The organism is Pseudomonas sp. PH1b, from assembly GCF_000633395.1.
Lineage (GTDB): Bacteria > Pseudomonadota > Gammaproteobacteria > Pseudomonadales > Pseudomonadaceae > Aquipseudomonas.
This window is the reverse complement of the sequence record NZ_AYMU01000011.1, coordinates 172,725-288,067: the sequence shown is the minus strand read 5'-3', so window position 1 is coordinate 288,067 and position 115,343 is coordinate 172,725. Positions and strand designations below refer to the sequence as shown.

Here is a 115,343-nt window from a genome sequence, read left to right as displayed (position 1 = left end):
GTCATGAACCAACGGGACTTGAGCATGTGGATGCTCCTGCAAAAGCCAATGTCACACTCAACTGTAGACGGTGCCGCCGGATTCCTCGGATCAACACGCCACCAGGACTGAGAGACAGGTTTGATGATCAGGCCAATGAGTACCCATTGGGCGAGCATCAAAGGGAGCAACTGTACTGATACTCAAAGGGAAACATCACCGTATCCACCACCGCCGAGAACGGAGCGTCCAGCGCCAGGAAGGGCCAAAGGATGCCGTTGTTGGCCTTGGCCAAGGCCCAATCCATTCGCACGCCTATATAGGGGCAGGTCTGGGGGACCGTTCGCACCAGCAACGCGGTACAGCCGCTGATCGATAACACCAGCACCAGCAACACTAGACTTCGTACCACGTAACGTCCTTATTACCGTCATGAATGACTGCTGTAGACGCCGCCGCGCCCGCCAGGTCACTGCTCCAGAGCCCCGCAAGGTCAGCAACCAGCAGGTTGGTAGTCACAATGCATCTGCAGGCTTTCCGTATGATTGCGATGAATCTTGAAACCGCACTGCCTCAGGGCGTCCATCACCTGCTCCACCACCGTGCAATGCCGCGCCTTCAACCGGGCCTGACGCGCCGGCGAGGTAAACACCCCCAGAGGGAGAAAGCGCAGTCGCCTACCGTTGAAGACAATGGACACATCGACATGAGAGCCATCCAGGTCATGCCCATTGGAGCCGAAGATATCGTCCAGCTCATCTGTTCTGTCCGGATAGCACAGGCAAAACAACCTGATGCCCAGCCAGCGCGACAGGGTTCGGAAGAACCCCAGGTGGCTGCTCTTGTGCTCATAGCCTCGGGTCACCAGCAAACGGATGGAATCGGGCAGCCTGGACTGGGCGCTGAGCAGTTGCCCAAAGACCTCCCGGTCCAGCAAAACCCTTGAGGACGGCCATCGAGGTGCCACTCTGAGCCCCTGGTTGTCGCCCTTCGTCAGTATCATCATGGCGCTACGCCCCGGTCATTTTTGCAGCCCGGGATGGTACACATACAGGCACCACCAATGCTGAAATACATCGTCGGTACCTTGGTGTATTTCGCCCCTCGACGCTCGCTGCTGTTTCCCGGTGACAGAACACCCACGATTTCGTTATCCTGATAATGGCTCATAGCCATTACCCATGAGAACAGTGACCGCAGGGGCTGTATGTACGATTTAACGAATCTGGTCATTGTTGATAACAGCTTCGGACTCAACGTCCTCCAGGTCACCGCTGACTTGGTCGCCGGCGCCTTGAATGAGCTGATAGCAAGCTCGGCAGAAGGTGCCGATATCACCCAGAAGCTCGACTATTCCATTCTGACGATCTACCAGGACAAGCTCGAAGCGGCCATTCGCAACATGGGCCTGCCGCCTCTGTCCATCGCCACTGCCGAGAGCCTTTGCTGACTGACAACGGCCGCAGCACAGCAGCGTGCCGGCACTCGCAGCCCTCCGCCAAGGAGCCCTTCAGTCGCGCAGGCCAACTAGCGCTTGCAGCCGTACTGTCGCCACAGCCGACGATAGTGGCCTGGTAACACCAGGCCAAACCCATTACATTCCCCCGCCGCGCCCCTCCCTAAACGATTAAGGACAAATCGAAAATGAAGCTTGTTTTTGCCATTTCCCTGGCCGCACTGGCCCTGGTCGGCTGCGATAAAAAAACCGAGCCGGTACCGGCCAGCCAAGCAGCAAGTTCCTCTGCGCAGTGCTTCAAGGACACCGACTGCAAAGGCGAGCGGATCTGCGAATCCGGCAAGTGTGTTTCTGCACAGGAGGCTCCTGGCCTCAATCAGCGCCCTGCCGCGACTCTTGCCCCACAGTCGGCGCCGGAAGCACCTCGCATGAGCTATGTGCCGCTCATCATCAGCGGCGATGACATCGGCGGCACCTTCACCACCAGCATCCGTGAAATGGGCGGCTCGGCAATCAACTATGTCTCCCGTGCCGGTGTCGTCAACGTGATGGACTACGTGGTTGAAGACCCGGATCTCACTGGATACGTCAGCGTCGAGAAGGCCTATGCCTTCGGCGGCAAGTACCTGCTGGTGGTCTCCACCGGGGAAAGCGGCATGAGCTGCCCTGCCACCACCTACGCCTTCACTTTTGACAGCGCGACTGAATCGGTGACAGGCAAGGCCGCCATCGATGGCTGCTCGGAAATGGTAGAAAGCCTGGCCGATGGCAACAAACTGATCGTCAAGAAAGATGGCGCGCAAAGCGTTTTCTACAATGGCGATGTGAAGTAAGCCCTGCGCGGCCTGCTGATCCCCGTCAGCGCCGGGAACACCCCGGCGCACTCTCGCGACCTGCCCGGGCCATGGCCCGCCCTTCAGCCGAATATCAGCACCAGGTACCAGGCAACCAAGGCACCTGACACCACGCTGTGGAGAATCAACAGGTCACGCATTCCGCGTGTCCTGCCGCTGACCATCCAGTAGGCAAAGACCAGCGGGTAGCACAACAGGCAGGTGACTCCCAGCGCCATGATCGCCAGGGCCGTCCTCAGGCTGGGGAAGAAGCCTGGCGGGCTCATCAGGCAGCCGACAAAAGCGATACCGCCCAGCGTCACGATGATGATCAGGAATGCAACGATAACGCGCTGCACGTCGGTTCGGTTATCCATCACTCTGTGCTTTCCATCCTTTTGCCTGCGATGATCTTGACCTCGGTGCCTCGGCTCGACTTGCTGTTCCGGATGCCCTGCAGGCCTTGTCACCAACAACGTCGTGACAACGGTCAGGATACCCCCGCATGGGCCGCCCATTGCCTCATATCCTGAAGGGATAGGTTACCGCCACAGACAACCAGACCCATGACCGCGTCGTCAGCAAGCCTGGAAGCGCTGGCAATGACCGCGGGCACAAGCGCCGCCGAAGCCAGCTCAACGCATTACCCGGCCTTTTGCGCGAAGGACATCATGGCCTCGATCGCGCCCTCGTCAGAGACCACGACCCTCTCCTCCAGGTAGTGGCCGACGTGGGCCAACAGCAACTCATCATTGCGCAAGACTCCCGGCGTCCGCGCCTGGCCAGCCCGGCTGCACCCAGCCGCTGGCGCGGTGAAAACTACAGGAAAACCCTGGACATGCGCCAGCCATGAACAGGCACGGCGGGGCAATCGACCATCCCGAGAGAACAATCGCTGCGTTTGCGAAAGTGGCGCTCCCAGGTGATAGGCTGATCGCCCTTCATCGCCAGGACACCTTTCCAGTGACACCTATCATCTGCGCCAATGAATTCGATATCTGTGTCTCAATGCCCGACTTCGTGACCTGGGCAGAAGACGAACACCTTCCCAACGCCGATCTGGCGGCCGCACTGAAGTGCATGGGAATCGCCCTCGACATCATCGAACTCTATACGCGCTACTTCGACGCCACCCCGGTCGGCACCGGCGATGTCCATATCTATCCCGGTACTGAAAGTGCAAGCCTGTTGGTCATCGACCTCTACAGAGACCCGACCGACCAACTGGATATCGTCAGCGTCTCGCTGAAGATTGAGCCTGCGGCAATGCCTTTGGCCCTGCCCCATCTGCGGGGCTTTTTTGACGCGGCCGAGTGCCAGGTTGCCTTCAGGCAATCGAGTCACTCACAGCAGTTGCGTTCGCTGATCGATGAAAGCCGATACCCCGCCCCCGTCGATGAAAGCGGATATCAGCAACAACTGATTGCGCATATTTGACGACGCCGCCGCAGCAGCTGCGGCATTTGCCGATTGACTGGGTCGCCCGTGCAGGCCCGAGCTGAGCCGGGCCTGCCGGACGCCTTACCTCAAGGGCATTCGCAGGTAGACGGGCCAAACACCGGGCCGCTGCACGGATCCTTGGACGGTCCGAATACCGGGCACGAGGCTTGCGCAGTCAAAGAAAAACCCCACAGCAACACAACAGCCAACATCACTTTCTTCATTAGCGACCTCCTGGTCAGTCATCCAATCACCCGTTCCCCCTGACGAGGGTACGGAAGCTCATCAAGGGCATTCGCATACCGTAGGCCCGAGCACCGGACCGGCACAGGGGTCCTCTCCAGGCCCCAGCACCGCGCAGTCCGCCTGCGCCGTCAGCGAGAACATCCACAGCAACAACGACGCCGCCAGCATTTTTCTTTTCAACTTGACCTCCTTGGTCGAGGTATCGACAACGATGGGTGCCGCCCCTGTCACCAAGGGCAGGCACACGCCCATAGCAAGGCCTGGCGCCAGGCAGATCAACCCGCCTGCCGCCAAGCCCGGAACAGCAAAGACCAAGGTCATCGATTGCGCCAGTGTGGTGCATTGTCGCGCCTGCCCGGCCGACCACCCGCCAGGCCACCACCACCGGACAAACAACCCCGTACTGGAAATGCCAATATTTTTCAGATTATCTTTGGCCGAAAATCCAGGAACACAAGGAGTCTGTGTCATGCCTTCAATCAAGCTCGGATGCATTGCCCTCACGGTGCTGGCCATCAGCGCCTGCGCCACCTCGACCACCCGCACCGAATCCAATGACGTCCAGGTCGCCGCTCAAAAGCTGGTTGGCCAGCCGGCCAAGAACGCCTTCCAACTGTTCGGCAAACCCGACCAGGGCATGGGGCCCTCTTCCTATGGCAGTGGTGGCTTCTACCTATGGAACCGGGTGCAGACCCATACCACACCAGAGAAGGTCTTCGTGCAGACCGGCGTCGAGTACGTCGGCCAACAGCAAACCTGGGTAGGCATTGGTGGCGGCGGAGTCGGTGGCATGATGCCGGTGGGGAGTGAAGCGGTTTATCGCAAGACCGGATATGAGGAGAACCGGACGGTGCTCGATTACTTCTGCAGTATCACTCTGTACACCGACAATCGTGACGTCATCACCGGCGCCAGCGTGATTGACTGCAAAGACAAGCGCTGATGGCCTGATCCAGGCAGACAGGGCCGACTCCTGCTCTTGAGCAGACAATACTCGGAAACAGGATCGGCCCTACGCCCCCGAAGGGGCTGTCGATCACTCAAGAATCGCCCACGGACCACCCGCTTTTGCAGCAGATCCCACCCGCCCAGCCGATACCAGCAATGTGCCATTAGCTCATTTGCCCTAATCGACCCTCAAGGCCCGTCGCCCCTATATTCCTATCTTGAGTGGCCACCTGCTGCCACGGACAAGCCCCCTCAAGGATCGAAACATCATGGCCAGCCCATTTCTCTATGTCAGACGGATACTTCTGGCACTCACTCTGCTGTGCAGCAGCGCCAGCACCCTCGCCGAAAACTCGGGTGATTACTGGATCGTCTACGGCAAGGGCGTGCGCTTCCAGAACGAGGTCTTTGTCGCCGACGCGGCCGGTATCCTGCAAAAACCCCAGGGGATCCAGTCGGCCATGATCATGCAGATCTTCGAAGACCGGAGCATGCCCGTGCTGGCCGCCTACGAGATCCAGTACAAGTGCAAGGAGCGCAAGGTGCGCTTCGACAGCGCCCGGGCCATGCGCCGCTTTGACAACGCCCTGAAGGACGTAAAAACCGCCCAGGGCTGGATCGCCCCGAAGGACTACTGGCTGCAGCGCACATTCGCCTTCGTCTGCGCACCGGGAAACCGTGCAAACAACCTGATGCTGCCCATGGGCAAGATGGCCACCAGCCGCATGATCGAAACCGTCCAGGCCATGTTCCAGCAACTGTATGGCATCCAGGCCAACAGCGAGGCCGTGCAAAGCCTCGACGCAATGCTCGGCAACAGCCCGCAATGAAGGGAGCAGTCATGACCCGTCACCTGCTTGCCCTCGGCCTGCTGTCGTCGCTGCTGAGCGGCTGTATCCCCACCCTTCCGGAATACATGGCCGGCCAGCAATGGAAGGGACGCGATGCCAAGGAAGCCATCGACTTCTTCGGCCCGCCCGGACGCATGCAGCCCTCAGCCGACCGCAGCCAGGTGCGAATGCAGTGGTACCGCGACACCTCCTACGTGAGGAAGGAAGTGGTCGGTAGCTCCAGCGAGATGCAGGGCGGCGTGATGGTCCACACCAACTATTGGGACGACGTCACCCACACCAGCGGCTGCACCCTCTCCATGACCGTCGACAAGGCCAGGCAGATCAAGGATTTCTCCATTCGTGGCCGCTGCACCGGCGTGGCCCTGGCGCCACAGTGACTGGCCCGACATAGATAGCCCGCAGAGTACGATCGCCCATAGCCTTCAAGGATTGCTACATGAAACCGTTTCGGCCGCGTTTGGCCCTACCCGCTGCGTTACTTCTCTCTCTTTCCCTCTCCGGCTGCATGTCCGATCTTGATTCGGGTGCCTACGGCAGCATGGACGATCCGCGTTACGCGCAGTTGCTGGACCTAATGGACGCAGCACTCAAGGGAAACATGGCGGTGGTACTGGTGGCCGACGTGATGCCACACAAGTCGCTAAGCGACGCGCTGACCATGACTCAATGGACGCCGACGGTAATCTGGGAATACGAGAAAGATCCAAAGATCACCTTCGGCCGCAAGTTCCAGACCAATGCCCTGCAGAGAAAGCCTGACGAAACCTATCTGTTCAAGGCGTTCGAGGTGCACATCCTGCCGCCCGGCAAATACCTGCTGACCGGCGGCGATGACTACCAGATCAGAGGATTGCTCGACCAGGTCGGCGCCCGCAACGGCCCACCCGGTTCGGGCCGTGGTGCCAACGGCACTGCGTACCTGTCCCCCGAGCTGTATCGCGAGTACTACAGGGAAGAGGTCTGGAAGGACGCCACCTATGGCAGCGAGACCAAGACCCAGAGTGTCTGTACTGCCGTGCTCAGGGCTTCGGGCGCCTGCGTGAGCTGGGGTGAGCAGCAATATACTCAGACCACGGCAGGATCCCCGGCCGGCTATTACCAACAGACCGACTCTCGCGACGTTCCCGCGATCAAGGTCCAGGCACGCCTGCCGGTCGACAAGGCACTCGCCAGCTTCACCGTCCAGGGCGGACAATTGCTGCTGGCCCCGCGCATGCACCTGAAGACTCCTGGCTACAAGTACCAGCAGTCGAAGTGCCGGGCCATCGACCCGAAGAAGATCGAGTGCCCGCTCGACAACCTTACCGTCTACACCTGGCCGGCCCCCATGAGCTTTACGCAGAACCTCATTGAGCAACGCAACCTGAGCGAGAAGCACCGGCAACTGCTGTCCAGGCTCCAGCCCATGCAGATCACCCCATTGGGCAAGCAAGGCATGGAGGATCCCATCTGGGGTGTGCCGTTGTCGCTGTCCAAATAAGGCATGAGCCCCTCATCGAACACCGTGTTGAGCATGCGCTGTAGTGGTCAACTAATTCCGGGCACGACGTTAAGTTTTTTCTCGGCCTGAGCCGGGGCCTGCCCATCGTTGAACTGGTGCAGTCGAATCCAGTTGTACCTATGCATCAGGTAATGGCTGATGTCTCGATGGGCCTCTTGAGCCGTCATGTAGCCCACGGTCGGTTACAGTCGACCCGATGATGGATCGGCCACACAAAATAAAAAATACTTATAATTCATATCTTTAGATGCAAAGATAGGATTGCTGTAGGACAGATTAAGCAGAAGAAAGAAAAGGCGGAATCGCTGGGTAGTGGCAGCCATTCCCGACTTGAGTTGTGGTGAGTGTCGCGCTTGCGACGAACGAGCTGACTTGAAAATCGAAACCTTCAAAGGTGCTGCGCATGACAAATTGGCAACGTGGTGACTTAGTCGAGCTAGACGGCCTGCTTGCGGTCGTGGTCGGCATTGAGGGGGATCCAAATGTCCCCAAGGAGCACATCGCAGTTTGGTTTGGTGCCCCAAGTTGCATCCGAAAGTCCAAGGGCGGAGCTGGTGGAGCGAGTCCGGAGGTTTGGACAGTGCCGGCGAACTTATTCGTGCGAGCCGCTGAGCCTGATTGGCATCACTGATAATTGAAATGTTAATCGGTACCTGTCCTCGCCAGTGGCCCATTCCTACCCTGCCGGCGCCATCTCGACCGCTACACAACGCCCTTTAGTTCGCACCTTCTGCACCAGTCGCGCTCTGTTGACGAACACATTGATTTCGCAACTGCCTGCGTGCTGCACGTCTTCCCAGTATTCTGCGTGCACAAGTTGCCCGTTCTGCGGCCCCGTGTAAGTACCCGCTGCTTCACGTGAGACATAGCTACTGTCACGTACATATCTGAGCACGACCATATCTTCCTCCGGCGCCACCATGATCTGCCTTGGCACACCGAAGAAGTCGATCAGTTCGCCCACCGGGCGATCTTTCCAGGCACTGCTGGCCGACAATGATGCGCAGCCACTGAGCAAGGTGGCGAGCAGGGCCAACATAAACAATCGGTTCATAAGGTCTTCTCCCTGAAGGCCGCGTTACTTGGCAGACATCTGCGCAAACCCTTCATCTATCTTCTGCATAATCGCCGTCTTGGCGGCCTCGCGGTTCAGTACCTCGAACAAGTGCGGCCCTGCCGTGCTCATTTGCGACGCGGACATTACACCCAAGCGCTCCATCTTCTTGGCCTGGCGTTCAGTCGGCTTGCAGACAAAGTCACGACTTTGTGCCAGCCAGGCGTCAGGCTTGCTCTGCCACTGGCTGGAATACTTCACATTGAGAAACTTATTGAACACGCTGCGAAAATCCGCTGCCCCCATGATGCGCACGCGGTTCTTTGCACAATCGATTTCGACATCGTAACTGGTGAAGTTGGGTTTACCGGGCTCTTCGTACAGTTGATAGACGCCCAAGGATTTCGCGCCACCTGGGCGATTGAAGATGTTCTTGGGGTCGCCGTCGGCGATGAACACCTGATTCTTGCCCAAGCCGCCCTGGTAGTGAACGACCCAGAAGTCGCCCATCTGCACTTCGCCCGCCTGAACAGCGAGGGCACTGCACAGTAATGCAGCAGGCAAGAGCTGCCTTGTAAAAGCGATCATGGGCCGGTCCTTTGCCGTTATTGTTGAAGGCAATAGCTTCCCACTCTGAACATGTAGCAAAGGGCTATCTAGCACATTCGTCCTATGCCTTTGACGAAAACAGCGGTCGGGCGAACTCTTGCTGCACCGTCGCCAGTTCCAGTTCCAGTGCCTGCTCTGCGCTCAGCTCCACCGGGTCGTCATGCGCAGTGATACGCCTTGATCTGAATCAAGCTGCCCTGCTCGATCCACAGGCGCACCTCGCCCTCGCTACTCTGGAAAATCTCTTCAGCTCAGCGCTAAAAACAGGAGAGTTGCGGAAGTGATTACCCAAATTCCAGGCAATAAAAAACCCCGTAGACGTTAATCTACGGGGTTTTCAAGGGTGGAGGCCGAGGTCGGAATCGAACCGGCGTAGGCGGATTTGCAATCCGCTGCATAACCATTTTGCTACTCGGCCCCAAATGTCCAATGCCTGAACAACAACACTGCACACGTACAAACTGGAACGGCTAACGAGATCAACTTAATCTCGTAACTCTTTGATTTTTAAAGAGTTTTTCCGTTTCCTCGCTGAGGAATGGTCGCAATTATGGACGTGTTTTCCATTCCTGGCAACTCCTATTCGAGATTTTTTCTGTCGGGCTGTTTCTACAGGTTGCCAAAGCGACAGATTCGCCTCGAAGTCATCAGCGGGGGCTGGATGATTGCACAAACCACGGCCGATAGCTCCCCCTCGCCTCGCTTCACCCACCTACCCGATCGGGTTATGGCGTGTGTCCGGTCGCTCGCGGACAGTAACGCCAACGGCCCGACCGGGCTCCTCCCTCACGTTCAAGGTGGAATTGAAGTATGCGTACAGCGTTCCCAGCAGTGTTTGGCGTGGTTCTGGCGGCAGCAACGATGCTGGTGCAGGCCGGGGAGTCTGCGGACAAGACTCTGCGCTTGTACAACTGGTCGGACTATATCGGCGAGCACACCCTCGCCGGCTTCGAGCAGGCCACCGGCATCAAGGTGATCTACGACACCTTCGACTCCTACGAAACCGTGCAGGGCAAGTTGCTCCCCGGACGTTCCGGCTATGACCTGGTGGTGCTCAATGCGGCGCTGGTGCCGCCGCTGATCAAGGCGCGGGTGTTCCAGCCCCTGGACAAGCAACAGCTGCCCAGTTGGCACAACCTCGATCCCCAGGTGCTCAACAGCCTGGAGAGTTACGACCCGGGTGTGCAGTACTCGGCGCCCTATACCTGGGGCAGCAATGGCGTGACCTATAACGTCGAGAAGATCAGGGAGCGGATGCCGGACGCGCCCATCGGCTCCCTGGCCATGCTGTTCGATCCCAAGGTGGTGTCGCGCTTCGCCGATTGCGGAGTGACCCTGCAGGATTCGCCGACCGATATTCTGCCGCTGGTGCTGGCCTACCTCGGACGCAATCCCAACAGCGCCGCGCCCGAGGACCTCAAGGCCGCCCAGGACGCGCTGATGGCGATTCGCCCGTACATCCGCAAGTTCGACTCCACCAGCTACCTCAATGGACTGGCCAACGGCGACCTGTGCCTGAGTGCCACCTGGTCCGGCGACTACGCCACGGCCCAGGCCCGGGCCAATGAAGCCGGGGCGCCGGTCAAGCTCGACTACTTCATTCCCAAGGAGGGGTCGCTGATCTGGTTCGATGATCTCTACATCCCCGCCGATGCGCCGAACCCGGCCAATGCCCATGCCTTTATCGAGTACCTGTTGCAGCCACAGGTCATGGCCGAGATCAGCGACTACATCCGCTACGCCAACGCCAACCTCAAGGCCACGGCGCTGCTCAGCCCCGAGGTGCGTGACAACCCGGCGATCTACCCCGATGCCCGGACCCGCGCGCGGCTGTTCACCCAGAAGATCCAGTCGCCTGCCGACACCCGGCTGATCACCCGCACCTGGAACATGGTGAAGATCGGCAAGTGATCCGCCAATCCGAACTCCACAGACTTACCACGCAGTGGTTCTACCCGAGGTCAAGCCCATGGCTATCCAACCCCCAGCCTTCTTCCAGCAGTTCGATGACCTGCAACTGGTGGCCGCCGACAAGGCGCATTACATGCACGGTTTCCACATGTTCGACGAGCACCGCGAACAGGGCTCGCTGAACATCGCCGCCGGTGACGGCGCCTACATCTATGACACCGCCGGCAATCGCTACCTGGATGCGGTCGGTGGCATGTGGTGCACCAACATCGGCCTGGGTCGCGAGGAAATGGCCGAGGCCATCGCCAATCAGGTGCGGCAACTGGCCTACTCCAATCCGTTTTGCGACATGGCCAACGTCAGCGCCATTCAACTTTGCGAGAAGCTCGCCAGCCTGGCCCCCGGCGACCTGAATCATGTGTTCCTCACCACCGGCGGTTCCACTGCGGTGGACACCGCCTACCGGCTGGTGCAGTTCTATCAGAACAGTCGCGGCAAGCATCAGAAAAAGCACGTGATCTCACGGCTCAATGCCTACCACGGCTCGACCTTCCTGACCATGTCCATCGGCAACAAGGCCGCCGACCGAGCGCCCGAGTTCGACTTCATGGGTGATCTGTTTCACCACATCTCCTGCCCCAACTACTACCGCGCCCCGGCCGGCATGAGCGAGCCCGAGTTCCTCGAGTTCCTGCTGGCGGAGTTCGAAGACAAGATCCTCACCCTCGGCCCGGACAAGGTGGCGGCCTTCTTCGCCGAACCCATCATGGGCTCCGGCGGGGTGATCATTCCGCCTGAGGGCTATCATCGGCGCATGTGGGAAATCTGCCAGCGCCACGATGTGCTGTATGTGGCCGACGAGGTAGTGACCTCGTTCGGGCGCCTGGGCAGCTTCTTCGCCTCGCAAGAGGTGTTCGACATGCAGCCGGACATCATCACCACCGCCAAGGGCCTGACCTCCGGCTACCTGCCCCTGGGCGCCTGCATCTTCTCCGAGCGCATCTGGCAGGTTATCGGTGAACCGGGCAAGGGCCGTTGCTTCACCCACGGTTTTACCTACAGCGGCCACCCGGTGAGTTGCGTCGCGGCGCTGAAGAACATCGAGATCATCGAGCGCGAGAACCTGCTGGCCCACGTCGAGGAGGTCGGTGTCTACCTGGAGCAGCGTCTGCAGACCCTGGCCGACCTGCCGCTGGTGGGCAACGTGCGCTGCAAACGGTTGATGGCCTGTGTCGAGTTCGTCGCCGACAAGCACAGCAAGGCACTGCTGCCGGACGCCCTGAACATCGCCGAGCGCATCCACCTGCGGGCCCAGGCCAAGGGGTTGCTGGTGCGCCCCATCGGCCACTTGAATGTGATGTCGCCACCGCTGATCATCACCCGCCAGCAGATCGACGAGATCGTCGACACCCTGCGCGAGTGCATCCTCGAGGCAGCCGCCGAACTGCGTCGTGACGGGCAGTACCGGGACTGATGAACCTGTTTCAGGCGTCGCCCAGCGGGGTCTTACCTGGCCTGCGCCCGGCAGTTACACTGCCGGGCATGAGCCCACCGTCCACGCCCCTCACTCCCTCCCTCTCCCTCCAGGGCCTGCAGGCCTGGCATGCCGGCCTGTCCCAGGCGTTCAACAAGGTCGACGACGGCACGTTCCTCGGGTACCTGGCGGCCGCGCTGTCCGCCCTGACCCCCATCGAGTCGATGATGATCAGCCTGGAACGCAAGGGGTTGCCGCCACAACTGCTGTTCGAGCAGGGCATCGTCGGCGCGTACCGCGACGAGATCATCAACCGCTACTTCTCCCGCGGCTACCTGCTCGATCCGTTCTGCCTGGCGGTGGAGAACGGCCTGGCCGAAGGTTTCTACCACCTCTCGGAAATCGCCCCGGACGACTTCTTCAGCAGCGAGTACTACAAGACCTATTACCTGAAGACCGGTGGCGCCGAAGACAGCTACTACATTGTCGACCTCGACCCGCAGAGCAAGATTTCCCTGTGCATGTTCCAGGGCCTGAGCGGCGAACGCTTCTCCCGTGAGCCGCTGGCGCTGCTGCGGGCCGTGGAGCCCCTGGTACGTGAACTGCTCCGGCGCTTCGGCACCGCCGGGGGCATGCAGCAACGGCTCCGGCAAGCCCCCGGAGACTCCTTGCCCGCCTTCGCTCCCGCCAACCTCAACCAGCAGATCGAGGCGGCTTTCATGAGCTTCGGCAATCCGCTGCTGACAGTCCGCGAGCGTGAGATCGCCCACCTGATCCTGCGCGGCCACTCGGTAAAATCCACCGCCAAGGTGCTGGAGATTTCCCCGGAAACCGTGCGCATGCACCGCAAGAATCTCTACACCAAGCTGACCATCAACTCCCAGGCCGAGCTGTTTTCCCTGTTCATCGACTGGCTGACCCACAGCCATCACCGCGCCGCTCCCTGAGCCGCCCCGCTTCAACTCGCACCTGCTCCCCTCGGCACGCCAGCTCCTGTGCTCAACCTTCAGCGCCTGGCTGCGCCAGGGGATTGCGATGGGCAGCAGCGCGTCTAGATGCAAGCAGCGAGCCGCCCGTGAATGCCGAGCACAAGAGAGGGGGCCGCAGCCCCCCCCTTTCAACTGCCCTGCCAACCCTCCTTCAGCGGGCCGCCCAGGCATTGAAGCGCTGCTCCAGCTCCTCGCCATGATCGACCCAGAACGCGGCATCCACTGCCCGAGCGCCCTGCAAGTTGGCCTCGTAGGTCGGCAACTGCTGCTGCACGGCCGCCGGCAGCAGCGGCAATGCCTGGCGGTGCACCGGCCCGTAGGGAATATTCTCGGAGAACACTTTCTGCGCCTGGGGCTGGCTGGCGAACAGGATGAAGTCCTCGGCCAGGGCCTTGTTCGGCGAGCCCTTGACCACCGCCCAGTACTCCGGGTCGTACAGGCTCTGGGGCCAAAGAATACTCAACTGCATGCCCTCCTTCTGGGCCATGGCGATGCGCCCGTTGTACGCCGCGCTCATCACCACATCCCCAGCCACCAGCCATTGCGCAGGCTGGGCCCCGGCCTCCCACCACTGGATGTAGGGTTTGATCTGGTCCAGCTTGGCGAAGGCCCGGCTCACGCCCTCGGGCGTACCCAGCACCTGATACAGCTGGGCCGGCGCGACACCATCCGCCAGCAAGGCGATTTCCAGGGTGTACTTGGCACTCTTGCGCAGGCCGCGCTTGCCCGGATAGTCCTTGAGGTTCCAGAAATCCGCCCAGGAACCCGGAGCCCTGGCCAGCTTCTGCGGGGCAAAGGCCATGACCATCGACCAGACATAAGTGGCCACCCCGCATTCGCTCAGCGTGCCTGGAACGAACTGCGCGGGGTCGCCAAAACGCGCCAGGTCCAGGGGTTCGAACAGGCCTTCCTCGCAGCCACGCAACAGCTCCGGGCTCTCTACTTCGACCACGTCCCAGCTGGTCTTGCCGACATCGACCATGGCCTTGATCTTGGACAGTTCACCGTTGTACTCCCCAGCCACCACCCGGGCAGCCCCGCTTTGATTGAACGGCTGGAAGTAGGCTCTTTCCTGAGCCTGCTTGGTGGCTCCACCAAAGGAGATGACGGTCAGGTTCTGCGGTTGGGCCAGGGCCCCGGTACACAGAAAGACCCACGACAACGCAACGCCGCAACGCAAGGTGTTGGACATGAAACCCATCCTCAAGAAAGCCGGCTCGCCCGCACGAACCTGCACAGCAAGAGCCTGGACGCGACCGTATCCACGGGCGGCACAGCACCAGGCACTACGAGTTCTGGTCAGCGGTACGCAAGGGCGTGGGGCACAGGCCGACAAGCCGGGGCGTGACCGTGGCGGGCTCTGCGGCCCCGTTCGTCTGGAGTGTTTGCGACCCGTCCGGGGTGATCCGGCAAGGCCATGCTCGAATGGCGGTTCATCGCTTGCTCCCTGTTGTTTTTGTAGGAAGAACAAATCGATCGGCAGTGCATCGCAAAAGCGCTCGTGGCAGACGGGCAGGCGAATGCAGGGGGTCATTGTTTCCATAACCCGGGGCATTGCGAAACGAGGATTTTGTGAGGTAAAGGCAAGGGAAAAGCTGCTTTGCCGACGGCCCGTCCAGCCGCGTGGCGAGCAATTCAGCCCTGTTGCCCGGGGCTCGGAAAAACCCCGCGCAGTGATCCTGTATGCCCGCGATTGAACAACGCTAGAATCAACCCACCTTCCCCACGCGACTCGACGAGACCCACTCATGAGCTTCGATTTCGATACCCTGCACCCGCGCCAAGGCACCGGCAGCACCAAATGGAGCCGCTACCCCGAAGATGTGCTGCCGATGTGGGTGGCAGACATGGATTTTGCCGTGGCCGACGACATCCTCCAGGCCCTGCACCAGCGCCTGGAGCATCCCTTGCTGGGCTATAGCGTGGCCCGGGATGAACTGCGCAACGCGGTGGTCGACGACCTCTGGGCCAAGTACACCTGGCGCGTGCAGCCTGACGAGCTGATCTTCCTGCCCGGGGTGGAGCCGGGGTTCAACATGGCCCTGCACGCCTTCGTCCAGCCGCAGCAGTCGGTGGTGGTGCAGACCCCCAACTATCGTCCGCTGCGCCTGGCCCCGGACAACTGGCGCCTGAAAAAGACCGAAGTGCCGTTCCAGCTCACCGAGCACGGCACCTATGTGACGCCCATGGATGCATTGCGCCAGGCGCTGCAAGGCGCCGGGGCAATGCTTCTGAGCAACCCGCACAACCCCCTGGGCAAGGTCTTCCCCCGGGACGAACTGCTGGCGGTGGCCACTGCCTGTCTGGACCAGGGCGCGCTGATCATTTCCGACGAGATCCATGCCGAGCTGTGCTTCGACGGCCGCCGGCATATTCCCACCGCCTCCCTGAGCCCGGAAATCGCCCGCCGCACCATCACCCTGATGTCGGCGAGCAAGGCCTACAACATCGCCGGGATGAAGACCTGCTTCGCCATCGTCCAGGACCCGGCCACCCGCCTGGCCTTCAACAATGCCCGCGCCGGCATGGTGGACAGTGTCAGCCCCCTGGGCCTGGAAGCCACCCTGGCCGCCCTGACCCACGGCGGCCCCTGGCTGCAGGCCCTGCTGGGCTACCTGCAGGCCAACCGCGACTACCTGCTGCACGCGGTGCAGACCCGTCTGCCGGGCATCCGCATGCACGCGCCCCAGGGCACCTACCTGGCCTGGCTCGACTGCAGCGCCCTGGGCCTTGAGGATCCCCACGCCTACTTCCTCAAGGAAGCCAAGGTCGGCCTCAGCGCCGGGCTGGAGTTCGGTGACGACTGCGGGCAGTTCGTGCGCCTGAACTTCGGTTGCCCGCGGGCCTTGCTGGAAGAAGGTATCCAGCGCCTGCAGGACAGCCTGCAACGGCGCTGATCCCCAGAACCCGCTCCTGCCCCAGCACCGCAGCCGCCAGATTCCTCTCCCTGGCGCTGCGGCCCTGCCCCCTTGCCTGAGCCCGCCGCCCCTTGCCCGGGGCTGGGCCTTGAAGCGCGGGTAATGGATCCATAAAAACCCACCACTGGATCCAAAACGCTACTAACCGACCGATTATCGAACGGTAAATCAGCGTATTTGTTTGACACCTCCAGAGCGCCAACCATTTAATGGATCCATTAAATAAAAACAACAAACCCCTGGAGAGACGTCATGTACCCCAAAAATGCCTGGTACGTTGCCTGCACCCCCGATGAATTGCAGGGCAAGCCCCTGGGCCGGCAGATCTGCGGCGAACACATGGTGTTCTACCGCGCCCACGAAGGCCGGGTAGCCGCCGTCGAGGACTTCTGCCCCCATCGCGGCGCGCCGCTGTCCCTGGGGTATGTCGAAAACGGCAACCTGGTGTGCGGCTACCACGGCCTGGTGATGGGCTGCGACGGCAAGACCGTGGAAATGCCCGGCCAACGGGTGCGCGGCTTCCCCTGCAACAAGACCTTCGCCGCGATCGAGCGCTACGGCTTCATCTGGGTCTGGCCCGGTGACCAGGCCCTGGCCGACCCGGCACTGATCCACCACCTGGAATGGGCCGACAGCGAGCACTGGGCCTACGGCGGCGGGCTGTTTCATATCCACTGCGACTACCGCCTGATGATCGACAACCTGATGGACCTGACCCACGAAACCTACGTCCATGCCTCCAGCATCGGGCAGAAGGAAATCGACGAGGCGCCGCCGGTGACCACGGTCGACGGCGACCAGGTGACCACCGCCCGGCACATGCACAACATCATGGCCCCGCCGTTCTGGCGCATGGCCCTGCGCGGCAACCAACTGGCCGATGACGTGCCGGTGGACCGCTGGCAGATCTGCCGCTTCAGCCCGCCCAGCCATGTGCTGATCGAAGTCGGCGTGGCCCATGCCGGCCTGGGCGGCCATGACGCCCCGGCCGAGGTCAAGGCAGCGAGCATCGTGGTGGATTTCATCACCCCCGAGAGCGACACCTCGATCTGGTACTTCTGGGGCATGGCGCGCAACTTCAACCCCCAGGACCAGGCGCTCACCGCCAGCATCCGCGAAGGCCAGGGGAAGATTTTCAGCGAGGACCTGGAGATGCTCGAACGCCAGCAGCAGAACCTGCTGCGCCACCCTCAGCGCAACCTGTTGAAGCTCAACATCGACGCTGGCGGCGTGCAGTCGCGACGGGTGCTGGAGCGCCTGATCGCCGAGGAGCAGGCACCTGGGAACAATCTGATCGCCAGCGCCCAGTAGCCCCACCCTGCCCAATAACCAGAAGTGACCACTGCGGTGGCAACACTCCGAGGACCGACTGATGATCGACGTGCGGGTGGTCTCGCGCCACAACGAAGCCCTGGATATCTGCAGCTACGAACTGGTGGCGGTCGACGACCGTCCCTTGCCGGCGTTCAGTGCCGGCGCCCATATCGACGTGCACCTGGCCGATGGCCTGGTACGCCAGTATTCACTGTGCAATCACCCCGAGGAGCGTCATCGCTACCTGATCGGGGTGCTCAAGGACCCGGCCTCCCGGGGCGGATCCCGGCACCTGCATGAACAGATCGAAGTCGGCAGCCGGCTGCGCATCAGTGAGCCGCGCAACCTGTTCGCCCTGGAGCCGAGTGCCCGACGCAGCCTGCTGTTTGCCGGCGGGATCGGCATCACCCCGATCCTCTGCATGGCCGAGCGCCTGGCTCAGGGTGGCGCGGATTTCGAGCTGCACTATTGCGCCCGCTCGCAACAGCGTGCGGACTTTGTCCAGCGCCTGCGCCACTCGGCCTTCGCAGAACGGGTCTTCCTGCACTTCGATGAGCAGCCCGAGAGTGCCCTCGACGCCTTGCAAGTGCTGGCCGCCCCACAGGATGACCTGCACCTGTACGTGTGCGGCCCCGCTGGCTTCATGCAGCACGTACTGGACAGCGCCAGGGCCCAGGGCTGGCGGGATGACTGCCTGCACCGCGAATACTTCAGCGCCGCGCCAATGGCTCACAGCGTCGACGGCAGCTTTACGATCAAGCTCGCCAGCAGTGGCCAGGTGTTGCAGGTTCCGGCGGATCGCAGCGTAGTCCAGGTGCTACAGGAGCAAGGCATCGAGATCGCCACCTCCTGCGAACAAGGCATCTGCGGCACCTGCCTGACCCGGGTCCTGGAAGGTGTGCCGGAGCATCGCGACCTGTACCTCAGCGAAGACGAGCAAGCCAGCAACGATCAGTTCATCCCCTGCTGTTCGCGGGCGAAAACCCCGTTACTGGTGCTGGACCTGTGAAGCCCTAAGAGGCCGGCAGGATCAGTTTCATGCGCTGGTCCGCCAGGGCCGCGCCGAAGATCTCGGCATAACGCAAGGTGGCGTTGGCATGCTCGCGCATCAAGGCCTCGGCCCGCGCGCCCTGGCCGTTGACCAGGGCATCGAACACCGAGTGATGCTGCATGTGGGCGTAGTTGAAGCGCCGGTATTCCCGGGCCATGTCCTGGCGATCCACCGCCAGGGCGGTCACCGAGGCGAACGGTAGGTGATCGTTGCGCGCCAGGGCATCGGCGATCGCCGGGTTGCCGCTGCCTGCGACGATCACTTGATGAAAACGCATGTTGAGGTCGTGATAGAGCTCAAGGTCCTCTTCGGTCACATAGCCCTTGTCGAACAGGCCATCGCCCTGCACCAGGCAGCGCTCGAGGATCGCCCGGCCCTCGACGGACAGGCCGCGCTCGGCAGTCTGGCGCGCCGCCAGGCCCTCAAGCACCCCGCGCACCTCCACAGCCCCGGCGATGTCCTCGGCACTGACCGAACGCACCTGGAACCCGCGTCCGCCAAAGCGCACCAGCAGGCCCTCCTGCTCCAGGGTACGAAAGGCCATGCGCACCGGCATGCGCGAGACGCCGAACAACTCGGCGGTGGGCACTTCCATCAGCCGCTCGCCTGCCGCCAGCTCGCCCGAGGCGATCATCTTGCGCAACGCGACCAGCACGGTTTGACCGGGTTTGCTCATCCAGGCTGCTTCCTGAAAACGTGGGCAGCCATAGTACCGCAAGGTCCGGGGCAAGGGAGCCGGGCATCGCCCCGCAAACTGCAGCCGAACACCAACGGTGGCGAGGGAGCGGCTCCCGATCGATCGGGTTGACCACACGCCGCGAGGGCCAGGCATGGGGTTCAGGGACTGGCGCTTGCGACGCGGCGCCTGGCTTTGGGGCGCGCTGCGCACGCCAGCGCGAGCAAGCTCCCTCGCCACGAGGGGCTTGCGCTGCGGGGTGGTTTAGAAGGACAGCGGGTAGCTGACGATCAGGCGCGTCTGGTCGAAGTCGCTGTTGAAGCTGCGGCGGTTGGTGGCGTTGTTCAGCCGCAGGCTGAGGTTCTTCAGGCTGCCACTTTGCAGGGTGTAGCCAATCTCGGTGTCGCGCTCCCATTCGGTGCCGCCATTGCCCACCTTGGTGGTGGCCTGGTCGCCTCGGCCATAACGCACCATGGCCAGCAAGCCGGGCACCCCGGCGGCGGCAAAGTCATAGTCGTAGCGCAGTTGCCAGGAGCGCTCGCCGGCATTGCTGAAGTTGCCGTTGAACATGTCGTTGCCCAGGGTCCGGCCACTGCTGCCATAGACCGACATCCAGGGGCTGTCGCCGCTGACTTTCTGCAACCCCAGGTACAGGGTGTGGCCGGCCCGGGACGCGGAGAACAGGCCATAGGCGGTGTGGCTGTCGACCCGGCCAATGCGCGCGCTGCCATCGTCGCGGTCGATGAAGTACCCCAGGTTGGCCCCCAGCATCCACTCCCCCACGGGCTGCTTGTGCAGCAGGTTGAAGTAGCTCTGGCGGTAGATGTCCTGCAATTGCGAATGCCAGGCGCCGACCAGGGTGCGCTGCTGGTTGAAGCGGTACTCGGCACCGGCGTAGTTGAAGCCGTCGGATTTCACCCCCGGTGCGGCCCAGGCCGACAGGTCCTGCATGTCCGAGGAGTTGCGCAGGCTCACGGCCCGGTACTGCCCGGCCTGCAGCCCCAGCCCGGTGATCTCCCGGGACACCAGCAGCGCCCCGCGAAAGGTCTGGGGCAGCAGGCGCCCGTCGTCATAGCGCAGCACCGGGACATCCGGCAGCAGCTCGCCGACCTTCAGTTCAGTCTGCGACAGGCGCACCTTCACCGCCGCCCCGGCCCGTCCGTAGTTGTCCGCGGCACGCCCATCGTCATGCACCGGCAGCAGTTCGGAGCCGCTGACCCGCCCACTGCTGTCGAGCTTCAGGCCGAACAGGCCGATGGCATCCAGGCCGAACCCCACAGTGCCCGGGGTATAGCCGGAGCTGAACTTGAGGATGAAACCCTGGGCCCATTCCTCGATCTGGCCCTTGGGCGCATCGTGATCGCGAAAGTCTCGGTTGAAGTAGTAGTTGCGCAACAGCAGGTCGGTCTTGGCCCCTTCGAAGAAGCCGCTGTCTTCGGCCCAGGCCACCCCGCCGCCAAGCAGCGACAAGGAAGTGCCCAGCAGCGAGTGTGCAAGGAGGGAAGGACGGTTGCTCATTATTATTGTTCTCCGTTTCTTATGGGCGCAGCCGTCCCCCGACAGGCCATCTTGGCCCGCCTGGCTCCGGTTGCTCAGGGCCCCGGCCGGGATGGCCGGGGCAATTTCAGCGGGCTACATCAGAAGGGATACTGACGGGGCCGGTGCTGCAGGCTGATCCAGTGATCGCGGGTGAACTCGTCGATCGCCCAGTCGCCATTGAAGCGCCCCAGGCCGGAATTCTTCTCGCCACCGAACGGCGCGTTGGCCTCGTCGTTGACCGGTACATCGTTGATATGGGTCATGCCGGCGCGCACCTGGCGGGCAAAGTTCACCCCGCGCTCCAGGTTGCCGCTGAACACCGCGCTGGACAGACCGAACTCGCTGTCATTGGCCAGTGCCAGGGCATGGGCTTCGTCCCGGGCGCGGATCAGCCCCACCAGCGGCCCGAAGATCTCGTTGCGCGCCAGGTCCATCTCGGCCTGCACTTCGCCATACACATGGGGCGCCAGCAGGTTGCCCTGCAGGCCGCCTTCGTACAGTGGCTCGGCCCCCTCCTTCCGGGCCAGGGCGATTTTTTCCTGCAGGCCCTGCAGTTGCCGGGCGTTGATCACCGGACCGATCACCGTGTCGATCGATTGCGGGTCGCCGACCTTGAGTTGCTTGACCCGGGCCACGAAGCGCTGGGCAAAGGCGTCATAGACCTTGGCATCGAGGATGATCCGGTTGATCGCCATGCAGATCTGCCCCTGGTGCAGGAACTTGCCGAACACCGCGGCGTTCACCGCCTGCTCGATATCGGCGTCGTCCAGGACCACGAACGGGCTGTTGCCCCCCAGCTCCAGGGCCACGTGCTTGAGGTGCTGGCCGCCACTGGCCAGGCGGCCGATACCCTGCCCCACCGGGGTCGAACCGGTGAAGGTGATCAGTGACGGGATCGGGTGCTCGACAAAGGCGTCGCCGATCTTGCTGCCCGCCCCCACCACCACACTGAAGACCCCGGCCGGCAGCCCGGCTTCCTCGAAGATCCGCGCCAGCAGCAGGCCCCCGCAGACCGGGGTGTCGCTGGCCGGCTTGACCACCACCGCATTGCCCAGGGCCAAGGCCGGGGCAATGGAACGCTGGGTCAGGTGCAGCGGGAAGTTCCACGGGCTGATGACCCCGACCACCCCCAGGGCACTGCGGTAGACCCGGCTCTCCTTGCCCGGCACATCGGATTCGACAATCCGCCCGTGGACCCGAGCCGGGAACGACGCCGACTCCAGGGTGATCGCCCGGGCCGCGCCCCACTCCGCCAGGGCCTTGATCCGGGTACTGCCGGATTCGCGGATGATCCAGTCGACGATTTCATCCCGGCGCTGGTCGAAGATCGCCACCGCCTGATGCAGCACCTGGGCCCGGGCCGAAGGGCCCAAGGCCGCCCATTGCGGCTGCACCCGGGCGGCTTCGGCGTAGGCGGCATCCAGGTCGCTGCGGTTGGCCTGGGGCACTTCCAGCAACAGCGCACCGTCGTACGGGTTGCTCACCTTGAGCACTTTGCCAGCAGCGCCGGCACGCCACTGCCCGGCGATGGGTTGCAGGTGCAGATCGCTGTAGACCGCGTTGGAATCACTCATGACAACACTCCTTGAAAAAACTGGGTTCATAAACCATTCGTGCAACCATTGTGGCGAGGTCGCAGGCTTGGCCTCGGCGGCCCGCGTTTGGCGCGCAGCCAGCCCGAGCCTCGCCCACAAACACCAGGCCCCGCCCCGGCCATACCGGTTCAAGGTCCTGGCCAATGCACCTAAGCCGGCTCACCAGCCGCCCGCGCCTCGATCAGGCGCAGCAGTCCGAGCAGGGTTTCGGTGTGGGGCACGGCGATCCCTGCCTCCCGCGCCCTGGCCAGCACCTCGCCATTGATCGAGCCGATCTCCGTCGCCCGCCCCGCCAGCACATCCTGCAGCATCGACGGCTTGTGGGCCCGGTGATGGGCGATGGCGTAGAACACCGTGTCCAGGCAGCGCTGGGTATCCACGGCAATCCCCTGCGCCTGGGCCACGGCCAGCACCTCCAGGACAATCGCCTGAACCAGCGCCGGGCCTTCGGCGCGGGCGTCCAACTGCCCCACGGTGCAGCCCGTGGCGGCGCACAGGCTGTTCAGGGCGGCGTTGAAGGCGACCTTTTCCCAGATCGTGGTCCACATATTGGGGTCCAGCGTGCAGCGCAGGCCCGCCGCATCCAGCACCGCGGCGACCTCCAGCGCATCCGGGCGCTCGGTGCCGTCCAGCGCCAGGACACGCACCACTCCCAGGCCATGGGAGTGCACATGGCCGGGGCCGACCATGTCGCCGGGCCAGGTGGTCATGCCGATCATCACCTGCTCCGGGGCGACATGCCGGCACAGCGCCTCGGCGTTGCCCAGGCCGTTCTGCAGGGTCAGCACCAGGGTGTGCCGGCCGATATGCGCGGCAACACTGCGCAGGGCCTGCTCGGTGTGCTGGGTCTTGGTCAGCACCAGCAACAGGTCGGATTGGCCGCGGGCCTGTTCCGGGCGACAAGCGTGCAGGCCCTGGATCTGCCGATCGCCGCTGTCGGTCGCAAGGCGCAGCCCATGACGGCGGATGGCCTCAAGGTGGGCATCGTTGATGTCCAGCAGGGTCACCTGCTGGCCGCTCTCTGCCAGCAGGCCGCCAAACAGCGAGCCCATGGCGCCCGCTCCGAGAATACTGATGTTCATTGAGCCTCCTGGCCGGTTACGTGATTGAGGTGGTTCATGGACAGCTCCTGGGTCGTCAGCCAGTTCATGCCTGCCCCGGCGCACGCCGGGGAATGTGCCGGCGCACCACCAGCAAGGCAACCAGGGCCAGCAGCATCACCGAGCCGAGCAGGGTCAAGTAGCCCTCGGCGCCGCCCCGGGTGATCACCGTAGCACCGGCGAAGGCACTGAGGATCGCCCCCAGACGGCCAAAGGCCAAGGCCGAAGCGGTGCCGGTGGCGCGCACCCCGGTGGGATAGATAAAGGCACACAGGGCATACAGGGTGGACTGCACCGCGTTGACAAACAGCCCATGCACGCCAAAGCCGAAGATCAGCAGGCTGGTGTTCTGATTGATGTCCACCGTCTGCAGGGCAAAGGCGCTGACCGCGCCCCCGGCACAGCAGATCAGCAGCGGCCAGAACGACCCCCAGCGGGTCATGGCCACGGCGCACACCAGGGCGCCGATCACCCCGCCCAGGTTGTAGGCGGTCAGGCCGGAACCGGCCACCGCCAGCGGCAAGCCCTCGGACTGGAGCATGGTCGGCAACCAGCTGAAAGCGCTGTAGACCGCGGTCAGGCACATGAAGAAGGCAACCCACACCGCGACGGTGTCACGCCCATACCCGCTGGCGAACAAGGCGCGGAAACCGCCCTGTTTTTCGCTCGCCTGCTCCAGGGCGTCGGTGTAGCGCACGCCCTCCGCCATCGGCCGCCCAAGGCGTGCAAGCAAGGCGCTCAACTCGCCCCAGCGCTGGGGCCGGCGCGCCAGAAAACGCGGTGACTCCGGCAAGGTCGCCAACAGCAGGAAGCCCAGGACGATAGGCATGGCCCCGCCGATGAAAAACAGCGTGCGCCAACCGTACAGCGGCAGCACATGGGAGGCGAAGAAGCCCGCCAGCATGCCGCCCAGGGGTACGCAGACAATGGTCGCCGTGACCGCCAGGGTACGTCGGCGTGCCGGGGTGAACTCGGCGGTCATGGTGGTGGCGCTGGGCAACGCCCCGCCGATGCCCAGCCCGGCGATAAACCGCAGGGCCGCCACCGTCGCCGCATCCGGCGCCAGGCCGATGGCACAAGTGGCGGTGCCGAACACCAACACACTGGCGATCACCGCCATGCGACGGCCGAAACGGTCGGCGAACAATCCGGCACAGGCACTGCCGATGCCCATGCCGATCAACCCGGCCGCCACCGCCGGAGCGAAGGCTTCACGGGTGATGCCCCACTCCTTGATCATCAGCGGAATGGCAAAGCCGATCAGTTGGCCGTCGAAACCGTCCATGACAATGGACAGCGCGGCCAGCAGCACCACGATCTTCTGCATCGTGGTGTAGGGGCCTTGATCGAGCAAAGTGCCGATATCGGCACTGGCGGGACCGGGCCGCGATGGAAGCGGCGCAGCATCCAGCGCTGCGCTGACGGAAGTCGTGTTCATAGCCACCTCTTTTTTATTCTTGTGGTGTGTCCGCAAGCCGCGGTCGGCAACACCGGGCCCACGGCCCGGCGATCTTCAAGGCTTCAGGGCTCGATGGTCAGGGTCGGCACCTCGATCAGCACCGGGCGCTGGCCCGCCAGGGCTTCGCTCAGGGCCTGGGCAAACTCCTCGCGGGTATTGGCCTGCACCGAGTGCACGCCATAGCCGCGGCCGATGGCGCAGAAATCCAGGCCCGGCACATCCAGCCCCGGCGCGTCGCTGACCTGCAGCACATCGGCGAACCAGCGCAGGGCGCCGTAGGTGCCGTTCTTGAGGATGATGAACACCACCGGAATCTGGTACTGGGCGGCGGTCCACAGGGCGGTGATGCCGTAGTTGGCCGAACCGTCGCCAATGATGCCGATCACCCGGCGCTCGGGTTTCGCCAGTTGCACCCCCACCGCGGCCGGCAGGCCAAAGCCCAGGCCACCGGCCGCCGGAAAGAAATAGCTGCCGGGCTCGCGCATCTCCACCCGCTGCCAGAACGCGCCCACGGTGGAGGTGGACTCCTTGACGTAGATCGCGTCCGGCGGCGCCAGTTGGTCGATGACATCGAACACGGTTTCCGGGCGCAGCAGGCCGCCCTGCTCCTCCACCGGCTGGGCCCTTGGCAGGGCCTGGGGCATCGGGCGGTCGCTGTCCGGCAAGGCCCAGACCAGCGCCTGCAACGTCTCGGCAATGTCTGCCACCAGGGCATCGCCCATGGGCGCCCGGGCCGCCTCGCCAGGGTCGCAGGTGATGTGCAGCAGCTCGGTACCGGCCGGCAGGTAATCCCCCGGGGCGAACTGGTGATAACGGAACACTGGCGCGCCGACCACCAGGATCAGGTCGTGCTCGGCCAGGCAGCGGCTGATCCCGGCGATGGCCGCCGGCAGTACCCCGCGAAAGCTCGGGTGGCGAGTGGGGAACGGGCAGCGCGAGGCAGACGGCGCAACCCAGGCCGGCATGCGGCGTTTTTCCGCCAGCTGCACCGCCAGCGCGTTGCTCTGGCTGCCGTCCACATCCGGGCCCAGCACCAGCACCGGATTGCGCGCCGCTACCAGGCGTTGTACCAGGGAACGCAACTGCGCCGCCGCTGGCAGCCCGGCACTGGCCACCTGGCGCCGGGCCAGGTGCTCGACCCCGGCTGGCGCTGCGCGAGCCCAGTCGTCATAGGGGATCGACAGGTAGACCGGGCCTTTCGGCGCCTGGTTGGCCATGTGGATGGCCTGGCTCAGGGCCCGCGGCACGTCCTCGGCGCAGGCCGGCTCATGGCTCCACTTGACCAGGGGCTTGGGCAGTTGCGGCGCATCGACGTTGGCCAGCATCGCCTCGACGCCGATCATCGAGCGCACCTGCTGGCCGGCGGTGATCACCAGCGGGCTGTGGGAGTACCAGGCGTTGGTCAACGCGCCCATGCCGTTGCCGGTACCGGCCGCCGCGTGCAGGTTGACGAAGGCCGGCCGGCCGCTGGCCAGGGCGAAGCCGTCGGCCATGCCCACCACTGCCCCTTCGTGCAGGCCGAGGATGTACTGGAAGTCCTCGGGAAAGCCCTTGAGGAAAGGCAGCTCGTTGGAGCCCGGGTTGCCGAACACGGTGGTCAGACCCTGCTGGCGAAGAATGTCGTAGGAAGCGCTGTGGACGGTTTTCATAAGGACCTTTGCCGCTGTTTTTTAGAATTTGCAGTACTCTTGCAGCCGCCTTCAGATTGATCAAATCGATACTTTTTCTATCAAGAATAAAACCTGTCTATATCCGTGAGGCCCCATGAGCCACATCGACCTGAACCTGATCCGCACCTTCGTCACCCTCTACGACGCCCGCAGCGTGACCCTGGCCGCCGAGCGCCTGTTCGTCACCCAGCCCTCGGTCAGCTACGGCCTGGCACGCCTGCGCGAACTGCTGGACGACCCGCTGTTCAGCCGCACCCGCGACGGCATCCAGCCGACCCGCCTGGCCGACGAGTTGTACCTGACCTTCCGCGAATCACTGACGCGCATCGAGAACGCCGTGCACAGCACCCGCCATTTCGACCCGGCCAGCACTGAACGGCGGTTTCGCATCGCCCTTTCGGACCTCGGGGAAATGGGCTTCCTGCCGCTGATCCTGGCGCGCCTCAACCAGCAGGCCCCCGAGGCCGAAATCGAGGTCCTGCCGCTGCAGGTGGACCAGGCCAACGAATGGCTGGCCAGCGGCAAGGTCGACGCGGTGATCTGCCGCAAGACCCTCTCCGGCACCCGCAGCCAGGTGCTGATCCGCGAGCGCTATGTGTGCCTGCTCAGTGATCGTCATCCGCGCATCGAGCAACAGTTGAGCCTGGAGCAGTTTCTCGCCGAACGGCATGTCACGGTGACCCGCACCAGTGGCCACGGCAGCGTCGAGGACGTGCTCCAGCAGATGAATGTGCAACGGCGGATCAGCCTGCATGTGCCGCACTTCTCGGTCCTGCCCAAGGTCCTCCCCGGCACCGACCTGCTGGCGGTGCTGCCGGCGCAGATCGCCCGGTTGTTCACCCTCGAAGGCGGTCTCAGGCAACTCGAACTGCCGTTCCCGGTGGGCGAATTCGAGGTGTCCCTGCACTGGCATCCCAACAGCGACAGCTCCGCCGCCCTGCGCTGGTTCTGCAACACCGTGGCGCAGGCGATCATCGACGGTCAGCCTTGAGCCAAGGCCGGTTGCTGCTGCGCGGCCCTCGGTCGCAGCAGCATCAGGCCACCGGCGGCGAACACGAACACCAGGGCGAACACCCCGTACAGGTGCAACGGCTGCCAACCGCCGTCCAGCAGCACCCCGGCCACGGTCGGCGAGACGATCGCGCCGATGCGGCCGATGCCGATGCCCCACCCCACGCCCGTGGCCCGCACCGAAGCGTCGTAGACCACCGGGGACAAGGCGTACAGCCCGGCCACGCAACCGTTGGCGAACAGGCCGATCAGCAGCCCCAGGCCCAAGGCCGTGCCGATGGTCGAGCCGAAGCCGACAAACAGCAGCAGCAGGCCGGCGGTGATCAGCATGAACAGCGCCAAGACCCGGGTCAGCGGCCAGCGCGAGGACAAGCCGCCGATCAGCGCCGCACCGAAGATCCCGCCGACGCTCAGCAAGACCCCGCCGGTGATGCCCTGCTGCGCCGACAGCCCGGCGGCCACCAGCAGCTTGGGGGTCCAGCTCATGACGAAGTAGAAACCGAACATCACCAGGAAGAACAACAGCCAGATCAGCAACGTGGTGTGACGCATCGCCGGACTCAACAGTTGGCCGAAGCCGCGGGGGGCATCGGGCTCGCGCAGGCTGGCCTCAGGCAGGCTGGCCAGCTCGGCGAGCCCCAGGTGCCGGGCCAGGCGGTTGATTCGTACCAACCCATTGGCCGGGCGCCGGGCCAGCAGGAAGTCCACCGACTCGGGCAGCCACAGCAGCACCAGGGGAATCACCAGCAAGGTCACCACGCCGCCGAAGACAAACACCGAACGCCAGCCCCAATGGCTCAGCAGCCACACCGCCAGCAACCCGCCGAGGGTCGCCCCCAGGGCATAGCCGGTGGACTGCAGGCTTACCGCCAGACCGCGCCAGCGGCGGTTGGAATACTCGCTGGCGATCACGTTGCTGCTGGCCAGGATGCCGCCGATGCCCAACCCGGTGAAGCACCGCAGCAAAGCCAGTTGCAGGGGGCTCTGGCTGCTGGCGGAGAGCAGCATGCCAAGCCCCGACACCAGCAGGCAGAAGAGGATCAGCGGCCGACGACCAAAGCGATCGGCCCAGGGCGCGATAAACAACGAACCGGCGGCCATGCCGAACAACCCGGCGCTGAGCAGCAGGCCGATCTGCGCCCCGTTCAGCCCCCACTCCGCCGACACCGAGGCCGCAGTGAAGGCCATGACCAGCACGTCGAAGCCATCGATCATGTTCAGCACGATGCAAATCCCCACCGCCAGCCACTGGAAGGTATTCATCGCCCCCTGGTCCACCCGTTGCTGCAGGGACAGGCTCATGGGCGTTGCTCCCGGCCGCTCGCCGAGCGTCGCGCAGAATCGATAACAGCAGTGCACACAGACAGACGACACTCCGCACCCGGACGGGTGCAGGTCCTTGACAGGCCATTCATGACGAAACCCTTTTTGTAGTTTTTATCGGGGGATGATCGGGAGGGCTCCCGCCATCGCCAAGGCGCTAATCAACCAGCTAATGGATCCACAAACAAGAGAATGGAATCCTGCAAGGCCGCTCATGGCGTGGAAAATGGCACTGAAAAAAACAGTTTCCCGGGTTTATATTCGATTTATCAAAGAGTTAATAAACCCATGAATACCCGGCAATAGTGTTCGATTATCGAGCATTGATCGAGGCCAGGGATTGCTCCTGGCCGTATCTGCCTTGGCAAACGAAAGATCACGCCAATTGGATCCATTGAACGGTTCAATGCTTTCGCAGCCCGCGCGCCCGGCTGTCAAGCTTCGCCGGTTGGGCGATCGTGCCCGGGCTCTGCACGCCCTCCTTCTGAAAGCAATCACCGACCATCACCACCCGCTCCCTGGGCCTCTGTCTGCTGGCCCTGTGCATGCCGTGGCTGTTGAGCGCCTGCGGGCCCAAGGTGCGCCTGATGCACCCGGCCCCGGCGAAGCAATGACTGCTCGTGCCTTGAGCAAGCGCAACGGCATTCACGCCTACGACCTCCACGGCAATGAGCACAACAGCCAGCTACGCCTGCCTCCATGGCCCCGCCAGCCAGGAGCTGCGGTTCACCACACCGCGATATGGGAATCCGCCCGGGGCTCGGTGCCGCCGCACAGCACCCCGCTCAGAGGATCGCGCAGGATGATCTGGCCGCGGCCGTAGTGGATCAGGTCGCTGTCCAGCTGCACCTGATGGCCGCGTCGGGCCAGGGCGTTGGCCAGGTCCCGGGGGGCGTTGTGCTCGATGCCCACCTTCATCTCCCCCAGCCATTGCCAGCGCGGCGCATCCAGGGCCGCCTGGGGGTTGAGGCCGAAATCCACCAGGTTCATCACCATCTGCACGTGGCCCTGGGGCTGCATGTAGCCGCCCATCACGCCGAACGGCCCCAAGGGCTGGTCGCCCTGGCTGAGGAACCCGGGAATGATGGTGTGGAAGGTTTTCTTGCCCGGTGCCAGGCAGTTGGCGTGGGCCGGGTCGAGGCTGAATTCCTGGCCGCGATTCTGCAGGGCAATGCCGCTGTCGGGCAGCACCACCCCGGAGCCGAAGCCGTGGTAGTTGCTCTGGATGAACGAGACCATGTTGCCCTCGGCATCGGCCGTGGCCAGGTACACCGTGCCGCTGGCATGGGGGTCGCCGGGCGCAGGCGGCTGTGCCTGCTCGCTGATCTGGGCGCGGCGCCGGCTGCTGTAGGCATCGCTGAGCAGGTCGGCCACCGCCACCTTCATGTGCAAAGGGTCGGTGATGTAGTGCAGGCCATCGCTGTAGGCCAGCTTCAGCGCCTCCAGCTGGCGGTGCCAGGTGTGCTGGCTGTCGCGCTGGTGGAAATCGAAGCCTTCGAGGATCTTCAGCGCCATCAGCGCCACCAGCCCCTGGCCGCTCGGCGGAATCTCCCAGACGTCGTAGCCACGGTAGCTGGCCTTGATCGGCTCCACCCATTGCGCCCGATAGTCCTGCAGGTCGCTGGCCCGCAGGTAGCCACCGGTGGCCCGGGAATGGGCGTCCAGGCGCTGGGCCAGGGCGCCGCGGTAGAGGCTTTCGCAGCCTGTGGCCGCCAGCTCCTCGAGGGTCCGTGCCTGGGCCGGGTTGCGAAACACCTCGCCGGCCCGGGGGGCCCGGCCGTCGATGAGGAAGGTGTCGAACCAGGCATCGAGCACCGGTTCGCGATGGCGGGAAAACTCCTCCAGGGTCGCCTGCCATTGCCGGGCAACCACCGGTGACAGGGCAAAGCCGTCCCGGGCCAGCTCGATGGCCGGTTGCAGCAGCTCGGCAAAGGCCAGCTTGCCAAAACGCCGGGACAGCTCAGCCCAGGCCGAGGGGCAACCCAGCACCGTCACCGGGGTCCAGCCGTGCAGCGGCATCTGGCAATGCCCGGCAGCCTTCACCGCATCGATGTTCAGGGCGGCCGGGGCGTGGCCGTTGGCGCTCAGGCCGTGGAGCTGCCCCTGGCTCCAGACCAGGGCGAAGGCGTCGCCACCCAGGCCGCAGCCGGTGGGTTCGACCACGGTCAGCACCGCGGCGCAGGCGATGGCGGCATCAATGGCGTTGCCACCGCGCCTCATGATCGCGATTCCGGCCTCGGCCGCCAGGGGCTGGGACGCGGCGACCATGCCACGCCGGGCAAACACGCTCTGGCGCTGCGAGGCATAGGGATATTCGTGGGCAGAAAAATTCAACATGGCAAAGGCTCCGGCAGGCGGGCTTACAGCACGCGGCTGAGAAAGGCTTGGGTGCGGGGGTGGCTGGGGCGACTGAAGATCTGCTCCGGCGGCCCCTGTTCGATCAGTTCGCCCTGGTCGAGGACCACCACCCGATCGGCCACTTCCCGGGCAAAGCCCATCTCGTGGGTGACCACCACCATGGTCATGCCCTCCTCGGCCAGTTGCTTCATCACCTGCAGCACCTCGCCCACGGTTTCCGGATCCAGGGCACTGGTGGGCTCGTCGAAGAGCATGGCCAGGGGTTTCATCGCCAGGGCCCGGGCGATGGCCACCCGCTGCTGCTGGCCGCCGGACAGCATCGACGGGTAGTGCCCGGCCTTGTCCGCCAGGCCGACCCGGGCGAGCAAGGCCCGGGCCTGCTCCAGCGCGTCTTTGCGCGGCACGCCAAGGACCTGGATCGGCGCCTCGATGATGTTCTCCAGGGCGGTCATGTGGGGGAACAGGTTGAAGCGCTGGAACACCATGCCGATGTCCCGGCGCTGGCGGGCGATGTTGCGCTCCGAGTCGCGCACCAGGCTGCCGTCGGCGCGCTCGCGATAGCCCATGGCCCGGCCGTTGACCCGGATGCGCCCGGACTGGATCTCCTCCAGCAGGTTGAGACAGCGGATGAAGGTGGTCTTGCCCGAGCCCGAGGCACCGATCAGCACCACCACTTCACCGCGCCGCACCTGGAGGCAAATGCCCTTGAGGATCTGCAACTCGCCAAAGGATTTGTGCAGATCCTCGGCCTCGATGATCAGCTCTTCGCTCTTGTGCGCCATGTTCAGCGTCCCCGCAGCAGTTTGAAGGTGTGGCGGCCGAACATCCGGCTGCCGGCCGCCGGCGGTGCGGGCCGGTCGGACTGGCCGAAGCGCTGTTCCAGCCAGCGCTGGAAGAAGCCCCAGAGGGTGGTCAGCAACAGGAAGTAGATCGCCACCACCAGGTACAGCTCGAACACCCGAAAGGTCGCCGAAGTCACCATCTGCGTGCTCAGCAACAGCTCCTGCACGCCGATCACGCTGACCAGGGTGGTGTTCTTGAGCATCACGTTGAACTCGTTGCCCAGGGGCGGGACTATCACCCGGAACGCCTGGGGCAGCACGATGCGCCGCATCAGCTTGGCAAAGCCCATGCCCAGGCAGCGCCCGGCCTCGTATTGGCCCTTGTCCACGGCACCGATGCCGGCGCGGATGATCTCCGCCATGTAGGCGCCTTCATTGAGGCCCAGGGCAATGATCGCCGCCTGGATGTTGCCCGGCACCACCAGCCCGAACAGTTGCACATCATCGAAACGAAAGATTCCGCCGGCCGCCAGGGCGGTGTACAGAAAGACGATCTGCACCAGCAGCGGCGTACCGCGCATCAGCCACACGTAGAAACGCACCGGCAATTGCAGCAAGGGGTTGCGGGACAGACGCAGCAGCGCCGCGGCCAGCCCCAGGACGCAGCCCAGGAGCATCGCCAGCACGCTGATCAGGCAGGTCAGCCAGAGCCCGGTGAGGTACACCCCGCTGGGTTGCAACAGGTATTGCCAGAACACATCCCAATTGAAATTCATGGTCGGAGCGCCTCAGTCGAGTGTGTCGCTGGTCACGTGCCATTGGCTCAGCAGCCGGCCGTAGCTGCCGTCGCCACGCATGTCGCTGATGATCTGCTGCACCGCCGCCGTCAACTGCGGGTCATCCTTGCGCAGACCCAGGCCAGTGAGGATCCGGCTGAAGGCCGGCACCCCTTCCTCGAACAGCTCCGGGGCCATGGCGGCGTAATAGCCGGCGGTTTCCACGGTGGTGCCGTAGGCGTCCACCTGATGGATGCGCAGGGCCTGGAAGGCATCGGTGTCGGTGTTGTAGACCACCAGCTTCATCGGCGCCTTGCCGGCCTGGCCCAGGCCCTGGTTATGGGCGTCCAGCAGGGTCTTGATGGTGGAGCCGTTGAGCACCGCGACCTTGTGCCCGGACAGGTCATCCAGGTTCTTGATGCCCTTGGGATTGCCCTTGGGCACCACCACCGACTGGCTGGAGTACATGTAGTTGACGATGTCGATCACTTCCCGGCGTTCGGGCTTGTCGAACAGCTGGTCGACGATCATGTCGCACTGCCTGGCCAGCAGCGCCGGCAGCAGTCCGGAAAACGGGATCACCCGCCACTGCACCTGCTTGTTCCCCAGGCGCCGGGCGATCTCCAGGCCCAGGTCGACCGTCAGGCCCTTGGGTTTCTGGGCCTCGTCAAAGGACACCAGGGGCGGCGAATCCATGCCCGAGCAATAGGTGAGTTTGTCGACCTTCTGCAGGCGCTCCGGCACCTGGGGCGCGGCAGCCGCCCACTGTGCACAGAGCCCAAGGGATACAGCCACCAGCAAGGCACGGTGTTTATGCATGACCAGACACTCCACTTCGTTGATTAACGGGGCAGGACTCAAAGTCAACACACAGGCGGGCTCAGGCCCGCTTCTATTGTTCGGTTTGCAGAAACTGGATCAGCGCCGGCACCGTGCCCTCGATGTGCTCGCGCACCACCGCTTCGGCACGTTCGGCGTCGCCGGCGCGGATCGCGTCGAGGATCACCGCGTGTTCCTCGCGGGCGCTGAGGGGTTTGTCGCCGTGTTGCAGCCACAGGCGCATGGGCGCTTCCACCAGGGAGTACAGGGCCGAGATCTGTTTCATCAGCCGCGGCCGGCCGCTGAGGCTGCACAGGTATTCATGGAAGGCCCGGTGGCGGCTGACCCACTCGGCGCTCTCGTCGCGGTAGTCGTCCATCTCGTCCAGCAAGCGCTCCAGGGCCGCCAGTTGGCGCTCGCCGATACGGCCCACGGCCACCCGTACCGCCAGGCCCTCGAGGGCGCTGCGCATCTCGAACACTTCGTGCAGTTCGTCGATGTCCAGGCCGCTGACCACCGCCCCGCGATTGGGCCGCAGGGTCACCAGGCCCTGGGCATCGAGGCGGCGAAAGGCTTCGCGCACCGGCATGCGGCTCATGCCGATCTCACTGGCGATGTCCTCGGCGATCAGCCGCTCGCCCTTGCGGTAACGGCCGTTGCAGATGGCTTCCAGCAGAAAGTTGTAGGCCTCCTCCTCGGCGGTCAGGGGCTGACGTTCAACGTAGGCGGGAGCGAATTGCATAGGAAAGGCACCTTTTGTCTTTTTGTATCCAATTATCCATGAATACAAAAAAAGCAGGATGCGTGCCAGCTCACCGCGGGCTGTTTCAAGCCGCTGATTTGGCGAAGGAAAATTCCAAGGGCAGGAAGAAATGGCCGATCAAGGCCCGGAACAACGCGCCCTCCGTGCTACCGAATGAGTCACGGCGCGCCCTCGGAGAGCGAAAAAGTAGCGCGGTAACAGCCCGGGTTGAACCGAGCCGCCCCCTTGCAGGGCGGCCCGGAGGCGCAAGCCAGGAATGCCTGGCCGCAGAGGGCCGTGCAGCCCTTTAGAAGCTCAGGCAGATCTTGCCCAGGTGCGCCCCGCTGGCTTCATGGGCGAAGGCCTTGGCGATCTCGCTCAAGGGGAAGGTGCTGTCGATGATCGGCTTGATGGCGGTGGCCTCCAGCGCCCGGATCATCTCCTTCTGTTGCTGGCGGCTGCCGACGATCAGGCCCTGCAGGCGTTGCTGCTTGGCCATCAGCGCGGCGGTGGGCACCGGCCCGGCCCAACCGGTGAGCACACCGATCAGGGCGATATGCCCGCCGATCCGGCAGGCGTTGATGGATTGCGCCAAGGTGCCCGGGCCACCGACTTCCACCACATGGTCGACCCCGCGTCCGCCGGTGAGCTTGAGCACTTCATTGCCCCACTCCGGCTGCTGGCGGTAGTTGATGGTGTGGTCGGCGCCCAGGGAACGGACCCGCGCCAGCTTGGCGTCCGAGGACGACGTGGCGATCACCGTGGCGCCCATGGCCTTGGCGATCTGCAGGGCGAAGATCGACACCCCGCCGGTCCCCAGCACCAGCACCGTATCGCCGGCCTTGAGCCCGCCGTCCACCACCAGCGCCCGCCAGGCGGTGAGCCCGGCGGTGGTCAGGGTTGCCGCCTCGACATGGCTGTAGCCCTGGGGCGCATGGGTGAACCAGTGGCTGGGCTGGATCACCACTTCCCGGGCGTAACCGTCGACGCCATCGCCAGGGGTGGTGCTGAAATCGGCAATCGCCGGGCCGCCGTCGTGCCAGTGGGGAAAGAAGCAGGACACCACTGCATCGCCGACCTTGAACTCGCTGACGCCTTCACCGACCGCTTCCACCACCCCGGCGCCATCGGCCATGGGAATGCGCCCGTCGGCGGTGGGCAGCGCCCCCGTCACCACGGCGTAGTCGTGAAAGTTCAACGAGCAGGCATGCAGTCGCACGCGGATCTGCCCGTTGCCAGGCTGGCCCGGATCGGGCAGCTCCACGCACTTCAGGTTGTCCAGGGATGCCGGCAGGCTGAGCTTGATGGCTTGCATGGGATGCTCCTCCACAAATCGATAGTCTTCCAGGGGCCTCACCCTAACACCGATGGCGGCGATCTGTAGCCACGGCCCCTGGCTGCAAACGCCCAGCAGAGGCGCCAACCCGCCCATCGCCAGCCTCGAATCAACGCCCTGCCACCCCGGCTCGCACATAACACTGCTCGATCACCGTCGCGCCCCACTGCTCACCCACCTGTTCCTGCACCCGCACAAAGCCCTGTTCCTCATACAACGCGCGCGCCGCATCCAGGCCCTTGAAAGTCCACAGGCGGGTGGCGACAAAGCCCCACTGGTCGCAGAAGCCCAGGGCCTCGGCCAACAGCCGCCGGCCCAGCCCCTGGCCGCGGGCAGCCGCATCGAGAATGAAGCAGCGCAGAATCGCCTCACCGCCTGCGCCTTCCCCATCAATGGCGATGGAACCAACGATGCGTTCACCCTGCAGTGCCACCCAGACCTGGTTGCGCGGGTTGTCCAGGCGCCCCATCAGCTCGGCCATGTCCGCCGCCACGCGGCTTTCGAATGGCTGGCCGAAACCGGCACGGGTGGCGTAGTAGCTGGCGTGCATTTCGGCAATTCGGCCAATCACCCCCGGCCGATAACCGCAAGCGATGGACCCGCACTCGGGCTGCTCGGGGATCTGGCCCAGGCGTACCGCACGCAGTGCCCGGGCATAGTCGGCGATCCCCGCAGAGGCGTTGCACTGCTGCGCCGGGCTCAAGTGCCCGAGCGCCGCAGCCACCTGGGACTGGGCGAAACGGTCGATGCCCTGCAGGGTCTGGCGTCCCCGGGCAGTGAGTTGCAACTGCTTCGAGCGGGCGTCCTGCTCATGGGCCAGCTCGCTGAGTTCGCCGGCCTCCACCAGTTTGCGCACCAGGCGGCTGACACTGGATTTCTCCAGGCCGAGCAAGGTCACCAGGTCACTTGCGGTCAAGGCATTGCCCTGGCCGATCTCCAGCAGCGCATGCACCGCCGAGGGCGGGTAGTCAGTGGCGGCCAGGGTGGCCTGCATGAAGCCCAGTTCACGGACCATCTCCCGGGACGCCTGGCGCAACCGAGGGATGAGGGAAGCGGATTGGCTCGACATGGGAGAAACCTCGCAGTGGATTAATTAGTTGTACCTTACAACCAATTAACCGACAACCCGGATTTTCTTCCCGCGGTGGCAACAAGCCCCATCAGCCGTGATAAAAATTCAAGCACTCACTAATGAGAAGCATTACCATAAACGCCCATTTCGCCCGCCTCGACCTCGGAACCCCTATCGATGGTGCCCAACCCTTCGCTACAGCACGCCGTGGGCGAGCTCTACGCCCAGCATCACAACTGGGTGGTGCAACTGTTGCGACGCAAGCTCGGCAACCAGGACCAGGCCATGGACCTGGCACAGGACACCTTTGTGCGCCTTCTGCGCAGCGAGCAACTGCCCGTGCTGCGCGAACCCCGGGCCTACCTCAACACCGTGGCCAGCCGCCTGTGCGGGCAGTATTTCCGGCGCCAGGCCCTGGAGCGCGCGTACCTGGAATCCTTGGCGCAGCTGGAGCCGCAGCACCAGCCCTCGCCGGAAACCCGGCTGCTGGTGCTCGAAGCCCTGGACGCCGTGGGCCAGGTGCTGGACGGCCTGGGCCCCCGGGTACGCGAAGTATTTCTGCTGTCCCAGCTCGAAGGCCTGACCTACCCGCAGATTGCCGAGCGTCTGCTGCTCTCGATCAACGTGGTGCAAAAAGCCATGCTCAAGGCCTACCGCCATTGTTATGCAGCGGTGTACCCGCAATGAATGCCTTCCAGCCCGTGGACGATCAGGGCGCGGTGGAACAGCGGGTGCTGGACCAGGCCCTGGAATGGCTGGTGCTGTTGCAGTCGGGCCTCTGCCGCCCCGAGCAGCAGGCCGCCTGCCTGGCCTGGCGCCAGGCCGACCCGCAGCATGAACGAGCCTGGCAGCGCCTGGCCGGCATCGGCCAGGGCCTGCGTGACAGCACCCGCAGCCTGCCCGCCCCCCACGCCCGGCAACTGCTGCAGGCCCGCAGCCACCCCGGACGGCGTACCCTGCTCAAGGGCATGGTCGGCCTGGGCCTGGTGGCCGCCAGCAGTTGGGGCGTGCGTGAACGGCTCCTGTTGCCGCAGCTGTTCAGCGACTACCACACCGCCACGGGCGAGCGTCGCCAGTTGCAACTGGCCACGGGCGCCAACCTGCAACTGGACACCCGCACCAGCCTCGACCAGCAGCACAGCTCCCAGGGCCTGCAACTGCGGCTCAACAGCGGCCGCCTGCTGCTGACCCTGGGCAACGCCGCGCCCTTGTCCATCGCCACCGCCGATGGGCGCATCCACCTGGCCCCAGGCTCGCAACTGATCCTCAGCGTCGGCTTGCCGGGCATCAACGGCACCCGGGTGCAACTGCTGGCCGGCAACAGTTCGCTCAGCACCGCCCATGCTCCCCTGCGCGACCTGGGCCCGGGCCAGCAAGTGGATATCGTTCACCAACGGATCGGCGCCCTGGCCCCCGTGCCCGCCTCGGCCAGCGCCTGGACCCAAGGCCTGCTGATTGCCGACCGCAAGCCCTTGGGCGAAGTGCTCGCCGAGCTCGACCGCTATCGCCCAGGCCTGCTGCGCTGCGCCGCCGAAGTCGCCGGGTGGCGGGTTTCCGGCTCGTTTTCCCTGGATCAACCGGAGGCCAGCCTCGACCTGCTGGCCAAGGCCTTGCCGATTCGTATCCGGCGGGTGATGGGGTACTGGGTCTCTGTGGAAGCCGCCTGAATCTTTTTTTCAAACCGGCGGCAGTTTTTTCAATCTCGTGCATCAAGACCAGGGAAGAAGCTGGAAAACAGCTCAGCGCCAACCCTTCTCAACCCACGGATTTTCCTTATGCACATTCGCCTTACGCCCCTTGCCGCGGCCTTGCGCCCGGTCATCATCGGCCTGTCCATCGCCAGCGCCAGCCTGCCGCTGCTGGCCGCCGAACCCGGCGCCGCAGCCACTGACAGCCAGCCGCACGACTACACCATCGCCCCAGGCAACCTGGACCAGGTGCTGGGGGCCTTCGGCCAGCAATCCGGGGCCATGGTCGTGGTCGACGCCAGCCTCAGCGCCGGCAAGCGCAGCACTGGCCTGAACGGCCGCTTTGCCGTTGGCGAAGGCCTGCGCCGCCTGCTGGCGCCCCTGGGCCTGCAAGCGGTGGCCGAAGGCGCGGGGTATCGGGTGGTCCAGGCCAGCGGCGGCGAACGGGTCGAGTTGGGGGCAACCACGGTCACCACCAACCAGCTGGGCACCGTCACCGAAGGCAGCGGCTCCTACACTCCGGGCACCATCGCCACCGCCACCCGGTTGGTGCTGACACCGCGGGAAACCCCGCAGTCGATCTCGGTGGTGACCCGCCAGGTAATGGATGACTTTGGCCTCACTGCAATAGACGACGTAATGCGCCACACGCCGGGTATCACCGTATCCACCTACGACAGCGAACGCACCAACTACTATTCCCGCGGTTTCTCCATCGTCAACTTCCAGTACGACGGCATCCCGACCCTGCGCGACGCCCAGTATTCGGCCGGCCAGACCATGACCGACATGGCCCTGTACGACCGTGTCGAAGTGCTCAAGGGCGCGACCGGCCTGCTGACCGGCGCCGGCGGTCCTGGCGGCACCATCAACCTGATCCGCAAGAAGCCCACATCCGAGTTCAAGAGCAGCATCGAGCTCGGCGCCGGCTCCTGGGACAACTACCGCACCCAGATCGATGTCAGCGGACCGCTGACCGACTCCGGCAACGTCCGCGGCCGGGCGGTGGCCGCCTACCAAGACAAGAAATCGTTTCTTGATCACTATCAGCGCAAGACCGATGTCTACTACGGCATCCTTGAATTCGACCTGTCACCGGACACCCTGCTGACCCTCGGTGCCGACTATCAGGACAGCGACCCGAAGGGCTCGAGCTGGACCGGCACACGTACCGTCTATGACCCGGACGGCAATTATCTGAACCTGTCTCGCTCGTTCAACAATGGTCCGAAGTGGAGCAGTTGGGAACAGTACACCCGTACAGTGTTCGCTAGCCTGGAGCACAACTTCGACAATGGCTGGGTCGCCAAGGCCCAGTACAACCACCAGATCAACGGCTATAACGCGCCCTTGGGCTATATCTCCCAGGACACCGCTACCACCAGTTCGATCTACGCTCGCAAATACACTGGCGAAACCACCAGTGACAGCCTCGACGTCTATGCATCCGGACCTTTCGAGCTCTTCGGTCGAGAGCACCAGTTGGTAGTGGGCCAGTCCCTGTCGATCTCCGAATGGAAGGGCAAGGACTATTCCGATGCCACCTATTTCGACAACTCTTATGACTTCTACAAATGGCACGGCGAAGCCATCGAGCCCCTGTGGAACCAGCCGACCAAGATCAACGATGAAACCACACGCCAGACCGGCACCTACATCACCGGCCGCTTCAGCCTGATGGACGACCTGTCGCTGCTGCTCGGCACCCGCGTCGCCAATTTCCAGGTCACCGGTACCAGCGACACCAAGGAGAGCGGCAAGGTAGTGCCCTATGCCGGCCTGGTCTACGACCTCAACGACAATTTCTCCGCCTACGCCAGCTACACCGAGATTTTCCAACCGCAAACCCAGTACCGTGACCGCACGCGCAAGATGCTCGAACCCAATGAAGGGAAAAACTACGAGATCGGGCTCAAAGGCGAGTTCTTCGATGGTCGCCTGAACTCCAGCTTCGCCTACTTCGAGGTACACGAGGAAAACCGTCCAATCGCCGACACCATCTACAACTCCAATCCTGGGGTCGACTTCTCCTATATCGCCACCAAGACCAAGACCAAGGGCTACGAAGCGGAGATTTCCGGTGAGCTGCGTCCTGGCTGGCAATTGCAGGCCGGCTATACCCACAAGGTCAGCCGTGATGCCGACGGGGTGAAGGTGGCCACCTGGGAACCGCAAGATCAGCTCAGTTTCTACACCAGCTACAAACTCGGCGGCAGCCTCGACAAACTTACCCTGGGCGGTGGCGCCCGCTGGCAGGGCGAGGGCTGGCAAACGCTGTACAACCGTGGCAAGGACCGTTACGAAAAATTCTCCCAGGATCCGTTCTGGCTGGTGGACCTGATGGCGCGCTACCAGATCACCGACAACCTCTCGGCGACGCTGAACGTCAACAACCTGTTCGACAAGTCGTATTACACCAACATCGGTTTCTATGACTCGGCCTACTACGGTGACCCACGTAATGTGATGGTGACCACTCGCTGGGACTTCTAAGCCGTAGTCCCCCAATCCGTGCACCCTGCCCACCCGGGCAGGGTCGAACCGCCGACACCACCTGGTATCGGACAACCCATTGCAGCGACCATCGCAGCAAAATCACTACAGCCATCTGTACACTTCTGATAAAACTCCTTGTTGATCGTTCTGCGGTGAAACCTTCCATGTCCCCAACCCTGTCCCAGCGCCTGCGCCGTCGCTGGTTTTCCCTGCTGTGCATGGCCGCGCTAGTGGTCGGCCTGCCGGTGAGCTGCGCGGTACTCGAACACCAGGAACGCCAACTGGTGTTTCGCATCGAGCCCGGCACCGCCGGCTGGTACCGCGGCCTGCCGAGCACGGTGCAGGAGTTCGAACTCAAGCCGAAAAGCTTCAAGGCCGGGCAGAACATCCACGCCTGGTGGTGGCCGGCGCAACGCGCCGATGCCCCGGCGATCCTCTACCTGCACGGAGTGCGCTGGAACCTTACCGGCCAGCTGTTTCGCATCGAGCAACTGCACGCCCTGGGTTACTCGGTGCTGGCCATCGACTACCGCGGCTTTGGCCAGAGCCACGGCGACCTGCCCTCGGAAAGCAGCGTGTACGCAGACGCGCGCATCGCCTGGGAACGGTTCAAGGAACTGCAACCCGACGCCAGCAAGCGCCTGATCTACGGCCACTCCCTGGGCGGCGCGGTGGCCATCGACCTGGCGGCCGAACTGGGTCGCCAGGCCGCCAGCGAGCACACACCGATTGCCGCCCGCGGGCTGATCGTCGAATCCACCTTCACCACCCTGGCCGATGCCGCTGCGGCGGTGACCAAGACCTCCCTGCCGGTGCGCTGGCTGATGTCGCAGAAGTTCGATTCCATCGACAAGATCGGCGAGATCGGCATGCCGTTGCTGGTGGTCCATGGCCTGAAGGACGACTACGTACCGGCGCGCCTGAGCAAGGAGTTGTTCAAGGTGGCGCAAGAGCCGAAGAAACTGCTGCTGGTGCCCGGCGGCACCCATAACAACAGCATGAGCCTGGCGGGCAAGGGCTACGGCCAGGCCATCAACGCCCTGCTGCGGGCCAAGCCCGGCCATACCCTCGCCGGCCCGCCACCCAGCGCCATCCCCACCAGCTGAAGCGGACCTGTGTAGGCGCTGGCTTGCCAGCGAAGGGGCCCGCAAGAACACCGCATTCCCTCGCCATGAACCGCACTCACCGGCCGCTGCGCGGTTCGCCGGCAAGGACGACGCCGCTATCGCGCCAGCCGTAGGAGCTGGCTTGCCAGCGAAGAGGCCCGCAAGAACACCCCATTCCCTCGCCATGAACCGCACCCACCGGCCGCTGCGCGATTCGCCGGCAAAGACGACGCCGATATCGCGCCAGCCGTAGGAGCTGGCTTGCCAGCGAAGAGGCCCGCAAGAGCACCGCATTCCTTCGCCTTGAACCGCACTCACTGGCCGCTGCGCGGTTCGCCGGCAAGCCGGCTCCTACAGGGTGCACATTTGCTCAGCCGTAGGAGCTGGCTTGCCAGCGAAGGGGCCCGCAAGAACACCGCATTCCTTCGCCTTGAACCGCACCCACCGGCCGCTGCGCGGTTCGCCGGCAAGGACGACGCCGCTATCGCGCCAGCCGTAGGAGCTGGCTTGCCAGCGAAGGGGCCCGCAAGAACACCGCATTCCCTCGCCATGAACCGCACTCACCGGCCGCTGCGCGGTTCGCCGGCAAGCCGGCTCCTACAAATCGAATCGGCCAATTCCAGGGCCGCCGCCTTGACCGCTGGCACCGCTTCGCGCAAGGCACGGACCATCTCCAGGCGCGCGGGCTCGCTGTTGAGCACCCGGGTGAAAAGGATCTGCGCCCACCTCGGGCTGTTTTCCTGCAAGCCGGGCAGCGCCGCCAGCAACGCCGGCACATACACCGGAAGATCGAAATGCTCAGCGGCGTGAATCAGCGAAAACATCACCTCGTCATATTCCGCCTCATCGTCGAGCAACGACAACAGCGGGCCAATGCTGGCCGGGTCGGCCAACCGGGCCACCTCGGCGATGCAGGCGTCGATGCGCCGCAGAGGATTCTCGCCAGGATCGTTGAAGGCGTTTTCGAGCCTTAGCAGGGTGTTGATCAACACGTCGGATTTCATCGCTGCTCGCCAGAGTGGTCGAATCAAGGGAGGCGCAAAGATACGACCACACCGGCGTTTTTTCCAATGCCATGGGCCGCGCCCGAAACCGCCCCCTGTAGCCGTTGCCGCAGGCTGCGCAAGGCACCGAAGGGGCCTCGGTGCCTTCAACATCGCCGCGAGCCTGCGGCAGCGGCTACAAGGCGCCCTGTCCGCCGCTCGCGGCCACGCTCGGCGCGGCTGCTGGCGGGCGCAAAGCTTCGCCAATGGTGCGTAATTTCAGGCAGGTTTCCTGGTATTCGCTCTGCGGGTCCGACTCGCCAACGATGCCGCAGCCGGCGAACAGGTGCGCCTGGTTGCCACGAATCAGCGCCGAACGCAGGGCCACGGCGAACTCGCCGTCGCCCTCGGCATTCAGCCAGCCCACCGGGGCGGCGTACCAACCGCGATCCAGTTGCTCGTGCTCGCGGATGTAGTCCAGGGCCTTGGCTCGTGGCAGGCCGCCCACCGCCGGGGTCGGGTGCAGGGCATCGACCACTTGCAGCAGGTCGACCTGGGGCCGCAGGCGCCCGAGCACCGGGGTCAGCAGGTGCTGGACGTGGGCCAGGCGGTGCAGCTGCGGCTGCGGGGGAATCTCCAGCATGGCGCAGTACGGCTGCAGGGCCTCGCGCAGGGTCTGCACCACCAGGGCGTGTTCGTGGCGGTCCTTGGCGCTGTCCATCAGGGCCTGGCCCAGTTCCACGTCCTGCTGTTCATGCAGGCCGCGGGCGCAGGTGCCGGCCAGGGCCACGGTGTTGAGAGTGCCCCGGGCCACCCGGACCAAGCGCTCCGGCGTGGCGCCGAGGAAGCAGCTGTCGCCGCGGCTGAAGGCGAACAGGAACGCCTGGGGATAGGCCACCTGGAGATTCTCCAGCAAGGGCCCGCAGGGAATGCTGCGACTCGCCCGCAGGCAGACTTCCCGGGCCAGCACCACTTTGCTCAACTCGCCACCCTGGATCCGTGCAATCGCTTGGGCAACACAGTCCTGCCAGCGCCCGGCGGCCTGCGGATCGTCCTCGGCCCTGGCCTCGGCGGGCAGCTGCGCCGCCGGGGCGTGGCTGTAGCGCGCGTGCAACAGCGTCCATTCCGCTTCCAGGGTGCCGGCACTCTGGGCTACATCGGCGCCAGGCTCGACCCACAGGCTGAACAGCCAATGCTGCTGCTCACCTTCGCGCAGCAACAGGATCCGTGGCAGCACCAGGGAAGTGGCGGCAAACGACTGCCACTGGGCACTGCCGGGGCCCTGGGGGTCGAAGGCAAAACCGCCACACAGGTACGCCCGCTTCGGCCCCACCTGGTGGGCCTGTTCCAGCAACTGGCGCCAGGCCTGGGTGCAGGCGGCGAAACGCTCGGCGGCCGGCGGGCTGATTTCTTCGGTGCAGCCGAACCCGGCCAGGGCCAGGGCGCCCTGGTCACTGGACCAGAACAGGCTCTGGCCTAGCACCTGGCGGTTGGCGGCAAACAACCGCAACGGGTCCAGGCGCTCGGCGGCCAGGCTGTACACCACCAGCACCGCCCGGCCCCGGCGCCGGGCCAGGGATTCGCCCTTGCGCAGGGCCCGGGTCAGCCCGGACAGGCAGGATTCACTCATCTTGAGCTCCTTGCTCCAGCCCGTGCTGGCGCCGCCAGTGGCGCACTTGCTGGGCAATGTTCCAGTGGATGATCTGGGCGAACAGCGGCACCACGAACAGCGGGTCCAGCCCCGCCTGTTCGGCCCATTGCTGACGCAGTGGCAGCATGGCGGCGACCCGTTCCGGGGCGGCGATGCTCTGCTCTGTGGGTTTGAACTGCGCCGCGGCCTTGACGTAGGCCAGGCGCCGGCCCAGGGCCTGGATGATCTGCTCATCCATGGCGTCGATACCGCAGCGGATGTCGTGCAGGTCGCTGCATTGCTCGGGTGTTTTCATGTCGATGTCTGCCAAAGTGGAAATTCAGGGAGTCGAAGGCCAGGCCTGCCACGCCGGCTCGCCGTGGCCGGCCAGCAGGCGGGTCAGGTGCCTGAGCAGTTCGGCCTGCTGGTCGCGCAGGTAGAAGTGGCCACCGGGAAAGGACTGGAAATCCGTGACCTGGGCGCTGGTCTCGGCCCAGGCATAGGCTTCGTCCGGGTCGACCTCAGGGTCACGCGCCCCCAGGCACACGCTCAGGGGCAGGTCCAGGGCACGGCTGATATCACCGCGGTAGGACTCGATCAGCCGATAGTCGTTACGCAGCGCCGGCAGGTACAGCTCGCGCAAGGCGGGGTCGTCCAGGGGTGACGGCGCACCGTCGGACAAGCGCCGCACGTCCTCCAGCAGCCCGGCATCCGGCCCCAGGTGCAGCGCGCTGTGACGCTGGCGATGGGGCGCCGGGTGCGCCGACACGATCAGCCGCTGGGGCGCCGAGCCCTGCTGCTGCAGGCGCGCGGCCACCTCGAAGGCCAGGGCCGCACCCAGGCTGTGGCCGAACAGCACCAGCGGCCGGTCCACCAGGTCGGACAGGGCCCGGGTGATGGTGCCGGCCATCCACTCCAGGCTGCCGGGCCAGGTTTCGTCGAGGCGTTCTTCACGCCCCGGGTACTGCACGCTGATCAGCTCGATGTCCGCCGGTAACAGGCCGCGCCAGTCATTGAAGAAGCCGGCGCTGCCCCCGGCATGGGGAAAACACACCAGCCGGCAACGGGGCGGTTGCGGTTGCAGGTATCGGCGCAACCAGGCACTGGGAGCCTTTCTCACAACACTCCCTCCTCAACATCGGCCGGGTACGCAGGCGCTGCCAGGGGCAGGCTGATCCGGGTGTCCGGCAACCAGCGACGCAGTTGCGCAAGGCAGGCCGCGGCATCCAGCACCTGGGCGGCGTAATGCAGGCCCTCGGGCAGGTGCGCCCAGTGCAAGGCGCAGTAGGCCGCGACGCTGCCGGTCAGGCGCGAGCCGTCGCTGGCCCGCAGCCAGGCGCTGGCGTGCTGTTCGCGCCCATCGCGCAGGCCTTCGATGTCCACCGCCAGCACCTGGTACGGGGTGCGCCCGGCCACATCCAGGGCACTGGCCTGGACTAGCGCGGCAATGTTCTGCGGGCTGTGCCGGGTCTGCGGATCGGAGCCCTGGATGCGTTGCAGGGCCGCCGCCAGCTGGCCGCCTTCGAACAGGTTGAAGCCCTGCCCGCTGGCGACCTGAAGGCCCGCGAACAGCCGCTGCTGCTCGGTGCTCAGGTAGGGCACCGCCTGCACCGCGGCGCCGGGCAGCCAGTCACGCTGCAGAGGTTGCGCGGCACTGCTGGCCAACCGCTGCGGACGCCCCGCGGACCAACCGAACTGGGCCTGGCCAAAGCCGTTGTCCAGGCTCAGCAGAAAATCCTCGGCCGCGGTCGCCGACAGCCGTCCCAGGCCGCCGGCGTAGCAATGCATCCGCCGCACTTCCTGGAAGCCGCTCGCCAGCACCTGGGGAAACAGCCCCGACAGCCCCGGCAGCATGCCCGCCGACAGCAGCACCCGGCGCCCGGCCGGGAGCTTGCCCTGCAAGCGCTCATGCAGCGGATCGTCGCCCCCCACATCCAGGTAGTCGGCGCCAGCCGCCAGCGCGGCCTGGGCCACCCGGTCGAGAATCCGATAGCTGGGCCCGGCGCAATTGATGACCAACTGGCAACCGTCGCAGAACGCCGCGAGGCTCTGCTCGTCCCACAGGTCCACGGCGCGCACCTGCGCCCGGCCCTGAAGCTGCTGATTGAGCTGCTCGGCCTGCCGGGCATCGCGCCCCCCCAGGCGCAGGCGGCCGCTGTCGGCCAGCAGCAAGGCCACCTGCCGGCCGACACTGCCGTAGGCTCCGAGCAAGCCGATCATCGCGCCCTTCATGCCGCCACCTCGGTGGGGGCATCGAAGGCCCGGGCCACGGCTTCCACCTGGGGACTCTGCATGCAACTGAAGTGGTCCCCCGGCACGTCCACCACCCGCAGCTCGCCCAGGCACAGGGCCTGCCAATAGGCACTCATGTCGCGGTGCATGCCCGGCAGCACCTGGACCTCGCCGCTCTGGCGGATGAACAGCATGTCGCCCTGGTAGGGGGTAGCCTCATGCAGCGCCACCGCCGCCAGGCTATGGCGCAATACCTGCAACTGTTCCTGCAGCCAGGCCGGGTCGCTGAGCTGCGAGCCCGCGTGCCGCATGGCCTCGGCCACCGCCTGCAGACGCTGCTCCGGGGTCTTGGCCGCCAGGCGCCGCAGGCTGGCCAGGGCCGGCGCGCACTGCGGGTCGTCGCTCAAGGCCAGCAAGGAACCCTGGGGCACCCGCCCCGGCGTCTGGGCCAATACCCGGGCAATGCAGCGTTCCATGGCCTGCTCGTCCGCGGGGTAACCCAGGGCCAGCGGGTCGGCCTGCATCACCCGGGCGAACACGTACTCGGCCAGCAGGTCGTCCTCGATCATGAACGGCACCCGGTAGCTGCTGATCACGCTCAACTGCAGCACCTCGATGCACCGCGCCGCCAGGCACGCCGCCAGTTCGGTGGCCAGCAGCCCGCCCAGGCAGTAGCCGACGATGCTCACCTGGCGCCGGCCTTCGGCCTGCAGGGTGTCGGCATAACGCTCGGCCAATTGGCGAATCGCGGTGGCCGGTTCCAGGGCCAGGTAGCCCGAGACATCATTGAGCACCAGGCCTTCCAGGGGCGCCTCTTCGCCCAGGGCGGCGAACAGCGCCCGGTACGGCGCCAGGGTGCCACTGCCGTCATGGACGAAGATCCGCGTCGGCCCCTGGGCCTTGTCGCTGATCCGCACCAGCGGCGAATCGGCTTGCACCCCTTGGCCCCGCAGGTAGTCGGCCAGGGCCGCCACGGTCGGCTGGTTGATCAACTGGCGCAGCAGGTCGCTCCAGGGCAAATCACGGGCCTGGGGCAAGGCCTCGCGCAGGCGGCCCACCACTTGCGCCACCAGCAGCGAGTCGCCACCCAGCTCGAAGAAGCTCTGCTCGCGGCCTACCGTCGGCACCCGCAACAGGCTCTGCCAGACCTGGGCGATGCTGCGCTCCAGATCATCCCGCGGCGCGGCGCCGCTGTTCACCTGCTGCTCGGGCCCGGCACTGCCGATGCGCGCCAGGGCCTGGCGATCGACCTTGCCGTTGGCGGTCAGGGGCATTTCGTCGAGGATCTGCCAGTCCGCCGGGATCATGTAGTCCGGCAGGCGCTGCCCCAGGTGTGCGCGCAGGGCATCGGGCGCCAGGGTCTGGCGCTCGCTCTTGAAGCGAGTGATGAACAGGTGCTGGCCGATCTCCGACATCGCATCGTCGGCCTTGGGCAGGCACAGCGGCGTCTCGCCCCCGGCTTCCAGCAGCAACTGCTGCCACTGCTCGCGGCGGATGAAGGTGGTGTCCAGCTCGGCGCGAAAGTCCTCGAAGGTGTTCAGGCCTTCCTTGAACTCCATGGAGGCCATGATCTGGTAGGTGTCGCGGGTGGCCTCGATGAAGATCAACCAGCCTCCCGGGGCGAGCATTTCCCGCAGCCGCGCCAGCACCCGGCTGGCATGCCGCGAGTTGTGCAGCACGTTGGCGCAGAGGATCACGTCCAGGGAGTTGGCGGCCACGCCCTGGGCCCAATGGTCCTGGTTGAGGTCGAACAGGCCGTAGCTGACCCAGGGATAAGCGGCGAAATGCTCCCGGGCTTCATTGAGGAAGAACTGCGACAGGTCGGTGAACTGGTAGTCCACCGCCAGCCCGTCCAGGGCCGGGATCAGGTCGGCACTGGTGCCGCCGACCCCGGCGCCGATTTCCAGCAAGCGCAGGCGCTGGCCGGCCGGACGCTGGCGGATGATCTCCTGCACCGCGGCGCACACCGCCTGGTTCAGGTACTGGCTGATGAGGTTCTTGCGGTACGCGCCCTCGGCCGTGTCTGTGCGCCCCTGGGGGAACAGCAGGTGCAGCGGATCGAGTTGATCGCTCATCAGCGCCGGCAGTTGCTCCTGGCTTTCGCGCAGGTAACGCAGCACCTCGGCGCCCCAGCCGACGCTGGCTTCCAGGGTGTCGATGCGCTGCCACAACTGCTGGTATTGCTCGCGCTCGACCCGCAGGTCCGAATAGCCGCCGCTGTCCCGATCGTGGTGCACCAGCCCCTCCCGGGCCAGAGCCTGCAGCCAGCGGCGAATCAGCCGTTGGTTGCGCGGGGCAACTGCACACAGCTCCAGGATCTGCTCCAGCCCATGGGCCTGCCCCGGCTGTTCGAACAGCCCCGGACGCTGCAGGGCCAGGCCCATGGACAGCAAGGCAGCACGCTCGACGCAGGCCGACATCTCGCTCACCTGCGCGTCGCTCAAATCCCCGCGTACCGCCTGCGCCGCGGCTTGGGTCAGGCTCTCCAACTGCGCCGGCCAAGGCAGCGGCAGCTCCCGCAGGCTGGCCCGCAGGCAGGCTTGCAGACGCCGGTCGAAGGCGCCCTCGCCTGCCGCCACCACCACCGCGGATTCCACCAGGGGGTGGCTGAGCAGCGCGCTTTCCACTTCCGCCAGTTCAATCCGGTGACCGCGCACCTTGACCTGGAAATCCTCGCGACCGAGGAACTCGATCAGACCGTCCTCCAGGTAGCGACCCAGGTCACCGGTGCGGTACAGGCGCTCGCCACTGCGTGGGTGATCGACGAAACGCTCGGCGGTTTTTTCCTCATCCCCCAGGTACCCCAGGGCCAGGCCATCCCCGGCGATGTACAGCTCGCCGGCCACCCCTTGCGGGCGGTCGCGGCCCTGCTCGTCGAGGACCATGAAGCGCTGGTTGGCCAAGGGCCTGCCGTAGGGAATGCTGCGCCACGTGGGGTTGACCTGCTGGATCGGGTAGTAGATCGACCAGATCGCCGCTTCGGTGGCACCGCCCAAGCTGACCAGGCACAGGCCCGGCAGGCAGCGCGCGGCTTCGGCCGGCAGGTTCAGGGCAATCCAGTCCCCCGACAGCAGCGCCAGGCGCAACGAGGTCGGGGCCGCCGCGGGCACCGCCTGCAGGTAGTGGGTGAGCATCTGCAACTGCGCCGGCACCGAGTTCCACAGGGTCACCCCGTGTTCGCGGGCGCACTCGGCCCAGTGCGACGGGTCGGCGCGGCGTTGCGGGTCCGGCAGCACCAGGGCACCGCCCACCGCCAGCAGGCCGAAAATGTCGTACACCGACAGGTCGAAGCCCAGGCTCGCCAGGGCCAGCACTCGGTCATCGGCCCCGATGGCAAAACGCTGGTTGATGTCGACGATGGTGTTGAGCGCCGCCTGGTGGCTGATCATCACGCCCTTGGGAATGCCGGTGGAACCCGAGGTGTAGATCACGTAGGCCAGTTGCTGCGGGTCGATGTCCAGCTCTGGCAATCGACGCTGGGGCGCAGCTGGCCCCTGGTCGAGGGCAATCACTTGCGTGACCCGCGCCGGCCAGCTCAGGCGGTCGCTGAGCCAGGACTGGCTGAGTACCCGGCCGACCTCGGCGTTGTCGAGGATCAGCGCGCGCCGGGCCTCGGGCTGGTTGGTGTCCAGGGGCAGGTAGGCGGCGCCGGCCCGCAGGATGCCGAGCACCGCAATCACCTGTTCCAGGCCTTTGTCCATGCACACCGCGACCCGTTCACCGGGCTGGCAGCCGGCGTCCAGCAGGGCTTCGGCCACGGCTTCGGCACGCGCGGCCAACTCGCCGTAGCTCAGTTGCCCGGCGCCCTGGATCAACGCCACGCGCTCTGGCGTGGCGGCGGCCTGCTGCCAGAACGGCTGGTGCAGCAATCCGCTGGGCAGGGGTTGTGCGGTCTGGTTCACCAGTTCGCGCTGCAGGCGCTGGGCCGCCGGCAACTCCAGGCAGTCGTCCAGGGTCCAGGCCGAGGGCTCGCGGGACAGGCGCTTGAGCAGGCGCTCGAAGGTGTCGAACAGGTCGTCGAGCAACGCCTCGCTGAACACCCCTTCGCGAATGTCCCAGTTGATCGCCAGGCCGTTGTCCCGTTCGCTGACCTGGCAGTCGATCAGTACCTGGGGCGTCTGGCTGATGCCGAACACCAGCTCGGCGCCGGGCATGAAGGCCCCGCCGCCGCTTTCGCCACCGGCCCCCAGGGTGCTGGTGAAGGCATAGGGCATCAGCGCCGCGTCCTGGCCCTTGCGCCGCGCCAGTTCGCGCAGCACTTCGATGCCCGAGCACAGCCGGTGGTCCATGTCCTGCCACAGTTGCTCCTGCAGCTGCTGGCTGCGCTGGCCGAAACTGCCACCTTGCAGGGTCTGCACTTCCAGCAGTTCCACCGAGCTGAAGTCGCCCACCAGGCGGTCCACCTGGGGGTGCAGGGACAGGCGATTGAGCAGGGTCAGGCTCAGGCAGAAATGCCCGCGCCGGCTCCAGCGCCCCAGGGTCTCGGCATAAGCCGAAAGGATCGCCGCCGACACTCCGACCCCGGCCGCCGCCGCGTTCAGGCGCAGGGCGTTGCAATCCCGAGCTTCCAGGCTCATGGCCCGGCGCTGGAAGCGCGGCCCGCTGGGCGCCCCCAGCAGCGGCAGTTCCGGCGCCCCCGGCAGGCTATCGACCCGCTCCCACCAATACTGCCGGTCACGCTGGTAGCGCGGTTGCTCGCGCAGGCGGCGCTCCCCCAGCACGTAATCGCGGAAGCTGATCTGCGCCGGCGCCGCCAGCGCTTCGCCGCGGTACAGCTGCTGCAACTCGGCCAGCAACATGCGCACGCTCTGGTAGTCGCACACCAGCAGGTCCACCGACAGGTGCAGGCGCGACTGCTCGCGTCCCTGGCTGACCCGCAGTTCGATCAACGGCCATTGCTGCGGCGTGGCACGGCGCAGTTCCATGCGCTCGCGCAGGGCCTGCAAGGCGCTGCCGTCATCGTCGCGCAGGTCATGGCAAGGGATCGCATAGTGCGGGACCTGGGGCAGGATGCGCTGGTAGCCCTCCTCCAGCACCACCGCGCGCAGCATTTCGTGGCGCGCGATCAACTGGTTCCAGGCGCGCTCCAGGCGCGCCGGGTCGAGGTCCTGCTGGGCGAACTCGAGGTAGCCGTGGCAGGCCACGCCACCGTAGCTGAAAGCGGTGGTACGCCCCAGCAGGTAGGCGGCCTGCACATCGGTCAGCGGGAAGGGTTCTTCCAGGGCCGACAGGTCGGCTTCCAGGGTCGGCATCTGCACCACCTGCAGGGCCTGCAGCAATGCGTCCTTGTGTTCGCGCAATCGCGCCAGGCGCGCCTCGTCCATGACCCCGGCCGGGGCCCGATAGCGCAGGCGGCCCTGTTCTTCCCAGAGTTCCACGCCCTGTTGTTGCAGGTCCTGTTGCAGTTGTTGCAGCGTCATAGCACGCCCTCCACCATTGCGTTCTGATTGACGGGCCGCTGCTCCCGGCGCGAGGCAAGCAACTGCCCCTGCAGGGCCACGGTGGCCGCGTTGAAAAAATCCTTGAGTGACAGTTCCAGCTGGAACTGCCGGGCGATGCGTTCGATCAGCCGGGCCGCCAGCAGGCTGTTGCCGCCCAGGGCGAAGAAGCCCTGGTGACGCCCTACCCGGGGTACCTCCAGCAGTTCTTCCCAGAGCGCGGCCACGGCCTCTTCCCAGGGGCCTTGCGGGGGTTGTTCGCTGTGGGGCTGGATGCCCCGGCGCTGTTCCTGCAGCAGCCACACCAGCGCCGCGCGGTCGACCTTGCCGTTGGCGCTCAGGGGCAGCTCCGGCAGGGCCAGCCAACTGTCCGGCAGCATGTGTTCGGGCAGTTGCTGGGCCAGCCATTGGCGCAGGCTGCTGGCGTCGGGCAGGGTCTCGTGGCCCACCAGCGCCACTGCCAGCTGGCTTTCAGAGCCCGGCAGGATCAGGCTCACGGCGCGGCTCACCGCTGGGTGGCGCTCCAGGGCCAGGTCGATTTCCGCCAGCTCGATGCGAAAGCCGCGGACCTTGACCTGATGGTCCAGGCGCCCGAGAAACTCCAGGGTGCCATCGGCCCAGTAGCGGCCCTGGTCGCCGGTGCGGTACCAGCGCCCGCCGTCGTGCTGGACAAAGCGCTGGGCGCTGAGGACCGGCAGGCCGCGATAGCCGGCGGCCACTCCGGCGCCGCCGATCCACAATTCACCGGGCACCCAGTCCGGGCAGTCGCGGCCCTGGCTGTCCACCACCCGGAAGCACTGGTTCTCCAGAGGCCGGCCATAGGGCACCGAACGCCAGTGCCCGGGCACCTCCTCGACCTCCTGGAGGTTCGACCAGATGGCCGCCTCGGTGGCCCCACCCAGGGCCACGAATGTCAGCGAGCGGCCACCGGCCTGGCGCAGGCGCCGCGGCAGATCGAGCCCGACCCAGTCGCCGGAAACCATGGCCAGGCGCAATGCCCCGAGCCCGGCGTCATCGCGTACTTGCAGGGTCAGCATGTCCAGCAGCGCCGGCACCGAATTCCACAGGGTCACCTGCTGTTCGCGGATCAGCCGCAGCCATTCCTGGGGCTCCTTGCGGCATTCATCGGCGGGCAGCACCAGGGCGCCGCCGACGCTCAAGAGGCCGAACAGGTCATACACCGAAAGGTCGAAATCCAGGGCCGAGACGGCCAGTACCCGGTCCTCGGCGCCGACCCGATAGCGCCGGTTGATCGCCTCGACGGTGTTCATCGCGGCGCCGTGGCAGAGTTCCACGCCCTTGGGCTCGCCGGTGGTGCCAGAGGTGAAGATCACATAGGCCAGGGCGCTCGGCGCCACCGCCAGCGGCTGGCTCAGGGCAGTCGCGGCCCGGGCATGGGCCAGGGTCACCACCTGCAGTTCGGCGAGCCACACCCCGCCGTCACGGCGGGCCGCGTCGGTGATCACCAGCCGGGCGCCGGCTCGTTGATAGATCAGGTCGCGACGCGCAGGCGGCTGTTCCACCCCGACCGGCACATAGACCGCACCGGCGGCGAGAATCCCCAGCACCGCGATCACCTGCTCGCGGCCCTTGGGCAGGGTGATCGCCACGGCGTCACCGGCTTGCACGCCCCAGTCCAGCAGGGCCCCGGCCAGTTGCAGGGCTTCGCGGGCCAGCTCGGCGTAACTCAGGTTGCCCTGGTCGCAGATCAGCGCCAGCCGCTCGGGCTGCTGCCGGGCCTGCTGGAAAAAGCCCTGGTGCAACAGCGCCGCGCTTGAGGCATGGGCGGTGTGGTTGACCGCCTGGCGCACCTGCTGCTGGCTCGCGGGCAAGGGCAGTGGCGCCGGCTGCTGCCAGTCGTTGGCGCACAGCCACAGCAGCAGTTGGCGATAGGCGTCGAACATCGACTCCAGCAGGCCCGCGGGGAACAGTGCATCCACTGCATCCCAGTTCAACAGCAGGCCATCGGCCATTGGATAGCTCTGGTGATCCAGCCACACCTGGGGGGTTTGCGACAGGGCCCAGCCCGGTTCGCCCAACTGCTGGCGGCAGGTCTCGTCGACGAACGCCGGGCCCAGGTTGCAGGCGAACACCACCGGCGCGCCCTGGCCCGTGCCCTGATGCAGGCGCGCCCGCTCGCGCAGCACCTCGACCCCGGGCCAGGCACTGTGGGCGATGTCCTGGTGCAGGCGGGCCTGCAGGGCCAGGGCTTGCTGGCAGAAGTCCGCCGGCTGGCGCAGGTCCACTTCCAGCAGCACCAGGTTGGAAAAATCCGCCAGCAGGTGGGGCACGCAGGGGTGCAGTTCCTGACGATTGAACAACGGCACGTTGAGCAGGAAATGCTGACTGGCGCTCCAGCGCCCAAGCACCTGGGCATAGGCGCAAGCCAGCACGCTGGCCAGGGTCAGGCCGTGGCCCCGGGCGCGGTCTTCCAGGGCCTGCAGCTGGCCCCGGTCAAGGCGCATGGCCAGGCGCCGGAACCGCGGGGTGCCAAGGCTTTGCGGGTCCTCAGCAAGAGGCAGTTGCGGGCCGTCCGGCAAGGCCTCCAGGCGTGGCAGCCAGTAGTCCTTGGCCGCCGCCAGCTGCGGTGCACGCAGCGCTTGCTCGGCCTGCAGGTAATGGGCGAAATCCCAGTCCAGAGCGGGCAACTGCTGCTCCTGGCCGGCGTGGATCAGCGCCAGGTCGCGCAGCAGGATGCCGATGCTGAGGACGTCGGCCACCAGCAGGTCGATGTTCAAGTGCAGACGCGTGCGACCTTCGGGCAGCAGGCTCAATTGCACATCGAAGACTTCCCCGCGGGTCACCTCCAGGCAGCGCTGGGACAGCCGCTCGCGGATCACGTCCAGGGCCTCGGCGGTGGCCACGCAGGAGGCCTGGCGCAGGTCATGCACGGTCAGCCCGGGCCACGGGCTCTGGGGCAGGATGCGCTGGCAGGTGTCGCTGATGAAGCAGGCCCGCAGCATCGGGTGGCGCTGGCACAGGCGACGCAGGGCCTGTTCCAGGTGCAGGGGATCCAGATCCTGGCCGTCCAGTTCCTGGTACAGGTGGCAGCCGACACCGCCCAGGGGCATGCCCGGGTCACGGCCGAACCAGTAGGCCTGCTGCAGCGGCGTCAGGCCGAAGTCGGCGCTCGGGGCGGGGCCGGCCACGGCCTGCAGGCGCGGGGCCGAGCTGGCGCGCCGGGCCTCTATCAGCGCCCACCAGGCCTGCAGGGTTGGCTGTCGGATCAGTTCGGCAAAACCCAGGGTCACGCCTTCGGCGGCGAGCAGGGCCGGCAGGCGCATGATGCTCACCGAATCGAGGCCCTGCTCGATCAGCGAGGTCTCGGCTTCCAGGTCCTCGGCGGCATAGCCGAGCAGGCGTGCAATGCCTTCGCAAAGTCCTTGGGGGGAATGACTCAGGCCGGCGTGCGCGGGATGAGCGCGTGCCAGTGCTGGGTGATCAGTCATGGTGGACGGTCCTTTCGGATAGGGAATAGGGAGGTACAGAAGAAGGAGCAACGGCTGAGGGTTGGCGCAAGCGCCAGCGATTGATCGCCTCACGCTCGTGGAACAGCTCGCGGTAGCGGCCCGGGGTCGCCATCAGTTGTGCATGGTTGCCGCATTGGGCCAGGCGCCCCTGGTCCAGCAGGAGGATCTGCCCGGCGCTCGGGGCCAGGGTCGGCTTGTGGGTCACCAGCAGCACCGTGTGCTTGCGCGCCAGGGCCAGCAGGCTGCGGTTGACCCGGGCCTCGCTGATGGCATCGAGGGCCGCGGTGGGTTCGTCCAGCAGCACCAGCGTGGCGTCCTTGAGCAGCACTCGGGCCAGGGCCAGGCACTGGCGCTCACCACCGGACAGGCTGACACCGCCCTCGCCCACCCGGGTTTGCCAGCCCTGGGGCAGGCGCTCGGCCAGACGGTCGAGGCCGGTGGCGCGAGCGGCCTCCATCAACTGCGCGTCGCTGGCTTCAGGAAGCCCCAGCCGCAGGTTGTCCAGCAGGCTGGCGGCCAGTGGCGGGCAGTCCTGGAACATCAGGGCAATGGCGGCATCCCGGCATTCGCCAGACAACTGGCGCAGGTCGACACCGCCCAACAGGATGGCGCCGCAGTCGGGATCGCTGAAGCGCGCAAGCAAGCGCAGCAGGCTCGACTTGCCGGAGCCCGAGGGCCCCACCAGCAGGTTCAGCGAGCCCGGCTCCAGGGTGAAGTTGATGCCCTGCAGAACCGCCTGGCCCTGGCGGACCAGGCCCAGGTCGCGGACTTCAAGTCGATGCCCTTCAGGCTCCTGGGGCTGGTTCGGCTCTGCCAGTGCTGGCAGTTGCAGCAACTGGCGCAGGCGGTTGAGGCCGTGGTGGGTCTGGCGCAAGGTGGTGCCCAGGTTGACCAGCGCGCCCATGGGTTCCACCAGGCAGGTGGCAAGTACCGCCAGGGCCAGGTACTGCACGGCGCCGAGACTGCCGCCAAGCACCGCGTACAGGCCGCACAGGAGCACGGCGGTGTAGCTGGCCTGGAGCACCACCGCCAGCCCCAGGGCCGCCGGAAAGGTCCGCCAGTGGGCCCGACGCTGAGCCTGGCGCTGTTGCTGCAAGGCCTCGGTGAGCAGGCTGAAACCTTCACCGTTGCGGCCGCTGGCACGCAGCAGTGGCTGCTGGCGCAGGAACTCCAGAACCCGCGCCGCCGCCTCGTTGGCCGCAGCCTCGCTCAAGCGCTCGGCCTGGCCGCCCCAGCGCACGCCCCAGTGATACAACAGCCACAGCAACGGCACGCTGGCCAATGCCGCCAGGGCCATGGAACGGTCATAGAAAAACAGTGCCAGCAGCAACGCCAGGGGCGTCAGCAAGGCATTGGCCATGGGCTGCAGCAGGTGCGCCGGGGCGCTCATGATCTGCAGCACGGTGTGGGTCACCAGACGGTTGAGTTCGGCACTGCGCCGCTCGACAAACCACTCCAGTGGCAGGCGCACCAACTGCTGGCCGATGCGCAGGTTGAGTGATTGCGCAGCGGCGGCGCCGGCCCGGTAGCCGGCCAGTTGGGCGTAGCGACGCAGCCCCAGGCACAGCGCCGCCAGGGCGGCAAAGGTCGCGGCCCAACGCCAGGAGGCACTGCCCGAGGCCGCCTCGAATAGCGCGGCAAAGGCCATGGGCAACAGCGCCAGCGCGGCGCCCTGGACCAGGGCGCTCAAGGCCGTGGCCGCCAGGGCTCGGCGCAGCAGGCCGGCTTCCCGCGGCTGCAGGCTGCTCAACAGGGCGCGGATCATGAGTCAGCCCTCGTCAGCCCGGTGGCGCTGAACTGCTCCGCCGCCCATAGCCCGGCATACACCCCCTTCTGTGCCAGCAGGGCCTGGTGCCGGCCGCACTCCACCAGTTGCCCGCCCTGCAACACGGCAATCTGTTCGGCGTCCTGGATACTGCTCAAGCGGTGGGCGATCACCAGCACCGTGCGCCCTGCCGCCAGGCGCGACAGCGCCTGCTGGATCGCCGCTTCAGAATGGGGATCGCTGGCGGCCGTGGCTTCATCGAGCACCAGGATCGGCGCCTGACTGAGCATCGCCCGGGCAATGCCCAGGCGCTGCACTTCCCCACCGGACAGCTGCAGCCCGGCGCCCAACAGGCTGTGATAACCCTCGGGCAAGGCGCTGATGCGCTCATGGATCTGCGCCGCCCGGGCCGCCTCCTCGACCTCGGCAAGGCTGGCCTCAGGCCGACCCAGGCGCAGGTTGTCGAGGACGCTGCTGCGCAGCAGGCGCACCTCCTGGAAGACAAAGGCCACCTGGCGATACAGGGTCGCGCTGTCCATGTCCCGCAGGTCGACGCCGCCGATACGGATGGCCCCGCCGCTGACATCGGCAAAGCGCGCCAGCAGGGTGGCCAGGGTCGATTTGCCGGCCCCCGAATCCCCCACCAGGGCGGTCAGGGTGCCGGGTTGCAACTGCAGGTCGATGCCCCGCAGCACCTGGGTGCCATCGGGGTAACTGAAATCCACGGCATCGAAGGTCACTTGATGGCCTTCGGGCTGCCGGGAAAAGGACGGCTGCGCCAGCAGCTCGGTGTCCAGCACCTGGCGGATCCGCTGCGCCGCCATCCGCCCCTGCACCAGGGAGTCGGCGCCGTGCCCCAGGGCCGCCACCGGCGCCGCCAGGGCCGGGCCCAGCAAGGCGAATGGCAGCAGCTGCGCCGGCTGCAGCCCGCCCCAGGCCAGCAACGGCACTCCGGCCACCAGCACCAGGGCCAGCACCAGCAGGGGCGACAGCAGCACCTCGACGCTGGCGCCCAGGCCGGCCCAGCGCTCGACCCACTGCGAGAAGAACCGCCCGAAGCCTTGCACCGCGCCGAAAAAATCGTTCTGCACCCGCTCCACCCGGCCGAAGGACTTGACCATGGCGATGCTCTGGACAAAGTTCAGGGTGGCCGTGGACAGCTCGCCCAGGGCAGCGCCCAGGCGCTGGCGTTCGCCACGGTAGGCCGCCGTGCGCATGACCCGCAAGCGCCACAGGGCCACCAGCGGCGGCACCAGCACCACCAGGGTCATGGGCACATTCACCGTCAGCAGGTAGACCAGGCTGGCCAGGGGCACCACCAGCGCGGCCACCAGGTTGTTGGGCAAGTGGGCCACCAGTTGGTGCAAGGCAGCGACATCGTCGAGCAGTACCCGCTCGGCGGTTTCCCGCTGCTGGCCGAACCAGGCCAGGGGCACCCGCGCCAGGTGCTCGGCAATGCGCTGGCGCAGTTGGCGCTGCAGGTCGCTGTCCGCCAGGTGGGTGATCTGCAACGCCGCCGCCAGCCCCAGCAGGCGCAGGAGCAAGGCCGCGGCGCCGGCCAGCAGCCAGAACCGCGCGCCCCTTGAATCCAGCTCGCCGGCCAGCAGCAGCGGCGCCAGTTCCGCCACGGCAATGAACGGCAGCAAGCCCACCAGGGCCGCCAGGGCCTGGAGCAGCATCGCCGCCAGCAGGCGCCCGCGCACCGGGTGCAAGAGGCTGGAGAGTCCTTGTCGTTCAGCCACGGGCAGCATTCCCCTCCAGCGAGTCGGCCTGGGCCCCGAAGTAGCGGGCCTGGATCGCTTCACGCAGGTGCTTGCGGCTGACCTTGCCGACCCCGGTCTGGGGAAACGCCGGGATGAACTCGAAGCGGTCCGGCAGCTTGAACGCGGCCAGGCCCTGGGTCCGCAAGTGGCGCAACAGTTCCGGGGCGCGGGGCGCGGTGCCGCGGGCAATGACAAAGGCACAGGTACGCTCGCCCAGGAAGGCATCGGGCATCGCCACCAACGCCACGTCGGCCACCGCCGGGTGGCTGAGCAGCAGGTTCTCCACTTCTTCGGCGGCGATCTTTTCCCCCCCGCGATTGATCAGGTCCTTGTCCCGCCCCTCGACCATCAGGTAGCCATCGGCGGTGAGCAGTACCCGGTCGCCGGTGCGGTAGAAACCGTCGGCGGTGAAGGCCTGGGCATTGTGCTCGGGGTAACGGTAGTAACCGCGGATGGTGTAGGGACCACGGGTCAGCAATTGCCCCACCTGCCCCGGCGCCACCGGCCGCTCCTGCTCGTCCACCACGAGGATTTCATCGGCCGGCGACAACGGCCGCCCCTGGGTCTGCAGCACCCGCTCGGGCAGGTCCTGCGGGTCGGTGTAGCAGATCAGCCCTTCGGCCATGCCAAACACCTGCTGCAACCGGCAGCCAAGCACCGGCTCGATGCGCCGCGCCGCCTCGAAGCTGAGCTTGGCGCCGCCCACCTGCAGCAGTTGCAACTGGGGCAGGCCGCGGCCACGGGCCTGGGCCGCTTCCATCCAGACCAGGGCCAGGGGCGGCACCAGGGCGGTATGGGTCACCGCCTCGCGCTCGATCAGATCGAAGCACACCTGCGGGTTTGGCGAGCCGCTCAGCACCACCCGGCCGCCCACCGACAAGGTGCCGATGAAACCCGGGCAGCACATGGGAAAGTTGTGGGCCATCGGCAGCACTGCGAGGTACACGCTGCTGTCGGAGAGGCCGCAGCGCTCGACACTGGCCCGCAGGTTGTAGAGGTATTCCTGGTGCCGCCGCGGGATCAGCTTGGGAATCCCGGTGGAGCCTCCGGAGAGCTGGAAGCAGGCCACGGCATCGGCGCTGGGGGCTGGCAACGGCTGCGCGGCGGGCTCAATGTAAAGGTCCTCCAGGGCAGTGAACTCCTCGGCCTCGCCGGCCACTATCACCCACTCCAGGTGCGGCTGGCCGGCCTGGATCTGGCGGGCCAGGGAGCGGAAATCGAAACCGCCTTCCTGATCGGCGCACAGGTAGGCGCGGGCCTGGGCGAACTCGCAGAAGCGGCCGATCTCCAGGTGCCGATGGGCCGGCAAGGCGAAGATCGGCCGCACCCCGAGGCGGTACAGGGCAAAGCAGGCCTCGACGAAAGCCGCGCGGTTGGGCAGTTGCAGCACCACGTTGTCACCGGCCCGCAGCCCCAGGCGGTAGAGGCCGGCCGCCAGCCGATCGACCCCCTGGTCCAGCTGCCGGTAGCTCAGGCGCAGCTCGCCATCGGTCAGCGCTTCGCGCTCGGCAAAGGCCTGGGCGGCGTCGCGCAACAAGTCACCAAAGGTCTCGTCGCGCCAGTAGCCGGCCTGGCGATAGCGCTCGGCGAACGCCTCGGGCCAAGCGGGGCAATCCTGCTGATCATCGAAAGTGGACATGCTGTCTCCTGAATTTCTTTAAGCAAAAAGCGGCCGCGGGCCTGAACCATCAGGCCCCTGGAAAGTGCTGGGAAACGCCGTTAGCGGCGGCGGGTACGAAGGGTCGCCGAGGGTCCGGCGCGGGTGTTGCGGGCGGGTTCATCCATGGAGGGCTGCCATGCCTGGAAATGAGAGTGATTATTAATAGGCAATTTCCAGGACCCGGCAATCGGCAGGACATTCGTTTGCGCGGCTTTTTCTTTTGATTGCGCGGCGCACCGCCGACAAGCCCCCGAAAGGCGGGCCGCGCAAGCTAAAGGATAATCATTCTTAATTACAGAAATGCAATTTCCTGCTAGCGTATGGCCTCGTTTCAGGTTCACAGGGAGTTCGCCATGCTCAGCCCCAACGCTGCGCCGCAGCCTGTCAATAGAGATTTCACCCTGCAATTTCCCAACCCGCAGAGCGCCGGTACGGCGGCGGTAGTGCCGGAAATCACCTTGTCCACCGGCACCGTGCTGATGGACAGCCAGATGTGGATGCAGGAGCCCCTCTGGCAAGGCCTGAAAATCATCCTGGTGCTCAGCGGTCAGCTCAATTGCCGGGTCGAAGGCCAGCCCGAAGTGGAGATTCGCGGGCCGACCCTGTGCGCCGTGGCCAACCAGGGCGAGCACTGCGGCGACCACCTGTTCGCCAGCGGCGTGCCGGTGCGCTACACCACGGTGCAGCTGGACTTCCCGTCGATCCGCAATGTCGGCCTGGAACCCGAGCGCCTGCTGGACCCACTTGGCGGCGGGCCAATGTTGTTCTGCCAACCGGCGAGCAAGCCGCTGCTGGCCCTGGCCCAGCAGATTTTCACCTGCCCCCTGCAAGGCCCTACCCGCTCCTTCTACCTGGGGGGCAAGGCCCTGGAGCTCACCGCCCTGGGGGTCGAGGGCATTCTGGCCCAGGCCGAATCCCGGCCGCTGCAGGACAGCCCCTGCAGCTCGGCGGACATCGAGCGCATCCATGCCGCCCGCGACCTGCTGCTCAGTTCACTGCAGGCCTCACCGTCGCTGTCCGAGCTGTCGCGCCAGGTGGGCCTCAATCCGCGCAAGCTCACCGCCGGCTTTCGCCAGGTGTTCGGCACCAGCGTCTATGCCTACCTGCAGGAACAGCGCCTGGGCGAAGCCTATCGGCTGCTGGCCAGCGGCGAGACCAATGTCTCCAGCGCGGCCTATCGGGTCGGCTACAGCCCGGCGCACTTCTCCACGGCCTTTCGCAAGCGCTTCGGGGTCTCGCCCAAGTCCTTGCGTTGAGCCTTGCGCCCGCTGAACCGGGCGCCCTTCCCCCGCCGTACCGCAAACGAAAGAAATGGTCGCTGGAGCCAAAGTTTTAGCCCGCAGCCCAAGCTCACAAATGAGATACGTTTGCATTCTCATTTAATCCCCATCACGGAGTGAAGCATGGGCACCAGCGTTGCGCACCGAAACACCTCAGGTTGGCCTGTCGATCCCGCTTGCTCGCGCCCGGCGTTGCGCCGCAGTGCGCTGTCCTGCCTGATCCACGGCCTGGCCCTGGGCCTGTCGTTGACCCAGGTGGGCGCAGTGCTGGCCGCCGAGGCCGAGCGCGACCCGGAGCAACCGCTGGTGCTGGACACCAGCGTGATCAGCACCACGGCCGTCGATTCGCCCACCGGCCAGCAAAGCGGCTACGTGGCCAAGCGCAGCCTCAGCGGCACCAAGACCGACGCCACCTTGAGCGAAATTCCCCAGTCGATTTCCGTGATCACCCGCGACCAGATGGATGCCCAGCAGGTGCAATCGGTGAGCGAGGCGCTGCGCTACACCGCCGGGGTCCAGGCCAATACCACCGCCGCCAGCCAGCGCTTCGACACGATCTCGATCCGCGGTTTCGACGTCACCACCGGCATGCTTCGTGACGGCCTCAAGGGCAACACCGCCCAGGCCTGGCCCAAGGTCGAAGCCTATGGCCTGGAGCGCATCGACGTGCTCAAGGGCCCGGCCTCGGTGCTGTTCGGCCAGAACTCCCCGGGGGGCGTGGTCAACCAGATCAGCAAGCGCCCGCTGGACAAGGCCTTCCATGAAGTAGAGATCCAGGGCGGCAGTTTCGACCGTGCCCAGGGCCAGTTCGACTTCAGCGGCCCCCTGGACGATGAGGGCCAGTTCCTCTACCGCCTGGTGGGCCTGGAGCGCGACAGCGGCACCCAGTTCGATCACATCAAGGACGACAAGCAGTACTTCGCCCCCTCCTTCACCTGGAAGCCCAACGACGACACCAGCCTGACCGTGCTGGCCGACTACACCCAGGACCAGTTCGGTGCGCCACGGGTGTCGCTGCCGGCCCGCGGCACCCTGCTCGGCAACCCCAACGGCAAGGTCAAGCGCAACGTCTTCCTCGATGAACCGGGGCTGGACAACCACCGCACCCAGTACTCCCTGGGCTACCTGCTGGAACACCGCCTCAACGATGTCTGGAGCCTCAATTCCAGCGCCCGCTACGGCCACGTCAACCTGCTGACCAACACCGCCAGCGGCATGTCCCTGGCCTCGGACCTGCGCACGCTGAACCGCGCGGCCTATCGCTTTCGCATCGTCGGCGACACCTACTCCCTGGACAACAACGCCCAGGCCCGCTGGAACCTGGGCAGCACGCAGATGGTGTCGCTGCTGGGGGTGGACTACCGGCGCACCCGCGAGGACTACTACCTGCGCGGCGGCACCGCCTCGCCCATCGACATCTACAACCCGGTGCACGGCGGCACGTTCAACCCCAGCACCCCCTTCACCAACACCGTGCAACGCGCCGATCAGGTCGGGGTCTACGCCCAGCAGCAGTTCACCTTCGACGAGCACTGGGTGCTCACCGTCGGCGGACGCCAGGATCGCTCCAGCGCCCGGACCCAGGACCGCATCAACGATAAGGGCAGCAAGCAGGACGACGAGAAGTTCACCTACCGCGCCGGCCTGGTGTACCTGGCGGACAACGGCCTGGCGCCCTACATCAGCTACGCCACCTCGTTCGATCCGGTGCTGGGCACCAACTTCTACGGCACGCCGTACAAGCCCACCAGCGCCAAGCAGTCGGAAGTGGGGATCAAGTACCAGCCGCCGGGCATCGACAGCTACATCACCCTGTCGCTGTTCGACCTGACCCAGGAAAACGTGCAGACCACCGACCCGGCCGAACGCCTGAACAAGATCCAGACCGGCGAGATCAACGTGCGCGGCATCGAGCTCGAAGGCAAGGCCAGCCTGGCCCGGGGCCTGGACCTGCTGGCGACCCTGACCTACAACGACGCCGAGGTGAGCAAGAGCAACAACCCGTTGGAGAAAGGCAACCGCCCCACCGACACCCCGGAAAAAATGGCCTCGCTGTGGGCCGACTACACCCTGCCCGAAGGCCCGTTGAGCGGCCTGGGCTTTGGCGCCGGGGTGCGCTACATCGGCACCACCGAGGCCGATGCCGCCAACACCCAGAGCGTGCCCTCCTACACCTTGCTGGACGCGGCGGTGCACTACGACTTCGACAAGCTGATCCCGGCGGCCAAGGGCCTGCGCCTGGCGGTGAACGCCACCAACCTCACCGACAAGCACTATTACGAGGGCTGCTCGCTGACCAACTGCAGTGCCGGCTATGACCGCAGTGTCATCGCCAGCCTGCGCTACCGCTGGTAGGCCGCCGATGCTGCGCCTGCGCGACATCTGGCTCCGGGTCCACCGCTGGCTGGCCCTGGGCCTGGGGCTGTTCCTCGCGCTGCTGGGCCTGAGCGGTGCGCTGCTGGAACTCAAGGGGCCGATCCTGCGCTGGGAAGTGGGTGCGGCGATGCTGCAACTGGCCCCCGGCGAACACGGCGCGGCCCTGGAGCAAAGTGCCTGGACCGGCGCCGCCACCAGCGCCTACCCGCAGTTGCAGAAAGTCTTCGGCGCGGCGCCGCCACGCCAGGGCTTTCTCGAATCGGACAACGTGATCGTGTTCGGTGCCCTCAAGGACCGCCCCGGCACCGGCATCGCCATGATCGACCCCTACAGCGCCGAACCCCGGGGCTTCTTCGTCTTCGAAGAGCTGTGGCTGGCCAAGCTGGTGGCGCTGCACCGCAGCCTGCTGCTGCCGCCAGCCTGGGGTTCGAACCTGGTGCTGCTGTGTGGCCTGGTGCTGCTGGGCTCCCTGGGCAGCGGCCTGTACCTGTGGTGGCCGGGCCGGCGCAGCTGGTGGAAGGCCGCCAGCCTGCGCCCCGGCAGCCAGGGCAACCGGCGCCTGCGGGAATGGCACAACGTGGCGGCGGCCTGGTTGTGCCTGCCGCTGCTGCTGATCGCCGGCAGCGGTGCCTGGCTCGCGCGCCCCGAGCTGTTCACCTGGCTGACGGCCACGCCGATGGCCGTCAAGCCGCTGTTTTCCGCCGCCCACGGGCATTTGCTGCTGGGCACGCCTGGCGCCTGGCTGGCTTTTCTCTGCGGCATTTCGTTACCCCTGCTGTACCTCACCGGCCTGCTGTTGTGGTGGCGCAAGCGCGCTGCCCGCCGGGCCGTTCAATCGTTCAAGGAAACTAGCCATGACACACCGTGATTTCTTGCGCCGGGCCCGCCACGGGCTGCTGCTCGGCCTGCTGCCCCTGGGCCTGTTGTGGGCGGCCACGGCCAGCGCCGCAACCCTCACCGACCTGGCCGGGCGCCAGGTCCAGGTGCCGGACAAGGTCGAGCACATCCTGCTCGGCGAAGGCCGGATGATCTATTCCCTGTCGCTGCTCGAAGGCAAGAACCCCTTCACTCGCCTGGCCGGCTGGCAGGGGGATTTCCGCGGCCTCGACGTGCAGGGTTACGAGGCCTACCACAAGGTCTTCCCGGAGGCCGACAAGGTGCCGCTGGTGGGCGGCACCTCGGCCGAGACCTTCAGCGTCGAGAAGGCCCTGGCGGTACACCCGGACCTGGCGATCATGGCCCTGAGCGGCGGCCACGGCCCCAGCCCCGACAGCGAGGCGGTCAAGCAACTGGAGGCTGCCGGTGTGGCGGTGATTTTCGTCGACTTCAGCGACCATCCCCTGCGCAACACCGTGCCCAGCATGCGCCTGCTGGGCCAGGCCCTGGGCCGTGAACAGCGGGCCGAGGAATTCATCGCCTTCTACCAGCAGTCCCTGGCCCGGGTCCGCGACACCCTGGCCAAGGCCGGCACGGTCAAGCAGCCGAAGATCTTCATCGACATGCTCGCCGGGCTGCAGGACTGCTGCGGCTCGCCGGGCACCGGCAACTTCGGCGAGATGATCAAGCTGGCCGGCGGCCACAACATCGCCGACGGGCGCATTCCGGGCCCCATCGGCACCCTGAACGTGGAATACATCCTCTCCAGCGACCCGGACCTGTACGTCGCCACCGGGGTCTTCGCTGCCGGCCAGGGCGGTGTGACCCTGGGCTATTCGGCAACCTTGCAACAGGCCCGGGACAGCCTGCGGCAGGCCGCCAATCGCCCGCCGCTGAACGAACTGCGAGCGGTGAAAGAGCACAACGTGCACGGCCTCTGGCACATTTTCTATGACTCGCCCGAGCACCTGATTGCAGTCCAGGCCCTGGCCAAGTGGCTGCATCCCGAGCTGTTCAAGGACCTGGACCCGGACCAGACCCGCAGCGAGCTGTACCGGCGCTTCATGCCGATCCCGGCCACCGGCGTGTTCACCACGAGCCTGGCGCCATGACCCAGGCGGCAACCGAAGTGCACGCCAGCGTTGCCTCCCGCGACTACCACCGGCGCCATGGCCGGCGGGTGCTGCTGTTGTCTGGGCTGGCCCTGGCCCTGCTGCTGTCGCTGGCGGTGGATGTCACCACCGGGCCCTCGGGGATGAGCCTGTCGCGCCTGCTGCAGGTGCTCTGGGACCCGGGCTCGATGCCCCGGGTGGAAGCGGTGATCGTATGGAACGTGCGCCTGCCCTACGCCCTGATGGCGGTGCTGGTGGGCGCCGCCCTGGCCCTGGCCGGGGCCGAGATGCAGACCGTGCTCGACAACCCCCTGGCCAGCCCCTTCACCCTCGGCGTGTCCGCTGCCGCAGCCTTTGGCGCGGCCCTGGCCATCGTCCTCGGCCTGGGCCTACCCGGGGTGCCGGCGCAGTACCTGATCTCGGCCAACGCCTTCCTCTTCGCCCTGGCCTCGGTGGCCCTGCTGTACCTGCTGGCCCGCTGGCGCGGCTTCGGGGTCGAGAGCCTGGTGCTGTTCGGCATCGCCCTGGTGTTCGCCTTCAATGCCCTGGTGGCGCTGCTGCAATTCGTCGCCACCCAGGACAGCCTGCAGCAACTGGTGTTCTGGACCCTGGGCAGCCTGGCCCGGGCCTCCTGGGAAAAACTGGCGATCCTGGCCCTGGCGCTGTTGCTGTGCCTGCCGTTTTCCCTGCGCCAGAGCTGGGCCCTGACCGCCCTGACCCTGGGCGAGGAGCGGGCCCGCAGCTTCGGCATCGATGTCGGCCGCCTGCGCCTGTGGTCGCTGCTGCGCATCAGCCTGCTGTCGGCGCTGGCGGTGTCGTTTGTCGGCACCATCGGCTTCATCGGCCTGATCGCCCCGCACATCGCCCGCCTGCTGGTGGGCGAGGACCACCGGCTGTTCCTGCCGGCCAGCGTGCTCAGCGGCGGGCTGATCCTGTCCATGGCCTCCATCGCCAGCAAGGCACTGATGCCCGGGGTGCTGATTCCGGTGGGCATCGTCACCGCCCTGGTGGGCATTCCGTTCTTCATGGCCATTGTCATGCGCAACCGCCGAGGTGCCCTGTGAGCCGTTCAACATCACCTGTTGCGCTGCAGTCCGCTTCAGGGCTGTCCACTTCAGGCTTGAGCATGCAGTACGGCAGCCGCCAGGTGCTCGAGCGGATCGACCTGCCGCCGTTGCGTGCCGGCAGCCTGACCGCGCTGATCGGCCCCAACGCCGCCGGCAAATCGACCCTGCTGCGGGGCATCGCCGGCCTGCAGCAGACCTCGGGCCAGGTACTGCTGGACGGCGTCGAGCTCAATCGCCTGCCCCAGGTGGAACGGGCGCAGCACATCGTCTACCTGCCCCAGAGCCTGCCGGAACGCACCCGCCTGTGCGCCTTCGAAGCGGTGCTCAGTGCCGCCATGGCCGGGCATCGCGGCGCCGGGTTCGCGCCCGGTCGCCCGAGCCCGGCGGTGCTGGCCCAGGTCGAGCAGGTGCTGCTGGACCTGGACCTCACCGCCCTGGCCGACCGCCCGATCGACGCCCTCTCCGGTGGCCAGCGGCAGCTGGTGGGGCTGGCCCAGGCCCTGGTGCGCCAGCCCAAGGTGCTGCTGCTGGATGAACCCACCAGTGCCCTGGACCTGTACCACCAGTGCCAGGTGGTGGAGGCCATCACCCGGGCCACCCAGGAGCGCCAGTTGATCACCCTGGTGGTGGTCCACGACATCAACCTGGCCCTGGGTTTCAGCCAGCAGGTGGTGGTCCTGCACAACGGCCGTCTGGCCGCCGCGGGGCCGGCCCTGGAAGTGGTCAACCAACAACTGCTGCGCGACGTCTATGGCGTCGACGGCAGCCTGCAACAGGTGCGCGGTCGACCGCTGGTGATGGTCGACGGCCGCCTGCCCTTTCACTCAGCCCTGGGATAAACCATGACCCACGCTCAACAGTTGCCCCTCGATACCCTGGACACGCCCCAGGCCGCGCCGGCCTTCGACCTGCGCCCGCTGCTGGTGGCCAACCTGGCCTGCACCATGGCGATGATGGCGTTCGTTTCGCTGATCGGCCCCATTGCGCGAATTCTCGGCCTGGCCACCTGGCAGGCGGGGATGGCAGTGACCGTCTCCGGGGTGATCTGGATGCTCCTGGCCCGGCCCTGGGGCCGGGCCAGCGATCGCCTCGGCCGGCGGCGCATCCTGCTGCTGGGCACCGGCGGCTTCACCCTGGCCTTTCTCGCCCTCAGTGTGTTCATCGACGTAGCGCTGCATGCCCTGCCCTCGGCGCTGCTGGCCTTTGCCGGGCTGCTGCTGGGGCGAGGGCTGATCGGGGTGTTCTACGCCGCGATCCCGGTGGGCGGCTATGCCCTGATCGCCGACAACATCGAGCCCGAGCACCGGGCCCGAGCCATGGCGTCCCTGGGGGCGGCCAACGCCTGCGGGCTGGTCCTGGGCCCGGCGATTGCCGCGCTGCTGGCGCGCCACAGCCTGAGCCTGCCGTTCTATGCGCTGGCGGTGCTGCCGCTACTGGGCTTCGCCTTTCTCAAGGCGCGGCTGCCGCGCCAGGAGTTGCACCTCAAGCAGCCGCCCAAGTCGGTGAGCCTGGGTGACCCGCGCCTGCGCCGGCCGCTGGTGGTGGCGTTCATCTCCATGCTGTGCGTGGCCATGGCGCAGATCACCGTGGGCTTCTTCGCCCTCGATCGCCTGGGCATGAGCCCGGCCGACGCAGCGCAGACCGCCGGCGTCTCCCTGACCCTGGTGGGGGTGGCGCTGATCGCCTCGCAACTGCTGGTGCGCAAGCTGGAGTGGCCGCCGCTGCGGATGATCCGCATCGGTGCCCTGGTGGCGGCGCTGGGCTTTGTCGCGAGTATCGTCGCCGCCCACGCCTGGGTGCTGTGGCTGGGCTTTTTTGTCTCGGCCGCCGGCATGGGCTGGATCTTCCCCTCCTTCGCCGCCCTGGCCAGCAATGCGGTGGACGCTGCCGAGCAAGGCGCCACTGCCGGCTCCGTCGGCGCCGCCCAGGGCCTGGGAGTGGTGGTCGGGCCCTTGGCGGGCACCCTGATCTATGCAGTCGAACCGCGCCTGCCCTACCTGCTGGCGGCGCTGCTGTTGCTGCTGGTGGCATGCTGGCCAACTAGCCGCAAGCCGACGCAGGCTCAATAGAAAACCACGGCGCCGGCCCCGTTGCGTGGCCGGCGCCTGGGCATCAGTCGGCCCGGACGGACAGCGCAATACGCCGCATCGACAGGCCAAACAGCAGCAGGGCAAACGTCGCCAGGGCCCCGCCCGCCAGGCCGACATAGGCAAACCCCAGCTGGCCGCCGACCCAACTGCCGAGCAACGCACCGCCACCGATGCCGATGTTGTAGATCCCGGAGAACATCGCCATGGCCACGTCAGTGGCGTCCGGCGCCAGGCTCAGCACCCGGGACTGCAATGCCAGGCCGAAGCCCATGATCGCCATGCCCCAGACCACGCTCAGGGCCACCAGGGACCAGACGTGGCCATTGAGCGGCAACAGCAGGCTCAGGCACAGCGCCAGCAGGGTCACCGCGGTCAGCAGAAAACCCTGGGGGCTGTGGCGGTGCAGCCAGCTGAACAGCAGCGAGCCGATGATCCCGGCGCCGCCGAACACCAGCAGCACCAGGGTCACCACCTCGCCGCCCAGGCCCGCCGCCACCTTGATAAAGGGCTCGATGTAGCTGTAGGCGGTGAACTGCGCGGTGACCACCAGCGCCGTCAGCACATAGATCGCCACCAGCGCCGGGCGCTTGAACAGCAGCGGCAGGCTGCGCAGGGAACCGGAGTTCTGGCTCGGCAGCAGCGGCAAGGTGCGGATCAGCCACAGCACCAGCAGGCCAGCCATGGCCGCGATCACGCCGAAGGTGGTGCGCCAGCCCAGGGCTTCGCCCAGCAGCCGGCCCAGGGGAATGCCCAGGACCATGGCCAGGGAAGTGCCGGTGGCCAGCAGGCCCAGGGCCTGCACTTGCTTGCCCGGCGGCGCCAGGCGCACCGCCAGGGACGCGGTGATGGACCAGAACAGGGCATGGGCCAGGGCCACGCCGATGCGGCTGAGCATCAGCAGGCCGAAGTTGCTGGCCAGGCTGGAGAACACATGGCTGACGATGAACAGCCCGAACAGCACCGTGAGCAGCTTGCGCCGCTCGACGTTGCGGGTCAGCAGCATCACCGGCAGCGAGGTCAGGGACACGATCCAGGCGTAGATGGTGAGCATCAGCCCGACCCGTTCGGTGGGCAGGTCGAAGCTCGCGCCGATGGCACTGAGCAGCCCCACCGGCACGAACTCGGTGGTGTTGAAAACAAAGGCCGCCAGCGCCAGCGCGATGACCGGCTGCCAGTTACCTTGGGGTGTCGCCGCAGAATCACTCATGGGGGGCGTCGTACTCTATCGATGATCGAACAGGTCCAGGACCCGATGAAAAATGCACAACCCGGGCCAGCCTCCCTTGCCCCCGGATTGCCGACCAGGGCCCGTTGCCCGGGCCACGGCCTGGCGCCGGCTCAATGCCCTTGGGCGGCGCCCGGAAAGACTTGCATGGCCAGCGCCACGCCTTGCAGCAGACGCGCCGCGCTGACACCGTCGCGGGCCTGCACCGAGAGCCCGTGGAGCACCGTAGAGTAATAATCCCCCAGGGAAGTTGCATCGCTGTGGCTGGGCAGTTCACCCGCCTGCACCGCCGCTTCCAGGCGTTGGATGATGCTCGCGGTACGCGCCCGGCGATGTTCGGCCAGCCACTCGCGCACGCTGTCGTTGTCGCTTGAGCAGTTCACCGCCGAGGCCACCACCATGCAGCCCTGAGGGCCGTCGGGCCGAGTGTAGAGCGCCACCGCCTGCTGCAGCATGCGTTCGATGGCGACATAGGCGCGAGGCTCCTGCAGGGCCAGGTCGGCGAAGCCGCCTTCCTGGCTTTCATAGAGTTCGATGGCTTCGCGAAACAGTGCCTCCTTGGAACCGAAGGCGGCATAGATGCGCGCCGAGGCGATGCCCAGGGCCGCCACCAGGTCGGCCATGGAGGTGGTTTCGAAACCACGGCGCCAGAACAGTTCGAGCGCCTGGCGCAGTGCCTGGTGACGGTCGAATTCGCGGGGTCTTCCAGCCATGGGGGTCGGGTATCTCGTCGGGACAGGGAAGGTGTTCGGTTGCACCCGAACAGCCGGTTGGCGCAGGGCGCCGGGACGAAATGATATTAGATTTCAGCCGGCCGCGGCCATTTTCCGTGGCCGCGGCCTTGCCTGCGCCGTGCCTCAGTCACGGCCCTCCTGCAGAAACGGCAGCAGCAGCGCGAGAAATTCCTCCGGTGCCTCTTCCATGATGAAGTGCCCGCAGTCCTCGACAATGGCCCCGCGCAGGTCACTGGCATGGCCTTGCAGGGTCAGCAGCGGCGCATCGTTGGTGGCGTGCTCGGCGCCGATGGCCAGCACCGGCATGGTCAGCGGCCGCTGGGCCCGCAGCTGGTTCTGGCGCACGGTCTCGGGGATCGCCCGGTAGTAGGCGAAGCCTGCGCGCAACCCGCCCGGGGCGGCGTAGGCCTCGATGTAGACCTCGGCGGCCACCGCTTCGCGGCGATGGGACCAGTGGTCGAAGATGTAGTTCAGATAGGCCCGCTCGCGCCCGGCGATCAAGGCCTCCGGCAAATCCCGCAGCTGGTTGAACATGAAGTGCCAGAGAAAGATGTTCTGTTCTGGTGCGACAAAGATCGGCGGTGCGTCCGCCAGCCCCGGGATCACCGCTTCGGTCAGCGCCAGGCGCTCCACCGCTTGCGGATGGTCGCTGGCCAGGGCGTAGGCGATCCACATGCCGACGTCGTGGCCGACCACGCTGTAGCGCTCGAAACCCAACTGCCCCATGACCTGGTGCAGCACCCCGGCCACATGGCCGGTGTCGTAGCCGTGCTCCGGGCGGTCGGACTGGCCGCTGCCCGGCGGGTCCACGGCGATCGCCTGGAAGCCCTGGGCGGCCAGGGCCTGGATCACTTCGCGCCAGGCGTACCAGGTTTGCGGCCAGCCGGGAATCAGCAGCACCGGGCGGCCGGTGCCGGCGGTGACACAGTGGATGCGCTGGCCATCGACGCGCACGTAACGGTGAACCAGGTCGAGGCTGTCGGCCTGGGGGGTATCAGTCAAAGCATTCATGGTTTTTTCTCGATGAAGGGTTTCAGGCAATGCCGAGCATGGTGTTGATCTGTTGGCGGTCGATGCCGGCCCCGGCGAAGTCGTCGAAGATCCGTTCGGTGACCTGGATCATGTGGCGGTTGATGAACTCGACGCCTTCCCGCGCGCCGTCTTCCTGGTCCTTGAGGCAGCACTCCCATTCCAGGGTCGCCCAGCCCGGGTAGTCGTATTGCGCCAGCTTGGAAAAGATCCCCTTGAAATCCACCTGGCCATCGCCCAGGGAACGGAAGCGCCCGGCGCGCTCGACCCAGGAGCTGTAGCCACCGTAGATGCCCTGGCGGCCGCTGGGATTGAACTCGGCATCCTTGACGTGAAACATGCGGATGCGCTCGTGGTAGATGTCCAGGTAGCTCAGGTAATCGAGCTGCTGCAGCACGAAGTGGCTGGGGTCGAAGAGGATGTTGCAGCGCGGGTGATGGTCCACCAGTTCATAGAAGCGTTCGAAGCTGGTGCCGTCGTGCAGGTCCTCGCTGGGGTGGATCTCGTAGCACAGGTTGACCCCCTGCTCGTCGCACACATCGAGGATCGGCCGCCAGCGCCGCGCCAGCTCTTCGAAAGCGGCCTCGATCAAGCCTTCCGGACGTTGCGGAAAGGGAAACAGATAGGGCCAGGCCAGGGACCCGGAAAAGGTCCCCAGGTCGTCGAGCCCCAGGCGCCGCGAGGCCTTGGCCGCCAGCTTCATCTGCTCGATGGCCCAGGCTGTTCTGGCTTGCGGTTTGCCCCGCAGCGCCGCCGGGGCGAAGTTGTCGCACATCGCGTCGTAGGCCGGGTGCACCGCCACCAACTGGCCGAAGATATGGCTGGTCAGCTCACTGATCACCAGGCCCTTTTGCGCCAGTTGGCCCTTGAGCTCATCGCAGTAGTCCTGGCTCTCGGCCGCTGTGGCAACGTCGAACAGCCGCGCATCCCAGGCAGGGATCTGCAGCGCCTTGAAACCCAGGTCGGCAGCCCATTGGGCAATGCTCGGCAGGCTGTTGAAAGGTGCAGTATCGGCACTGAATTGTGCCAGGTGCAGGCTGGGGCCCTTAAGGGTTTTCATCGAATTGTTCCTATTCTTTGTCGATCGACAACGAATAGGGAGACGCTGCTGCTACGTCAATCACCGGCGTGCAGAAAATCTTTTCTGGCGCAGCTGCTCGCCTGCAGAAGCTGGCTTGCCAGCCCAGGCGTCGGCTGGACATGCCCAGGGCCGACAGGGCAAAAAAAACCCGCGATCAAGATCGCGGGCCTGGCTTGCATCAACACAGCATCACGGCCGGCTATACACCTCGCGCCCGGCAAAATAGGTCTTGAGCACCTGGGTATCGGCCAACTGCTCCTGGGGCACCTGGAACACATCGCGATCGAGGACGATCAGGTCGGCCTGCTTGCCCGGCGCCAGCGAACCTATCTGCTGCTCCAGGCCAATGGCCCGCGCAGCGTTGCGGGTGTAGGCGTAGAACAGGGTTTCGCGGTCGATGCCCTCAGCCTGATTGAGCACGCCCTTGGGGCCCTTGCGGCTGATGGCCTGGGCAATCGCCTTCCACGGCTCGGGGGTGCTCACCGGCCAGTCGCTGGCCCCGGCGATGGTGGCGCCGTTCTTCAGCAGCGAGCGCGCCGGGTACATGAACTGGAACTGCATGGCGCTGATGTAGGGCTGGAGCAAGTCGATGCTCAGCTCATCGGCGGAGGCCCAGTACAACTGCATGGAGGCGATCACGTCGAGGGGCTTGAAGCGCGCGAATTCCTTGGGGTTGACCAGCTGCAGGTGGGTGATCGAATGCGCCACCCCACTGTGCCGCTCACGCCGCGCCTGCTCGATGCCGTTGAGGGACTCGCGCACCGCGCGGTCACCGATGGCATGCACGTGCACCAGCCAGCCGCGGGCGTCGGCGGCGCTCACCAGTTCGCCGAAATGCGCCGGGTCGATCAGCAGCTCGCCGCCCTTCTTCGAGTTCTTGTAGGGGGTCAGCAGGGAGGCGGTCTGCGCCGGAAACTCGGCCACGCCGTCGGCGAAGATTTTGATCCCCGGCAGGCTCAGGTTCTCGATGCCGAGGAACTGCTGGCGCACCTGGTCCAGCACCTCAAGGTCCGCCGGCCGGCTCTTGGGATTGGCCACCATCAGCGCCGCGACCCGCAGTTGCAGTTCGCCTTGTTCCGCCAGCGCCTGGTACACCGGCAGCACGCCGACGGTTTGCGCCGTGGGTTTCATGGCAAACAGCGCCTCACCGGGCACGGCATTGGCCGCAGGGTCCATCAATGCGGTGATGCCCAGGCGGTGATTGAGATCCCGGGCGGCGCGACCAGCGTCCAGAAGCTGCGCGAAGCTCGGCGCCGGCAGTTGCGAGGTCAGTGCCGACAGGCCGGCATCGGCGACAAAGCCGTTGGGGCTGCCGTCGGGGTGATGACCGATAGTGGCCACGGCCTCGCCCTGCAGCGCCTTGACCCGTGCAGCATCGATGCCCGCACGCTTGAGCATGGCGCGGTTGGCCCAGCCGGTGTGGTAGTCCCAACCCACGAAGAGGATCGGCGTATCGGCCCATTCTCCCTGGTTGAACCGCTGCTCCAGTGCGTCCACCTGGCTCCAGTAGGTTGAGGGCAAGCCGCTCACGCTCAGGACGTCGCCATGGCGCGCCTTGCCGTCGTCGCGCCAACCCCGCAGGCGCTGCTCCAGCGAGTCCAGGGGCAACTGCTGGCTGTCCAGGTCCGCCGCCTTGAGCTTGAGGCCGCCGAAGATCGCATGGCTGTGGCTGTCGATGAACCCCGGCATCAGCACCTTGCCTTGCAGGTCGACGACCCGGGTGCCGGGCGCCTTGAGCGCCAGAACCTCGGCATCGCTGCCGACCCGGACGATCCGCCCCTGCTCCACCGCCACCGCCTGCTGCAGGGGCTGGCCTGGCTCAGCGGTGAACACCTTGCCGTTGTGCAGCAGCAGGTCCACTGCCGCCGGACTTTCCATCGATGCAAAAGCCAGCGCCGAGGCCAGCGTGATCGTCAGAGCATTTTTCATTGTTAGGTGCATCCCTGGGTCTGAATGCGCAGAGACTAGCCAACCTGCCGGCGCTTAAGAATACTGCTTCGCGCAAGGCATCCTTTCCAAAGAGGCAAGATTCCCATGGACCAGCTCGGCGCCATCACCATGTTCGTGACCACTGCCGACCAGGGCAGCTTTACCCGCGCCGCGGCCTGCCTGGGCAAGACCACCTCGGCCCTGACCAAGGCGGTCAGCCACCTGGAAAACCAACTGGGCACCCGCCTGCTGGAGCGCTCGACCCGACGCCTGGCCCTCACCGAGGCCGGGCACATCTACCTGGCCAGCGCCCGCCAGGTGCTGATCCACCTGCAGCAGGCCCAGGAGGACATCGACCAGTTACAGCAGGCAATGTGCGGTTCCCTGCGCCTGGTGGCACCGCCCTCCTTCGCCCCGGCCTTTCTCAACGGCGCCTGCTATCGCTTTCTCGAGCTGTACCCGCAGATGCGCCTGGAAGTGGAACTCACCGACGAGTTCGTCGACCTGCAAGGCGGTGGCTACGACCTGGCCGTGCGGGACGGCCCGGTGGCGCTGCCGGACCTGATCGCGCGCCCGCTGATCGCCAATCGCATCCTGCTCTGCGCCAGCCCCCGCTACCTGCAGCGCAAGCCGCTGGCGGTCACCCCCGAGACCTTCAGCGAACACGATTGGCTGATCTTCCGCCACCCGGCGCTGAACCCGCACTTCTGGCACTTCACCCTGGATGGCGAACGCCAGCGAGTGGCCCAGCCGGTGCCTCGGCTGGCCAGCGGCAACTATGATTTCCTGTTCGGCGCCCTGCTGGCGGGCCTGGGCCTGCAGCTGTGCCCACAGTGGAGCGCTGCGCCCTACCTGCGGCGTGGCGAGCTGGTGCAACTGCTGCCCGAAGCGCTGCTGGACCCGGAACAGTTCGGCCCGCAGATCCATGTCATCTACCCGGCCCACCGGCGCCAGACACGCAAGCACCAGGCATTCATCGAATGCCTGAAGCAGTACCTGGAGGAGCAGCAGTTGCACTGAGTCGAGCGCGACTCAGGCGCCGGCGTGCAGCACCGGAATCAGCCGCGCCGGCTTCACCGACTTGAAGGAAAAACTCGAATAGATCTCCTTCACCGCCGGCAGGGTCTGCAGCACCTCCCGGGCAAATTCGCCAAAGGACTCCAGGTCCCTGGCCAGCACTTCGAGAAGAAAGTCATAGCGCCCGGAGACATTGTGGCAGGCAATGATTTCCGGGATTTCCAGCAGCCGCTGCTCGAAGGCCCGCGCGGTGTCTCGGGAGTGGGATTCCATCATCACGCTGACAAAAGCAGTGACGCCGTAGCCCAGGGCCTTGGGCGAAAGAATGGCCTGGTAGCCAGTGATCACCCCGCTGTCCTCCAGCAGTTTGACCCGGCGCCAGCAAGGGGACGTGGTCAGGGCCACGCTGTCGGCCAGCTCGGCGGTGGTCAGCCGGGCATTGTCTTGCAGGGCGGTGAGCAGGGATTTGTCGATACGATCCAGACCTGCGGGCATATTTTGCCTCTTTATTTTATTTTTATGATGTTTTATTCCAATTTGAACCATTTTTAAGGGTCATATTAGAAATTAATGCGCCGGGTTTGAGCATAGCATTAGAGCAAATCCGGGAGCGTTCACCATGAACAATAAAAACAGTGACCTTGGTTTTTCCACTCGCGCCATCCATCACGGCTATAACCCCCAGGAGCACCAGGGTGCGCTGATCCCACCGATCTACCTGACCTCGACCTTCACTTTCGCTACGGTGCAATACGGTGCCGGCTGCTTCGCCGGCGAAGAGCCCGGCTACTTCTACACCCGCATCGGCAACCCGACCCTGGCCCTGCTGGAAGCGCGCATGGCGGCCCTGGAAAACGGCGAGGCGGCGGTGGCCTTCGGCTCCGGCATGGGGGCGATTGCCGCCACCTTCTGGACCCTGCTGCGTCCCGGCGACGAAGTCATCGTCAGCCGCACCCTGTATGGCTGCACCTTTGCCCTGCTGCACCACGGCCTCGCCGAATTCGGGGTCAAGGTGCGCCACGTCGACCTCGCCGACCTGGGCAACCTGCGAGCAGCCATCGGCCCCGCCACCCGGATGATCTACTGCGAGTCCCCGGCCAACCCCACCATGCAATTGGTGGACATTGCCGCGGTGGCCGAGATCGCCCGCCAGCACCCCAAGATCACGTTCGCAGTGGACAACACCTACTGCACGCCCTACCTGCAGCGCCCGCTGGAATTGGGTGCGGACCTGGTAGTGCATTCTGCCACCAAGTACCTCAGCGGCCACGGCGACATCACCGCCGGCATCGTGGTCACGCGCCAGGCGCTGGCCGAGCGCATCCGCCTGCAAGGCCTGAAGGACCTGACCGGCGCGGTGCTCTCGCCCCAGGACGCCTTCCTGTTGATGCGCGGGATCAAGACCCTGGCCCTGCGCATGGATCGCCATTGCGCCAACGCCCAGGCCATTGCCCAGTTCCTCCAGGATCACCCCGCGGTGGCCTGGGTGGCCTACCCGGGGCTGGCATCCTTTGCCCAGCATGCGCTGGCCAAGCAGCAGATGAAGCTGCCCGGCGGCATGATCGCCTTCGAACTCAAGGACGGCCTGGACAGCGGCCGACGCTTCATGAACGCCCTGGGGCTGTTCAGCCGTGCAGTGAGCCTGGGGGACGCCGAGTCCCTGGCCCAGCACCCGGCGAGCATGACCCATTCCACCTACACCCCGGAGGAACGGGCCGAACACGGGATTGCCGAGGGGCTGGTGCGCCTGTCGGTGGGCCTGGAGGACCTGGCCGACCTGCTGGCCGATATCGCCCAGGCCCTGGACGCCAGCGCCGAACCCGTCGCCACCCGCCCCCTGCTGGAGGCCGTCGGCAAGGCCCGGCCTTGAGCCGCATCAGTACGGCCGCCAGGCAAGCCGTCTACAACCGTCAGTGCCGCTGCCCTGCGCCGGCACTCAGTGCAACACCCGCAACACCCTTAGAACCGTAACCCACAGGAGTGGAACACCCAATGAGTCGTATCAATAACAAAGCCACCCAACTGCTCAGCGCCATGATCCTTGCCGGCCTCGCCTGCCATTCCCTGGCAGCCGACAGCATCCGCATCGGCATTGCCGGGGCCAAGACCGGCCCGGTGGCGCAATACGGTGACATGCAGTTCAGCGGCGCGCGCATGGCCATCGAGCAGATCAACGCCAAGGGTGGCGTCGACGGCAAGCAACTGGTGGCCGTGGAATACGACGATGCCTGCGATCCCAAGCAAGCCGTCGCCGTGGCCAACAAGGTGGTCAACGACGGCGTCAAGTTCGTGGTCGGGCACCTGTGCTCCAGCTCCACCCAGCCGGCATCGGACATCTACGAAGACGAAGGCATCGTGATGATCACCCCGGCCGCCACCAGCCCCGAGCTGACCGCCCGTGGCTACAAGATGGTGTTCCGCACCATCGGCCTGGACAACGCCCAGGGCCCGGCGGCAGCGCGCTACATCGCCAAGCTCAAGCCGACCAACGTCGCAGTGCTGCACGACAAGCAGCAGTACGGCGAAGGCATCGCCAGCTCGGTCAAGGAGATTCTCGGCAAGGAAGGCATCAAGGTGGCGATGTTCGAAGGCATCAATGTCGGCGAACGCGACTACTCGTCGATCCTGGCCAAGCTCAAGCAGGCCAACGTCGACTTCGTCTACTTCGGCGGCTACCACCCGGAGATGGGCCTGCTGCTGCGCCAGGCCAAGGAAAAGGGCCTGACCGCCCGCTTCATGGGGCCTGAAGGCGTGGGCAACGACTCGATCTCGCAGATCGCCAAGGATGCTTCCGAAGGCATGCTGGTGACCCTGCCCAAATCCTTCGACCAGGACCCGGCCAACAAGGCCCTGGTGGAAGCCTTCGAAGCCAAGAAGGAAAACCCCAGCGGCCCGTTCGTGCTGCCGTCCTACTCGGCGGTGGAAGTGATTGCCGGGGGCATCGCCGCGGCCAAGAGCGAAGACCCGGAGAAAGTCGCCGAGGCGATCCACAAGGGCACCTTCAAGACCCCGACTGGCGACCTGAGCTTCGATGAAAAAGGCGACCTGAAGGACTTCCAGTTCGTGGTCTACGAATGGCACTACGGCAAGCCCAAGAGCGTGGCGGGCGAAAACGCCGGGCTCTGAGCCATCCCCCGGGAGCTGCAGCGCCCCGCTGCAACTCCCTGGCCGTGCCTTGCCGGCACGGCCCCCATCGCACTTTTCGAGCCGACGCCGCAGCGCACAACTTCCCACTTCCAGGCAATACCCTATCGCCTTAGTTGGGAATAACTTATGCCCCGGTAACAACCCGGAAGGCGCTCAGGTAACACCCGTTCGGCGGCTCTAGAAACACCCACGAAGGTCATACTTTAGAAGCACTAAAAGCCACTAGGCGGGCAACTCGTTAGTGTGCTTTGTTTTTTCCCAGGGCAACTTAAGAGCGCCAGGAACTACTTCCTTGTCAGTCCGCCTGTGCCAGCCGGGGCCGTTGCAAAAAAAACCCTAAGAACCTGCTCCAGATCCGCCAAGCAACTTTGTATTCACCCCGATACACACGCCCATAGCCTTGGCCAGAGCGGTCGACAGCGCTACCCGGGGTCTGCCGCCGGCAATCCCAAGGGCCCTTCAGCTACGCCAGAAAATCCCGCAGGCAAAGGCCCTGCACCAAATCGGTGCCGACCACCGCGGCCCCTGCAGGGGCGCCACCGGGGCGATTCAGCGGGAAAATCGATCAACAGAAAAATCTGGTCTAGGCTATAGATCTATCCTGTTGAGCAATGAAGAAAAACGCTACCGGGCCTCAAGAAAAAGTTCAGGCACGGCGCTTCACACAGCCTGCCCAAGCGCTTTAGTTAGTCGAGTGTTACCGATAAACATGGACTTTTTGTTACCGCCAAAGAAACGCCAAAGCTGCGCACTAGAGAACCGTCAAGAGGCTTTGGTAGTTGTGAAGCGAATTACAAAAAAAATAGTATTTGCGCACTAAATTAACTTTTGTTTATTGTGCGATCCGCGCCGCTCCCGACCTTGGGAAAACAACTTTCTGGCGCCAACGTTTTTTTTCATGGAGGAAAGAATATGGATCCCTTTGTCGGTGAAATTCGTCTGTTCCCCTGGGGCTGGGCTCCGCAAGGATGGCTGGTTTGCGAGGGCCAGATTCTACCCTTCCAACAATACGTCGCCCTGGCCTCCCTGCTGGGCACCCGCTTTGGCGGTAATGGCAGCACCACCTTCGGCCTGCCCGACCTGCGCGGACGAGTCGCCCTGGGGATGAACCCAGTGGCCTCCACCAACCCGCTCCTCAACGTGCATGCCATGGGCAGCAGCGCCGGCACCGAGACGGTGACGCTGGGCACCGACGCGCTGCCAGCCCATACCCATACCGCCTATGTCGCGGACGCCGCCGGCACCATGGGCCCGGCTGGCGGCATTCCGGCGATCAGCTCGAACTCCACCGGAGCGGTGTTCAAGCCCACCTATGTGACCGCCAATACCACAACCCCACCCACCGACCTCGTTAACCTGAATGGCAGCTCGGTGGTGCCGACTCAGGGCCTGCCCATGGAAAACATGCAGCCTTCGATTGTCGGTTGTTTCTGCATTGCCACCAGCGGCCTCTATCCGCCACGCCCGTAGCCATCCCCTACAGACCCTCAAGCAAGGAAACTGATATGTCTGAAGCATTCCTCGGCGAGATCCGTATGTTCGCAGGTGATTATCCGCCGCGAGGCTGGGCCATCTGTGACGGCAGCTTGCTGCCAGTTCAAAGCTACGAGGCCTTGTTCGTGGTGCTGGGCACCACCTACGGTGGCAACGGTGTCACCACTTTCGGCCTGCCGGACTATCGCGGGCGGGTCCCCGTCGGCCAAGGACAAGGCGTCGGGCTCAGGCTCAGGACCCTGGGGACGACCATGGGCAGCGAAACCGTGACCATGACCACCGCCAACACCCCCGCGCATACCCATGCATTCATGGTCAGCAGGAACCCGGCGACCTCGGCCACCCCCAATCCGCCCGCCGCGCCCAAGAGCCAGACCTTCGGTGCATTCGCCAGCGCCGGCGTGATCAAGGGGCTGTACAGCACCCAGGCGGCCAGCCCGATCAGCCTGAGCCCGCTGTTTCTCTCCGAAGCCCTGGTACCGGCGCAGAAAGCCCCCCTGCCCCACGACAACATGATGGGATCGCTGGCCATCAACTACATCATCTGCCTGTCGGGCATCTTCCCGACACGGCCTTAGTCTTTCCCCATTACTTCATTCTGGACTGAGCGATCATGGATGCATTCACCGGCGAGATCAGGCTGTTCCCCTACAATTACGCACCACAGAACTGGGCCTATTGCGATGGCTCGGTGCTGCTGACGCAACAGTTCCCCACCCTCTACTCGATCATTGGCAACCTCTATGGCGGCAACCCGGGAAAGGACTTCAAGTTGCCCAACCTCAATGGCCGGGTGGCCATGGGCGCCGGGAGCGGCGTGAACCTGACGTACAGGCCGGTAGGCGATGCCAAAGGTGCCGACGCGGTGAAAATGCTGCCGGCCAACTTCGCCGGACACACCCACGCCATGCAGGCCAGGGACGGCACCGACAACACCGCGGCGGTGGACCAGCCCACCACTGCAACCTACCTGGCGCAGCCGCGCAACGTGCACCTGTACAGCGCCATTGCTCCGACTGCCAGCAACCCGTCGCTGGCCCCCGACACCCTGGTTTCGGCAGGTACCCCCAGCGCAGCGGGCGGCACGCTACGCAACACCATGCAGCCGTTCCTGACCCTGGCCTACTGCATCTGCCTCGATGGCGAGTACCCGTTGAAAAATTGATGACGCACGCCTCCAGCGGTCTTTTATCCCTGCTGCCACTGGGCGGCGAACCCGGTCTGCGCATGCAGACCGGCAACGACCAGGCCCTGCTCGGCGACCTTTACCTGTCGCGGCGCTGGGCCGAAGTCAGTGCCGTGCCCGGCTGGAGCGACGCGCAGCGCCGGGCGTTCCTGCTGTCCCAGGAACAGTTGCAGCGCAGCCATTACCACCAGCATTACCCCGAGGCGGCCTTTCTCATCGTCGACTGCGCCGGGACCGCCATTGGCCGCCTGTGCGTGGACCAGGACGCGTGCGCCATGCGCATCGTCGACATCGCCCTGCTGCCGCACTGGCAAGGCCGGGGAATCGGCAGCCGCTTGCTGCACGCGGTCCTGCAGCTGGCCGATCGTCAGGGCCTGGCCTGCCACCTGAGCGTCGAACACAGCAGCCCGGCCCGTCGCCTGTATGAGCGCCTGGGCTTTCAGGTCTGTGGCGAGGCCGGCCCCTATACCCCGATGCAACGGCCGGTGGGCCGGCCGCAGCCGCCCAAGGAAGCCCTGGACGCATGAAACCCAAGCACCTGGGCGGCACGCCAGCGGACCCCTGACGCTGCGCCACCTCTCAGCCCGAGATGACATTCAAGCGCAGGCGCCACGGGCGTCGGCCTTTTGGTTCCATCGGTGCGCAGCCCTGCAACGGAGCAGGACACGCCCGCAACAATAGCCGTATGGCAGGAAGCCCCAATGAGAACACCCCTCACCACCTCCGGTAGCAGGCTGGCAAAAAGACTGGTCGCGCTGTTCCTGCTGTTCTGTGCGATGACCATGGCCAGCCAGGCGATGGCAGCACGCCCAGTCATTGTCTCTCCGGCCACGGGCACCACCCTGGCACCGGTGGCGGTGAACCAATCCATGAGCGTCACCATCACCGCCACCGGCGGCGCGACTCCGCTGGACGGCTGGTACGAATGCGACATCGACGACCCAAGCTATGACGGCACGCAGATCTGCCTGCCGCCGGGGCTGACCCTCAACCCTTCGCCCAACAGCCACACCACGACCCTGTCCGGCTCACCGACCACGGCCGGCAGCTACACCTTCGCCATTTCCCTGAATGACGGCCTGAACCAGGCCGGTGTCGCCACCTACACCCTGGTGGTCGGTGCCAGCGGCCCGCCGACCCTGACCTCGGTGGCGCCCAACAACGGCAGCACCGCCGGCGCCACCTCGGTGGTACTGAGCGGGACCAACCTGACCGGCGCCACTGCCGTCACTTTCGGTGGGGTGGCGGCCACCAGCTACAGCGTCACCAACGCCACCAGCATCACCGCCACCACCCCGGCCCATGCCGCTGGCGCGGTAAACGTGTCGGTCACTACCCCGGGCGGCACCGCCACCCTGACCAATGGCTATACCTATAGCGTGCCGGCTCCGACGGTTGGCCCGGTAAGCACCACGGTAGCGGCGAACAGCAGCAACAACTCCATTACCCTGAGCCTGAGCGGTGGCGCGGCCACCAGCGTGGCCGTATCCACCGCCGCGGCGCACGGCACTGCTACGGCCAGCGGCACCACCATCACCTACACGCCAACCCCCGGCTACTCCGGCAGCGACACCTTCGCCTATACCGCCACCAACGCCAGCGGCACCTCCAGCCCGGCCACCGTGACCATTACCGTCAGCCCGCCCGTCCTGTCCGTGACCCCGAGTACCCTGAGCAACGGCACCCAGGGCACGGCCTATAGCCAGAACCTCAGTGCCTCGGGTGGCACCGCACCCTACAGCTACGCCATCACCGCCGGCGCCCTGCCGGCCGGCATGACCCTGAACACCGGCAGCGGCCTGATCAGCGGCACGCCCAGTGCCAGTGGCACGGCCAACCTGACCATCACCGCCACCGACGCCAACGGCGCCACCGGCTCGCGCGCCTACAGCCTGCTGATCAACGGCCTGCCCCCGATTGCCGGTGCCGTCAGCGCCACGGTGGTCGCCAACAGCAGCGCCAACCCGATCACCCTGAATCTCAGCGGCGGCGCCGCCAGCAGCGTGGCCGTGGCCAGTGCGGCCGGCAACGGTACCGCCACCGCCAGCGGCACCACCATCACTTACACCCCGAGCGTCGGCTACTCCGGTTCCGACAGCTTCACCTACACCGCGACCAACGCCAGTGGCACCTCCAGCCCGGGCACCGTGAGCATCACCGTCACTGCGCCCACCATCAGCATCACCCCGACGACCCTGAGCAACGGCACCCAGGGCACGCCGTACAGCGCCACCATCAGCGCCTCTGGCGGTACCGCGCCCTATACCTATGCAGTCAGCAGCGGCACCCTGCCCAGCGGCTTGTCCATCAGTCCGGCGGGGGTCATCAGTGGCACCCCGACCGCGTCAGGGCCATTCAACTTCACCCTGCGTGCCACCGACGCCAGCAGCTTCACGGGCTTTCGCGCCTACAGCATCAACATCAGCGGTGTACCGCCGGTGGCCAGCGCCGTCAGCGCCACGGTAGCCGCCAACAGCAGCGCCAACCCGATCACCCTGAACCTCAGCGGCGGCGCCGCCAGCAGCGTGGCCGTGGCCAGCGCGGCCAGCCATGGCAGCGCCACCGCCAGCGGCACCAGCATCAGCTACACCCCCACCGCGGGCTACTCCGGGGTGGACAGCTTCACCTACACCGCGACCAATGCCAGCGGCACATCGAGCCCGGCCACGGTGAGCATCACCGTCAGCGCCCCAAGCATCAGCCTGAGCCCCGGGTCCCTGAGCAACGGCACCCTCGGCGTTGCCTACAGCGTCAGCCTCAGCGCCTCGGGCGGCAACGCGCCCTACAGTTTTGCCATCACCTCCGGGGCCCTGCCGGGCGGCCTGAGCCTGAACACCAGTAGCGGGGTCATCAGCGGCACGCCGAGCGGCAGTGGCACGGCCAACCTGACCGTCACCGCCACCGATGCCAACAGCGCCACCGGATCCCAGGCCTATACCCTGGTGATCGTCGTCCAGGCACCTGTGGCCGGCGCCGTCAGCGCCACGGTGGCGGCCAACAGCAGCGCCAATCCGATCACCCTCAACCTCAGCGGCGGCGGCGCCAGCAGCGTGGCCGTGGCCAGCGCGGCCAGCCATGGCAGCGCCACCGCCAGCGGCACCAGCATCAGCTACACCCCGACCGCCGGTTTCTCCGGCTCCGACAGTTTCACCTACACCGCCACCAACGCCAGCGGCACCTCGGCCCCGGCCACCGTGACCCTGACGGTGAGCCCGCCGACCTTGAACATGACCCCGGCGACCCTGGGCAACGGCACCGTGGGCAGCCCGTTCAATGCCACCTTCAGCGCCAGCGGTGGCACCGCGCCCTACACCTACAGCCTGCTCAGCGGCACCCTGCCCAACGGCGTGACCCTGAACAGCAGCGGAGGGCTCAGCGGTACGCCGAGCAGCGTCGGCAGCTACAACTTCACGGTGCGGGTCACCGACACCTACGGCGCCATCGGCAGCACCGCCTACAGCACTGCCATCGGCATCAATGCGCCGATCGCCAGCGCGGTCAACGCACGGTCAGCGCCAACAGCAACGCCAACGCCATCAGCCTCAACCTCAGCGGCGGCAGCGCCAGCAGCGTCGCGGTGGCCAGTGCCGCCAGCCACGGTACCGCCAGCGCCAGTGGCACCAGCATCACTTACACCCCGAGCGCCGGCTTCTCCGGTTCCGACAGCTTCACCTACACCGCCAGCAACGCCGGCGGCACCTCGAGCCCGGCCACCGTGACCCTGACCGTGAGCCCGCCAACCCTGGTGATGACTGCCACAGCCCTGGGCAACGGCACCGTGGGCAGCGCCTTCAATGCCAGCCTGAGCACCAGCGGCGGCACTGCGCCCTATAGCTACAGCCTGCTCAGCGGCTCGCTGCCCAGCGGCGTGACCCTGAGCAGCAGCGGGGTGTTCAGCGGCACCCCGAGCAGCGCCGGCACCTACAGCTTCACGGTACGGGTCACCGACGCCAACGGCGCCACCGGCAGCACCGCCTACAGCACCAGCATCGGCATCAATGCGCCGATCGCCAGCGCGGTCAACGCCACGGTCAGCGCCAACAGCAGCGCCAACGCCATCACCCTCAACCTCAGCGGCGGCAGCGCCAGCAGCGTCGCGGTGGCCACTGCTGCCAGCCACGGTACCGCCAGCGCCAGTGGCACCAGCATCCGCTATACCCCGACCGCGGGTTACTCCGGGACGGACAGCTTCACCTACACCGCCAGCAACGCCGGCGGCACCTCGAGCCCGGCCACCGTGACCCTGACCGTGACCGCGCCAACCCTGGTGGTGGCCCCCGGCACCCTGGGCGCCGGCACCGCGGGCAGCCCCTACAGCGCCACCCTCAGCGCCACCGGTGGCACGGCGCCTTACAGCTTCAGCGTCAGCGCTGGCAGCCTGCCGGCCAACCTGAGTCTCGACCCGGCCAGCGGACTGATCAGCGGCACCCCCAGCAGCAGTGGCACCAGCAACCTGACCATCACCGCCACCGACGCCAATGGCGCCACCGGCACCCACGCCTATTCGATCACCATCGCGGTGGTGCCGATCACCGTGCCGTCCTCCAGCCAGGTGCTCAGCTCCGGGCAGTCGGTCACCGTCGACCTGACCCAGGGCGCCACTGGCGGGCCGTTCACTCAGGCCGACCTGGGCAGCGTGACTCCGGCCTCGGCCGGGCGGGCGATGATGATGGGCCCGTTCTCGATGCGCTTCGTGCCCTCGGCCGCCTTCGCCGGCACCGCGGTGGTCCGCTTCAGCCTGCGCAACGGCAGTGGCTCCAGTGCCGCCGGGACCATGAGCTTTGTCGTTCAGGCTCGCCCCGACCCGAGCAAGGACGCCGAAGTGATCGGCCTGCTCAACGCCCAGAGCCGCGCGGCGGAACGCTTTGCCAGCACCCAGATGGACAACTTCAACCGTCGCATGGAGCAGTTGCACCAGATGAAGTGCGACCGTAATTCGTTCAATGCCAGCCTGAGGAAGGACGGCCGCGACGTGCCTCTGGGAGAAATTGCCAAGGCGGTGCAGAACCAGCTGGGGGATTCGGCGCACCAGACCGAGCAGGAACAACGCGCAGCCGCAGCCGCCGAGCAGGACTCGTGCAAGCAGGATGCCCTGGCCTTCTGGAGCGACGGTTTCGTCAACGTCGGCTCGACCCACGCCCGCGGCGCCCGGAACAACAGCTTCACCACCCTGGGCCTGAGCGCCGGTGTCGACTATCGCCTGTCGCCATCGGCGGTGGCCGGTGTCGGGATCGGCTACGGCAATGACCGCAGCGAGATCGGCAGCAACAAGACCCGCAGCGATGCCGATGCCATTGGCATCGCCACCTACCTGAGCCTGAACCTGGCGCCTCAGGTATTTGTCGATGGCCTGTTGGGCTATAACCGCATCAGCTTCGACTCGCGCCGCTACATCACCGGCAGCAATGACGACTATGCCCGCGGTTCCCGGGATGCCGACCAACTGTTCGCCTCCTTGACCGCCAGCTACGAGTATCGCCAGGGTCCGTTGTCGCTGACGCCCTATAGCCGCCTGAATGCCAGCAGCACGCGCCTGGATGCCTTCCGTGAAAACGGCGGCGGTATCTATGGGCTGTCCTATGACGAGCAGCGCCAGCAAAACTTCACCTCGTACCTGGGCCTGCGCTCGGGCTACGACTTCATGACCCGGGTCGGCGTGGTGACGCCCAAGGTCGGCCTGGCCTGGGGTCATAACTTCAGCACCACCAGCGACTACAAGATGCGCTACACCGACCAGGGCGACGAAGGCCTGCTGTACCGGCTCAAGCCCGACTCCCAGGACAGCGATTTCGCCGACCTCGACCTGGGCCTGGACTTCAACCTCGGACGCGCCTGGCAGTTGGGTGTCTCCTACAAGACGGCCCTGGGCTCCGATGAACGCAGCGATATGTTCCGCATCGGCCTGAACGGCAAGTTCTAGTTCCTGGCCACAGGCTAACCGCCCGCGCCCTGGGCGTTGCAGCAGGAAAGACTTCCCTGCCAGCGCCAAGGCAAAAAAAACACCCCGCAAGGCGCCAAGCTTCGCGGGGTGTTTTTTTTCAGCCAGGGGGCAATGCCCTAGGCCGCAGGCAAGGTGCCCGCCGCTAGCTCCTGCGCGGTGCGTTCCACCGCACGCCGAGTCTTGTCCACCAGCTCATCGATATCGCCACGGCTGGCCACCAGGGCCGGGGCCATGATCATCCGCCCGAAGGTCGAGCGAATGATCACCCCCTCCTCAAAGCCCAGGGTGCGGCAGCGCCAGGCGATGTCGTTCTCGTTGGCGAAGCGCTTGCGGCTGGCCTTGTCTTCGGCGAACTGCAAGGCGGCCACCAGCCCGGTGCCCTGGATCTCGCCGATCAGCGGGTGGTTGCCGAACACTTCCCGCAGGCACTGCTGCAGGTAGGGGCCGGTATCGTTCTTGACCTGGCTCACCACCCCTTCATCGCGCAGGGCCTTGAGGTTGGCAATGGCCACCGCCGCCGCCACCGGGTGCCCGGAATAGGTCAGGCCGTGGGCGAACACCCCGCCCTGCTCCACCAGCACCTGGGCGATGCGCTTGCTCAGCACCAGCCCGCCCATGGGGATGTAGCCGGAGGTCAGGCCCTTGGCGATGGACAGGGTGTCGGGCTCGAAACCGAAATGCTGGTGGGCGAACCATTCGCCGGTGCGGCCGAAACCACCGATCACTTCATCGGCGCACAGCAGCACGTCGTACTGGCGGCAGATGCGCTGGATCTCCGGCCAGTAGCTGTCTGGCGGGAAGATCATGCCGCCCGCGCCCTGGAACGGCTCGGCGATGAAACCGGCAACGTTCTCGGCCCCCAGTTCGAGGATTTTCTGCTCCAGCTGGCGAGCGCAACGCAGGCCGAACTCCTCGGGCGTGAAGTCGCCTTCGTGGGCGAACCAGTAGGGTTCGTCGATGTGCGCCACGTCCGGGATCAGCCCGCCCATGTCGTGCATGAACTTCATTCCGCCCAGGGCCGTGGCCGCCAGGGTCGAGCCGTGGTAGCCGTTCCAGCGGCCGATCATCACCTTCTTCTGCGGCTGGCCGAGGATCTGCCAGTAGCGGCGCACGCTGCGGATCAGCACCTCGTTGGCCTCGGACCCGGAGTTGGTGTAGATGGCGTGACTGTAGTGCCCGGGCAGCAGGCTGAACAACAACTCGGAGAGCTCCACCACCGCCGGGTGGGTGGTGTGGAAGAACATGTTGTAGTACGGCAGTTGCTCCAGCTGGGCGCTGGCGGCAGCGGCCAGGTCCTTGCGGCCGTAGCCCAGGTTGGTGCACCACAGGCCGGACATGCCGTCCAGGTAGCGCTGGCCGTCGTTGTCCCACAGGTGCAGGCCCTCACCGCGGACGATCACCCGCGGGCCCTCGGCGTTCAGCGCCTTCTGGTCGAGAAAGGCATGGATATGGTGCGCGGCGTCGGCGGCCTGGTAATCCTGGGTGCTGCGGGGCGCGGCCGGCTGCGGCTGTTGAGTGGCGGTGCTCATGGTCATTCTCCTGCACGGTAGGCGGGTTCAAGGGAAGGTTGGGTCGCGGTGGTCGGTTCGCCGGGCAGCAGCGGTTCGGGAACGAACAGCGGCTTGCGCATCACCAGCTTGATCCAGACCACGGCGATCAGCGAAATCACCCCCAGCACCACGCCGGCACTGCCGAAGATCCGCGCGGTCATCTCGGGGGATGGGGAAACGTGATAGATCGCAAACAGCATGCCGACGATCCCCAGCACCTGGGGCCAGGGGTAGAACGGCGAGCGGAACGGCCGTGGCGCATCGGGGTAGCGCCGGCGCAGGGCGATCACGTCGATGTGCACGACGATATAGGCCAGCAGCCACGCCAGGGCGGCGGCCAACAGCAGCAGGCTGATGGAGTCCGGGTCCTGGCCCAGCAGCAGGATCGGCAGGCCGGTCAGCGCGGCGACGAACAGCACCGCCACCCAGGGCGTGCGGCCCCGGGGGCTGAGGCGCTTGAACTGGGGAAAGGCCTGGCCGTTCTGGGCCATGCCGTAGAGCATCCGCGGCAGCGCCGCCAGGGACGAGTTGACCGTGCTGCAGGTGGCGGTGATCACCGCCCCCACCAGGAACAGCTTGCCGGCCTCACCGAACACCGTGGTGGCGAACAGGAAATGCGGCAGCGGATCGCTGGCCAGCTGCGCCCGCGGGACACAGAGCAAGGCACCCAGGCAATAGAGGGTAATCACCAGGAAGATCACGCTCAGGCCGATGATCATCGAACGCGGGATATTGCGCTCCGGGTTGCGGGTTTCCTCCACCAGCGGGCAGACGAACTCGGCACCGACAAACCCCCAGATGGCCATGGCCGCCAGGGCCAGGGCGCCGACTTGCAGGGGGTTCCAGCCCTGGTCCAGGGGCAGTTGCAGGTCGGCCTGGGCACTGCTCACGGCGCCCAGGCCGAGGGTCAGCAGGATCACCACCATCACCACCGCCAGCACCGTCTGCAGCTTGGCGAACACATCGATGCCCAACAGGTTGAGCAAGGTGAACACGCCGAGCACTCCGTAGGCCACCAGCATCGGCGGCAGCGCGCCGGGGTAGACCTTGCCGATGATCAAATCCAGAAGCAGCAGTTCGGCGGACAGGGCAAACATCGCCACCACCATGTAGCCGGAGAAGGTCGCGAGGATCGCCGGGAAATGCCCGATGGCCACCTCGGTGTAGCTGCTCAGGCTGCCGGCCCGGGGCACCATCAGCGCCAGTTCGGAAAACGACAGGGCATAGGTCAGGGCCAGCAGGTAGGCCAGCAGCAGCGGGATGAAGAAGCCCAGCCCGGCCATCCCCGCCCCTTGCAGCATCAGCACCATCACCCCCTGGGACACCACCAGGCCGACGGCCACCGAGACCAGCGAGCCGAGGCCCAGCACCCGGCGCAACCCGCCATTGCGCACGGGGCTCGCCACCCCGTTGGAGACACTTGCAGTCATGGCACACACTCCATTTTTTATTGTTGTGGGCCTGCCGGTGATCCGGCAGGTGCGGCGCCACCGTGCCGCGGCTTGAACCGCGGCGGGCGGCGCCATGGGTGACCCGTACCGCGGGTCGCAAGGCATCGAGTCCGCGTCAGCGCAGCTGGAACCAGGTGGTCTTCAGCTGGGTGTATTTGTCGAAGGCATGCAGCGACAGGTCGCGGCCGAATCCCGACTGCCGGCCACCGCCAAAAGGCACGGTGACGTCCAGGGCATCCACGGTGTTCACCGACACGGTGCCGGCCCGCAGTTGGCGGGCAACGCGGTGGGCGCGGTTGAGGTCGTCGCTCCACAGCGAGGCGGCCAGGCCATAGACACTGTCGTTGGCCAGGCCGATAGCCTGCTGCTCATCGTCGAAGGGGGTGACCGCCAGTACCGGGCCGAACACCTCTTCGCGGGCGATGGCCATCTGGCTGTGGACCCCGGTGAGGATGGTCGGCTCGATGAAGTTGTCGCTGCCGTCCAGGTGCCGCTGGCGACCGCCACAGGCCAGTTGCGCGCCCTGCTCCCGGGCGCCTTGGATATGGCCCATGACGCTGGCGGTCTGGCGGGCGTCGACCATGGCCCCGGCGCGGCTGGCCGGATCCAGGGGGTTGCCCGGCATCCAGTCCCGGGCCTTGAGCAGCAGGCGCTCGACGAACTCGTCATGAATGCTGCGCTCGACCAACAGGCGCGAGTTGGCCGAGCACACCTCGCCCTGGTTGAAGAAGATGCCGAAGGCGGCCTTCTCGGCGGCCAGGTCCAGGTCCTGGCAATCGGCGAACACCAGGTTCGGGCTCTTGCCGCCGCACTCCAGCCAGACCTGCTTGAGGTTGGACTGCGCCGAGTACTGCATGAAGTACTTGCCCACCTCGGTGGAGCCGGTGAACACCAGGCAGTCCACGTCCGGGTGCAGGCCCAGGGCGCGGCCGGCCTCGGCGCCCAGGCCCGGCACCACGTTGAGCACGCCTTCCGGCACCCCGGCCTCCAGGGCCAGCTCGGCCAGGCGCAGTGCGGAGAACGGCGACTGTTCGGCGGGCTTGAGCACCACCGAGTTGCCCACCGCCAGGGCCGGCGCCAGTTTCCAGGCGGCCATGTCCAGGGGGAAGTTCCAGGGCACCACGGCGCCGATCACCCCCAGCGCCTCGCGGCGGATACTGGCGTGGCTGTCAATGCCCGAGGGGGCCACCTGGTCGTAGAGCTTGTCGATGCTTTCGGCATACCAGGCAAAGACATTGGCGGCCCCGGGCACGTCGAGGTTCCAGGCATCCATCACCGGCTTGCCCATGTTCAGGGATTCGAGCAGGGCCAGCTCTTCGCGATGGGCAAGCATCAGCTCGGCCAGGCGCAGCAGCACCCTCTTGCGCTCCACCGGCGCCATGCGCGCCCAGGGCCCCTGTTCGAACGCCTGGCGGGCGGCGGCGACGGCGAGGTCGACCTCGACCTCGCCGCAGGCACTGACCCGCGCCAGCAGCTGGTTGTTCGCCGGGTTGATGGCGTCGAAGGTGGCGCCGCTTTGCGCCGATAGGTGACGGCCGCCAATCAGCGCCTGGTCAGTGAATGTCTGTTGGGCAGCTCGTTGCTGCCAATAACCGAGATCGAACACGCTGCATACCCTCGTCGACCGTTGCAACGGCCTGGTTGTTATCGGAGTCGGGAACGATGGTGCGTCACTGCGCGCCAGAGGAAAAATACTAAAAATATGCTCGAACCCAATGAAAAAGCTCTGCAGTCAGGCGGCCTGGCGCCCCACCCCAACGCCCACTTGAGCGAAGCGTTTGCCCCCGTGGCGACGGCGCCTGCTGCCACCGCCGTCCGTTCCATAGAAGGTGGTGTCAAGGCCCGTTGCCTTGGCAGATTTTGCGATGGCTATGCCCTCGCGCCGAAGCACGCTGGCTCGCCACAACAGGCTGTTTCACCGCAACCCGCCTCACCGCCCAAGCCCTGGGTGCGCCAGGTTGAATGAACAGCATCAGGCTCAGGCAGGCCCCTCCAGCCAATCGGCCAGGCGCATCAGCATGGCGTCGCAGCCGTGCAACTGCTCGATGCTGATGAATTCGTCGGGCTTGTGCCCCTGCTCCATGCTGCCCGGGCCACAGACCACGGTGGCAATGCCGGCTTCATGGAACAGCCCGCCTTCGGTGCCAAAGGCCACGGTGCCGAACTCCCGCGAGCCGCTGAGCAGCGCCAGCAGCTCGGCCGCGTCACTGTCAGGTGCAGTGGCCAGCCCCGGGTAGGCGCTCAACGGCTGCAGGCCGATACCGGTATCGGCCTGGACCGCCTGCATCCCGGGCAGCAACTCGCCCTCGGCGTAGCGCTGCAGTTCATCCACCACGGCCTGGGCGTCATCTCCGGGCAAGGTGCGCACCTCGAAATCGAATTCGCAGTCTTGCGGCACGATGTTCAACGCCCGGCCGCCTTTGATCAGGCCGGTCTGTACCGTGGAAAACGGCGGATCGAAACGCCGGTCGTGGTGCTCCGGGCGGGCCAGGCGGGTGCCAATGTCGCCGAGTTTGCCGATCAGCCGCGCCGCATATTCGATGGCGTTGACGCCATAGGGCGCATAGGCGGAATGACAGGCTGCGCCGCGCACCTGGCAACGCATGGCCAGCTTGCCCTTGTGGCCGAGCACCGGGCGCAGCTCGGTGGGTTCGCCGATCAGGCACAGCAGCGGCTTGTGCGGCCGCTGCTGCAGTTGCTCAAGCATCGGCCGCACCCCCAGGCAACCCACCTCCTCGTCATAGGAGAACGCCAGGTGCACCGGCAGCCGCAAGGTGCGCCGGGTCAGGTTCGGCACCGCCGCCAGCACCGAGGCGATGAAGCCTTTCATGTCGGCGCTGCCACGCCCGTACAGGCGCCCTTCGCGCTCGGTCAGGACAAAGGGCTCCAGGGTCCAGGCCTGGCCGTCCACCGGCACCACGTCGGTGTGCCCGGACAGCACCACGCCGCCACGATCCGTGGGCCCGATGGTGGCGAACAGGTTGGCCTTGGTCCGTTGCGGGTTGTAGATCAACTCGCTGTCGACTCCGTACCCGGCAAGGTAGTCACGGACAAAGCCGATCAACTCCAGGTTGGAGTCGCGGCTGACCGTGGCAAACCCCACCAGCCGCGCCAGCAACGCGCGGCTCGAAGGCTCATTCATTGCCGGGCACTCCGTAGCTCGGGGCCGCCGTGGGATCCAGGGCCCGGGTCAGGTAGTCCTGCATCTGTGGCCGGTAGGCCTGCCAGAGACGCTCCAGTTGGCCGATCGGATCCTCATCGGCCCAGTCCACCCGCAGGTCGACGATGGGCCAGGTCAGGTCGTCCACCACCGACAGCGCCGCCGAGTGCACCGGCCCCGCTTCACCGCCGGCGGCCATCGCTGCGTGCAGGGCGGCCAGCAAGCGCTCGACCAGCATCCCCGGCGTCTGCTCGAAAGCCTGGACCATGGCCTCGATGACCTCGGGAGCGGCCAGCAGATTGCCGGCGGCGACGCACTGCTCGCCGGCCAGCGCATGGTGCTGGCCCAGGGCTTCCTGGCCACTGAACAGCGCCGTGCGCCCCTGGCCGTCGATCACCGTGACCTGGCGATACTGGCTCCAGCCATTGCTGCCCAGCGCCTTGTCCAGGGCTGCGCCGGGCTCGAGCCTGTGGCTTTCCAGCAGGTCGAGGATCTGCGGGCCGAGGGCCGGCAGGGTCACGTTCTGGGTGGCCACCGCACCGACCCCGGCCCGCAGCCAGGGGCAGCGGGCGCCGACGGCGATGCTCGAGGAACTGATGGCCACACCCAGCTGGCCGGTTTCGGCGCAGCGGCCAACGATGGAAAAAGTCATGAACTCTCCTTGGCCCCAAGGGCCGCCTGGACGCCCAACCCGGCGTCGTTGAATCGAAGGTTGAAGCCTTACTCGGGAATCACCGCGATCACGTCGATCTCCATCAGCCACTGGGGCTGGCCGAGGGCCGAGACCACCAGCCCAGTGGAAATCGGGAACACCCCCTTGAGCCACTTGCCCACCTCCTGGTACACCGGCTCGCGGTAGCGCGGGTCAGTGAGGTAGGTGGTGGTCTTGACGATGTGGGACAGGTCGCTGCCGGCTTCCTCCAGCAGTTGCTTGACGTTCTTCATGGCCTGTTCGGCCTGGGCCTGAGGATCGCCAAGGCCAACCAGCCGACCGTCGAAATCAGTGCCGACCTGGCCGCGCACGTACACCGTGTTGCCGGCGCGTACGGCCTGGCACAGGTCGTTGTCCAGGGACTGGTTGGGGTAGGTGTCCTTGGTGTTGAACATGCGGATACGGGTATGAGTCGGCATCAGAGGGCTCCCACGGGGCTGAAGGTCTTGGTCTGGTTTTCAGCGGGCGCCGGCTGCTGCGCCGCGTCGCTGTAGGCCTGGTATTTGCGTTGCGTCGCGATGTGATCGGCAATGTGCTTGGCGTCGTGCCAGACGCCCCAGATGAACGACGAGCCGCGGCGCGAGAGCCAGGGCAGGCCGATGAAGTAGATCCCGGGTTCGCTGGAAACGCCGCGCTGGTGCCGGGGCTTGCCGTGCTCGGTGAAGGCGTCGACCTGCAGCCAGGTAAAATCCACGGCATAACCGGTGGCCCAGATGATCGAGGTGACCCCCGCCGCCGCGAGGTCGAGTTCGAGGAGCGGCTGCTGGACGCAGTCCGGGTCCGGGAGGCGTCGCCGGGCTTCGGGCTCCAGCGGCAGGTCGAGCCCATTGCGGGCAATGTAGGCGTCCGCCGCATCCAGCAGGGCCAGGTAGTTCTCATCGCCCCGGGCCAGGTTCTCCACCAGGTCCGCTTGAAAGCTGACCCGCTGGCCATCGAAGGCGCGGGTCAGCCCCACCAGGGTGATGCCCTGATGGGCCAGCGCGCGAAAATCGATGGTCTGGCCGCCACGGGCGCCACTGACCGCGATGGTCACGTGCTCGCGGCCCGGCTTGGCGATCTCGGCGTCCCACTCCCCCAGGACCCCGAGCCACCAGCAGAAATCGCGATTGCGATAGGAGCGCGGCGGCCGGTCATGGGCGCCCACCGACAGGTAGACCTGGCGACCTGCGCGCTGCAGCTCATCAGCGATCTGCACCCCCGACGAGCCCGCCCCCACCACCAGCACCGCGCCTGCGGGCAGTTGCTGCGGGTTGCGATAATCGGCGGAGTGGATCTGCTCCAGGGCGCTGTCCCTGGGGGCGATCGGCGGGATCACCGGCCGCTGGAAGGGGCCGGTGGCCGCCACCACCCGATTGGCCTGGATCACCCCCGCAGACGTCTCGACGGTAAAGCCCGGGCGCCCGCTGTTGCGCAGCACCTTGCGCACTTCAACGCCGGTGCGGATCGGCGCGTTGATTTTCTGCGCATAGGCTTCGAAGTAGTCCGCCACCTGGTCCTTGGCGGCAAAGCCGTCGGGGTCGATGGAAAACTCCAGCCCCGGGAAGCGGTCGTGCCAGGCCGGCCCGTTGGCCACCAGCGAATCCCAGCGGCCAGTGCGCCAGGCCTCGGCCACCCGGCTGCGTTCCAGTACCAGGTGCGGCACCCCGAGGGTGCTCAGGTGTTCGCTCATGGCCACGCCGGCCTGGCCCGCGCCAACCACCAGGGTATCCACGTGTATCTGTTCTACGGTCATGTCTGTGTCCTTCTGCGAGACGGTGAGCGCCAGTGCAATGGCTGGTCGCCCTGTTCAGAGCCCGGGTGCGGGTCGGATGCAGCAGATGGTGCGACAGACGCCGAAGAAGGAAAAATATTAAAAATGTGCTCGCTGGCTAAGAAAAAACGAGGCAGCCCGGGGCCTGCAGGCCAAGCCGGGCCTCACTCTGCCGCGCCAGAGGCGGGGCTGCCCGGGGCCATTGCCGACTACCCCAGGGCCTGGGCCAGGGCCGCGGTCAACTGCACCTGGGTGTAGGGCTTGAACAGCCGTGGCAGGCCTGCCGCCAGGCCACCCAGATGCTGGGCGTAACCGGTCGCCAGGACGATGGGCAGTTCAGGGTGCAGGCTGCGTGCCGCCACCACCAGCTGTTCACCGTCCATCTGTGGCATGGCCACATCGGTGATCATCAGGTCGATCTCCGGATGCTCCCGGAAACAGTCCAGGGCCTGGGCCCCGGAGGTCGCGCAGATCACTCGATGGCCCAGGTCCTCCAGCAGCAAGGTGGTGCTGTTGAGAACCAGGCTGTCGTCGTCCACCAGCAGCACGCACATGGGCCTGAGCAAGGGGCTGAAGCCGGCGCTCGGCGCCGCGGGCTGCACAGGTTCCTCGCAACTGGCCAGGGGCAGCCACAGTTCGGCGGCCGTGCCCTGGCCCTTGCTGCTCTTGAGCACCAGGCGGCCGCCCAGCTGTTCTGCCAGACCGTGGACCATGGACAGCCCCAGCCCGGTGCCCTTGCCCAAACCCTTGGTGGTGAAGAAGGGTTCGGCGGCGCAAACCAGAGTCTGTTCATCCATGCCCTCGCCGCTGTCGATCACCGACAGGCACACATACTGCTGCTGGGGCAGATCGCCGGCGGCGCTGCGCAGCTGCCCGCGGATCAGCAGCCGGCCACCGCCCGGCATCGCATCACGGGCGTTGCTGGCCAGGTTGAGCAGGGCCAGCTCCAGCTGGTTGACGTCGGCCTGCACCCGCGGCAGGTCCTCGGGCACCTCCAGTTGCACCGCCACCTGCGGCCCCACCGAACTGCACAGCAGGCCCTCGAGACCGCGCACCAGCTGGCCCAGGTCCACGGCTTCGGTCTTGAGTTCCTGGCGCCGGGCGAAGGCCAGCATGCGCTGGGTCAGGGTGACCCCGCGCTCGGTGCCCAGCAGCGCATTGTCCACCAGCCGCGACAGCCGGGGATCGTCGCCAGCCCGTTTGCGCAGCAGTTCGAGGTTGCCGCGGATCACCGTCAACAGGTTGTTGAAGTCGTGGGCAATGCCGCCGCTGAGCTGACCAATGGCTTGCAGCTTCTGCGATTGGAACAAGGCTTCGCGGGCGATTTCCAGTTGCTGCTGCGCGGCCACCACCTCGCTGATGTCCCGGGTGATCTTGGCGAACCCCAGCAGCTCGCCGCTGTCGGCGCGGATCGGGTCCACCACCACATGGGCGAGGAACTGGGTGCCGTCCTTGCGCATGCGCCAGCCCTGCTTCTCGAACCGCCCTTCGCGCTCGGCAATCGCCAGGGTGTTCTGCGGCTCGCCATTGGCCCGGTCCTCGGGGGTATAGAACAGCGAGAAATGCTCGCCGATGATTTCCTCCGGCGCGTAGCCCTTGATCCGTTGCGCCCCCGGATTCCAACTGCTGACCCGACCACCGGCATCGAGCATGTAGATCGCGTAGTCGGTGACACTCTGTACCAACAGGCGGAACTGCTGTTCGCTCTGTTTCAGGGTCTGCTCGGCCATGCGCTGCTCGGTCATGTCGCGGGTGATCTTGGCAAAGCCGATCAGCGTTCCCCGGGCGTCACGGATGGTGTCGATCACCACATGGCACCAGAAGCGCGAGCCGTCCTTGCGCAGCCGCCAGCCCTCGCCCTCGAATCGCCCCTCGCTTTGCGCTATGCGCAGCGCCCGCTCGGGCATCGCCGCCTGGCGATCCTCGAGGGTATAGAAGCAGGAAAAGTGCGCACCGAGGATTTCCGCCTCCTGGTAGCCCTTGAAACGCCGAGCGCCGCTGTTCCAGCTGATCACCCGGCCCTGAGGGTCGAGCATGTAGATCGCGTAGTCGACCACGGCTTCGACCAGCAGGCGAAAACGGTCGTCTTCCAGGGGGTTGCGAGGCTCGGGCTGATCACTCATGGCGCTTTCCGTTATCGATTGTTCTGTTATGGACCCACGACCTTCCGCCAGCCAGTGGCCGCGGCGCGCCCGGACCGCCAAGGCGCCGCTCACAACCCTGTGAAGCACACCTCATCGCATGCATTGGCCAGGGGACGCAAGCACCTGGACCGGTGTCCGACGAAAATACATTTCCGAGCTTTCGATCTGCAGGCACTGAAGGCACAATGCGTACCTTTTTGGCTGCCCCTGCCGGAGCTCTTGAAATGATCAAAACGCCGTACTACCTCATCGACAAACAGAAGCTGCTGGTCAACATGCAGAAGATCGCCTACGTGCGCGAGCATTCCGGCGCCAAGGCCCTGCTGGCCCTCAAGTGCTTCGCCACCTGGTCGGTGTTCGACCTGATGCAGCAATACATGGACGGCACCACCTCGTCGTCGCTGTACGAGCTCAAGCTCGGCCGGCAGAAGTTCGCAGGCGAGGCCCACGCCTACAGCGTGGCCTGGGCCGACGATGAAATCGAGGACATGCTCGACAACTGCGACAAGATCATCTTCAACTCCATCAGCCAGCTGCAGCGCTTTGCCGACGCCAGCGCCGACAAGGTCCGCGGCCTGCGGGTCAACCCCCAGGTGAGCAGCTCGGACTACCTGCTGGCCGACCCGGCACGGCCGTTCAGCCGCCTCGGCGAATGGGACCCGGCGAAGATCGAGCAGGTCATCGGCCAGATCTCGGGCTTCATGTTCCACAACAACTGCGAGAACGGCGACTTCGGCCTGTTCGACCAGATGCTGTCCACCATCGAGGAACGCTTCGGCCACCTGCTGCACCAGGTCGAGTGGGTCAGCCTCGGCGGCGGTATCCACTTCACCGGCGAAGACTACGACGTGGACGCCTTCTGCGCGCGCCTCAAGGCCTTCTCCGAGCAGTACGGCGTACAGGTCTACCTGGAGCCGGGCGAAGCGGCGATCACCCAGAGCGCGTCCCTGGAAGTGACCGTGCTCGACACCCTGTACAACGGCAAGCACCTGGCGGTGGTGGACAGCTCCATCGAAGCCCACATGCTCGACCTGCTGATCTATCGCCTGAACGCCAAGCTGTCACCGAGTGCGGGCGAACATACCTACATGGTGTGCGGCAAGTCCTGCCTGGCCGGAGACATCTTCGGCGAATACCAATTCGATCGTCCGCTGGCCATCGGCGATCGACTGTCGTTCATTGATGCGGCGGGTTACACCATGGTCAAGAAAAACTGGTTCAACGGTCTGAAAATGCCGTCCATTGTCGTGAAACAACTCGATGGCAGCATCGAGGTGGTACGCGAGTTTGGTTTCGAAGACTACCTGTCCAGCCTTTCCTGAGCGGACAGGTCACGAGGAGAAGTAAATAAATTGAAGAAGAATGTTCTTATCATTGGTGCAGGAGGTGTCGCCAAGGTGGTGGCCCACAAGTGCGCGCAGCACAACGACGAACTCGGTCGTATTGCTATCGCGTCGCGCAACATCTCCAAATGCCAGGCCATCATCGATAGCGTCAAGGCCAAGGGCAGCCTCAAACAGCCCGCGGACATCAAGGCCTATGCGCTCGACGCACTGGACATCGAAGCGACCAAGGCGCTGATCCGCGAGAGCGAGTCGCAGATCGTCATCAACGTCGGCTCGCCCTTCCTCAACATGTCGGTGCTGCGTGCCTGCATCGATACCGGCGCCGCCTACCTGGACACCGCGATCCACGAAGAGCCGGGCAAGATCTGCGAAACACCGCCCTGGTACGGCAACTACGAGTGGAAGCACCTCGAGGAATGCCAGCAGAAGAATGTCACCGCCATCCTCGGCGTGGGCTTCGATCCGGGCGTGGTCAACGCTTATGCAGCCCTGGCCAAGCAACAGCATTTCGACCGCATTGATTCGATCGACATCCTCGACGTCAATGCCGGCTCCCATGGCAAATATTTCTCCACCAATTTCGACCCGGAAATCAACTTCCGCGAATTCACCGGGCAGGTCTGGAGCTGGCAGAACAGCCAGTGGACCAGCAACAGCATGTTTGAAGTCAAGCGCACCGACGACCTGCCTGTGGTCGGCTCGCAGAACCTGTACCTGACCGGCCATGACGAAGTGCACTCGCTGTCGAAGAACCTCGACGTGCCCAACGTGCGTTTCTGGATGAGCTTCGGCGAGCACTACATCAACGTGTTCACCGTCCTGCGCAACCTGGGCCTGCTCTCCGAGCAGCCAGTGAAGACCGCCGAAGGCCTGGAAGTGGTACCGCTCAAGCTGGTCAAGGCGGTACTGCCGGACCCGGCGTCCCTGGCCCCGGGCTACACCGGCAAGACCTGCATCGGTGACCTGGTCAAGGGCACCAAGGACGGCCAGCCGCGCGAAGTCTTCATCTACAACGTGGCCGACCACGAGCAAGCCTACGCCGAGACCGACAGCCAGGGCATTTCCTACACCGCCGGTGTGCCGCCCGTTGCCGCGGCCTTGCTGGTGGCCCGTGGCCAGTGGGATGTGCAGCGCATGGTCAACGTCGAGGAGCTGGCCGCCGAGCCGTTCCTCGAGGCGCTGGACCTCATGGGCCTGCCAACCCGCATCAAGGACGAACACGGCGACCGCCCGTGGAACGTCGCGCCTTGATCTAGCCGCAACAGCGGGGCGCGCCAGCATCGGCGCGCCCCGCTCCAGGCACAGCGCCCTCCCCAGGCCTCCCCAGGCCGCCTCTTCTACCCTTTCCCGAACCAAGCACCGGATAGCCCGCCCGGGGCAGTTTTTCGTTTGTGCGCCGCTTTTGCGTTTCTGTGCGACAGATCCCCCATTCAGGGCTCCCGTCCCCCTCCCTGGTGGTGTTAGCGTGGGAAAGTTTCTGCACCAGAGAGCAGATACTTCTTATCCAGCCGACAAAGGAATGCCCCCCAACAATGGATTTCTCACTCAAGCACCTGGCCGCGGCCACTCTGCTGCTCGCCGGCCTGTCATCCTTCACCGGCGTCGCTCAGGCCAACCTCACCCCGCAACAGAACGCGGCCATTCTCAAGACCTTCAGCGACACCTCGGTCAAGGATTTCCGCCAGTTCCTCGGCAACCTCGGCAAGAGCGAGCTGGGCAAGAGCGCCAACCTCAGCCCAGCCATCGACGCCTTCCTCGGCAACCAGAAGCTGTCCGCCGAACAGCAGGACGAGATCCACCGCCTGCTGGGCCTCTACGCCCGGATCAAGTACGGCAAGGCGGCCACCCAGACTCTGATCGAGCTGGTGGCCATCCCGACCTTTCGCGTGGACGGCGTGCCCCAGCACGAGAACCCCGAATTCATCAAGATCGCCGACAAGATCAAGGACCTGGCCCAGGCCTTCGACCTGAAGTTTCGCAACGTCGACAACCGCGTCTACGAGATCTCCCTGGACGGCAGTGGCGATGAACTGGTGGGCATTCACGCCCATGCCGACGTGGTGCCGGTGACCCCGGAGAATTGGGTACTTGAGGACGGCACCCGCCTCGACCCGTTCAAGGTCACCCTGATCGGCGACCGCATGTATGGCCGCGGTACCGAGGACGACAAGAACGGCATCGTGGTGACGCTCTACGCGATGAAAGTGATCAAGGAAGAGAAGCTGCCCCTGGCGCGCAACTTCAAGCTGCTGGTGGACACCACCGAGGAAACCAGCGGCGACGCCATTCCCTACTACTTCGAACACAACCCGACCCCCAACTACAACCTGGCCCTGGATGGCGGCTACCCGGTGGTGATCGCCGAAAAAGGCTACGGCACGGTCATGGCCAACTTCCCCCGGCGGGCCGCTGAGGGTAAAGGCGCCACCATCACCGGCCTGACCGGCGGCCTGGCCACCAACCAGATCCCTTCGGCCTCGGTGGCCACGTTTGCCAGGGACAAGCCCGCGGAACTGGCGGCCAGCCTGCAGAAGGCCGGCAGCGAGTATGCCAAGCGCCATGGCGGCAATTTCGAGGTCAGCGCCAAGGTCGACGGCAAGGACGTCAAGCTGACCGTCACCGGGGTCTCCGCCCACTCCTCCGAGCCCGAGTCGGGGGTCAACCCGGTGGCGCGGGCCCTGGACCTGATTCACAGCCTCGACGGCCAGGTCGCCCTCAAGCACAACGAGATCACCGACGCGGCCCGCTACGCCGCCGACAACTGGGGCCTGGACTACCTGGGCAAGAAACTGGGGGTGGATTTCTCCGATGCCTTCATGGGGCCCTTGACTGCCTCCCTGACCTACGTCGGCATGGATGACAAGGCCTTCAAGCTCGCGGTCAACCTGCGGGTGCCCAAGGGCAAGTCGCCGGAGAAGCTCAAGGGCGAGATTGCCGACAAGCTCAGTGCCTGGAGCAAGCAGACCCACACCGCCGTGGCCTTCGACTACTCCATCGCCGAACCGATGTACCGCAACCCCGAGGGTGAATGGGTCAAGGCGCTGCTGGCCGTGGCCAGCGAGAACCTGGGCATGGCACACACCTTCGGCACTTCGGCCGGCGCCACCTCGGTCCATGAGCTGCCCAATGGCGTGCAATTCGGCCTGGCACGTCCCGAGGTCAAGTACACCGGCCACACCGACGGCGAGTTCAAGACCGTCGACCAGTTCCTGCTCGACCTGCAGATCGTCACCGAGATGATGGGCCGGATCGGCCAGTTGCCCAAACTCTGATACGTCCTCCGGCCCTGCCGCCCTGGCGGGGCCGGATCCCTCCCCCTGGTTGATCGTCGCCGCTGGCGGCGCTGCTGCTCCCTGAAGGACCGGCCTACGGGATATCAGGCTTGCTCCCATGCCCTCGATGGGCCTCCCGCAGCGCTCCTGTGCCGAGTGCCTGGCGATCCGCCCTGCCTTCCACGGCCGAACCCGCCCATCCAGCCCCACCTGCCACAGGCACGCTCGTGCCTGGGAGTGCGCAACTGATGATTCCAGGGCACGGACCAACGTTTCGCACGGCGGTTTAAGAAAGCTCTGATTTACCCCGGGGAGTCAAGGTTCAAAAATCTCTCGGGCATTCAAAGCGTCAGTCCTCCGGGTCTTTGCGCTGTGCCATGGGCCTCTGTTCGAACGCTGGCCATCCCATTCCTGCCAGATACTGATTCGTTGCGTTCGGATGAATCAGTGCCAACCGGACGTACTCATGAAAGCCCAAGCGACGCAACTGTCAGCCGCCATGCTGACAGTCCTGCTCTCCTCCATGCCATCGAACGCCCTGGCAAGAGTCTATCCCGGCATCGACCTGTCCTCCCCCGGCGGCGAAGCCAGGGTGCTCGATACCGGCGACGAAGTGATCAATGGCCAAGTGGGCACCGCAGTGCAGATCAGCGGTAGCCAAAACGCCCTCTCGGCCGACGGCGTCAGGATCGAGTCGGGCATTGCCGGAACGGGCGTCGGCAGCAACGGCATCCGCGTCAGCTCCGGTGGATCACTGGAGCTGTCCAACTGCACCATCAATATGCTCGGTGCCGCTTCGGCCGTCGGCGTGCGGGTACAAAACACCGACAGCACGGCCGTTCTGACCGGGAACCGGATCACCACCGAAGGCTACATGTCTGATGCGGTGCTGGTGGAAGCGGGGGGACACGCCGAAGTCGAGGGGGGCTCCATCACCTCCAGCGGCGCCATGTCTCACGGCCTGAGTGCCGCAGGCGAGGACGCAACGATCATTGGCAAGCACCTGGACATTGCCGTCCAGGGCAACAATTCCGCCGCAGTCCACGCCAGGGATGGCGGCAGCGTTGTCCTCGATCAGGCGACATTGCGCGCCACCGGCAGCGATGCGCAAACGAGCAACAACGGCATTGAGATCACCCGGGGCAGCGTCACCGCGACCCACAGCGAGATCACCACGCTCTGGGGCATAGGCGCCAAAGTGGCCGGCGGCACGCTCTCGCTCAACCAGAGCAGCATCAACGCCCAAGACACCGGCATACATCTGAGCAGTGCCTCGGGGCCGAAGCTCACCCCTTCCACCGCCGTCCTGACCGATGTGAAGGTGCACTCGGAACAAAGCTACGGCCTCAACATCCAGGGCGACGGTGTCCAGGCCGAGCTGGAGCGGGTCCAGATCAGCAGCAATGGCAGCTACGCGTCAGGCATATCGCTGACGAGCAAGGGCGTCGTTACCGTCAAGGACTCAACCATCGAGATGAGCAACGACAGTGGCCTGGGTATCGACAACCGTGCAGGCAGCCTGACCATGGACGGTGGTTCCATCACCACCCGGGGTAGCAGCGGGCACGGCCTCTACGCCTCGCAGCTCTACCCGGGCAGTGGCGGCAGCGCCACGATCAGGGCGAGTGGCGTGGCCATCGAGACCTTCGGCCGTTCGGCCATTGGCGTGGTTTCACGCACGGCAGTGTCCGACATCGAGTTGACGGGGGGGTCGGTCACCACCCACGGCGAAAGGTCCTATGCCCTGCTCGCCAACGGTGGGCGCCTGCAGGTCACCGGCACCAAGGTGCGTACCCTGGGCGACTTCGCCACGGGCCTGATGTTCGGCAACAGCGGCACCCGGGGCGCCCTGGACTGGGTCGACATGCGCACCAGCGGCGCTGGCGCGGATGGCATCGTGGCCTACTCGGCAACGGCTGGGGTCGACCATGAACTCACCCTGAGCAACAGCTACATCGAAACCGAGGATGGCGCCGGCATCGCGGTCAAGGGCAGCGGGCTCACGGCCAATCTGGTCGACACCACCCTGATCGGCAAGTCCCGCAGCGGCAACGGCACCGCGTTGCGCATTGGCGAGTGGGACAATGACAGCACTCCCGGCGCCCCGGCCATCGCCGCCCGCGCCGTACAGCTCAATGCGCAGCGCAGCTACCTGGAGGGCGACGTGGTGGTCGACAGCGGCTCGGCCAGCCTGAGCCTGCAGGATCACTCAACCTTGCTGGGCGCCTTGCAGGTCGGCGCCGACGGGCGGACCCTGGACAGGTTGCACATCGACGACAGCAGTACCTGGCAGGTGCGCGGCGACTCGACCCTCAAGGACCTGCAGACCACGGGCACAATCTCCTTCGACACCCCGGGCAGCGGATTCAAGGTGCTGGACGTCCTCGGCAACCTCACCGGCAGCGGTCTGTTCGAAATGCGTACCGACCTCGGCAGAGGCCAGGGCGACCTGCTGCGGGTCGCCGGAAACATCGAGGGCCAGCACCAGATCCTGGTGGCCAACAGCGGCGCCGAGCCCACGATGGCCGACGGCGCCGTGCAACTGGTGCAGTCGGCAGGTGGTGCGGGTCGCTTCTCCCTGGCCAACCGGGATCAGGTGGTGGACATCGGCACCTACCGCTACGAGTTGAAGAGCGATGATGCCCTCGGCGGTCGGGCTTCGGACTGGAGCCTGGTGAATACCGGACGCAACCTGGCGGACGATCCGGAGGCAGAAATCTCCCCTGCTCCGGAACACCTGTCGACCGCGGCCAGTGCCGCCGTCAACACCTCGGCGGCCAGCACCGCACAGGCCATCTGGCATGCCGAATCGGGCGTGCTTGCCAAGCGCATGCGCGAGCTGCGTCAGGTTGCGCATGCCGAAGGGCTGTGGAGCCGTGGTTTCGGCGAGCGCCAGCACCTGAACAACGCCGGTGCACGGGGCTTCGAACAGACCGTCAGCGGCCTGCAGCTCGGAGCGGACAAGGCGCTGGCGGTGCAAGACGGCCGCTTGTACATCGGCGCCCTGGCCGGCTACAGCCAGGCGGACCGCAGCTTCCACAGCGAGGGCAAGGGCAACGCCGACAGCTACTTCCTGGGAGGCTACGTCACCTGGCTCGCCGACAACGGCTGGTACCTCGACAGCCTGCTCAAGGCCAACCGCATCCGCCAGGACTTCAAAGTCCAGGCCACGGACGGTGAGTCGGTGAAGGGCAAGACCACGCAGAGCGCAATCGGCGCCACCCTGGAAATCGGCCGCCAACTGCAACTGGGGGAAGGCTGGTTCATCGAGCCCCAGGCCGGCCTGTCGGTCGCCCACGTCAGCGGCGACCACTATCGGACCAGCAACGACCTCGACGTGTCGGCCGGTGCCGGCAACTCGCGCCAGCTGAATGCCGGCCTGCAACTGGGACGACGCTTCGACCTGGGCAAGGAGGATTTCATCCAGCCGTACGTCAAGCTGGCTCAGGTCCACGAGTTCGACGGCAAGAGCACGGTGCGCAGCAACAACATCCCGATCCGCACGGACTTGTCGGGCGGCCACACCAAGCTGGGCCTGGGGATCAGTGCCGCACTGGGTGAGCACCACCGCCTGTATGCCGATTATGAGCATGCCGGCGGCTCGCAGCTCGACAAGCCCTGGTCGGTCAGCGCGGGCTACAGCTACACCTGGTAGGCACCTGGAACCCCGGGGCGCGATCGGCCATCAAGCCCACCGCGCCATGGGCCCAGGCCTGCGCCCCGGGGTCCTGGCATGAAGGCCGCCCCATCCCAAGCCACTCTGTTTCAAACACCTACGGCGCCGCGTGACAGCGCGGGGCCGTTGTTGAGCGCCTTTGCCGTCGAATCGCGAACCAGCTGCGCGCCCCTCAGTCCCAGCTAAGTTTCCTACCGTAGCTTCTCCCCTGCGCCCTTCAACGCGCTCAGGAGAGCTCACTCAGATGAATGCCACAACAGCCCGCTGGCTGAACAAAGTCCCCGAGGTGACGCTGTCCTTCTGGGTCATCAAGGTCATGTCCACCACGGTGGGAGAAACCGGTGCCGACTTTCTCGCCGTCGATGCCGGGTTCGGCGCCGGTTGGACCAGCATCGGCATGGCCCTGCTGCTGGCTGCCGCGCTGCTCTGCCAACTGCGCAGCAAAGCCTACACCCCCTGGATCTACTGGCTGACGGTGGTGCTGGTGAGCATCGTCGGCACGCAGATCACCGACATCCTCACGGACCAGCTGGACGTCAGCCTCTACACCAGCACGGCGCTGTTCTCGGCGCTGCTGGCGATCAACTTCCTGGTCTGGTACCGGGTGGAACGCAACCTGTCGATTCGCCAAATCGTCACCCCCAGGCGTGAATGGTTCTACTGGACCACCGTGCTCTGCAGCTTTGCCCTGGGCACGGCCGCCGGCGACCTGGCCACCGAGGCCCTGGGCCTGGGCTTCACCCTCGGCGCGGTGATCTTCGGCGGGCTGATCGCAGCCACCCTGGTGGCCTGGCGCCTGGGCCTGAACACGGTACTGGCGTTCTGGATCGCCTACATCCTGACCCGCCCCTTCGGCGCTTCCCTCGGCGACCTGCTGACCCAGGCCAAGACCTACGGCGGGCTCGGCATGGGCGCCACCTGGACCAGCGCCCTGTTCCTCTGCGTCATCGTGCTGCTGGTGGCCGTCGCGCAAATCAGCGTCGGCAATCGCAAAACCCTCACCCAATGAACCTGCCCCTCAAGGAAGCTCTCATGCGCTACTTCCAACCGTTCATCCGTCGCCTGGCCATCCTGTGCGCAATCGCCTTGCTCGGCCTTGCCACCGGCTGCTCGAAACCCGCCGACAAACCCACCGGTGCCGCAACCGGCACCGGCAACAGCCAGCAACAGGCCAGCTCGAAGCTCGGCGACCTGTCCGGGTTCCGCACCATCGCCGCCGAGGTCGCGGCCCTGGTTGAGCGCAATGACCTGCCAGGGGCAAAGACCCGGATCAAGGACCTGGAAACCTCCTGGGACTCCGCCGAGGCCGGAATCAAGCCCCGCGCTGCCGCCGACTGGCATGTCGTGGACAAGGCCATCGACCGGGCACTGGACGCCCTGCGTACCAGCAGCCCGAACCTGGTCGACTGCAAGGCCGCCATGGCCAACCTGCTGCAGGCCTTCGACTCGATGCAGGGCCAGCCATAAGAGCGGCGACAGAGCACGCCTGAAGTGCTTCACTGTCCGGCGCGGCCGTCATGACGGCCGCGCCTGATTTTCTCCGGAGCCGGACATGCGGATACTGCTGGTCGAAGACGACCCAATGATTGGCGACGCGATCCAGCGCGCCCTGAGTGATGCGAGCTATGCCGCCGACTGGGTGAAGGACGGCCCAAGCGGCCTCGCCGCCCTCGACACCCACCCCTATGACCTGGTGCTGCTGGACCTGGGCCTGCCCGGCAAGGACGGCCTGGAGGTGCTGGACATCCTCCGCGCCCGCAACAACCCCGTCCCCCTGCTCATTCTCACGGCCCGCGACAGCCTCGACGCTCGCCTGCGTGGCCTCGATGGCGGCGCCGACGACTACCTGCTCAAACCCTTCGCCATGGCCGAACTGCTGGCGCGCATGCGTGCGGTCCTGCGGCGCAAGGGCGGCAACGCCCTGCCCTTGCTGGGCAATGGCGTGGTCTCCCTGGACCTGGTTTCCAAGCAGGCCAGTACCGCGGATCAGCCGGGCATCCCGCTGTCCAGCCGCGAGTTCGCCCTGTTGCAGGCGTTGCTGATTCGCCCGGGGGCCATCCTCTCGCGCAGCGAGCTGGAAGACCGTCTCTATGGCTGGGGCAACGAAGTGGAAAGCAATGCCATCGAATTCCTGATACACGCCTTGCGGCGCAAACTGGGCAGCCATGTGATCAAGAACGTCAGGGGACTGGGATGGATGGTTTCAAAAAACGCTTGAACGAGTCGGTGCAGCTCAGGCTGTCGGTGGCCCTGTCACTGGTGATCCTGCTGGTGGCAAGCGTTGCCGGGGTGTTCGCCTTCGCCTCCGCGTTCGACGAAGCCCATGAGCTGCAGGACGATACCCTGCGCCAGGTGGCCGCGCTGTTCGACCGCCAGCGGATGACCTTGCACTACCCCACCGGCACCGCACTGGAAGGCGACGACGAAGAGTCCCGGGTGATCATCCAGTACCTGGCCGATGGCAAGAACGCGGCGGGCGGCAGCGACGAAGTCCTGCCGCTGCCGTTCCCCACCACCCTGGCGGACGGCCTGTCGACCCTTGAGGTGGCAGGCGAGGCGTTTCGCGTTTTGGTCAGGAGTACCGCCCAGGGCGAACGCATCGCCGTCGCCCAGGAAGTCGGCGCCCGGGACAAGGACGCCCGCGAAAGCGCCTGGCGCAGCCTGCTGCCCTTCGTCATTCTGCTGCCGGTGCTGCTGCTGGTGGTCGGTGACCTGGTGCGCAAGCTGTTTCGCCCGATCGCCAGCCTCGCGGCAGAGATCGACCAGCGTGCCGAGCAGGAGATGCACCCGATCGACGAGGGCCACCTGCCCACTGAGGTACGACCATTCGTGGTGGCCATCAACCGCCTGCTGGCGCGGGTCGCACACTCCATGGAAGCCCAGCGGCGCTTCGTCGCCGATGCGGCCCACGAACTGCGCTCGCCGATGACCGCCCTGTCCCTGCAGGCCGAGCGCCTGGCCGCCGCGGACATGCCGGCACAGGCCCGGGAACGCCTGCTGCCCCTGTCCCAGGGCATCGAACGTGGCCGACAACTGATCGATCAGCTGTTAAGCCTGGCGACCGTACAATTTACCGCTGAGCGCCCGCAGGCGCGGGTCTCGGTGCATGAAGTCTATCGACGGGTGCTGGAGGACCTGCTGCCGCTGGCAGAACGCAAGCACCTCGATATCGGCGTCGAGAGCGTCGAGGATGTACAGGTGCTGATCAATGAAATGGACCTGTTCACCCTGGTCAAGAACCTGCTGGACAACGCCATCCGCTACACCCCCGAAGGCGGGCGCATCGACCTTTCGGTGGAGCGGGACGGGGACAGTGCACGGCTGCAGGTCAGGGATTCGGGCCCGGGAATCGCCGAGGACGAGCAGGCGCGGGTGTTCGATGCCTTCTATCGCTGCCTGGGGTCCGGTGAGGCCGGCTCGGGACTGGGCCTGTCGATCGTCAAGGCGATTGCCGAGCGCAACGGAGCACGGATTGCCATGGGCTTTGCGGATCCGCAGCAAAACAGCGGCTGGTGTTTTTCCCTGTGGATCAGGACCGGCTTGCCCGCTTAGGCACTGCGCCGCCCTGCCGCCAGCCTTCGCCCCCACCCGCCGAGGGCCGGGCACAGAGGCCATCGGCTCAACAGATTCGCTGCGGCCGGCCCGCTCCACCGCGGGCCCAGGCGCTCAGGTCGCGGCATCGTGGTCGCTCGCAGGCGTCGGATAACTGACATCCCGCAGCACGCCCATGTACCCCCCATAGAGATTGCCCTCCGGCAGCAGTTGCCGGGCCCGCAATTGCCGATGCACCGCATGCAAATGGTAGAACGGCATGCGCACATAAAGGTGATGTTCGATGTGATAGTGGATGGCGTGGGGGCCGAACAGGAAAGTCTGCCAGTTCGCCTGCACGATGCTGCGCGCGTTCTGGCTCTGGTCGGTGCTGACAGGCAACCCGGCGTGTTCCATGATCGCTCGCACCCGCCCCAGCAACGGCAACAGGGTAATGGCCGGCAGCAACCACAACCCCAGGTAGAGCCAGGGGTGCCCGGACCAGGCCAGCAGGCCGAACAGCAAAGCGTTGCTGGCCAGCATTGAACAGACCTCCCAGGCCATATAACCCGGGGACTTATCGACCTTGGGCATGATCGCCCGGTAGTCGCCCCGGGCGAACCTGAAAGCGCTGATGAAATAGCCCACGGCGCAGGCATCGGCCAATAGCCGCCTGACCAGCTGGCCCCTGGGCAGCGGGTAATCCCCCAGGCCAAAGACCGCGATCACCGGGTCGTCATGCACCATCGGGTCTCGATGGTGCTTGAGGTGGCCCGCGCGGTAGGTCTGCATCGACAGAAACAGCGGGCCCGCGGCAAGCAGTTGCCCCAGCAGATCGTTGAGCCTCTGTTGGCGCAACAGCACGCCATGGGCGCTTTCATGCATGATCACCGCCAGGGCCAGCTGGCTGCGGGCGATGACCAGCGCCGCCAGCAGGTAAGTCAGGGGGTGGGGCCAGAGCGCCGCGCCGACGAACGCCCCAGCGATCAAGCCCCAGTCGGCCAGCAGCGCCAGCAGGCTGATCCAGGGCTTGAGTACAAACAGCTCGGCGGCCGGGGCAAAAGCCTTCAGCGCCAGGTTGTCGCCGGCATGGGATTCAGGCTGGGACACGGGCAGTGCTTCCTTGTCGTTGGGTGGCCAGGGCACACGCCAGGGCCAGCAGCACGCCGCCGGCCACATCGATCAGCGTGTGTTGTTTGAGGGTCAGGGTCGACAGGCAGACAAGCAGGCCGACAATCGCCGTCAGCCATCTGCAAGGGCGTGCCCAGAGCGCACGGCAGGCCAGGCAGGTCACCGCCACATGCAGGCTGGGACAGCCATTGGACGGCAGGTCCAACTGCCACATCCGGGCCAGTCGCTGCTGCAGGAATGCGCTGTCGAGCGACCCGATATCAGGCCGGGGCAGCAGTTCGGGGAACAGCCAGAAGCACAGGATGGCCACTGCAAAGGCGATCCCGGTCGCGTTCCTGAAGGCCCTGAATGCCTCGGTGCTGGCATAGGCCGCCGCCAACAGCACAAAGGGAAAGAACAGCACGTACAGCCACCACGACTGAGCCACGAACGGGATCATCGAATCCAGCGCTGTGGCCCAGCTGTAGCGCGGTGTAACCAGGCGCTGCAAGCCGATGAACAGGCACAGCCCCAGCAGCAATCCCAGGCACGCCAGCAGCGCCTGTCGATACTGGGTCTCCCGGTTCAGGCGTTGCAGGAAAGGGCCCATGACCGCTCACCTAATGAATGCATGCTGGGATGTCGGGCAGTGCACAGCGGCGAACTCACAGGCTGAGCAAGCGGCCGACCCAGGCGTCGATCCGCGCCTGGGCCTGCTCGCGGCCTGTTGCAGCAGGCGCAGCGGCGACCGCTGCCGCCAATTGCTGCGCCGCCCGAGCCACCTGGCCGCGAAAGTCGGCGCCGTCGCCGCGCCAGGTGACGACCCGGTGCAGCACCTGCAACTGCGCGGCGCGAGCCGCATTGGTAGCCTGCTCGGGCTGGTCGCTGAGCACCAGGATGATGGGCCGTTGATAGACCCTGGCGATCGACAGCGCGGCCATGCCCGGCGCCGAGACCATCACCTGCGCCTGCGCTGCGCGACTGGCCCAGAGCGGGTCGACCGCCAGCCAGCCCGGGCGTCCGGCGTAGCCCTCGCCCACCCGATGCGCATCCAGCCCGGCATCGGCCAGGCCCGCACTCAAGGCATCGGCCAGAGCGGGCTCGCGAAAATGCGGGTTGAGGTACACCGCCGCGCCGGCCACGGCATCTGCCGGCAGCTCACAGGCCAAGGCCACCGGAGTCGGCAGGCGATACAGGGCCGGGGCCTGGCTGTCGTCGATCTCGTAGGCGAAGTCGTGCTCGATGCTGGCCCGCGCCGCCGTGATCTGACGGCCGACGATCCAGCCGAACAACCGCCCGAACTGGCGCGGCCACATGCCCTGGAAATTGTTCAGCAGCGCCACCTTGAGGCTCGCCCCATACACATGCACGACCTTGCGCCGCCAGCCCGGCAACATGCCCATGTAGAGCAGCGCCGGGTGGAAGGAGTCGTTGATCACCCGGTCCACACTGCGCAGCCGACGTCCCAGGCGAAGCATGTCCCGCAGCATCCGCCCGGGGCGGAACAGGTAGTGCGCGACGTTGCGATTGGTGGCCTGGCGCAGCATGTTCTGCTCGCTGTCGAACTGCACCGCATAGTGCTCCGACAGCAGCCCGGCCTCGATCCCGAAGCGCTGCAAAAAGTCCTGCCCCTGCTGCGAGGTGGTCAGCACCTCGACCTGGGCCCCGGCCGCGCGCAGTCCATGCACCAGCAATTGCGCACGCATCAGGTGGCCACGGGCATCGGCAGTGGCCAGGTAGAGAATTCGAGGGCTCATCGGCGACGGCCGCCCACACCGCCCAGCACCCAGCCGGCGACGTACATCGCCAGTGCGCCGGTCACGCCAAAACTTGCGTCGACCCTGCGGATGTCGTTCAGCAGCCGTGCCAGATGCGCCGCCTCATGGGGCGCCACGATGCGCCGCAAGGTGTTCTCGCACAGTCGCACATGGGCTTTCTCGTCCGCCAGGACCCGGGCCAGCAGCGGGTACATTTCGTGCTCGGTGCCGATCACCGCGCAGTGGCGGCGCAGCACCCGCTCGGCCATCTGCTCGGCACAGAGCCCGGTGGCGTAGGCCGGCACCAGCAAGCCCTGTTCGAAATGCACCGCGTAGCGATGGGCCAGGCGCTGCCAGCGCAAGATCTTGCGTCGGCTGAGCCAGTCCGGCTCCAGCCGGGATTCAGCGTCATCCCCGAGTTCCCCCAGGGCTTGGGCAAACAGCGCCACATGCCGGCGTTCATCGGCCAGGTGGCGCTCGACCTGCTGCTCGAGCCAGGGCGGCGACTGCGGCAGCAACTCTTCCAGCAAGGTGCGTTCGGTCGCATCCTCGCCGGCCAGGTACATGCGCAGCAACAGGCGCTCCCCCCGCACGCTGCGATGCAGGCGCCGCAGCGCGGCGCGCTTGATGCGGTCCACCAGGCGTGCCTGCAGCGCTCCCAGGCCCTGGGCCGGGGGTATGCCCAGGCAACTGAAGCCCTGCTCCGTGACGCGGTGTTCAATCACGGTCATTGTGCGGCCTGTGGGGCAGCGTCACTGACCGCTGCGGCTGCGGCCACTTGCGAGCTGCGGTGCCAGGCCAGGATCAGGCCAATGAAACTGTCACGCATGAAAGCCGAGCCTGCGACGCTGGCCGTGGGAAAGCTCTGTTCTCGGCCGTTGTAACGCAGGTAGCCCTGGCCGTTGACCGCCCCCAGTTCCAGGCTGTCACGCTTGTTCAGGCCGCGCTGGCGCACCTCCTGCAGCAAAGGGCTGTCCTCAAGCCCGAAGACAAACAGCTGGCGCTGCACCACCCATTGCGGAATCTGGCTGCTCAGGGCCTGCAGATCGAGGTTCCAGGTGCCCTTGGACAGCACCTGGTCGAGCTCGGCATCGCCCGGTTGCGATGAGGTGAAGCTGGCGCGCATCAGCGACTTGGACGCACGACCGACGCCCAGGCCGATGGTGATGTCGTCGGCCGCAGGGTTCTGCGCGTCGCTGGGACGCACCACCACAAAGTAGCTGGCCACTCGTGC

92 protein-coding genes, 1 tRNA gene and 2 pseudogenes (2 of these 95 cut by a window edge) are annotated in these 115,343 nt (G+C 65.9%); 42 read left to right on the top strand and 53 right to left on the bottom strand.

Going from position 1 to position 115,343, the window contains the following annotated elements:
- The 3 genes from U873_RS0119985 to U873_RS0119975 all read right to left on the bottom strand — a co-directional run.
- Positions 1 to 26, bottom strand: partial view of an anti-virulence regulator CigR family protein gene (locus U873_RS0119985; protein WP_025129929.1) — the 5' portion only. The gene continues 424 nt to the left of window position 1, outside the view; 26 of the gene's 450 nt are visible here — the first part of the coding sequence; it begins with the start codon at positions 24 to 26; its stop codon lies off the left edge, out of view.
- 131 nt (positions 27 to 157) lie between these two features.
- Entirely contained in the window at positions 158 to 391 is a 234-nt protein-coding gene (locus tag U873_RS0119980) for a YceK/YidQ family lipoprotein (RefSeq protein WP_025129928.1), read from the bottom strand.
- A gap of 81 nt (positions 392 to 472) precedes the next feature.
- Positions 473 to 985: a hypothetical protein gene (locus U873_RS0119975; protein WP_025129927.1), complete on the bottom strand. Its 513-nt coding sequence runs from the start codon at positions 983 to 985 to the stop codon at positions 473 to 475.
- A gap of 201 nt (positions 986 to 1,186) precedes the next feature.
- Between U873_RS0119975 and U873_RS0119970 the strand changes: the two genes are divergently transcribed.
- Together U873_RS0119970 and U873_RS0119965 are read left to right on the top strand one after the other, a co-directional pair.
- Positions 1,187 to 1,429: a hypothetical protein gene (locus U873_RS0119970; protein WP_025129926.1), complete on the top strand. Its 243-nt coding sequence runs from the start codon at positions 1,187 to 1,189 to the stop codon at positions 1,427 to 1,429.
- Between the two features lie 194 nt (positions 1,430 to 1,623).
- A complete protein-coding gene (locus U873_RS0119965; protein ID WP_025129925.1) occupies positions 1,624 to 2,268 on the top strand; it encodes a hypothetical protein in 645 nt (214 codons plus the stop codon).
- 83 nt (positions 2,269 to 2,351) lie between these two features.
- Here U873_RS0119965 and U873_RS0119960 read toward each other — a convergent pair whose 3' ends face one another.
- A complete protein-coding gene (locus U873_RS0119960; RefSeq protein ID WP_025129924.1) occupies positions 2,352 to 2,645 on the bottom strand; it encodes a hypothetical protein in 294 nt (97 codons plus the stop codon).
- A gap of 472 nt (positions 2,646 to 3,117) precedes the next feature.
- Here U873_RS0119960 and U873_RS0119950 point away from each other — a divergent pair, with 472 nt between their 5' ends.
- Positions 3,118 to 3,705 (top strand): hypothetical protein, encoded by a 588-nt coding sequence (locus U873_RS0119950; protein WP_256244617.1) that lies wholly within the window; start codon positions 3,118 to 3,120, stop codon positions 3,703 to 3,705.
- A 288-nt stretch (positions 3,706 to 3,993) separates the two neighbouring features.
- Here the strand turns inward: U873_RS0119950 and U873_RS36190 are convergent, their stop codons facing one another.
- Positions 3,994 to 4,134: a hypothetical protein gene (locus tag U873_RS36190; RefSeq protein WP_003083582.1), complete on the bottom strand. Its 141-nt coding sequence runs from the start codon at positions 4,132 to 4,134 to the stop codon at positions 3,994 to 3,996.
- Positions 4,135 to 4,423: 289 nt separating this feature from the next.
- Between U873_RS36190 and U873_RS0119940 the strand changes: the two genes are divergently transcribed.
- From U873_RS0119940 to U873_RS0119925, 4 genes are all read left to right on the top strand, one after another.
- A complete protein-coding gene (locus U873_RS0119940) occupies positions 4,424 to 4,897 on the top strand; it encodes a hypothetical protein (RefSeq protein WP_025129922.1) in 474 nt (157 codons plus the stop codon).
- 274 nt (positions 4,898 to 5,171) lie between these two features.
- Complete coding sequence (locus U873_RS0119935) at positions 5,172 to 5,732, top strand: hypothetical protein (RefSeq protein ID WP_025129921.1); 561 nt, start codon at positions 5,172 to 5,174, stop codon at positions 5,730 to 5,732.
- A gap of 11 nt (positions 5,733 to 5,743) precedes the next feature.
- A complete protein-coding gene (locus tag U873_RS0119930) occupies positions 5,744 to 6,133 on the top strand; it encodes a hypothetical protein (RefSeq protein ID WP_025129920.1) in 390 nt (129 codons plus the stop codon).
- Positions 6,134 to 6,192: 59 nt separating this feature from the next.
- Positions 6,193 to 7,236, top strand: coding sequence for a hypothetical protein (locus U873_RS0119925; RefSeq protein ID WP_025129919.1), 1,044 nt, complete (start codon positions 6,193 to 6,195; stop codon positions 7,234 to 7,236).
- 47 nt (positions 7,237 to 7,283) lie between these two features.
- On the opposite strand, the pseudogene U873_RS36185 reads toward U873_RS0119925, so the two are convergent.
- From U873_RS36185 to U873_RS0119905, 4 genes and pseudogenes are all read right to left on the bottom strand, one after another.
- Positions 7,284 to 7,439: pseudogene (locus U873_RS36185) on the bottom strand (IS3 family transposase); the annotation flags it as partial.
- Positions 7,440 to 7,933: 494 nt separating this feature from the next.
- Positions 7,934 to 8,311: a hypothetical protein gene (locus tag U873_RS0119920; protein WP_025129918.1), complete on the bottom strand. Its 378-nt coding sequence runs from the start codon at positions 8,309 to 8,311 to the stop codon at positions 7,934 to 7,936.
- A 24-nt stretch (positions 8,312 to 8,335) separates the two neighbouring features.
- Entirely contained in the window at positions 8,336 to 8,899 is a 564-nt protein-coding gene (locus U873_RS0119915; protein ID WP_025129917.1) for a hypothetical protein, read from the bottom strand.
- A 365-nt stretch (positions 8,900 to 9,264) separates the two neighbouring features.
- Positions 9,265 to 9,338: transfer RNA gene (locus tag U873_RS0119905), tRNA-Cys, on the bottom strand.
- 392 nt (positions 9,339 to 9,730) lie between these two features.
- On the opposite strand from U873_RS0119905, the gene U873_RS0119900 reads away from it, so the two are divergent.
- The 3 genes from U873_RS0119900 to U873_RS0119890 all read left to right on the top strand — a co-directional run bounded on the left by U873_RS0119900 (position 9,731) and on the right by U873_RS0119890 (position 13,252).
- On the top strand, positions 9,731 to 10,831 hold the full coding sequence (locus U873_RS0119900) for a polyamine ABC transporter substrate-binding protein (RefSeq protein WP_025129916.1): 1,101 nt from the start codon (positions 9,731 to 9,733) through the stop codon (positions 10,829 to 10,831).
- A gap of 58 nt (positions 10,832 to 10,889) precedes the next feature.
- Positions 10,890 to 12,305, top strand: coding sequence for an aminotransferase (locus U873_RS0119895; RefSeq protein ID WP_025129915.1), 1,416 nt, complete (start codon positions 10,890 to 10,892; stop codon positions 12,303 to 12,305).
- Between the two features lie 68 nt (positions 12,306 to 12,373).
- The gene (locus U873_RS0119890; protein WP_025129914.1) at positions 12,374 to 13,252 is read left to right on the top strand and encodes a helix-turn-helix transcriptional regulator; all 879 of its coding nucleotides are present in this window, start codon (positions 12,374 to 12,376) and stop codon (positions 13,250 to 13,252) included.
- Between the two features lie 193 nt (positions 13,253 to 13,445).
- On the opposite strand, the gene U873_RS0119885 is transcribed toward U873_RS0119890, so the two are convergent.
- Positions 13,446 to 14,486: an ABC transporter substrate-binding protein gene (locus tag U873_RS0119885; protein ID WP_025129913.1), complete on the bottom strand. Its 1,041-nt coding sequence runs from the start codon at positions 14,484 to 14,486 to the stop codon at positions 13,446 to 13,448.
- Positions 14,487 to 15,042: 556 nt separating this feature from the next.
- Between U873_RS0119885 and U873_RS0119880 the strand changes: the two genes are divergently transcribed.
- From U873_RS0119880 to U873_RS0119870, 3 genes are all read left to right on the top strand, one after another.
- Positions 15,043 to 16,191: a MalY/PatB family protein gene (locus tag U873_RS0119880; protein WP_025129912.1), complete on the top strand. Its 1,149-nt coding sequence runs from the start codon at positions 15,043 to 15,045 to the stop codon at positions 16,189 to 16,191.
- A 273-nt stretch (positions 16,192 to 16,464) separates the two neighbouring features.
- The gene (locus U873_RS0119875; RefSeq protein WP_025129911.1) at positions 16,465 to 17,523 is read left to right on the top strand and encodes an aromatic ring-hydroxylating dioxygenase subunit alpha; all 1,059 of its coding nucleotides are present in this window, start codon (positions 16,465 to 16,467) and stop codon (positions 17,521 to 17,523) included.
- 61 nt (positions 17,524 to 17,584) lie between these two features.
- On the top strand, positions 17,585 to 18,535 hold the full coding sequence (locus tag U873_RS0119870) for a PDR/VanB family oxidoreductase (protein ID WP_025129910.1): 951 nt from the start codon (positions 17,585 to 17,587) through the stop codon (positions 18,533 to 18,535).
- Between the two features lie 4 nt (positions 18,536 to 18,539).
- Here U873_RS0119870 and U873_RS0119865 read toward each other — a convergent pair whose 3' ends face one another.
- The 6 genes from U873_RS0119865 to mdlC form a co-directional block, all read right to left on the bottom strand.
- Positions 18,540 to 19,253 carry a GntR family transcriptional regulator gene (locus tag U873_RS0119865; RefSeq protein ID WP_025129909.1) on the bottom strand — a complete coding sequence of 238 codons (714 nt, stop codon included), beginning with the start codon at positions 19,251 to 19,253 and terminating at the stop codon, positions 18,540 to 18,542.
- A 264-nt stretch (positions 19,254 to 19,517) separates the two neighbouring features.
- Positions 19,518 to 20,771, bottom strand: coding sequence for an OprD family porin (locus tag U873_RS0119860; protein WP_025129908.1), 1,254 nt, complete (start codon positions 20,769 to 20,771; stop codon positions 19,518 to 19,520).
- A gap of 119 nt (positions 20,772 to 20,890) precedes the next feature.
- Positions 20,891 to 22,366, bottom strand: a complete 1,476-nt coding sequence (locus U873_RS0119855; RefSeq protein WP_025129907.1) for an aldehyde dehydrogenase family protein — start codon at positions 22,364 to 22,366, stop codon at positions 20,891 to 20,893.
- A 170-nt stretch (positions 22,367 to 22,536) separates the two neighbouring features.
- The gene (locus tag U873_RS0119850; RefSeq protein WP_025129906.1) at positions 22,537 to 23,469 is read right to left on the bottom strand and encodes a ketopantoate reductase family protein; all 933 of its coding nucleotides are present in this window, start codon (positions 23,467 to 23,469) and stop codon (positions 22,537 to 22,539) included.
- 64 nt (positions 23,470 to 23,533) lie between these two features.
- Positions 23,534 to 24,925 carry an MFS transporter gene (locus U873_RS0119845; protein ID WP_025129905.1) on the bottom strand — a complete coding sequence of 464 codons (1,392 nt, stop codon included), beginning with the start codon at positions 24,923 to 24,925 and terminating at the stop codon, positions 23,534 to 23,536.
- An 83-nt stretch (positions 24,926 to 25,008) separates the two neighbouring features.
- Positions 25,009 to 26,595, bottom strand: coding sequence for a benzoylformate decarboxylase (gene mdlC / locus U873_RS0119840; protein ID WP_025129904.1), 1,587 nt, complete (start codon positions 26,593 to 26,595; stop codon positions 25,009 to 25,011).
- Between the two features lie 115 nt (positions 26,596 to 26,710).
- On the opposite strand from mdlC, the gene U873_RS0119835 reads away from it, so the two are divergent.
- The gene (locus U873_RS0119835; protein WP_025129903.1) at positions 26,711 to 27,607 is read left to right on the top strand and encodes a LysR family transcriptional regulator; all 897 of its coding nucleotides are present in this window, start codon (positions 26,711 to 26,713) and stop codon (positions 27,605 to 27,607) included.
- Here the strand turns inward: U873_RS0119835 and U873_RS0119830 are convergent.
- The 8 genes from U873_RS0119830 to U873_RS0119790 all read right to left on the bottom strand — a co-directional run bounded on the left by U873_RS0119830 (position 27,598) and on the right by U873_RS0119790 (position 36,832).
- Positions 27,598 to 28,929, bottom strand: coding sequence for an MFS transporter (locus U873_RS0119830; protein WP_025129902.1), 1,332 nt, complete (start codon positions 28,927 to 28,929; stop codon positions 27,598 to 27,600). The two genes, U873_RS0119835 and U873_RS0119830, sit on opposite strands and share 10 nt — an antisense overlap.
- A 747-nt stretch (positions 28,930 to 29,676) precedes the next feature.
- Entirely contained in the window at positions 29,677 to 31,287 is a 1,611-nt protein-coding gene (locus U873_RS0119820) for a gamma-glutamyltransferase family protein (protein ID WP_025129900.1), read from the bottom strand.
- Positions 31,288 to 31,310: 23 nt separating this feature from the next.
- The gene (locus U873_RS0119815; RefSeq protein WP_025129899.1) at positions 31,311 to 32,090 is read right to left on the bottom strand and encodes an amino acid ABC transporter ATP-binding protein; all 780 of its coding nucleotides are present in this window, start codon (positions 32,088 to 32,090) and stop codon (positions 31,311 to 31,313) included.
- 2 nt (positions 32,091 to 32,092) lie between these two features.
- On the bottom strand, positions 32,093 to 32,866 hold the full coding sequence (locus U873_RS0119810) for an amino acid ABC transporter permease (RefSeq protein ID WP_025129898.1): 774 nt from the start codon (positions 32,864 to 32,866) through the stop codon (positions 32,093 to 32,095).
- A 12-nt stretch (positions 32,867 to 32,878) separates the two neighbouring features.
- Positions 32,879 to 33,685 carry an ABC transporter substrate-binding protein gene (locus tag U873_RS0119805; RefSeq protein WP_025129897.1) on the bottom strand — a complete coding sequence of 269 codons (807 nt, stop codon included), beginning with the start codon at positions 33,683 to 33,685 and terminating at the stop codon, positions 32,879 to 32,881.
- Between the two features lie 73 nt (positions 33,686 to 33,758).
- A complete protein-coding gene (locus tag U873_RS0119800; protein ID WP_025129896.1) occupies positions 33,759 to 34,427 on the bottom strand; it encodes a GntR family transcriptional regulator in 669 nt (222 codons plus the stop codon).
- Positions 34,428 to 34,734: 307 nt separating this feature from the next.
- Positions 34,735 to 35,742 carry an NAD(P)-dependent alcohol dehydrogenase gene (locus U873_RS0119795; protein WP_025129895.1) on the bottom strand — a complete coding sequence of 336 codons (1,008 nt, stop codon included), beginning with the start codon at positions 35,740 to 35,742 and terminating at the stop codon, positions 34,735 to 34,737.
- Positions 35,743 to 35,872: 130 nt separating this feature from the next.
- The gene (locus U873_RS0119790; protein ID WP_025129894.1) at positions 35,873 to 36,832 is read right to left on the bottom strand and encodes a bifunctional helix-turn-helix transcriptional regulator/GNAT family N-acetyltransferase; all 960 of its coding nucleotides are present in this window, start codon (positions 36,830 to 36,832) and stop codon (positions 35,873 to 35,875) included.
- Positions 36,833 to 37,012: 180 nt separating this feature from the next.
- On the opposite strand from U873_RS0119790, the gene U873_RS0119785 reads away from it, so the two are divergent.
- From U873_RS0119785 to U873_RS0119770, 4 genes are all read left to right on the top strand, one after another.
- Positions 37,013 to 37,522: a sigma-70 family RNA polymerase sigma factor gene (locus U873_RS0119785; protein WP_025129893.1), complete on the top strand. Its 510-nt coding sequence runs from the start codon at positions 37,013 to 37,015 to the stop codon at positions 37,520 to 37,522.
- Positions 37,519 to 38,502 (top strand): DUF4880 domain-containing protein, encoded by a 984-nt coding sequence (locus U873_RS0119780; RefSeq protein WP_025129892.1) that lies wholly within the window; start codon positions 37,519 to 37,521, stop codon positions 38,500 to 38,502. The genes U873_RS0119785 and U873_RS0119780 overlap by 4 nt, the downstream gene beginning before the upstream one ends.
- A gap of 108 nt (positions 38,503 to 38,610) precedes the next feature.
- Positions 38,611 to 41,016, top strand: coding sequence for a TonB-dependent siderophore receptor (locus tag U873_RS0119775; protein WP_025129891.1), 2,406 nt, complete (start codon positions 38,611 to 38,613; stop codon positions 41,014 to 41,016).
- A gap of 167 nt (positions 41,017 to 41,183) precedes the next feature.
- Positions 41,184 to 42,125 (top strand): alpha/beta hydrolase, encoded by a 942-nt coding sequence (locus U873_RS0119770; RefSeq protein WP_025129890.1) that lies wholly within the window; start codon positions 41,184 to 41,186, stop codon positions 42,123 to 42,125.
- 560 nt (positions 42,126 to 42,685) lie between these two features.
- Here the strand turns inward: U873_RS0119770 and U873_RS0119765 are convergent.
- The 10 genes from U873_RS0119765 to U873_RS0119720 form a co-directional block, all read right to left on the bottom strand.
- A complete protein-coding gene (locus U873_RS0119765) occupies positions 42,686 to 43,129 on the bottom strand; it encodes an Imm30 family immunity protein (protein ID WP_025129889.1) in 444 nt (147 codons plus the stop codon).
- A 175-nt stretch (positions 43,130 to 43,304) separates the two neighbouring features.
- A complete protein-coding gene (locus U873_RS0119760) occupies positions 43,305 to 44,738 on the bottom strand; it encodes an isochorismate synthase (RefSeq protein WP_025129888.1) in 1,434 nt (477 codons plus the stop codon).
- Entirely contained in the window at positions 44,731 to 45,054 is a 324-nt protein-coding gene (locus U873_RS0119755; RefSeq protein ID WP_025129887.1) for an isochorismate lyase, read from the bottom strand. The genes U873_RS0119760 and U873_RS0119755 overlap by 8 nt, the downstream gene beginning before the upstream one ends.
- 24 nt (positions 45,055 to 45,078) lie before the next feature.
- The gene (locus tag U873_RS0119750) at positions 45,079 to 45,858 is read right to left on the bottom strand and encodes a thioesterase II family protein (protein WP_025129886.1); all 780 of its coding nucleotides are present in this window, start codon (positions 45,856 to 45,858) and stop codon (positions 45,079 to 45,081) included.
- Positions 45,855 to 46,970 carry a saccharopine dehydrogenase NADP-binding domain-containing protein gene (locus U873_RS0119745; RefSeq protein WP_029978523.1) on the bottom strand — a complete coding sequence of 372 codons (1,116 nt, stop codon included), beginning with the start codon at positions 46,968 to 46,970 and terminating at the stop codon, positions 45,855 to 45,857. Before U873_RS0119745 ends, U873_RS0119750 begins: the two co-directional genes overlap by 4 nt.
- Positions 46,967 to 52,390 (bottom strand): non-ribosomal peptide synthetase, encoded by a 5,424-nt coding sequence (locus U873_RS0119740; RefSeq protein ID WP_025129884.1) that lies wholly within the window; start codon positions 52,388 to 52,390, stop codon positions 46,967 to 46,969. The genes U873_RS0119745 and U873_RS0119740 overlap by 4 nt, the downstream gene beginning before the upstream one ends.
- Positions 52,387 to 55,857: a non-ribosomal peptide synthetase gene (locus tag U873_RS0119735; RefSeq protein WP_025129883.1), complete on the bottom strand. Its 3,471-nt coding sequence runs from the start codon at positions 55,855 to 55,857 to the stop codon at positions 52,387 to 52,389. Before U873_RS0119735 ends, U873_RS0119740 begins: the two co-directional genes overlap by 4 nt.
- The gene (locus U873_RS0119730; protein WP_025129882.1) at positions 55,850 to 57,643 is read right to left on the bottom strand and encodes an ABC transporter ATP-binding protein; all 1,794 of its coding nucleotides are present in this window, start codon (positions 57,641 to 57,643) and stop codon (positions 55,850 to 55,852) included. Before U873_RS0119730 ends, U873_RS0119735 begins: the two co-directional genes overlap by 8 nt.
- Entirely contained in the window at positions 57,640 to 59,394 is a 1,755-nt protein-coding gene (locus tag U873_RS0119725) for an ABC transporter ATP-binding protein (RefSeq protein WP_029978522.1), read from the bottom strand. Before U873_RS0119725 ends, U873_RS0119730 begins: the two co-directional genes overlap by 4 nt.
- On the bottom strand, positions 59,378 to 61,045 hold the full coding sequence (locus U873_RS0119720) for a (2,3-dihydroxybenzoyl)adenylate synthase (protein WP_025129880.1): 1,668 nt from the start codon (positions 61,043 to 61,045) through the stop codon (positions 59,378 to 59,380). Before U873_RS0119720 ends, U873_RS0119725 begins: the two co-directional genes overlap by 17 nt.
- A 374-nt stretch (positions 61,046 to 61,419) precedes the next feature.
- Here U873_RS0119720 and U873_RS0119715 point away from each other — a divergent pair, with 374 nt between their 5' ends.
- From U873_RS0119715 to U873_RS0119685, 7 genes are all read left to right on the top strand, one after another.
- Positions 61,420 to 62,322, top strand: coding sequence for an AraC family transcriptional regulator (locus tag U873_RS0119715; protein WP_025129879.1), 903 nt, complete (start codon positions 61,420 to 61,422; stop codon positions 62,320 to 62,322).
- A gap of 147 nt (positions 62,323 to 62,469) precedes the next feature.
- Complete coding sequence (locus U873_RS0119710) at positions 62,470 to 64,701, top strand: TonB-dependent siderophore receptor (RefSeq protein WP_025129878.1); 2,232 nt, start codon at positions 62,470 to 62,472, stop codon at positions 64,699 to 64,701.
- Between the two features lie 7 nt (positions 64,702 to 64,708).
- A complete protein-coding gene (locus U873_RS0119705; protein ID WP_025129877.1) occupies positions 64,709 to 65,590 on the top strand; it encodes a PepSY-associated TM helix domain-containing protein in 882 nt (293 codons plus the stop codon).
- A complete protein-coding gene (locus U873_RS0119700) occupies positions 65,577 to 66,710 on the top strand; it encodes an ABC transporter substrate-binding protein (protein ID WP_025129876.1) in 1,134 nt (377 codons plus the stop codon). Before U873_RS0119705 ends, U873_RS0119700 begins: the two co-directional genes overlap by 14 nt.
- A complete protein-coding gene (locus tag U873_RS0119695) occupies positions 66,707 to 67,774 on the top strand; it encodes an iron ABC transporter permease (RefSeq protein WP_025129875.1) in 1,068 nt (355 codons plus the stop codon). The genes U873_RS0119700 and U873_RS0119695 overlap by 4 nt, the downstream gene beginning before the upstream one ends.
- Before the next feature lie 62 nt (positions 67,775 to 67,836).
- Positions 67,837 to 68,616, top strand: a complete 780-nt coding sequence (locus U873_RS0119690; protein ID WP_025129874.1) for an ABC transporter ATP-binding protein — start codon at positions 67,837 to 67,839, stop codon at positions 68,614 to 68,616.
- A gap of 3 nt (positions 68,617 to 68,619) precedes the next feature.
- Positions 68,620 to 69,846, top strand: a complete 1,227-nt coding sequence (locus tag U873_RS0119685; RefSeq protein WP_025129873.1) for an MFS transporter — start codon at positions 68,620 to 68,622, stop codon at positions 69,844 to 69,846.
- A 43-nt stretch (positions 69,847 to 69,889) separates the two neighbouring features.
- Here the strand turns inward: U873_RS0119685 and U873_RS0119680 are convergent, their stop codons facing one another.
- The 5 genes from U873_RS0119680 to U873_RS0119660 all read right to left on the bottom strand — a co-directional run bounded on the left by U873_RS0119680 (position 69,890) and on the right by U873_RS0119660 (position 75,865).
- Positions 69,890 to 71,074: a sugar transporter gene (locus U873_RS0119680; protein ID WP_025129872.1), complete on the bottom strand. Its 1,185-nt coding sequence runs from the start codon at positions 71,072 to 71,074 to the stop codon at positions 69,890 to 69,892.
- A 131-nt stretch (positions 71,075 to 71,205) separates the two neighbouring features.
- Positions 71,206 to 71,805 carry a TetR/AcrR family transcriptional regulator gene (locus tag U873_RS0119675; protein WP_025129871.1) on the bottom strand — a complete coding sequence of 200 codons (600 nt, stop codon included), beginning with the start codon at positions 71,803 to 71,805 and terminating at the stop codon, positions 71,206 to 71,208.
- Positions 71,806 to 71,949: 144 nt separating this feature from the next.
- The gene (locus tag U873_RS0119670) at positions 71,950 to 72,837 is read right to left on the bottom strand and encodes an alpha/beta fold hydrolase (RefSeq protein WP_025129870.1); all 888 of its coding nucleotides are present in this window, start codon (positions 72,835 to 72,837) and stop codon (positions 71,950 to 71,952) included.
- A 22-nt stretch (positions 72,838 to 72,859) separates the two neighbouring features.
- Positions 72,860 to 73,915 (bottom strand): sugar phosphate isomerase/epimerase, encoded by a 1,056-nt coding sequence (locus U873_RS0119665; RefSeq protein ID WP_025129869.1) that lies wholly within the window; start codon positions 73,913 to 73,915, stop codon positions 72,860 to 72,862.
- A gap of 210 nt (positions 73,916 to 74,125) precedes the next feature.
- The gene (locus U873_RS0119660; RefSeq protein WP_025129868.1) at positions 74,126 to 75,865 is read right to left on the bottom strand and encodes an amidohydrolase; all 1,740 of its coding nucleotides are present in this window, start codon (positions 75,863 to 75,865) and stop codon (positions 74,126 to 74,128) included.
- 105 nt (positions 75,866 to 75,970) lie between these two features.
- Between U873_RS0119660 and U873_RS0119655 the strand changes: the two genes are divergently transcribed.
- Positions 75,971 to 76,885 (top strand): LysR family transcriptional regulator, encoded by a 915-nt coding sequence (locus U873_RS0119655; protein WP_025129867.1) that lies wholly within the window; start codon positions 75,971 to 75,973, stop codon positions 76,883 to 76,885.
- A gap of 12 nt (positions 76,886 to 76,897) precedes the next feature.
- Here U873_RS0119655 and U873_RS0119650 read toward each other — a convergent pair whose 3' ends face one another.
- Positions 76,898 to 77,377: an Lrp/AsnC family transcriptional regulator gene (locus tag U873_RS0119650; RefSeq protein WP_025129866.1), complete on the bottom strand. Its 480-nt coding sequence runs from the start codon at positions 77,375 to 77,377 to the stop codon at positions 76,898 to 76,900.
- 124 nt (positions 77,378 to 77,501) lie between these two features.
- On the opposite strand from U873_RS0119650, the gene U873_RS0119645 reads away from it, so the two are divergent.
- The 8 genes and pseudogenes from U873_RS0119645 (at position 77,502) to U873_RS37270 (ending at position 88,629) form a co-directional block, all read left to right on the top strand.
- Entirely contained in the window at positions 77,502 to 78,752 is a 1,251-nt protein-coding gene (locus tag U873_RS0119645) for a methionine gamma-lyase (protein ID WP_029978520.1), read from the top strand.
- A 122-nt stretch (positions 78,753 to 78,874) separates the two neighbouring features.
- A complete protein-coding gene (locus U873_RS0119640; protein WP_025129865.1) occupies positions 78,875 to 80,008 on the top strand; it encodes a branched-chain amino acid ABC transporter substrate-binding protein in 1,134 nt (377 codons plus the stop codon).
- A 933-nt stretch (positions 80,009 to 80,941) separates the two neighbouring features.
- Positions 80,942 to 81,499, top strand: coding sequence for a phage tail protein (locus U873_RS0119635; protein WP_025129864.1), 558 nt, complete (start codon positions 80,942 to 80,944; stop codon positions 81,497 to 81,499).
- A 35-nt stretch (positions 81,500 to 81,534) separates the two neighbouring features.
- A complete protein-coding gene (locus U873_RS0119630; protein WP_025129863.1) occupies positions 81,535 to 82,101 on the top strand; it encodes a phage tail protein in 567 nt (188 codons plus the stop codon).
- A gap of 35 nt (positions 82,102 to 82,136) precedes the next feature.
- Complete coding sequence (locus U873_RS0119625) at positions 82,137 to 82,688, top strand: phage tail protein (RefSeq protein WP_025129862.1); 552 nt, start codon at positions 82,137 to 82,139, stop codon at positions 82,686 to 82,688.
- Positions 82,688 to 83,236 carry an N-acetyltransferase gene (locus tag U873_RS0119620; RefSeq protein WP_025129861.1) on the top strand — a complete coding sequence of 183 codons (549 nt, stop codon included), beginning with the start codon at positions 82,688 to 82,690 and terminating at the stop codon, positions 83,234 to 83,236. The genes U873_RS0119625 and U873_RS0119620 overlap by 1 nt, the downstream gene beginning before the upstream one ends.
- Positions 83,237 to 83,410: 174 nt before the next feature.
- Positions 83,411 to 86,113 (top strand): annotated as a pseudogene (locus U873_RS36965) (beta strand repeat-containing protein); the annotation flags it as partial.
- Positions 86,114 to 86,286: 173 nt separating this feature from the next.
- On the top strand, positions 86,287 to 88,629 hold the full coding sequence (locus U873_RS37270) for an autotransporter domain-containing protein (protein ID WP_256244599.1): 2,343 nt from the start codon (positions 86,287 to 86,289) through the stop codon (positions 88,627 to 88,629).
- A 137-nt stretch (positions 88,630 to 88,766) separates the two neighbouring features.
- On the opposite strand, the gene U873_RS0119605 is transcribed toward U873_RS37270, so the two are convergent.
- The 8 genes from U873_RS0119605 to U873_RS0119570 form a co-directional block, all read right to left on the bottom strand.
- Positions 88,767 to 90,179, bottom strand: coding sequence for an aspartate aminotransferase family protein (locus tag U873_RS0119605; RefSeq protein WP_025129860.1), 1,413 nt, complete (start codon positions 90,177 to 90,179; stop codon positions 88,767 to 88,769).
- 2 nt (positions 90,180 to 90,181) lie between these two features.
- Positions 90,182 to 91,630 (bottom strand): APC family permease, encoded by a 1,449-nt coding sequence (locus U873_RS0119600; protein WP_025129859.1) that lies wholly within the window; start codon positions 91,628 to 91,630, stop codon positions 90,182 to 90,184.
- A 136-nt stretch (positions 91,631 to 91,766) separates the two neighbouring features.
- Positions 91,767 to 93,257 carry an aldehyde dehydrogenase gene (locus tag U873_RS0119595; protein WP_025129858.1) on the bottom strand — a complete coding sequence of 497 codons (1,491 nt, stop codon included), beginning with the start codon at positions 93,255 to 93,257 and terminating at the stop codon, positions 91,767 to 91,769.
- 372 nt (positions 93,258 to 93,629) lie between these two features.
- A complete protein-coding gene (gene argE / locus U873_RS0119590) occupies positions 93,630 to 94,793 on the bottom strand; it encodes an acetylornithine deacetylase (RefSeq protein ID WP_025129857.1) in 1,164 nt (387 codons plus the stop codon).
- Positions 94,786 to 95,463 carry a DUF1028 domain-containing protein gene (locus U873_RS0119585; RefSeq protein WP_025129856.1) on the bottom strand — a complete coding sequence of 226 codons (678 nt, stop codon included), beginning with the start codon at positions 95,461 to 95,463 and terminating at the stop codon, positions 94,786 to 94,788. Before U873_RS0119585 ends, argE begins: the two co-directional genes overlap by 8 nt.
- A 68-nt stretch (positions 95,464 to 95,531) precedes the next feature.
- The gene (locus U873_RS0119580; protein WP_025129855.1) at positions 95,532 to 95,942 is read right to left on the bottom strand and encodes a RidA family protein; all 411 of its coding nucleotides are present in this window, start codon (positions 95,940 to 95,942) and stop codon (positions 95,532 to 95,534) included.
- A complete protein-coding gene (locus tag U873_RS0119575; protein ID WP_025129854.1) occupies positions 95,942 to 97,255 on the bottom strand; it encodes an NAD(P)/FAD-dependent oxidoreductase in 1,314 nt (437 codons plus the stop codon). Before U873_RS0119575 ends, U873_RS0119580 begins: the two co-directional genes overlap by 1 nt.
- A gap of 227 nt (positions 97,256 to 97,482) precedes the next feature.
- On the bottom strand, positions 97,483 to 99,396 hold the full coding sequence (locus tag U873_RS0119570) for a PAS domain-containing sensor histidine kinase (protein ID WP_025129853.1): 1,914 nt from the start codon (positions 99,394 to 99,396) through the stop codon (positions 97,483 to 97,485).
- 245 nt (positions 99,397 to 99,641) lie between these two features.
- On the opposite strand from U873_RS0119570, the gene nspC reads away from it, so the two are divergent.
- The 8 genes from nspC (at position 99,642) to U873_RS0119530 (ending at position 111,263) form a co-directional block, all read left to right on the top strand.
- A complete protein-coding gene (gene nspC, locus U873_RS0119565; RefSeq protein WP_025129852.1) occupies positions 99,642 to 100,739 on the top strand; it encodes a carboxynorspermidine decarboxylase in 1,098 nt (365 codons plus the stop codon).
- Between the two features lie 30 nt (positions 100,740 to 100,769).
- Positions 100,770 to 102,014 (top strand): saccharopine dehydrogenase family protein, encoded by a 1,245-nt coding sequence (locus U873_RS0119560; protein ID WP_025129851.1) that lies wholly within the window; start codon positions 100,770 to 100,772, stop codon positions 102,012 to 102,014.
- Between the two features lie 281 nt (positions 102,015 to 102,295).
- Positions 102,296 to 104,035 carry a dipeptidase gene (locus U873_RS0119555; protein WP_025129850.1) on the top strand — a complete coding sequence of 580 codons (1,740 nt, stop codon included), beginning with the start codon at positions 102,296 to 102,298 and terminating at the stop codon, positions 104,033 to 104,035.
- A 466-nt stretch (positions 104,036 to 104,501) separates the two neighbouring features.
- The gene (locus U873_RS0119550) at positions 104,502 to 107,690 is read left to right on the top strand and encodes an autotransporter outer membrane beta-barrel domain-containing protein (RefSeq protein ID WP_051586097.1); all 3,189 of its coding nucleotides are present in this window, start codon (positions 104,502 to 104,504) and stop codon (positions 107,688 to 107,690) included.
- Between the two features lie 265 nt (positions 107,691 to 107,955).
- On the top strand, positions 107,956 to 108,720 hold the full coding sequence (locus U873_RS0119545; RefSeq protein WP_025129848.1) for a membrane protein: 765 nt from the start codon (positions 107,956 to 107,958) through the stop codon (positions 108,718 to 108,720).
- A gap of 23 nt (positions 108,721 to 108,743) precedes the next feature.
- Complete coding sequence (locus tag U873_RS0119540) at positions 108,744 to 109,178, top strand: hypothetical protein (protein ID WP_025129847.1); 435 nt, start codon at positions 108,744 to 108,746, stop codon at positions 109,176 to 109,178.
- Between the two features lie 85 nt (positions 109,179 to 109,263).
- Entirely contained in the window at positions 109,264 to 109,929 is a 666-nt protein-coding gene (locus U873_RS0119535) for a response regulator transcription factor (RefSeq protein ID WP_025129846.1), read from the top strand.
- Positions 109,905 to 111,263 carry an ATP-binding protein gene (locus U873_RS0119530; RefSeq protein ID WP_025129845.1) on the top strand — a complete coding sequence of 453 codons (1,359 nt, stop codon included), beginning with the start codon at positions 109,905 to 109,907 and terminating at the stop codon, positions 111,261 to 111,263. The genes U873_RS0119535 and U873_RS0119530 overlap by 25 nt, the downstream gene beginning before the upstream one ends.
- Before the next feature lie 114 nt (positions 111,264 to 111,377).
- On the opposite strand, the gene U873_RS0119525 is transcribed toward U873_RS0119530, so the two are convergent.
- The 5 genes in view from U873_RS0119525 to U873_RS0119505 are tightly spaced (at most 55 nt apart) and all read right to left on the bottom strand, a layout consistent with a single transcriptional unit that may run on beyond the window.
- On the bottom strand, positions 111,378 to 112,352 hold the full coding sequence (locus U873_RS0119525) for a fatty acid desaturase family protein (protein ID WP_025129844.1): 975 nt from the start codon (positions 112,350 to 112,352) through the stop codon (positions 111,378 to 111,380).
- A complete protein-coding gene (locus U873_RS0119520; protein WP_025129843.1) occupies positions 112,339 to 112,962 on the bottom strand; it encodes a phosphatase PAP2 family protein in 624 nt (207 codons plus the stop codon). Before U873_RS0119520 ends, U873_RS0119525 begins: the two co-directional genes overlap by 14 nt.
- Positions 112,963 to 113,017: 55 nt before the next feature.
- On the bottom strand, positions 113,018 to 114,109 hold the full coding sequence (locus U873_RS0119515) for a hypothetical protein (RefSeq protein ID WP_025129842.1): 1,092 nt from the start codon (positions 114,107 to 114,109) through the stop codon (positions 113,018 to 113,020).
- The gene (locus U873_RS0119510; RefSeq protein WP_025129841.1) at positions 114,106 to 114,840 is read right to left on the bottom strand and encodes a hypothetical protein; all 735 of its coding nucleotides are present in this window, start codon (positions 114,838 to 114,840) and stop codon (positions 114,106 to 114,108) included. Before U873_RS0119510 ends, U873_RS0119515 begins: the two co-directional genes overlap by 4 nt.
- Positions 114,837 to 115,343, bottom strand: the final stretch of a protein-coding gene (locus U873_RS0119505; protein ID WP_025129840.1) for a hypothetical protein. It continues 522 nt past the right edge of the window; only the last 507 of its 1,029 coding nucleotides appear in the window; its start codon lies off the right edge, out of view; its stop codon occupies positions 114,837 to 114,839. Before U873_RS0119505 ends, U873_RS0119510 begins: the two co-directional genes overlap by 4 nt.

Coding starts and splice junctions, on each gene's coding strand:
- U873_RS0119665 (WP_025129869.1), bottom strand. CDS start 73,915: ATGAAAACCCTTAAGGGCCCCAGCCTGCACCTGGCACAATTCAGTGCC.
- U873_RS0119540 (WP_025129847.1), top strand. CDS start 108,744: ATGCGCTACTTCCAACCGTTCATCCGTCGCCTGGCCATCCTGTGCGCA.
- U873_RS0119725 (WP_029978522.1), bottom strand. CDS start 59,394: ATGCTGCCCGTGGCTGAACGACAAGGACTCTCCAGCCTCTTGCACCCG.
- U873_RS0119580 (WP_025129855.1), bottom strand. CDS start 95,942: ATGCCGACTCATACCCGTATCCGCATGTTCAACACCAAGGACACCTAC.
- nspC (WP_025129852.1), top strand. CDS start 99,642: ATGATCAAAACGCCGTACTACCTCATCGACAAACAGAAGCTGCTGGTC.
- U873_RS0119815 (WP_025129899.1), bottom strand. CDS start 32,090: ATGGCGCACAAGAGCGAAGAGCTGATCATCGAGGCCGAGGATCTGCAC.
- U873_RS0119550 (WP_051586097.1), top strand. CDS start 104,502: ATGAAAGCCCAAGCGACGCAACTGTCAGCCGCCATGCTGACAGTCCTG.
- U873_RS0119555 (WP_025129850.1), top strand. CDS start 102,296: ATGGATTTCTCACTCAAGCACCTGGCCGCGGCCACTCTGCTGCTCGCC.
- U873_RS0119925 (WP_025129919.1), top strand. CDS start 6,193: ATGAAACCGTTTCGGCCGCGTTTGGCCCTACCCGCTGCGTTACTTCTC.
- U873_RS0119545 (WP_025129848.1), top strand. CDS start 107,956: ATGAATGCCACAACAGCCCGCTGGCTGAACAAAGTCCCCGAGGTGACG.
- U873_RS0119655 (WP_025129867.1), top strand. CDS start 75,971: ATGGACCAGCTCGGCGCCATCACCATGTTCGTGACCACTGCCGACCAG.
- U873_RS0119765 (WP_025129889.1), bottom strand. CDS start 43,129: ATGAAATCCGACGTGTTGATCAACACCCTGCTAAGGCTCGAAAACGCC.
- U873_RS0119650 (WP_025129866.1), bottom strand. CDS start 77,377: ATGCCCGCAGGTCTGGATCGTATCGACAAATCCCTGCTCACCGCCCTG.
- U873_RS0119745 (WP_029978523.1), bottom strand. CDS start 46,970: ATGAAGGGCGCGATGATCGGCTTGCTCGGAGCCTACGGCAGTGTCGGC.
- U873_RS0119850 (WP_025129906.1), bottom strand. CDS start 23,469: ATGAACATCAGTATTCTCGGAGCGGGCGCCATGGGCTCGCTGTTTGGC.
- U873_RS0119880 (WP_025129912.1), top strand. CDS start 15,043: ATGAGCTTCGATTTCGATACCCTGCACCCGCGCCAAGGCACCGGCAGC.
- U873_RS0119770 (WP_025129890.1), top strand. CDS start 41,184: ATGTCCCCAACCCTGTCCCAGCGCCTGCGCCGTCGCTGGTTTTCCCTG.
- U873_RS0119920 (WP_025129918.1), bottom strand. CDS start 8,311: ATGAACCGATTGTTTATGTTGGCCCTGCTCGCCACCTTGCTCAGTGGC.
- U873_RS0119585 (WP_025129856.1), bottom strand. CDS start 95,463: ATGACTTTTTCCATCGTTGGCCGCTGCGCCGAAACCGGCCAGCTGGGT.
- U873_RS0119670 (WP_025129870.1), bottom strand. CDS start 72,837: ATGAATGCTTTGACTGATACCCCCCAGGCCGACAGCCTCGACCTGGTT.
- U873_RS0119645 (WP_029978520.1), top strand. CDS start 77,502: ATGAACAATAAAAACAGTGACCTTGGTTTTTCCACTCGCGCCATCCAT.
- U873_RS0119640 (WP_025129865.1), top strand. CDS start 78,875: ATGAGTCGTATCAATAACAAAGCCACCCAACTGCTCAGCGCCATGATC.
- U873_RS0119690 (WP_025129874.1), top strand. CDS start 67,837: ATGCAGTACGGCAGCCGCCAGGTGCTCGAGCGGATCGACCTGCCGCCG.
- U873_RS0119685 (WP_025129873.1), top strand. CDS start 68,620: ATGACCCACGCTCAACAGTTGCCCCTCGATACCCTGGACACGCCCCAG.
- U873_RS0119535 (WP_025129846.1), top strand. CDS start 109,264: ATGCGGATACTGCTGGTCGAAGACGACCCAATGATTGGCGACGCGATC.
- U873_RS0119755 (WP_025129887.1), bottom strand. CDS start 45,054: ATGAAAACACCCGAGCAATGCAGCGACCTGCACGACATCCGCTGCGGT.
- U873_RS0119875 (WP_025129911.1), top strand. CDS start 16,465: ATGTACCCCAAAAATGCCTGGTACGTTGCCTGCACCCCCGATGAATTG.
- U873_RS0119510 (WP_025129841.1), bottom strand. CDS start 114,840: ATGACCGTGATTGAACACCGCGTCACGGAGCAGGGCTTCAGTTGCCTG.
- U873_RS0119630 (WP_025129863.1), top strand. CDS start 81,535: ATGTCTGAAGCATTCCTCGGCGAGATCCGTATGTTCGCAGGTGATTAT.
- U873_RS0119715 (WP_025129879.1), top strand. CDS start 61,420: ATGCTCAGCCCCAACGCTGCGCCGCAGCCTGTCAATAGAGATTTCACC.
- U873_RS0119780 (WP_025129892.1), top strand. CDS start 37,519: ATGAATGCCTTCCAGCCCGTGGACGATCAGGGCGCGGTGGAACAGCGG.
- U873_RS0119760 (WP_025129888.1), bottom strand. CDS start 44,738: ATGAGTGAATCCTGCCTGTCCGGGCTGACCCGGGCCCTGCGCAAGGGC.
- U873_RS0119835 (WP_025129903.1), top strand. CDS start 26,711: ATGAGCCACATCGACCTGAACCTGATCCGCACCTTCGTCACCCTCTAC.
- U873_RS0119805 (WP_025129897.1), bottom strand. CDS start 33,685: ATGCATAAACACCGTGCCTTGCTGGTGGCTGTATCCCTTGGGCTCTGT.
- U873_RS0119570 (WP_025129853.1), bottom strand. CDS start 99,396: ATGAGTGATCAGCCCGAGCCTCGCAACCCCCTGGAAGACGACCGTTTT.
- U873_RS0119790 (WP_025129894.1), bottom strand. CDS start 36,832: ATGTCGAGCCAATCCGCTTCCCTCATCCCTCGGTTGCGCCAGGCGTCC.
- U873_RS0119940 (WP_025129922.1), top strand. CDS start 4,424: ATGCCTTCAATCAAGCTCGGATGCATTGCCCTCACGGTGCTGGCCATC.
- U873_RS0119520 (WP_025129843.1), bottom strand. CDS start 112,962: ATGGGCCCTTTCCTGCAACGCCTGAACCGGGAGACCCAGTATCGACAG.
- U873_RS0119970 (WP_025129926.1), top strand. CDS start 1,187: ATGTACGATTTAACGAATCTGGTCATTGTTGATAACAGCTTCGGACTC.
- U873_RS0119695 (WP_025129875.1), top strand. CDS start 66,707: ATGACCCAGGCGGCAACCGAAGTGCACGCCAGCGTTGCCTCCCGCGAC.
- U873_RS0119820 (WP_025129900.1), bottom strand. CDS start 31,287: ATGTTGAATTTTTCTGCCCACGAATATCCCTATGCCTCGCAGCGCCAG.
- U873_RS0119605 (WP_025129860.1), bottom strand. CDS start 90,179: ATGAGCACCGCCACTCAACAGCCGCAGCCGGCCGCGCCCCGCAGCACC.
- U873_RS0119710 (WP_025129878.1), top strand. CDS start 62,470: ATGGGCACCAGCGTTGCGCACCGAAACACCTCAGGTTGGCCTGTCGAT.
- U873_RS0119855 (WP_025129907.1), bottom strand. CDS start 22,366: ATGAGTGATTCCAACGCGGTCTACAGCGATCTGCACCTGCAACCCATC.
- U873_RS0119900 (WP_025129916.1), top strand. CDS start 9,731: ATGCGTACAGCGTTCCCAGCAGTGTTTGGCGTGGTTCTGGCGGCAGCA.
- U873_RS0119865 (WP_025129909.1), bottom strand. CDS start 19,253: ATGAGCAAACCCGGTCAAACCGTGCTGGTCGCGTTGCGCAAGATGATC.
- U873_RS0119730 (WP_025129882.1), bottom strand. CDS start 57,643: ATGATCCGCGCCCTGTTGAGCAGCCTGCAGCCGCGGGAAGCCGGCCTG.
- U873_RS0119895 (WP_025129915.1), top strand. CDS start 10,890: ATGGCTATCCAACCCCCAGCCTTCTTCCAGCAGTTCGATGACCTGCAA.
- U873_RS0119740 (WP_025129884.1), bottom strand. CDS start 52,390: ATGACGCTGCAACAACTGCAACAGGACCTGCAACAACAGGGCGTGGAA.
- U873_RS0119660 (WP_025129868.1), bottom strand. CDS start 75,865: ATGAAAAATGCTCTGACGATCACGCTGGCCTCGGCGCTGGCTTTTGCA.
- U873_RS0119575 (WP_025129854.1), bottom strand. CDS start 97,255: ATGACCGTAGAACAGATACACGTGGATACCCTGGTGGTTGGCGCGGGC.
- U873_RS0119870 (WP_025129910.1), top strand. CDS start 17,585: ATGATCGACGTGCGGGTGGTCTCGCGCCACAACGAAGCCCTGGATATC.
- U873_RS0119515 (WP_025129842.1), bottom strand. CDS start 114,109: ATGAGCCCTCGAATTCTCTACCTGGCCACTGCCGATGCCCGTGGCCAC.
- U873_RS0119705 (WP_025129877.1), top strand. CDS start 64,709: ATGCTGCGCCTGCGCGACATCTGGCTCCGGGTCCACCGCTGGCTGGCC.
- U873_RS0119735 (WP_025129883.1), bottom strand. CDS start 55,857: ATGACTGATCACCCAGCACTGGCACGCGCTCATCCCGCGCACGCCGGC.
- U873_RS0119600 (WP_025129859.1), bottom strand. CDS start 91,630: ATGACTGCAAGTGTCTCCAACGGGGTGGCGAGCCCCGTGCGCAATGGC.
- U873_RS0119795 (WP_025129895.1), bottom strand. CDS start 35,742: ATGCAAGCCATCAAGCTCAGCCTGCCGGCATCCCTGGACAACCTGAAG.
- U873_RS0119950 (WP_256244617.1), top strand. CDS start 3,118: ATGAACAGGCACGGCGGGGCAATCGACCATCCCGAGAGAACAATCGCT.
- U873_RS0119915 (WP_025129917.1), bottom strand. CDS start 8,899: ATGATCGCTTTTACAAGGCAGCTCTTGCCTGCTGCATTACTGTGCAGT.
- U873_RS0119885 (WP_025129913.1), bottom strand. CDS start 14,486: ATGTCCAACACCTTGCGTTGCGGCGTTGCGTTGTCGTGGGTCTTTCTG.
- U873_RS0119620 (WP_025129861.1), top strand. CDS start 82,688: ATGACGCACGCCTCCAGCGGTCTTTTATCCCTGCTGCCACTGGGCGGC.
- U873_RS0119890 (WP_025129914.1), top strand. CDS start 12,374: ATGAGCCCACCGTCCACGCCCCTCACTCCCTCCCTCTCCCTCCAGGGC.
- U873_RS0119775 (WP_025129891.1), top strand. CDS start 38,611: ATGCACATTCGCCTTACGCCCCTTGCCGCGGCCTTGCGCCCGGTCATC.
- U873_RS0119635 (WP_025129864.1), top strand. CDS start 80,942: ATGGATCCCTTTGTCGGTGAAATTCGTCTGTTCCCCTGGGGCTGGGCT.
- U873_RS0119720 (WP_025129880.1), bottom strand. CDS start 61,045: ATGTCCACTTTCGATGATCAGCAGGATTGCCCCGCTTGGCCCGAGGCG.
- U873_RS0119800 (WP_025129896.1), bottom strand. CDS start 34,427: ATGCAATTCGCTCCCGCCTACGTTGAACGTCAGCCCCTGACCGCCGAG.
- mdlC (WP_025129904.1), bottom strand. CDS start 26,595: ATGAAAACCGTCCACAGCGCTTCCTACGACATTCTTCGCCAGCAGGGT.
- U873_RS0119845 (WP_025129905.1), bottom strand. CDS start 24,925: ATGAACACGACTTCCGTCAGCGCAGCGCTGGATGCTGCGCCGCTTCCA.
- argE (WP_025129857.1), bottom strand. CDS start 94,793: ATGAATGAGCCTTCGAGCCGCGCGTTGCTGGCGCGGCTGGTGGGGTTT.
- U873_RS0119975 (WP_025129927.1), bottom strand. CDS start 985: ATGATGATACTGACGAAGGGCGACAACCAGGGGCTCAGAGTGGCACCT.
- U873_RS0119675 (WP_025129871.1), bottom strand. CDS start 71,805: ATGGCTGGAAGACCCCGCGAATTCGACCGTCACCAGGCACTGCGCCAG.
- U873_RS0119530 (WP_025129845.1), top strand. CDS start 109,905: ATGGATGGTTTCAAAAAACGCTTGAACGAGTCGGTGCAGCTCAGGCTG.
- U873_RS0119960 (WP_025129924.1), bottom strand. CDS start 2,645: ATGGATAACCGAACCGACGTGCAGCGCGTTATCGTTGCATTCCTGATC.
- U873_RS0119965 (WP_025129925.1), top strand. CDS start 1,624: ATGAAGCTTGTTTTTGCCATTTCCCTGGCCGCACTGGCCCTGGTCGGC.
- U873_RS0119860 (WP_025129908.1), bottom strand. CDS start 20,771: ATGAGCAACCGTCCTTCCCTCCTTGCACACTCGCTGCTGGGCACTTCC.
- U873_RS0119625 (WP_025129862.1), top strand. CDS start 82,137: ATGGATGCATTCACCGGCGAGATCAGGCTGTTCCCCTACAATTACGCA.
- U873_RS0119935 (WP_025129921.1), top strand. CDS start 5,172: ATGGCCAGCCCATTTCTCTATGTCAGACGGATACTTCTGGCACTCACT.
- U873_RS0119785 (WP_025129893.1), top strand. CDS start 37,013: ATGGTGCCCAACCCTTCGCTACAGCACGCCGTGGGCGAGCTCTACGCC.
- U873_RS0119930 (WP_025129920.1), top strand. CDS start 5,744: ATGACCCGTCACCTGCTTGCCCTCGGCCTGCTGTCGTCGCTGCTGAGC.
- U873_RS0119830 (WP_025129902.1), bottom strand. CDS start 28,929: ATGAGCCTGTCCCTGCAGCAACGGGTGGACCAGGGGGCGATGAATACC.
- U873_RS0119680 (WP_025129872.1), bottom strand. CDS start 71,074: ATGAGTGATTCTGCGGCGACACCCCAAGGTAACTGGCAGCCGGTCATC.
- U873_RS0119700 (WP_025129876.1), top strand. CDS start 65,577: ATGACACACCGTGATTTCTTGCGCCGGGCCCGCCACGGGCTGCTGCTC.
- U873_RS0119810 (WP_025129898.1), bottom strand. CDS start 32,866: ATGAATTTCAATTGGGATGTGTTCTGGCAATACCTGTTGCAACCCAGC.